The following is a 115,343-nucleotide window of genomic DNA, read 5'->3' as shown; positions in this document are numbered from 1 at the left end:
CGGCGGGCCTGACAAGGTATCGATGACGCTGGAGCAGATGCAAACGTTCCGTTCCGGGGTGGTCTGGTTCAGGTATATTGTCAACAAAAATCCGTTTCTCCCCGTCACGCCATAACATTCATTTCAGATAAAACCAGCCGCCATGGCTGGTTTTATTTTTTGTATCCCCATTTTCGATACCCCAAACCATTCACCCATTTTTTTTGAATTAACGTTTGCTTTACAACCGCCTCATTTTCGTACACGTTCCTTGGTTATAAGTGGCACCATTTAAATTTATTCAGCCACCCCAATCAGTTAATTGCATATGAGTTACCATGAATTAAGTGACAGTGATCTGGTTGCCGGTTATAACAAGGGCATCGTTGAATGTTTCACAGAGATTTACAACCGTTATTGGGCGATTCTGTACCGTCATGCGTTGCGGATGCTTCGTGATGAGTGTTCTTCCCAGGATGTGGTACAGGAGACTTTCCATTCATTAATTCGTCATGGCAGTATCCAGGAAACGATACCATTGCGGTTGTTCCTGTATACTACGGTGCGTAACCGTATTATCAATAACTACCGCCGGGAGAAGGTGCGGGAGAAGTACCTGTCCTCGTTGAGGAACCATGTTTGCGCATCCGAGTGTACGGAGATACAGGTACGGGAGCGGGAGTTACAGCGGCAGATAGAGATGGAGATCTCGCGTTTGCCGGAGCGTATGCGGCTGACTTTTGAGCTGAGCCGCAAGCAGCATTGTGATTACAAGACCATTGCCGAGCGTACCAGTACGTCTACCGAGACGGTGCGTAAGCAGATCCACAATGCCATCAGGATCTTGCGGACGAAGCTGAGTTACTTCTAGGCGATTTCTTAACGCCGTGTAAAAACAAAATGCATTATTCACAAAAAGTTAAAGATTTCATAATCTCACTCCAACTGACTTGTTAGCTCTGCGTATTATATATATGAAAGGTTAACAGATTGTCAGTATCCCTTTCCTTTTTGAGAAGTCAATGTGAATGTATTATCTAACCAGAATTTTGTATGAGCGACCAGGAAACCAAAGATTTATTGGACCGTGTGGAACGAGGTGATTGCACGCCGGAGGAGAAGGCACTGGTAGAAGACTGGTACCTAGCACTCTGCCGACAGCAGGAACCGGTGGCGTATGATGTAGACTACGCCAGGATCAAACGGGAGATCTGGGCCAGGTTGAAGATAGGGAGGAGCGGATCACCCGGTGCATGGTACCTGATGGCCGCGGCGGTAGCTTTTATGTCTGTATTGTCTTACACCATGTATATGCAGACAAGCGACACCGGCCGGCAGCAGGACAGGATGATGGCTGCTATCCGTCCGGGCGGCAATAAAGCCATGCTCACATTATCAGACGGCACACAGGTGCCGCTGGGCAATGCGCCGGACAGTATCCTGGCAGCGCCCGGAGTGGTCGCACAACAAAACAACACAGGAATTTTGAATTATTTCAATACCACCAGGCAACCATTAAAACTATCGGGAGACCGGCCTGTGTACAATACGATCACCACCCCCCGAGGTGGTCAGTACCAGGTGGTCCTTCCTGATGGCAGCAGGGTTTTCCTGAATGCGGAAAGTAGTATTACGTACCCTGTACCTTTTACAGGCGCTACGCGCCGGGTCCAATTAATTGGCGAAGCATATTTTGAAGTAGCAAAGAATCACCAGCAACCTTTTATTGTCTCCAGCCTCCAACAAACTATCAAGGTGACCGGCACGCATTTCAATGTATGCTGTTATCTCCACCAACCCGACATTACTACACTAGCAGAGGGCAGTGTGGAAATCACGCCCCTCTCCTCATCCACGACCCACCCACTAAAGCCTGGTCAGCAAGCTACCCTGATTGGTAACGATATAGAAGTAAAGGCAGTCAAAGCCGAAGACGTCACCGCCTGGAAAGATGGATTGTTTGTATTTAACGGTACCCCTTTAAAAGAAGTTCTTCAACAAATTGGAAGATGGTACGACGTTGAGTTCACCTACAGCAACACCCTCACGAACAGCAAACGATTTGACGCTGAAATCCCGAGGAGCTTAAACCTCCTGCAAGTCATCAAAATCATTGAAACGGGCAGTAAACTACAATTTAAGATAGACGGTAGGAAAATCAACGTTCAGTAAAACATCAACCAAACGTATTAACAACAGTCAAAAACGCTTACTAAAAAAGAAACCGGAAGTGGTTGCAACACTCCCGGCAGGATTGAATTTCGTAAAACACTTGCGCTAACAATTTTTTCACAATTTTCAACCAAACAAAGATATGGAATATAAAGTACCCACCAAGGTGGGAATGGATATTTCTTTTCGAAAAATCCCCTCCCGACAGAGCCGTCACGCTCTCAAAATCATAGTGGCCATGAAACTAATCGCATTACTGTTTTTATTCAACCTGCAGGTTACCGCCAGCGTTTATTCACAACGGATATCCCTTACCGCCTCCAACACACCACTGCGGGAAGTGCTCCAGGCCGTCCGGAAACAAAGCGGCTACTCCTTCTTCGTGGAGTCCGATAACCTCCGCGACTCCAAGCCGGTCAACCTCCAGCTCATGGAGAACTCCGTCCCCGAAGCCCTGGACAAGATCTTCGAAAATCAGCCCTTCACCTATACTATAGAAAACAACGTTATTGTTGTGACGCGGAAACTGCGTACCAACCTTTCAGCTGCTGATTTTCTTACGTTCGATAACGGAGGCCCCGACTCCACCAAAGTAGTATATGTACAAGGCCGCGTACAGGATGATAAAGGCCAGCCGCTCGTAGGCGTGAGCATCCGCGTAAAAGGCGGAGGCACTGGTACAGTGACCAAACCTGACGGCACTTATACATTGAAGACAAATGCAGCGGCAACGCTGGTGTTTAGCTATATAGGGTATCTCTCCCGCGAAGTAAAAGCTTCCCAGGGATCTATTGATGTAGTGTTGAAACAGCTGAACACGGCGCTGGACCAGGTGCAGGTGATAGCGTATGGAACCACCACCAAAAGGTTTAGTACAGGGAATATTGCGACAGTGAGCGCGGAGGTGATTGAGCGGCAGCCGGTGTCGAATCCATTGTTGGCGTTGCAGGCAAGAGTGCCGGGAATATTCATTCAACAGTCTTCAGGTGTATCTGCTGCCAACGTAAATGTAAATATCCAAGGTATCAACAGCCTTAGGCAAGGCACTACTCCCTTCTTTGTTGTAGATGGAGTCCCATATACTCCACAAAACCTTCTTCCAACATTAATGGGGTCAACTATAATAGGGGGAGGAGGAAGTACATTAGGATATATTAATCCAAATGATATCGAAAGCATCTCTGTACTTAAAGATGCTGATGCAACTTCGATTTATGGATCAAGAGCCGCAAATGGAGCAATTCTTATTACTACCAAAAAAGGGAAAGCAGGAGTAACCCGAATAGAATTCGACCTACAAACCGGCTGGGGAAAAGTTCCAAAGTTTCTCAACATGCTAAATACTAAAGACTATATATCGTTACGATTAGAGGGAAAAAAGAACGATGGTGCAAATATATTTCCGACGGATTACGACATTAACGGTACATGGGACACAACGCATAGTACTAATTGGCAAAAAGAGTTGGTAGGCGGCACCGCTGCATTTAGTAATCTACAAGCCTCCATATCCGGCGGAAACACTAATACACAATTTCTAATAAGCGGTGGCTATTTAAAAGAGACTACTGTATACCCTGGCAATATGGGTGATTCGAAAGGTAATGTACACCTAAACTTAAATCACAGAACCAACAATCAAAAACTCAAATTAAATTTTATCAGCACATATCTTCAGGGAAAAAACACTCTACCAACCACCGACTTGATGAGTCCAGCAGTAACGCTTCCTCCTAATGCACCTAATCTATACACAGATGATGGAGGATTAAATTGGGGAAAAGCACAAAATGCTCCTGTATACACTTTTAGAAACCCACTTGGCTATCTATTAACTAAATACATTGGCAATACTAGTAATCTCATTTCAAAAGTAGATATCGAGTACAATGTCTTATCAGGACTGGACCTTAAAACTAATCTTGGATATAACAATTTACAAACAAACGAAACAAGTATAATCCCAAGAACCGCATTTAATCCTGGAATTACATTTAATCCCAGATCATCTACCTCGGCAAACAAATCAATAACATCATGGATAGTAGAACCTCAGTTAAAATACAAAAAAGAGATGCTTGCGGGATCGTTTGATGCACTTGTAGGTTTCACATTTCAACAAATAAAAAATTATGTACTATCTGTTAAAGGGACAGGATATTCTTCTGACGCTCAACTTGACAATTTACAGGCAGCACCAAACTTATCGATAAACTATTCGCTACAAGCATTATATAGGTATAACGCTCTGTTTGGAAGAGTTGGATATCGCTACAAAGATAAATACATGGTAACATTAGCAGGCAGACGTGATGGGAGCAGTCGATTCGGCTATGAGAACCGATTTGCAAACTTCTATTCTATTGCCGGTTCATGGATTTTTGGCGACGAACAGTTTATCCAAGAAAACATCAGACCTCTAAGCTTCGGAAAGCTCAAAGTATCATATGGCACTACTGGGAATGACCAAATTGGGGATTATCAATATCTAACTTTATATAACACAGTACCTGTCGACATACCATACCAGCAAACTACCGGCTTACAGCCAACCGGTCATTCCAATCCTTTTCTGCAATGGGAAATTACCAAAAAACTAAACTTCGGGGTAGATTTAGGCTTTTTAAACAACAGAATAATATTCAACGGTAATTACTACATCAACAACTCTTCTAATCAGCTTATAAGCTATCCGCTAGGATTAATAACAGGTTTTTCCTCAGTCAACCAAAACATCGATGCGCAAATAAGAAACACTGGATTAGAAATACAAATTGATGCTATACCACTAAAAAAGAAACTTCTTACATGGACAGCTTCATTTAATATAACAGTCCCTAAAAACAAACTACAGTCATTCAAAAATATAGATGCATCAACATTATCCGAATCGTTCGTTGTCGGCTATCCGGTGAATATAGTCAAAGCATACCCATTCTTAGGAGTAAATGCAGAAACGGGATTATACGAATACAAGACAGCTGACGGAAAAACAACAACAGCACCAGACTACACCACTGACAGAACAAAACTAATCGATATTAACCCCAAATTCTATGGAGGACTATCCAATACGATCACATACAAAAATATCAGCATTGATTTCACTATTCAATTTGTCAAAAAAACAAGTTACAGCGATAAGATAGCATTAATGGCATCGCCTGGCAGTATGATAAATATGCCCTCCATTGTCTCAGACAGATGGCGAACAGTAGGTGATCACAGTTACTACCAAAAGGCAGGTCAGTCAAACACCTCCTACAACTCCCTCTTCTTCAGCGAGGCTCAATATACTGATGGTTCATTCATAAGACTTAAAAACGCGTCACTCTCCTATTCTTTGCCACTCACTTGGATGAAAAAAATGAAAATCACATCAGCTAAGATATTTGTTCAAGGGCAAAATCTATTAACGTTATCTAACTTCTTTGGACCCGATCCTGAATCTCAATTCATGAACGTTTTACCTCCGCTACGAACTATCACATTCGGCATTCACCTCACCTTATAAAATTAATACATGAAAAACTACATAAATATCAAATTAACTTTCATATCGATAGTTATTCTTGCCACCAGCTGCAAGAAATTTCTTGACATTGGAGCTCCGTCAACAAGCATAAACGCGGAAAACGTTTATCAGCTCGACAACACGGCAGCCGCTACTCTCACGGGTATATATGCTCAAATGATGTACTCCGATTTTGCAGCGGGAGGGATAACATCAATATCTTTCCTAACAGAATTATCAGCCGATAATCTAATATTATTTGACTTAAACAAATTAGATTTTCTAGCATATTACAGGAACGATCTCAACCCAGAATATTCGAATCAGGCCAAAAATCTCTTTAGCAACTTTTATACTAGAATCTATACAATAAACGCCGCTGTGGAAGGCTTAAATAAAGCCAGTACATTAACCCCCCGGATAAAACAGCAGCTATTAGGTGAAGCATACTTTTTAAGAGCATTCTATTATTTCTACCTGGTAAACTACTTTAAGAATATACCGCTGATCACATCAACTGATTATAAGCTAAATTCAACGATATCAACCTCTCCCCCTTCAGAAATATACAACCAGATAATATCAGATCTTCAGAATGCAAAGAAATTGTTAGATGAAAAATACTACGACGGAACTATAACTAAATTAATCTCAGAAAGAATTCGTCCCAACAAATACGCTGCAACTTCTCTATTGGCTAGAGTATACTTATTCAACAAAGAATACAAATCTGCAGAACTAGCAGCAACGGAGGTTATTAATCAAAATACGCTTTATTCCATTCTTCCCTTAGACCAAGTCTTTCTAAAGAACAGCCAGGAAACTATTTGGGCATTACAACCAGTCAAAACCGGATACAACACGGATGAGGCATCAGTTTTCCTATTAACAACACCGCCTGGAAGCGTAGGTAAATCAGTCTATGCTTCCAACTCGCTAGTTTCAAGCTTTGAAAGTGGTGATGGCAGGTTATCTCATTGGATGGGGGAATATGCATCAGGAACAGCTACGTTTCCATATGCAGCAAAATACAAAATAGATGCTAACAGCAATCAGGTAAAAGAATACAATATAGTATTCAGATTAGCGGAGCAGTATCTAATCAGAGCGGAAGCAAGGGCGGAACAAAACAATCTATCAGGCGCCATAGAAGACCTAAATGTTATACGAAAGAGAGCAGAACTAAATTCATTAGGTACTTTACAACAAAACAATCTAAGAGATACTATACTTCACGAAAATAGAGTAGAATATTTTATGGAATGGGGACACAGATGGCTAGACCTTAAACGCAATGATAATATTGATAAAATCATGCAAGAAGCTGAAATATTTAAGGGGGGCATTTGGGTATCCTACAAATCCCTATTTCCAATTCCAAATAGTGAAATATTAAGAAACAAAAACTTAAAACAAAATCCAGGTTACAATTAACCATATCACACTTAACACCAAACAACATGGATTCAAAAATCATCGTTATAATATCTATTTTATTTTCGCTCAGAGCATTCGCCCAGGATAAGGTGAACTTTAGGCATAGTGGAAGTTGGAAGGAACTAATATCCGAATCAAAAAATAATCAAAAAATAATATTTATTGACGTTTACGCAACTTGGTGCGGACCCTGCAAGCAAATGGATCGAGAGGTATTTTCAGACGACTCAATAATTGGATACCTAAACAAGAAATTCATATCGATAAAAATACAGTCTGACTCAACTTTAAACGACAACACATTAGTTAAGAATCAATACTCCCTTTCTTCCAATTTGATAAAGAAATATCATATCACTGCACTTCCGACTTTTTTATTCTTTAATTCAAATGGAAACTTGGCTTATAGAAAAGAAGGTTTTTATCCTGCCAAACAATTTCTAATTATCTGCAAAGAAGCAGAACAAGCAATATATACGTTGGACTATAATACCAACAGATTACTTTCCGGAGAATTAAAAAACAAACAACTCCTGGAGTTCTCAAATTACTTGCACGATGCCCAAATCGACTCATTGTCGATCTTATCAGCTCAGAAATGTAAAGATCTATACATAAACAATAGCGAACCAGCTTACATTCTTTCTCTAGACCTCATTAGGTTCATCAATAATTTCTACTTTCTATTTGATAGTCACGACCCCATAATAAAATACATGATTGATAATCCCCGAAAATCGGATAGCATAACGACAATACCACAAATAACCGAAAAAACAACTGCGCTCCTTGTTGCAAAAAATATAATAAATCCTGTATTAAGAAAAAATGCGGTTCCAAACTGGGATAGCCTGGAATACAGAATAAAGACCGAGTGGACCTCCGAAATAGCTGGCAGATCCATTTTGTCCAGTAAAATAAAATGGTATACTGAAAAGAAAGATTGGGACAATGCTATAAAAAATCACATAAAGAAGCTCGACACATATGGCATACCAACCGACGATTGGGGAGCTGTCTATGTAAACAACATGGTATGGAATCTTATACTTAAACACAGTAATGACCCTATTGTTCTCTCAAAAGCCGAGCAATACATGAAAGAAATACTAAAAACAAGACCCACCGATTATTACAAAATTGACACTTATGCAAATGTCCTGTATAAATCAGGCCAACACAATCAAGCGATAGAAATTGAAAAAAAAGCTCTACAAATAGCTAAAAAATCAAATGACATTGAAGCTATCCATTCAATAGAAGAATCGGTAAAAAATATGGAGAATAAAATTCAAACTTGGTAAAAATATTCAAGAGTTCTCTCTTCTTTTTTTGCAGTGTGTTTACAACAAGAAGATGATATAAAAAAACACCCGATGACCATCCAGCTATGTCCACAAGTAATAAAATTTCAATAAAAGAACATCTCACTGCACTAATACAGCAGAAACCACATTTTTATCACAAAAATAAGTAAATTAAGACTCTTCTTAAGTTACTCCTAATCAACCAAACAAAGATAATCATGAAATCGCTATCTATAATACTAACCATTACTCTCTCGATTGTTTTTAATGTGACCGCTCAAAAGGCGTTAATTAGTTTTAATTCTTATAGAAACTGGCCTATCGTCGACCATGGTAATATAAGCAATGATGGAGAATATGTATATTATAATATAAAAAATGATTCCCCCACAATAAACAGCACCGTAATTGTAAAAAGTGACAGTAGCTGGAGAGAAACGATTTCAGACATTGAAGATCCATGTTTCAGCGAACAAGGACAAAGCTTTCTATACAAGAAGGGAGACTCTCTCTTTACCCTAAACCTTAAATCAAAAAAAACAACTTTCAAATCTAAAATCCAATCATATACAACAAAAAAAATAAATGGAAGGGAAATAATAGTTTATTTACGAAGGGATAGTACGCTATATATCGAATCGCTAACAGGAATCCTCCTGGCATCATTTCCAAATACCAAAACATATGAAATCAGCCCAAACTCCGAGACACTCATCATAAAACAGTCCACTTCCGAACCTGAAATAGAAACAATGTCCTGGATAAACATCAAAGATTTTTCCCATAAAGAAATTTATTCAGGCCCAATGGTCGGAGCAACAATATTTGATCAATCATCAGAACAAATTTCATTCACTACCCAAACAGGAGAAAATACCAATTTTTGGTATTATAAGAAAGGGGCTTCTAAGGCGATAGAACTCGTAAACAAAGATGTTCCAGGTCTGGACTCTGGCTTCATTACCACAAGGGACAACTGGAGATTCAGCCCCAATGGAAAACTGATAATATTCTCGCAAACAGAAACGGTAAGAGAGGCTACAAAACCAAGCAATCCGGAAATCTGGAACTATCAGGATCTATATTTAGTAAGCTTCTTTAAAAATCCTACCAGTTTTAGACCTAGATCCTTCCTCACCTCTGTCGACATAGAGAATCGCAATATAAAAAGACTAATCAACAAGGGCGAGGAAATTGATATAATGTCATTTCAAAATAAAGACAATCCATATTTTATATTTTCAACCAACTACAAGCTCAATCTAAAAGTACGTAACAAATTTACAGTTGACTATGGAATATGTAATATTTTAACAGGTGAGAGGAAAACAATAGGCAGGAGTGACGAAATGCTAAATCCTACTTTCTCTCCCGATTCCAAATTCCTCGTCTACTACAAACCACATACGCATCATTTTTACGCCTACCATATTAGTTCAGCGACAGAAAATTGCATAAGTAGCACTCTAGATCAACCACTACTCAACAATCGATTTAAAAACTACCCTCAACCTGAGTCGTATCCTGAGCAAATTGTTGGATGGATACCATCAAAATCACAGGTATTAGTAAGTGACTCGTATGATATTTGGTCTCTGGATCTAACAGGGGCGCGTAAGCCCATTAATCTAACAAATGGACAAGGAAGAAAAGAACGCATCAAATTCTATCCTATTGAGAATACGGAAACAAACCTAGTCTTTCAACCTAGAGACAACGTTATTCTAAAGGCATTCAATACGCTAACAAAGGACTTTGGATATTACTCCCTTAAACTGAATGAAAAACCAATGCTAACAAAGCTATCAATGGAAGCAAGCGCAATCGGAAAATACATGTACAAATATCACATGCTATCAAGAACACAATTTGTAGAATCTAAATTCCGCAAAGGCTATCTAATAAGAAAAGAAAAATTCAATAACAGTCCTAATTATTACTACAGCCGAGACCTCAAAAAATTCACGCAACTTTCCAATCTTCAACCGCAGCAAAAGTACAATTGGTTAATTGCAGAACTACATAACTACAAAGACTCCCTGGGAAATGACTGTCAGGGTGTCCTGTATAAACCCGAAGACTTCTCCGCTACAAAAAAATACCCAATAGTCTTTAACTATTATGAAACATATAGTAATGAACTTAATATTTTCCCTCTACCAGAAATTAACGGTGGTGATATCGATATTGCATATCTAGTAAGTAATGGATACTTGGTCTTTCGACCTGACATCATTAGCGAACCTGAGAAAGCAGGTCAGGGAGCTTTACAGTCTATTGTAGCTGCACTAGATCACTTCTCGAAGTATACTTGGGTTAATTTAAATAAAGTAGCAATGACTGGAACAAGTTTTGGCGGTTGGGAAACGAATTACATTATAACTCATATTTCCAGACCTATCGCTGCTGCCGTGCCACAAGCCGCAAACAGTGACCTAATTTCATATTCTTTTTCGATTGCCAGAAATGGCAACGATAGATTTGGATATAGCCAATACGGTCCATTCAAACTAACTCGACCATTTATCGAGGCATCAGATACCTATATTAAAAATTCGCCGCTCTTCTCTGCTAATAATGTCAATACCCCAGTGCTATTCATGCATAATCCAAATGACAAACAGGGCGAGGTCTTTCAAAGCCAAGCATTATTTATGCAACTTCGTATGTTAGGAAAGCCAGCGTGGCTCCTATCATATCCCGGTGAAGATCATGGGTTGTCAATTCCCGCCAACATCATCGATTACAAGGAAAAACTATATTCATTCCTCAATCACTACTTAAGAGATGGTGCGATACCTTCTTGGATGACAAAACACATAAATGCCTTCGACTAACGAGAGACAACAACATTAAGTTTATCGGTAAAAAATTTTGAAAGTTCCCCCTTAAAACGTAACGATATAGAAATATCGAATAATCGTTAAATTTAAGGAGTATGAAAAAAATCAAAATTTACAGAATGCCAGATTATCGGGATTCTAAATGCACAAGAATCGGGAAAATCAGTAACGGACATCTGTTGTGATCATGGAGTAAGCCAGGCGACATTTTATCAGTGGAAATCCAAGTACTCTGGGCTTGAGGTTAACCAGTTAAAGAAATTAAAGGACTTGGAATCAGAGCTGACTCAGTACAAAAAAATAGTGGCAGAACAAATCTTCCAGATCACCTTAATGAAAGATGTTACCGAAAAAAGCTTAACGCCGGCTGATAAGCATGAGCTAGTGGATTATGCCCAGGAAAGCCACAAAATGGATATCAGGCAGGCCTAAGATTATTTCAAATTCACCCTTCTGTCTACTACTACAAATCCATTCCAAATAGTGACAGGAATATCCGGGATAAATTATTTGAGTTGTCGCAATTGCATAATCGCTGGAGATTCTGAATGATGCATCATTATCTACGTAATCTGAACCAGAAGTGGAATCATAAACGGGTCTACAGGGTCTATACAGAGATGAGGCTCAACATGAGACGTAGCACAAAAAACGCTTGCCGGCGAGAATAATGGAGCTATTACTCCAACCAGTCACACCAAACATACCCTCGTCTATGGATTTCATGCATGACACCCTAAATAATGGTGTCACCTTCAGATCTTTTAATATCATAGATGACTATAACAGAGAGGCATTAAATATCACAATCGATACCAGTTTACCCAGCAAGCGCATTATCCGACCGCTTGATAAGTTGATTGCCTGACGTGGACAACCACTAAAAATCGGAGTCGATAACGGACCTGAGTTTGTGGCAGAGGCGCTGGCAGAATGCGCTGCTATCCGGTGTATTGAGCTTAGGTTTATTCAGAAGGGCAAACATTCCAGAACGGCTACATGTAGCACTTCAACCGAAGCTATAGGGAGGAAGTCCTGGATGCATTCTGCTTTACCCGTCTCAAGGAAGCTCAATTATTGTCTAATGCGTGGATGTGGCTGTACAACAATCAAAGACCACACGGGTCATCAGGATACAAATCCCCGACAGATTTTCTTCAGCAACATCAGAAAACAAATAACTTCCCGACACTTCAAAAAGATGTAGGTTATGAATGGGAAACTTTAGTTAAAAACGTTACTGTTTGAGGGTAGCTTTCAGCATCAACGCTAAAAATGGAAAGGGTAGAAGAAGCCCAAGCTCCTTCTACCCTTAAATCTTACATCTAATTCTTAGTTAGAAGAATAGATCTGTTTAACGTCTGGGCAAGGACCAGGAGTTAAAGTAACAAATGTTGACTGCAGAGGAATGTCTGTTTGATCAAGTGTTGCGAAATCCACCTTAACTTGGCAGTTATTAATAGCCGGGCTCTGACGGGTGTAAACGTGGTCAGTAGACAGTGCTTTCACAGCAGAAATACCACCAATTACTGCAACAACAGCGGAAGCAGCCAGCAAAATTCTAACTTTTTTCATGATGATAAATTTTGAAAAGGAAAATAAATATTGCCTACTTTTTTATAAGGGGGTTCGGCATTATCCCTTCAACTTTGATACCGAACATAACATCTTGGTATCACTCAGATGTCATGATCTATTTATGCGCAAAAAATTAAATATCATAGTAAAGGTAAACTCATTGAATAAAACCCTCTCCCGTATATAAAACTTTCATTTCACAAGAGACAGTATTCACTATTGAAGCATAGGTAATCATAACTGAAGTTCCATTTGGATCAAGTGTGTAGTAATTAACTTTAATAAAACATCCTTTTTCAGGATATAATGGATCCCCTATCCACACATAATTATAACTTCTCGCTTTCAGAGCGGTAACTATACCCGCTACGAGAAACAAAACTAATCCAATAATCAAAACTCTTAACTTAAGCATATCAATTGAATTAAGATGAGTGATTAAATAAGATTAAGAAATATGCCCCAACCTATTTAGTCCTTCAGCGCCGAAAGTATCTCACTTGCATCTACTTTGCTTGCAAATGCCTTCTTCACCTTTCTGCCGTTTGAATAAACACTTGTATGCGGCACTCTATTAATATTATAAAACTTTAAATAAATCAACCCAGTATCTATTCCTAGATGAATGTTGTTATATTTATTCAAATCAAACTCTCTATTAAACGATCTAACATCCTTTATCGAAGCTGCTGTTAAAAAACAGAACTCAACGTCTTTGAACTGATCCATACTACCTAAGATACTTTTCACCTCGGCTCGACAAAAATCACAGTAAGGATCAAAAAAAAGCATCACAACTGGCGCCGACATGGAAATGCTATTTGTATCAAAATAAGTACTACTGTCAATCATCATCATTTTTATCGAAGGTAGCGTCAGTCCGACAGAACGGTCAATCCGGCCAGAAGGGGCAGCACAACTAACTACCAACAAGAAGGCTAAATAAAAAATACTTTTGGGCATAAAAAACGTTTATCCAGCTATTTCGAGTGAATCTATACTTTTCATATTCAAACCTGCTTTAATAACAAAATCCAACATAACCATATTAAATAACATACAAAGCGAAAACGGGAATAACTGAAACCTAAGAGCAACCGGAGAGGCAAAAACACTAAAAAGTAGGTTGACGGTCCAAAATGAAAAATACAAACACCAAACATGAAACAGATTATTCATCGAATATCTACCTCCTAAGGCGAAAAACGAAAAACTCATCATTACAAACAAAGCATTAAGCACACCATTAAATACAGGATACCAATCTAATATCTCAACAACCCGGGTTTTAGTTCGGTATTTTAATTTATTACTCGAATATTTAAACCAATTCCGCCCAGTTGTCTGCACAGTATCTAAACCACTATTATAAATTTGCAAAAACTCAACCGGAGGAGCATAGAACTTAAGAAAATTGGGCCAAAGGTAATATCTAGCGAAAGCCGCGGGATACCTTTTTATCAACATCTTTCCGTACTCGTTATATAACCCTCCTACACTAGCCCACTTTTTAAATTCAACAGCGGAAGAATCCTTTCTATATAGCCTATTCATATACACTCGCAGTGGCGACTCCTTCCTCCACATATAAAAAGTATTAGCCAGTAACAACTCTTGAGGATATTTGAAATAGTTCTTTGTTGAATCAAAATAATTTCTAACATCCTGATCTAGTTCCTTAAACCTATCAGGCACCTCTTCTCTATGCATAGAATCAATAAACCTATATGCATACATTGCATTATTAGCCATTTGCCATCCTGTAAACGGAGAAAACTGAAACGACCCTGTAAGATTCTTATACTGACCACCCGTAAACAAAACAAAGGAGCCAATTAGTATAAAAGAAATGAGGATACCAACTATCTTTTCTTTTAAAAACGATCGATTAATTAAAAATGCCAGCCCCGAAATTATAGGATAAAACAGAGCATTATACCTGACCATAAATGCCATTACAATTACTACAGAATGCCATATCAAAAGAGGGACAGAAGGTTTCTGCAAAATCCAAATAAGAATTGTAAACCAATTTATACTCAGTGCAAAAAACAAAGCATCACTAGAAACGTAGTTTGATAAGAAAAGTGAAACAGGGCCTAACACTAAGGCGACTAAAAGTAAACCTCGTATCCATTTTCTAAGATCAAAGAAATAGAAAAAGCTATACAACATCCATATCATGCTAAATTGAATCATTAGATACTGGATAGCCACCAAGCATGTATCACTTGTAGAGAAAATACTAAAAAACCTTAAAAACTTAGCATATCCGATTGGATAAGTGTCAATACTTAGATTATTGAATGCACTTTGTATATATGAATATGAGTCCGCATTAATAAAACCGGCTTGTGGATAGAAGTACTTAAATACCCCAAACTCCACACACATTATTAAGAAGCACACCCAAATCGCATTTTTATTAAACGTATCTCCCAAAACAAACTTTTTAAATGAAACAGTTCCTTTTTCTGTGTATCTGGCTTTTTCTGCTATTTGCATAGTCGTCATTTTTATGAATCTGGGGAATTACGAAATTTAAAGCGCAAGCATTGACATAAAAGACTGAACATAAAACAAGCATAGCGCCTATCGTCACACAAATGCTTATTCAACACTTAATCAATGCGTAGCATATTTAAATAAATTGTGCACACAAACCATCTAACATATACTACCAATACGATAGTTATTGTAGTAAGAATCTTAAAGTGTAATTACAGAAGGCATTGAGGTCATTTTTAACAGGTAAAAAAGGGCTTCCTAAAACTATTCCTGGCAAATGTTTTCTACCGATAACAGCAATCGCATATCACAAATGAAAATCACTTATTCTCGACGCCACCCAATAGAAACATCATCAGTTCAATGGTTATTTTCATATGCAATTTAAACAAGTCGCTTTTCCCTTCCAACAACAACACGGAAACAAAAACCGTAACCTCTTTACCGAAACCGTGCACTTCACCGCCACTTCACCTCGCCCGGTGCCTCCTGGAACACACGATGAAACGCCCGTGCGAAGCTGCCTGAAGTACTATACCCTAAAGTGATAGCCACCTCTTTTACCTGATGATCTTCCTGCAGTAGTTTTTTGGCATAGTTCATAGCGCGTTCAAGTTGATACTGATAAATTGTTACGTGGTAGAGCATTTTAAATCCTTTAGTTAGTTTGCTTTCACTAAGACCGGAGAAGTGGACCAGGTGCTGTATATCTATTCTTTTTGGGGGCTGTTCGTCGATGAATGCTTTGGTCTTAATAATAGCTTTCTCTTGGAACTTTGTCAGTTTCATCAATTGATGGTTATGAGGGTATTGGCAATACATCATGCGATATACGTTTTACTCTAAAGTTGCAATCGCAATTAAAAGTTAGGACTTTTTTGTCGGATTTTCAATAGGAAAGTCAAGTTTTTTAAGCAACCGAAACCGGCTGCACAATAGTCGCAGCAAGGGTTACAGAAGGAAAAGCAGGGAGAGAGCTCCCCGCCTGTTGCTTGTTGAGTCGATAATAAGTTACCGGACTGTCCACGGTTTGTCGAAGCTCAGATACTGATCGTAGGAGATCAATTGCCAGTTGAGCAGTACGATGCCGCTGTCTTCGAGGAGGCGTAGCGCGCTGACGGTAGTGAGTGGATGCTGGGAGGAGACGTCTTCCACGAAACGGCCGTCGCTACGTTGGTAGGTGAACCAGTAGTAATGCGTCATGGTATGGTCCGGGCATAGCTCTGCCAAGGGCATGGGCCGGTGAATACCGTTGATGTGCAGGGGTTGGTCCAGCAGCAACGAATAATAATGTTGCAGTTCGTGCAGCTCTTCCATCACCAGGGGTTCGGATTGATCGTCATATACGTCTTCGACGTAGTAACCATTGCCCAGGCGTTGCAGCCGGAGACCGTTACCGGCCCCGTACAGTCCTTTTTTACCGGCGATAGGTTTGAAGCCGGCGAGTTGCAGTACCCTTGGTGTAAGCGGCACACCCGCTACGTCTTTGAAATGTATCCAGACGGTGCGACCACCTTCCGGTGCATCTGCCAGCAACAGTTCATTTTTTTCCGCGTTGATATCACGGACGAACATTACTCCGGCATCAACATGCAGCGGACAGTCCACTACGTCGCCGATACTAAATTGATCTTTGTTCATAAGTACGATTTATGTGTACAAGCGCAAATATAGTGGTTGCATTCATATCTCCAAACACAAGACAGAAAAGCATCATAGGAAGCGAATACCGGGAATGACACAAATAAAATCAGTATGATTTTGGGGCTATCAAATTGATTAGGAAAACTTACAAAACAACACTTTTTGAACCAAGACAATAAAGAAGATATAAGATTGATCGAAAAATTATCTTTCAACTTTTTGAAAAAAAAATTTGAGAAAGGGGTCATCAACAATAAAGGAGCGCCAAAAACTAAAACGCAATAAAAAACCCACTGGCATCTGTCGTACCAGTGGGTTTGTATCCTAAGGAAAAATTCTCAATACGCATTATTCACCGTCAGCTCATACGTCGCTTTGGCTGAGGGTATCCCTCCCAGCACTTCCAGCTTCTTGGTCAGCGTCGTTGCGGGCAGGCTGATATGAAACTTGCCGTCTTTGTCTTTGGTGACGGTGGCCGTGGCGGCAGTACCGCCATAGGAGTACATCACCGCGCCGGTGTTCACAGCAGTGCCTACGGTGCAGTTGATAACGATCGTCCTGTTGGTGGCGTTGGCTGCCAGCATTTCTTCAGTACCGAGGGTATACTGCCCTTCACCGAGGTTGCCGTGAAAAACGATGGTCAGCGAGCTGCCGGAGAAGGCGCCATAGTTGCCGCCATTGCCGGCGGTACTGACAGCGATAGACGTAATGTTGCCATCGGCGGAAGATGTCTGGGCAGAAGAAGCTTTCACATAACTATATTCCCCCAGTTTCCAGGTGGCATCGCCTTCAGGGGATACGTTGTTGTCACTTTTTTTACCGCAGGAGAACAAGACAGCTGAGAACAATACCAGCAGAAGAGGTAAGGTTTTTTTCATGATATGATTTCGGGTTAAAAAGAAAAAAGCCCCGCTGTTTTGCAACAACAGAGCTTAAAGCTTGCGGAGAGTCAGGGATTCGAACCCCGGGACCTGTTACAGTCAACAGTTTTCAAGACTGCCGCAATCGACCGCTCTGCCAACTCTCCGTGAGACCGCAAATGTATAAAAGGGAATGAAGTAAAAAAAATTTTCAGCCGTTTTTTTTGAAAAATTATATCCCGGAGCCACCGCCCCTGCTGCCGGACAGCGGCCAAAATACCGCCAGAACGGCCATGACGGACGATTTCAGCACCGGTACATTTTTATCATTATATACCACCCTGAACAACAAGTAATTAGCCCCGCTGGCAAACATATTCCTTTTCCGTAATTTTAAAGATGGACAATATATTCTTTGAAGGCCCTGTCATGTGGTCACAAATAGACGCCAATATGCACCTGCGGCACTCCGCCTATGCTGATTTTGCCGCCCAGGCCCGCCTGGCCATGTTGGAGAAAGCGGGCATGGACGCCCGGCACTTCCAGGAGCTGCACATCGGCCCCATCCTCTTCCGGGAAGAAACCATCTACCTCCGGGAGGCAGGCCCCCACGACTCCCTGCGCGTTACCTGCGAGCTGACCAAATGCCGCCCCGACGGCTCCCGCTGGTCCGTACGCCATGAGATATACCGGAAAGACGGCATCAAATCAGCCGTGGTGAATGTGGACGGCGCCTGGATAGATACGAAGCTCCGGAAGCTGACAGCCCTGTCAGGCGAACTGATGGAGAAATTCACCTCCCTTCCCCGTAGTGAGGACTTCACGGAAACCACCTCATAAATTGGCCAGGACAAAAGCCACCCTGCCGGCAATACTGGCAAAAGGCACCACCAGCGGCTCATACCCGTAAGCGGTATAAGCCGCCTGCATGGCGTCATAGGTGGCCACGGCCGTGGCATAGTCCTGCTTGCGCTCCGTATCGCCCTGATAAATCTCCTCCCAGGGCGGAAAGATAAAAACACGCGGATGGTACCGCAGGGTGGCGGCATATTCCTCCAGTACCGCTGGTACCGGCAGGTTTTCCAATACGGAATAGCCTATCAGGTCGGGAATGCCCCGGTCGAAGAATACCGGCTGCCCGTTACCTGGCTGCTGTTCAAAATCCTGCAGGGCTGCTGCCAGCATCCTGTCACGGAATAATTCCTTATCGGCCCAGGGCAATGCCGTTCCTCCGCTGGCTACCTGCTCCTGGATAATCTGCCTGCCTGATTCCGGCACGACCGGAAACCCCTTTGCTGCTAAGGCAGTAATCACCGATGTTTTGCCCGCACCGGGGCCACCGGTAAATACATACCCGTTCTGTCTGATCATAGCAATAAATAAAATGGAAAATAAAAAGATGGCTGGAAGAAGGAGGCTACAAACATACGACATTATCACAACGTGACCCAGGGCTTCAGCCCTGAGAAAGGCAACAAACAATGGACGAAAGCCAATCATCCGTCAGATGATGTCTTTGGGGTACAATAATGGGAAAGGATGGGGGGAACAAATAACGGTGAGTTAAAAACAACAGATCACAAGTCCTTCTGCACTACATTCAGCGGTAAATATCCATCTTACCAGCGTGTCACCGGCTTAGCACTGGAAAATACCTGACGGTCTGACTCCAATGCTTTGATAAAAGGCAGATCGTTTTGAAGATATGCTCTGGAAGACTGTTCCAGGTAATTGTCCATCTGGAAGAATTTGGCAGCCCTGGTAGCACCCAACAGTTTGTTCATGCGCCGGAAATAACGCATCTGCAAACGGCCAAATTCAAGATCATTGTTGATCAGCTGCTTGGTCAGGCTGTTCATTTTCTTTTCATCCAGACAGGTAAACTCTTCATTGTACATCCGCAGTAAAGCGATGCGTTCCGCCAGCCATGGGCGTTTCTCATCTTCATACTCCAGAAATGCATCTGTAAAGGCCTTCTGTTCTACAGGGGAGATCTGTAGAAACTCATCGTATAAGGCCCCTCTATCCTTGCCAAAGATTTTCGTTACCAGATCCGGCTCATTGTACAAATTGGCGTCGGCAGATATGGTCGTGGCTTGGGAGAAAACTTCCAGTCCTGCCGTCAGCAGGACCATCAACAAACAAAGTGTTTTTTTCATGTTACCTGGGTTTTTAAAGTGTTATCGGCAATCACTGCCCGCCCGCCGCGAAACTTTCATTTCTCAGGTCCCTTTGTTGTAGCAAAAATGCACATCATCTTGACAAATATCCCTGTCCTCGTCTAGAGGCGACTTACTCCTTTCGCTGCGACAGCAGTAGTAATTTTTCTTTGGTAAAGGTTTTCTTGAAGATGTTCCGACTGGCCTGTCAGTACACCTGCCCTTGAGGATGGCAATCAGTTATGAAGTAGTGAGGCTATGGTTATGAAGTAACAAATAAAATATCTCAGGGTTACGAAGGTAAGTAGAATAACAATACAAAAACAAATTTATTTTTTAGGGAAAATAAAAAGGCGATAAGCCCGGTAATGCTGGACTTATCGCCTCTCTCCTACGGAGAAATGTCTAGTTGAGTGAGTGGCCGTTGGCCTTTAAAAACGCACTATGTGCCTCCTTTGTCCAAAGTTGGTAGTCATCCAAACTAATTCCCAGTTTCTCGTCTCTTACTACCTCTTTATCATCCCGGCAATCCCAGTATCCTTTGGCCAGTTCCTGTACGCTGATCAGTGTGTCCGGCGCGGTAGACTCATACTGGTCGGAATAACTCCTGTAATTTCCAATTGCCAGTTGCTGGATTTCATTCTTTACTGCTTGTACGGTTTGCTTAGCCATGGTTAAAATTTTTAGTTCGATGGCTAAAAAACAAAAATGAAGCCTTTCCTGTCCGGTAGCAGCGCTTTTAAGATTTCATTATCATAATATTTTGTTAAGGCAACATACGCAACAGTCCGCTAAAACTGGGCTGTTTTCATGTACACTTTACCCCAGTTCCCCCAGTCACTCAAGGCTTTGGACATATTCTCCATCAGCTCTTTCCGGGTCACTTTCTTCCCTTTCGCCGGCTGCTTCAGGCTCTCCGGCTTCACGTCATCGACCAGCACTTTGGTGGCAAACCAGGTAATATGCTCGTGGGGCAAGGCCAGTCCCAGTATCATCCCCGGAAGCCCTGAAAAAGACTCCGGGCCCCCGGAAGTAACGATAGCATCGGTGTAAAATGCCACCACATACACAGAGTCCATGATAATGGCATTGGCCCTCCGGCAGTCGAAACCAGCGATCTTCCTGGTTTCATCCGTGATCTTCCAGCGTATGGCACGGGTGGAATCATCCTGTAGAAAAAGGCGGTCAAACACCTGCTTCTGGGCCACACTATGCTGCGCCGCCAAATCGGTATACACCACGTTCTTTTCCGCCGGCCACTCCCGCACCTGGTTGTTTTCCGGCAGCTGACGCCCGGGCTTATAATAGGTAATGTTACCACTGAACACCAGATCAAAATAAGAGGTCTTGAACTGAGGCTGCGACTTCTTCTCCAGTTCCTTCCAGCTTTGCCCCTCCCCGCTTCCCCACATTTCATCCAGCATGGCGTGTATGTTCTGTTTCTTCTCAAACTCAATACGCCCCTTGTCCAGGAAAACAGTATGCTGCGCCTGCGCACCATAGCAGCACAACGATAAAACGATATATAAAAAGATCTTTCTCATGGGATTATTTTTTTGCGATACTGCCACCGCCTACTTTGTTGAAATTCCATATCACACTGAGCATACCATAACGGCCGATCGTGGAATAGGTGTTCTGCGTAATGAAATTGCTGTTGACAGATCTGTTGAAACCGATGTTCTGGTTCAGGATATCCTTCACTGCTGCCCTGAGTTCCAGCGCTTCCTTCTTGCCAAACTTCTTCACAAGGGCGGCATTCCATTGTATCACGTTATTGTTATCGGTAAATACCGCTGTCTTCTGCCGGAAATTACACACCACATCTGATTCAATCGTGAACTGCCAGGGGAGGAAATATCTTTCCGCGGCGGTAACGTTATAGGTCCAGTAGTTGGTGCGTGTGGACTGCTGTATGGAAGAAAGACTGGTATTATACGTCGCTTCCAATGACAGGTAATGCTCATATTTCTTTTCCTTGGAGCTCATCAGATCAATACCGGTCGTACCGTTAAAAGTTTTTGTGGTGTTCAGCTGATCGTTGATATAGTTGGCATTACGATAATAACCACCTCTCAGCGTATACCCCAGGTTAACATTGAGCGGCTTGATTTTCCAGCCCATATTGAGGTCAAGGTTCGCATTCTCATTGCCATTGATATTGATGAACTGCGTAGTGCGCTTACCTTTATCATCAATAGTGGAAGACTCTCCGAAATCATTTTTGGTAGAGGAATAACTCGCACTAAGCCAGATAGAACGCTCCGAAAGCACCTTAAAATCAAAATAACTCACGCGGAAGTTGTTTCTGAACGAAGGCTTCAACGCGGCATTGCCGATTTTGACATCCTGGTCGTCATCGTTGGTACGAACGGGCTGTAACTGGTTTATGCTGGGCTGATTGGTATTCCCGTTATAGTTGATGCTCAGGCGTCGCTGTTGACTGAAAGTATACCGGAAAGACGCAGCCGGGAACCAGTTCACAAAACTGCGGTCATGATTGGTATTCCGGTAAACATCATCCTGCTGGAAAGTAGTAAACCCTACGTTGTTGGTAGCCTGTATCCGTACCTTTCTGCCGGTGTACACATACCCCAACCCTGCCTTGTGCGTAAGCATGTTAAATACATAACTGTTACTGTAGGTACTGTCCATCATATCATATTTACCGGCATCGCCGGCATTAAAGGAGTTGCGGTAGGATTTGCTGTTGACCATAGCCAGGCCATAGTTAGCTACCAGCGAGGACAACGTCGATATCGGTTCTGTGTAAGTGATATTGCCCGACGCATTAATGCTCTCCGTTCTGAAAACTTTACGTTGATCTGTGAGATAGGAAGAATCCACACCACCGCTCTTTTTGAAATACTCCGTGAAGGAACGCAGTACACCGTCACCATCGCTGAGGGTATAGTTCTCCGCTACATTTACCGACAACGTACGGCCTTTTTTCTTCAGCTTCTTACGCCACAACAGGTTACTGTTCAGCTGACGGGTATCGTCCGCAACTGAAAGATGGCGGTTGTTGCGGTTGACCAGCGAACTGTCGCCATCCAGGAATTCTGAGTAGAAGTTGCTGTTTGTTTTTTTATGGTCTATTCCACCATTCATGTCCAGCCGTAGGGAGGAAGAAGAATCCAGTTGTATTTCATAACGACCGTCAATGCGGTTACGCATCAAGTCGTTATTGAAGTTCTCCCGCTGGTTTCTGTAACTGACTGCATTATTAGGCAGAATGTTTTTGGTGGTGGTGGTGCTGTTACCGTCCATATAGAGTTTCATGAACTTATAATTACCACCGATATTCTGTTTGTCCTGGTTCCATTTATTATTGAAATGAAGGCCACCGGTTTGTACCAATGGATAACCTTTACCACTATACCGGCCATCCCAGCCTGAAAAGTCATCATCTCCGCCACTGAGGATAATAAAATCCGAAGAGCCATCCATACTGGCATTATCTGCCATGCTTTGCCCGTATTTGTCTGACTCCTGCCAGTTCAGGCCGGTTTTCCCGGTATTGGAAACGATCCCATAGGCGGCTACTTTCATTTTCTTTTTGAACACGTTCAGCATGACCTGGTTGTCATGAAACCCGTTGGTGCCGGCGCCCAGTTCCACCTTTCCAAAATAGCCGTTTTTCTTGTCTTCTTTTAATTTGAGGTTGAGCGTTTTGCTGGCCTGGCCATCATCCACACCGGTGAAAGCTGCCTGTTCGCTTTTTTTATCGTACAGCTGTACTTTGTCCACCATGTCCGCACGCAGGTTTTTCGTCACGAGGGTAGGGTCATCACCGAAAAACTCTTCCCCGTCCACCAGCACCTTTTTGACCTTCTCTCCCTGGGCGGTGATCTGTCCTTTATTGTCCACCTGGATACCGGGCAGTTTTTTCAGGAGATCTTCCACGCTGGCATTTGGCTGCGTCTGATAGCTGCCGGCATTAAATTCCGTCGTGTCGCCTTTCATTTTGATGGCGGCGACCTTTTGCTGTATCACGACTTCCTGCAGAAGGCGCGACCGCAGGGTCATCATAATATTATCATAACGGAGCACACTGGTATCAGATAACGTGACCGGCTCAACGTAATCCGCGAATGCCGGATAAGTGATCATCAACAGGTACTTGCCTGCCTGCAGGTTGTCGAACGCAAACCCGCCGCTTTCACCGGCACGGACATACTTGTAAAGGACGGAATCTTTGGCGTGCAGAAGCGCTACGACAGTGTTGGGAAGTTTAACATGGTTTAACGTATCAGAAACCTGACCACTGATTCTCGCATGCTGTGCGTGGCTGATACTGTAAACGGTCAAACAAAAGATGAATGACAATAGTTTTTTCATTTGTGGGCGACTACAGGGTTGTTTGGTAAGATGCTTAGGGAACCAAATTCCATAATAAATTTTGAATTAAATATCGGGGAGATGATAAACATCTGTTAAATATAAGTCTACTTATCATGTAGGAAAACGTGATTATATATTAGCTGCCGATTTAAACACAAATCGATGCTGCAGCCTCGCTGCAGCGAAAAACAAATCATCATGCTTCCCAGGGCTGAAGCCCTGGGCTACGTTTAGATCACGCCTAAAGTGCTGACAGGCGCCTTATCAGGAAACATGACTATGCAAAGCTGACAAGGCACCTTTATACAAAAAACACTACAGCACACAGCTGACAGACACCTTATACTAAGAAACATTGCTGCACATAAATGAAAACAAAACGTAGCCCAGGGCTTCAGCCCTGGGATCCCGGAAAAAAATTTGTATTTTAAGCAGCATGGAAGCATCAAAATTAAGAAGCAGCCAGTGGTTTGCCCGTGATGGCAAAGATGGCTTTATATACCGCGCCTGGCTAAAAAAACAGGGCATTCCGGCACATGAGCTGGAAGGCAAGCCGGTGATCGGCATTTGCAACACCTGGTCGGAGCTGACGCCCTGCAACTCTCATTTCCGGGAGCTGGCCGAATCTGTCAAACGGGGTGTTATTGAAGCGGGTGGTTACCCGCTGGAATTTCCGGTGATGTCATTGGGGGAAACGCTGATCAAGCCGACGGCGATGCTGTACCGCAACCTGGTCAGCATGGACGTGGAGGAATCTGTCCGTGCCAATCCGCTGGATGGCGTGGTATTGCTTTGCGGCTGCGACAAAACCACACCGGCGCTGGTCATGGGCGCCTGCAGCGTAGACCTGCCCACTATTGTGGTTTCCGGAGGGTCCATGCTCACGGGGAGGCATATGGGAAGAAGCATCGGCACCAGCGATATATGGCGGTTCAGCGAGGAGCTGCGCTCCGGTAAAATGACCAGTGAAGAGCTGGCGATGGCCGAGGCGGGCATGTGCCGCAGCGATGGCCACTGTGCTGTTATGGGCACGGCCTCTACGATGGCCTGTATGGTGGAATCGTTGGGCCTGTCGTTGCCACAGAATGCCGCCATTCCTGCCCCTGATGCGGCACGTAAGGTATTGGCCCATCTGTCGGGCATGGAGATCGTCAGGATGGTGCGGGAAGACCGCCGCCTGTCGCAGATACTTACCCGGGAGGCTTTTGAGAACGCTATTATGGTCAATGCGGCCATTGGCGGGTCTACCAATTTTGTGGTGCATCTGCTGGCCATCGCCGGACGTATAGGCGTAGACGTATCGCTGGCGGACATAGACACCTGGTCGGCTGATATACCGCTGCTGGCCAACTTACAGCCGTCAGGGATGTATTTCATGGAGGACCTGTATTACGCCGGCGGCCTGCCGGCGGTGATGAACGCGCTCCTCTCCCGTCTGCACAAAGACTGCCTCACGGCCAACGGCAGAACGGTGGGCGACAACTACCGTCATGCCGCGGCTTACAACCCGGAAGTCATCACCACGCTGGAAGCGCCGTTCAATAATATATCCGGCATCGTGGTACTGAAAGGCAATATCTGCGAAGAAGGCGCGGTGATCAAACCTTCAGCGGCCACACCGCGGCTTATGCGGCATACCGGTCCGGCCATCGTGTTTGAAGATATCGACGACTATAAACGCCGTATCGACGATCCTGCGCTCGATGTGGACGAAAACAGTGTACTGGTGCTGAAAAACGTAGGCCCCAAAGGTTATCCGGGCATGCCGGAAGTAGGCAACATGGGATTACCGGCCAAACTACTGGCCCAAGGGGTAACCGATATGGTCCGGATCTCCGACGGCCGTATGAGCGGCACCGGCTTCGGCACGGTGGTATTGCATGTGTCTCCTGAAGCTGCTGCCGGCGGCACGCTGGCCATCCTCCGCGATGGAGATATCATCACGCTGGATGTGGCCAACCGGAGCCTTCATGCAGACCTGTCGCAGGAAGAGATTGCCCGGCGCAAGGCCGCATGGCAACCGGTACATCCGGTGGCCAACAGAGGCTATGTGCAGTTATACCAGCAACATGTGGAACAGGCGCACCTGGGCGCCGACCTCGATTTCCTAAAAGGCGGTTCCGGTAGTCAGGTGACCCGGGACTCGCACTAAAAACATATTCCCGTTATGACAACAGCATCCAAAGTGGCTATCGTGACCGGCGCCGGACAGGGCATTGGCTTCGAGATCTGCCGGCAGCTGGCGGCTAATGGCGTCGCCGTTATTCTCAACGACATGGACGCCTCGCTGGCCGCAGCAGCAGCCAATACCATCACTTCAGAAAACGGCCGGTGCATTGCCTTCCCCGGCGATGCCAGTGATATCAGCTTTATTCAGAAAATGGTACATGCCGCGGTGGTACAGTATGGCGGCCTCGATATCGTCATCGCCAATGCAGGCATCACGCTGTTCGGCGACTTCTTTACCTATACGCCGGAAGCCTTCAGCCGGGTGATGCAGGTGAACCTGGCCGGTACCTTCTTCCTGGCACAGGCTGCGGCAAACCAGATGAAAAAACAACAACGTGGCGGCGCTATCCTCTTCACCTCATCGGTGACGGGCCACCAGGCACACAAAGACCTCGCCGCCTATGGTATGAGCAAGGCCGCGCTGGAAATGCTCGCCAAAAACCTGGTGATTGAATTATCTCCCTATAAAATAACAGTAAATACCATAGCGCCAGGCGCCACGCTCACCGAAAGGACAATGTCAGAACCGGGCTACGCCGACACCTGGTCAAAACTTACGCCCATGGGCCGCGCCGCCTCCACAGCAGACATTGCGCAGGCTGCACTGTTCCTGGTATCAGAACAGGCACGGCATATCACCGGACAAAGCCTGGTGATCGACGGCGGCTGGACCAGTACCAGCCCACAACCCTGATTCAATTACGAATTACGAATGACGAATTACGAATTAAGGACTCCCTTATAGAGCGGTTACTGAGTAACCTTTCCATACAAGAACCCTTAATTCGTAATTCGTCATTCGTAATTCGTAATTAACTCCATCAGTTCCTCTGCTGAGAGGCGGCCGGACTGGTCGCTGCCTTCCAGCAGGCGATCGGCGAGGTCACGTTTGCTGTTATGCAGCTCGATGATTTTTTCTTCGATAGTATGTTGCGCTACCAGCCGGTAGATAGTGACCGGCCTTGTTTGCCCGATGCGGTGTGCCCTGTCGGAAGCCTGTTCTTCGATGGCGGGGTTCCACCATGGGTCCAGGTGTACCACATAGTCTGCGGCGGTGAGGTTCAGCCCTACCCCGCCGGCTTTGAGGCTTATCAGGAACAGCTGTCCCTTGCCGGCCTGGAAATCACGCACCAGCTGCTCCCGCTGTGGTATGGGCGTAGACCCGTCGAGATACAGGCAGGTAATGCCCCGTTGAACCAGCGCGTCTTTTACCAGCTCCAGGTGACGCACAAACTGGCTGAACACCAGTGCGCGGTGATTGTTGGAAATAAGCTCCTGTGCTATCTCCAGGAAGACATTCAGTTTGGAAGAAGTGATACTGCTTTCGCCGTCCACCAGCTGCGGATGGCAGGCAGACATGCGCAGGCGGCTGATCTCCGCCAGCGCCTTCATCTGCCGGCGGCCCAGGTTTTCTTCCGGCACGGCCAGGTTCTCTACCGCCTTGCGGCGTATCGCCTCGTAAAACGACATCTCTTCATAAGACAGCTCTACCAAACGGGTGATCTCCGTTTTAGGCGGCAACTCTTCCAGTACGGCCGTTTTGGTGCGCCGCAGTAAAAAAGGCGCCAGCAACCGCTTCAGGTGCTGCTTTACCGTGCTCTCCGGATTACGCACGCTGGGGAACACAAACTGTTCATTGAAATGATCGAGCGTTCCCAGCAAACCGGGGTTCAGGAAATTAAAGAGGTTCCATATTTCGCCCATATGGTTTTGTATAGGCGTTCCTGTTAGCATCAGACGGAAATCCGCCTGCAATGCCATGGCAGCCTTAGATGTTTTGGTCTGATAGTTTTTGATGGTATGGGCTTCGTCCAGCACGGCGGTGCTCCAATGTACGCCGGCAAACAGCTGGGCTTCCTGCTGCAGGATGCCATAGGTGGCCACCACCACGTCGAGGACGCCCACGCCCTTCAGTTGCGCCGCACGCTTGCCCGGTTGCAGCTGGATGATATTCAGCGAAGGGGCGAAACGGGCCATTTCATTCACCCAGTTGGGCAATACGGAAGCGGGACAGATCACCAGCGCCGGTCCATCCTCTGCACGGTGCAGCAATAACGCTATCGCCTGTACGGTTTTGCCAAGGCCCATATCATCTGCCAGACAGGCGCCTGCTCCCCATGCGGCCAGATGGGCCATCCAGCGGAAACCCTCTTCCTGGTAGGGACGTAGGCTGGTCTGCAGGGTCACCGGCACTTCAGGGTGCAGGCCCATGGCCGTGTCACGTTTACGGATAAACGCCGCCCAGGCTTCGTCCACTTCCGCCTGACCGGCTTCCTGCAACCAGTCGTCCAACATGGAAGCAGCGTAGCGGGGAATGCCCAGCCCGTGCGGGCCGGATATGGCGACGCTCGCCAGTTCGTTGAGCCGTTTGCGTAAGTCGGCCGTCAGTGACAGGAATTCGCCGTTGTCCAACGCAAGGAAACGTTTCTTAATAATACGTTTGGTGTCCAACAGCTCCCGGAAAGTCAATACGAGGTTTTCATCCACCCGTACTTCGGCATTGCAGAGGAACCAGTGCCCTTTTTCCTTCAACGACAATGCGACGTGGGAGAAATTGACCTGGTCTTTTACCTGGTAACGTTCTCCTTCCGGCCATTCCGCACGCACCAGTTCGGGATGGGCGCGTATCAGGTCCAGCAGTTCGAGGCAGTCTGCCGGGTCTTCAAATACCAGCGTATCGGCCACCAGCTCCTGCGGCACAATCTGTTGTATCAGTTCCAGCAGCCGTGTTTCGTTGGCTTTCTCCAGCTCCAGCTGGCGGTTGGCCTGCCAGCGTTCCCCGTTGCTGATGCCGATGATATGCGCCGCACCGGCGCCGGGCTTGCAATAAGGCGGGTCCAGCGTGAATGGCTTCACAAACAGCCCCGCTTTGATACCGGCGCCGAAAGGCAACAGCTGTATCACAATCCGGGCATCCCCTTCACGCTTGCGGATATTGATGGAGCCGTCGCCCAGTTCGGAATGCACCGTGAGGTGGGCGCCAATGCTTTTCAGCACCTGCATCAGCTTCTCCCGCCCTTCTGCCGGCACTACCGGCACCTGCGACAGTGTTTGCAACACTTTACGCTGCTGCGGGGTAAGACGGATAACTTTTAACCGGACAGGCGTTTCTTTAACAAACACCAGCTCACTGGAATAATCATCGATATTGGCAGTGAACGTATAACCCTTACCGTTATAGTTCACCATTAGTTCCGGTATGCCTTTTACAATCTCTACAGGTATGGCCGGGTTTTCATCCAGGAAAAGCAGAGGGTGCCCTGCCAGTTCCTCCCATACACGGTTATCGAAAGAAAAGGCTTCTCCGTCGTGGTTATAGTAATGGTCTTTTTGAATGGTGGTGCTGATGCGCTGGTCCTGATCGGTCATGGCTTCCGCCTTGCCGTCTTTCAGTTTTTTCAGCGGCACGCTGCGGCCACTGCTCCAGGTGCCGTCGCCATTGGCTGTTTGCACCACAGGTTGCAGTTTGTAGTGATTAAAATCCACCAGGTAAATCAACCGGTGTACCGGCGCAGGTTTGGACTTCCCGGCAGCATCTTCCGGGACGAGCAGCGTGTTGAGCAACCGCTCCCAGTCGGCGGTGATCTTCATCTGCGACAATACCGGCCCATACCGCACTACAGCGCCGGCGGCCGTAAAGGCAGGCGCATAACCCGCATAGCCGGCATCACGGAAGAGGTATAAATATTCGTAGGTGAGTAACCGGTAGTGATGCTCCATACCGCGGCGCAGCAATACGTCCGCCTGCACGCGGAAAGTGATCAGCAGCTTGCTGCGCGGATGCAGCAGCTGCAGCGCGATCACCGACAGGTAACTCAGCAGCGGCTGTTCGTTTCGCTCCAGTAACAACAACAACAGGTTCTCCGCTTTTTCTTTTCTGCCGGTATGCAGGTACAGCAGGCAGATAGCGGGCGTAACGGCCGGGAAAATTTTTCGTTCATAGGCGGCCAGTAATTTCTGGACCACGGCGTTACTTTTCTCTCCCGGTAGCAGCGTCAATGTCAGCGCATAATAAAATGCAAACAGCGGAGAAACCGGCAGCGTGTTCTTTTTGTCGTACTGCCGTTGCCGTTTGATGCCTTTATCGAAGGCCGTGAGCGCGGCGGCAGGCTGTCCCTGGTACAAGGTGACCAGGGCTTTGCCAAACAATTCATCGGCGGAGGTATCACCGAAGGCGGTATGCAGATCGCCTTGCAGTAATTGCAGCTCCGGAAACTGGCTGCCACTGCGTTGTTGCAGGGCCAACAACTCGTCCATTGCCGGCAGTTGCAACAGATGAAATTTCACCGCGAAGTCGAAGATGCTGTCGGTCGCTGTTTCGGAGAACAATTGCAGCAGCCCTTCATAAGCCGGAAAGAACAACAGGTAAGACAACCACGGCTGGTATTCGGACAGCTCCAGTTCCATTCGCCGGATAGGCGGCGACAGCAGATAGCGGTCACCCGTGAACCATGCCACCAGCAACTGCTGCAGGTCCTGCAACCGGGCGTTGACAGAATAAAACGCATGGATGGCGCGGCCGGTACGGTCCACTACCGGCTGATATTCCGGCCGTACAATATTGGCAGGCAACAGTTGAAAACTCAATGCGGGCGGCAGGTTATAATGCCCGTTCACGTTCATCTGCAACAGCTCCTGCTCCCGCAGGTCGAGCAGTATATCTTCCAGCTCCGGGCGGGAGAAAGGCATGAGCAGTTGCACCGCGTCAAACAGGGTATGTTTGTCTAACGGGTAAAGATATATGGAGAGCACGTCCATTACCAGCCTTACAGCGTCTGACTGGGATTGGTACCGTTGCAAATACCAGGCTTCATTGATCATACCGTCAAATGTAGCGCATTTCAGGAAATGACGGAGACGCCTTTGGCTTTGAGCTGTGCTGCTGTGGTGGCGGGTAGTTGCCGGTCGGTGATAAGATGATGGAAGAGGGTAAGCGGCGCGTATTTCAGATAGCTGTCCTTCCCTATTTTGCCGGAATCGCACAACAGGTACACGGTGTCTGCCTGTGCCGCCATGGCTTTGCTGACAGACGCTTCTTTTTCACTGAAGGCCGTGAGCCCGTTTTTCAGCGACAGTCCGTCAGTGCCGATGAAGGCTTTGGCGGCATGATAACTGTCGATATGCTGCAATGCCCGCTGGCCGTGCATGGCCTTCCGTTCTTTGTCTATCTCGCCGCCGATGAGGTTCACCGTTACCTGGTCACAATCCATCAAAGCCGCCACCACCGGCAGGGAATTGGTGATCACCCGCAGCGGTCCTGTTTTGCGCAGGTGCTGGCACATGGCAAATACCGTGCTGCCGCAGTCGAGGAAAATAGTATCTCCCGGTTTCACCTGCGCGGCCGCCAGCTTACCGATATGTTGTTTACGCTCCTGCCCTACGCCAGCTTTGTCTGCAAAAGCGGTAAATGAATGCAGCACCGGCGCTTTCATGGCGCCGCCGTGGGTGCGTACCAGCAGCCCTTCCTCTGACAGCTGCTGCAGGTCACGCCGGATAGTGATCGCTGAAATACCCAGTGCGTCCGCTATTTCCTGTACATCCCGGTTATCGTGCTGGTCCAGCAGTTTTAATATTTTTTGCTTTCGCTCAGGAAATCCCATTTTTTTATCTAATTTTGATCAAAACAATCAAATTCGATCAAATATAATCATTTTTATGACACCCAAAGTAAAAATCATTGACACAACAGTCCTGTCTGACAACTGGTACACGCTGAAAAAAGTCACCTATGAGTATCTGAAAAAAAACGGCGATCTGGAAATACAGTCCCGCGAAGCGTACGACCGTGGCAATGGCGCGGTGATCTTATTGTACAACAAGACACAGCAGACCGTCATCCTCACCCGCCAGTTCCGCATGCCCACTTTTATCAATGGCAACACCGACGGCATGCTGATAGAAGCCTGCGCCGGCCTGCTGGACAAAAGCAATCCGGAAGAGTGTATCCGCCGGGAAGCGGAAGAAGAAACCGGCTACCGTATTACGGATGTTAAGAAGATATTTGAAGCTTATATGTCGCCGGGGTCGGTGACGGAGATCCTGTATTTTTTTGTGGCAGCCTATGACAGCTCTATGAAGATAAACGATGGCGGTGGACTGGAACATGAACAGGAAGAAATTGAGGTATTGGAAATCCCCTTCCGTGAAGCGCTGCAAATGATGGCAGACGGCCGTATCCGCGATGGTAAAACGATCATGCTGTTGCAATATGCGCAATTACATCAGTTGCTCTGAGTTTTCTTATCTTTAGGATGCCGGCATCAAACGGCCCGTTCCATGCAATACCAGACCATCCCGCCCTCGGCCAGGTTTAGCGGCATAGTGCGATTTTATTGGGCACTGGAGAGTGATCAGCCTTACACGCATCATTCCCTGGCCGATATGTGCCCGGAACTATTGTTCCACTATCATGGGGTATTTGATGAATTGCTGTCCAATGGCAAGCGGGACGCTTCATTCTCTGCCGGCGTCCACGGGCAAAGCCAATCTACCCGTAAATTCCATATTGACAGCGGGTTTGGCATATTCGGCGTATATCTTTATCCGCAGGCTATTCCGCTGCTTTTTAACATCCCGACCAGTGAACTGACCAACCAGATGCCTGATCTCAGCACTTTGCTGGCCGGCACCGGCAGACAACTGGAAGAAAAAATCGCGCTGGCGGTTAACCATCAACAAAGGATTGATATCCTGGAAGACTTCCTGGAGCAACGGCTCACCAAACAGGACAATGTGCAGCCGCCTGTATTCCAGGCTATCCGCACCATCATCGAAACACAGGGCATGATGTCAGTCAAACAACTGGCGCAGGACCACTACCTGTCCACCCGCCAGTTCGAAAGACAGTTCCGGCAATATGCAGGCTTTACGCCGAAAATGTTTTCCCGTATCGCCCGCTTTCATGCGGCCATCCGGCTATATGGCCCCAATGCGCCGTCCCTCACGCAGATAGCGCTGGATTGCGGCTATTACGACCAGTCGCATTTCATTCATGATTTCAGGGAGTTCTCCGGAGAGCACCCGAAAGCCTTCTTTTCCGGCAGTTCCGGCGCCACCGCCTGGATGGATTAAAATGTCGCGTTTTTCCAATTTTCACAACACGGCTGAAACTAGCTTCGCAGTATTGTTTCACTGTTAATAACTACTGTTATGAAGATTCCGGCAGGGCATCAGAGCGTGATGCCATATCTTATGATCAAAGACGCCAACGGGTTCCTGGCCTTTACACAAGCGGTATTTCAGGCACAACTGAACCATCTCAGTCTGCATGACGACCAACAGGTGCGGCACGCAGAACTGGTGATCGGCGACAGCACCATCATGGTCGGTGGTTCACGGGACCAATGGAAACCGGCGCCGGGCCAGCTGTTCATCTACGTGGAAGATGCGGATGCCAGCTACCAGGCCGCACTCGACCACGGCGCCACCACCGTTATGGAGCTCAGCGACCAGTCCTATGGCAGGACCTGCGGCGTAAAAGATCCATATGACATTACCTGGTGGATCACCTCGATAAAATAACGGTCTAGGCTAAACGCTTTCCTAGGGCGGTCACTTTTTGAAGGCCTTTTTCCTTTCCACCGGGCTTCATGAATTTAATAGGGGCTATGTAAGTAGTCCCTTTTATTTTGATGCCACAGAAACGCAGCACCATGCTGCGGAAAGCGCGTACACCAGTGGACTGGTAATACAACGTATGGAACCATACGGGCGTGTCCATGGTACAGATGAGGCGGGACGTTTTACCTTTCAGTTTTTTGTTTATCAGCATACTGTTTTCACGATAGCTGAAAGCAAATCCTGGCAGGAAAAGACGGTCAAAGAACCCTTTCATCAGTGCGGGCAGAGAGCCCCACCACACCGGAAAGATCCACACAATATGCTCCGCGGCTTTAATTTTTTCCCAGGCGTCCAGCAGGTCTGGTTCCAGCTCCATCCTTTTGCGGTAGCCATAGCGCAGGTTGGGGTCAAACTGCAGCGAGCCGAGATGAATTTCCGTCACGTCTGCGCCGGATTGCAGCGCGCCGGTTTTATAGGCTTCCTGTAGTTGGGTGTTGTAGCTTTCGCGGTCAGGGTGACCGTTGACGATCAATATCTTTTTCATGCCTGCAAAACTACCCGTAGCGCAGCAGGCGGCACTGAACAAATGTTAATTTTTTCGCAGGCGGCTCAGGTGCTGTGGCGTAATGCCCAGGTAGGAAGCGAGGTATTGTAACGGCACCTGTTGTATCATGCGCGGATGCCGGCGTACCATTTCCTCATAACGTTCTTTGGCCGTGTATTGCTGAAAAGAACGGATGCGCTGTTCCATCATCACAAATTCCTGTTCCCCGAAAGTGCGGCCGGTATTGGCCCAGCGGATATTGTGTTCGTACAGGCGGTACAGGTCGTCGCGGTCCACCATCTGCAGTTCACAATCCGTGATGGCCTGTATGTTCTCAAAAGCCGGCTGGCCGGTAATGAGGCTGGAATAGGCCGTCACCAGCTGTCCTTCGAACATGATACAGTCCGTGATTTCTTCTCCGTTGTCCTTTACATAAAAAGAGCGCAGGATGCCTTTGCTGAGAAAGGCCAGCTGCCGGCATACGTTTCCTTCCCGGATAAAATAATCCTGTTTTTCGAGTTGTACGGTTTTCATGACCTGGTCAAGTTCGTCCAGGTCGGCTTCTGTTAATTGTGAATGACGGAATATATTCAGCATGCGCAAAGTTCCGTCTTTTTTGGGTGATAAAGAAGGTCACTTCTCCAGGGCTGCTTTGCGCAGCTGTTGCAGGCATTTGTATTTCTGGTTGTCGGCCGTATGTTTATTTTTCCAGCCCATCTTTTGCGCCAGCAGCGTGATAGGCTGCTGATAAAAAAAGAGCGCTTTCAAAATTCGTTTGCAGTTGTCCGTTATACTTGCCAGCCATCCCTGTACCCTTGCGGTGGCGGGCGGCTCGGGGAAGAGGTCGGGCGTGCCTGCTTCTTCCGGAAGCGCTGTTCCGGGAAGCAGCAGGCGGTCATCGCGCAGGCGTTTGCACCAGCAGTTACGGGCAATAGCGTAGAGGTACGTTTTGAGCGAGGCCGTGAGCACGAAATCAGGGGCTTGTATTTTCTGTACCAGTACCAGCATCACTTCCTGAAAAATATCTTCGGCGTCAGCAGCGTGACCGTTGTGCTGTTGCACGTAGGCCGCTACCATGGGGAAATATTGTCGGTAGATGACCGCCGTTGCATGGCGGTCGCCTGATTTCAGTTGTATAATGAGTTCCTGATCTGTAAAGGTTGTCATAAAAACGATTTAATCAACCAGTTGATACCATAAAGCGGGATTGATCACCCGATATTTTCAACTTTTTTTGATGGCGGTCCTCGTGCGCCAGCAGCCATTCTTTACGCCAGATACCACCGCCGTAGCCTGTCAGGTCGCCATTGCCGGCCACAATGCGGTGACAGGGCACGATAATGGAGATGCGGTTCATGCCGTTGGCGTGCCCTACTGCGCGCACGGCGTCGGGGCGTTGCAGCAGCATGGCCTGCTGTTTATAGCTCCGTACATCGCCGTAAGGCACCTCCAGCAGCAGCTGCCATACCGCCTGTTGAAAATCTGTTCCCGGCATGTGCAGCGGTATGGAGAAATGATGCAGCTGCCCCGCGAAGTAGGCGTCCAGTTGCTGTTGCAGCAAAACAAAATGTGGATGGGCCTCTTCCACCACCGTTGCCTTCAGCAGCCTGCGGAGGGAAGCCCATTGCGCATCCAGGATTTTGCGTTCGGTGAATTCCAGCAGACAGACGCCTTCGGCCGTAGCGCCGGCAATCATGACGCCCAACGGTGTTTGCACCTGGTTTTTGTATATGATGTTATTACTTTCCGTCATAGTTGTTATATCGGTCAATTTACCGATAATTTGAGATATTGGGCATTTAGCCGATATCTCAACGTACAAAAAGCCCTCCGCCTGTCGTGCAGCGGAGGGCGGGTCCACGGTATGGATGTGTTATTCCGCTTTTATCGCATAGGCTTTACCGTAAGTCAGTTTCCGCCATATCCATTCTACCGGGCCAAAGCGGAAATGGTCCATCCACCAGGAACTGACGGCGAGTTGGCCTCCCAGTACCAGCAGCCAGATGAGCACGTACACGGGAGGGCTGGCATATGCATACAGTCCGCCGCCAAAACTGTAATAGATCCAGACACAGGTAACAGATTGCAGGAGATAGTTAGTGGCCGCCATGCGCCCGGCGGCCTGGAAAGGCCGCAACCACCGCTGCCATTGAGCCCGTTGCAGCAGGCGGGTGAGAGTGGCGATATAAAATATACCAATAAGAGGGCCCGCGATGTAAGTGTTTATCATCATACTGTTGCCACCCAATGGCGTATTGGGACCAGCCTGTCCCAACAGCGCGAAACAAGCTACCAGGGGCCAACCAATCCATGCCGTCCAGGTCTGTACCTTCCGGATAAACACTTCATGTGCCTCCGGCTGCCGGAAGATGCCCCTCTTGCCGGCATAGGCGCCCAGCAGGAACATGGCCAGCATCATCGGCGTTTCCATCAGGTAACCCATTCGGGCCGTCAGCAGGTCGGCAGCATTCTGCTCCCATATCTGCCGAAGCGTGCCGGAACGGTATACCTCGATAGCGTGATAACCCGCATCACTATACGAAAGGCCGGCTTTGTAGAAATCCGGTCCGATAAGCGTGCCTGTCGCCACATATAATACCACCGGTACTATCAGCAGGCCCCCGGCCCATTTCAGCAAGGCAGGCGGGGACATCTTCCTGAAGAAAAGCAACAGCACGCCCAGCACGCTGTAAAAACAGAGCACATCGCCGAACCAGATCAGGTGAGCGTGTATACAGCCGATCGCCAGCAGTACCAGCAGGCGGCGCAGGAACAGCCGTACCGGCGGCAGCCCTTTCCTTTCCGCACTTTGCAGGAAAAGTATAAACCCGAGACCAAACAGGAAAGAGAACATGGACACAAACTTGCCTTCGCCGAAAAAGCTGATCAGCTGCACCACTATTTTGCCGGTGGTACCGGGCCACCAGTCAGAAGGGGCCATATAAAGGGCCGGGAAAGCGAAAAGGCCCATGTTCACCAACAGGATGCCACCCAATGCCACGCCCCTGATAGCGTCCAGCGCGTCTATACGGCGGGTGGCAGGTAGCGGAAGGGTGGATACGGACGACTGCATAAATAAGCTTGTTTTATTTGATGCAGCAAAATTGGGGTACCGGTGCCAGTCGCCGTTTGATATATGTCAAATAATTATCCCTTTGCCCGGATGCGGCTCAGGGTCTCGAGGGTAATGCCCAGATAGGACGCTATATGGCTCAGCTGCACCTTCCGCACTATTTCCGGGTAACGTTCCAATAATTGCCTGTAGCGCTCTTTGGCCGTAGCGAACTGCAAACTGGCCAGCCGTTCCTCCAGCCAGATGGCATAGGCTTCCATGCTCAGTGTCCATACTTTTTCCAGTACCGGGAACTGTGTCCGTAACAGCGTGAGCTTTTCTACAGACACCACTTCCACCAGGCTGTCTTCCAGCACTTCAAATGACTCCGGGCTGGGCGTCAGGCGGGTAGCGCTTTCCAGCGACATCACCACATCGTTGGCAAAACAAAATGAGGTGGTGACCTCCCGGCCGTCTTTGAGGTAGAAGCCTCTGACAGCGCCGGACAGCAGGGTATAACAATAACGGCAGATCTGCCCCTGTTCCAGCAGCAGGTCCCCTTTTCTGAACATTTTTTCCTGCGCCGCTTCATAGTAGGCATTGCGCAGGGCCTCGTCCTGAAAGGCGGTGGCCAACAGTTCTTCAATAACGGCTTCCTGGTATTTCATGGCAGCAAGGTACACAATGATCCAAAGATCCGTTCTGACAGGTGCATGATCAGACTGATAAAAAATTCCCAATTTTCATTTTCGCTTCATCTTGCCCTTCTACTTTTGATTCCAGACAATCATTCAAATACCTGAAAAACCGTTTATTATGAAATCAACAGTATTGTTCCTCGCAGCATTCACCTTTTCCGGAGCAGTTTTTGCGCAACAGGCCACCATTAAGACCAGTGGGAGTATGGCTACGGGGGTGCAACCCGGCAACGTACAAACGACGGCCGGCGGCAGCATGAATGCGACCGTGTCCGGACCGACAGGCAACAGCGCCGGTATGAGCAACAGCCAGGCGGCAACAGCAGAAGCGTCTGCCCGGCAGGCCATACAAGCCGGTGCCCGTGTAACTGAAGCAACAGCCGGCGTACAAACGGCTGTACAGCAAACATTAAATGCAGGCAGCATCGGTGCGCAATCAGGCATACAAGCCGCAGGGCAACAAACACTGAAAGCCGGAAGCGGTGCTGTCAACGCCCAGGCCAATATACACGCGGCGGCCCGGCAGGCGGTAAAAGTGGTTGCCCCGGTACGGATGAACACAAAAATATCCGGAGGCGCACGCCTGGGCATATTGTAATTTCAAAAGAAAAAGCAGAATTTTGCCGGCAACACATCGGCAAAATTCTGCCTTCATCCTGTTCATATGGTAAGACGGTTCATATTGGCATCCCTGCTCATGTCTGCGATGACATGGCTGCAGCCTCAAAAAGGCTATGGATATGGACATGTTAGTACCGCTGACCATATGGCCCCTTTAACAGACAGTATTCCGCCGGCCCGTACGCCGGCAGATAAACCTGTCGAAAAACCAGCTGACGCATCGGTCCTTCCGGAAGTAAAACTCCCGGAAATAAAAGAAGTGCCTAAATCCAGGCGCGGCATCAAACCGATGGCTATTCCTTCTCCATTGCCAGTCCAACCAATCAGGATCATTAAACCAAAAATCATTATCCGAAAGCTTATCTGACGGGTTAAAAATATTGATATTGTCATGAGATATGCACTAATACTGACCCTTCTGGCGGGGCTGTGCCATACGTCTGTGCAGGCGCAAACAGATACCGCACGCGTACCGGCAGATACGGCACAGACAGAAGCGCCGAAAAAAACAACGTTTACACTTGGGGCGCTCTACGCCAACAATGCCAACTACTACGGGCAAACGGCTGCCACTCCCCTGCCCTATGTGGCCGCCAGTGGCGTTTTGCAGTTTCCGTTCGGCCTCTACTTCAGCGGAACAGCCTACCGGTTGCTGCATGACTCAGCCAATACAGTATCTGCCACCAGCGCCACTGCCGGGTTCAACTTCCCGATAGGAAAGAAGTTAACCGCCACAATAGCCTACAGTCATACCTTTTACCCGGGGTCTTCCCAGTTTCTACAGGCCGCAAACCCGGACAACGCTTCGGCTGAACTGAAATACCGGTATTGGATGACGACCGGTATCCAGGCAGATTACGCATTCGGTAAACAGGAAGACCTGTTTATAACGTTTAACACCGAAAAACAAATCACACTGGGCAGCATCATAAAAAACAAAGACGTTATCACGTTGACGCCAGCATTGGACATAGTGGCCGGTACGCAACGCTTTTATCAGTCCTATGTACAGGAAAAATATCTCCAGCTCAGTAAAATGGGACTGCCACTCCCCCTGCTGCCCGGCGTACCGGTCGGCCGGCAGACAGTCACCGAAGAAGCTTCCCGGTTTGACCTGCTGTCCTACAACCTCAAAATGCCGCTGGCCTACAACCGCGCGCACTACATGGTAGAAGTGGAATACCAGCTGTCCCTCCTGAGCGATAAGGCACTCACAGGCGCCGGCGAAACCCACTCATTTGTGAATTGCAGTTTTTACTATCAGTTCTGATATGAAGGTGTTAATCATCGAAGACGAAAAATCCATCGCCACGGAAATGGAGGCCTTTCTGAAAAAGGCATACCACTGTGACCTTGTGGCATCCGCCAGCCAGGCCCTTGTCCGGCTGGAAGACAATGCCTACGATTTTGTATTGCTGGACCTCGGCCTGCCGGACATGGACGGGCTACAGCTGCTGCAACGGGCACGGAAACTTTGCCCGGAAGCAGCCTATATCATTCTCACTGCCCGCGGACAACTGGAAGACCGCATCAAAGGCCTGGACCTCGGGGCAGATGACTATCTCCCTAAACCTTTTTCCCTGCTGGAACTGCAATCCCGCATGCAGGCCATTTCCCGGAGAAAGTACGGGTTGCAGGACGTACTGGTGCCGCTCGGCGACTTTAATGTGGACCTGCAAAAAAGAAATGTGTATTTCGAACAAACGGAGATCCCCCTCTCCCGTAAAGAGTTTGACCTGCTGAGTTACATGCTGTTGCATAAAAACAGGCCATTATCACGCATGCAGCTCAGCGACCATATATGGGGCGATCTGGCAGATGATGAATATGATTCTAACTATATTGATGTCCACATCAGGAACATCCGGAAGAAATTGTCGTCCTATGCAACCGTAGAATGGCTACAGACCATCCGGCACGTAGGTTATAAAATAAAAATCTGAGCGTGAAACTCTTTACCAAACTGACACTATTTATTACACTGTCAAAAATGGCGGTAGCATTGCTGTTCGTACTGTTGCTGCCGGTGTTGGTAGAAGATATCGCACATCAGTACAATGATTATTATCTGCGCGAACAAAAGAAAAAGGTGCTGCAGGTAATACAACAAAACGGCATCGACTCCTACCTCCAGGGAGAAGATACCTACGGCAGTTATACCATGCTCAAAGAAGAGTACATCTCACTGGAACCTGCCGGCAAAACCATCCTGCCAGACACCATCGCCACCCTTCAACGGGTAGTGGAAGGGGACACCCTGAGCTATCGCGTCCTTAGCCATATTCTGCAAGCCAATCACCGGTCCTTTCTTTTGGAAGTAGGCAGAAAAACAACTACCATCAACCAGTACAACCGTCCGCTACAACGGATGGCACTCTATGTGCTAGGTGGGCTCATTATCATCACCATCCTCATCGACCTTGTATTTACACGGCTGTTACTAAAACCACTGGGAGGCATTATCCAGACACGGCTGCTTCACCGGCGCTTCCCGTTCAAGGCACAGGCGCCACCTGTAAAGACATCTACGGCAGACTTTCAGTATCTCGACAACTCTCTCGTGGAACTGATGAACAAAATCAATGAAGCCTTTGAAAAAGAACGGGAGTTTACTTCGAACGCATCTCATGAACTGATGACGCCCATCAGCATCCTGCAAAGCAAAATGGAAAACCTCCTGGTAGAAAGGGAATCAGACGAAGCACTGCTGCATACCATACAGGGCATGATGAAAACCCTGAAGCGCCTGAAAAAAATTGTTCATTCCCTGCTGCTGATTTCACGCATAGAAAACGATCAGTTTCCTAAAAACGAGGCTTTCTCTCCCCGTCTGCTGGTAACAGAGGTCATGGAGGAGCTGGTCCATCGCCTGGAAGAGAAAAACCTCCGTTTTTCCATGCACCTCTCTTCACAAACCATCCTGCACCATCTCAATCATGACCTGATCTTTCAGTTAGTGTACAACCTGTTGCAGAATGCCATCAAATACAACCGGGAAAACGGCAGCATCGCGGTAACGGAAGAAATCCACCCCGACCATTATCTGCTGATCATCAGTGATACAGGTATTGGTATTTCCTCCCCGGAAGTAGATACCATCTTCCATCGTTTCCGGAAAATACAACGGGACACGACAGAAGGCTATGGGCTCGGCCTGGCGATCGCCCATACCATTGCGCAGTACCATCATATACAGATTAGCGTGGACACCGCCGTAGGCCGGGGTAGTACCTTTACCCTGCGCTTTCCGTTGTGATGCGGACCCGCATAACAACTATCACCCGATAAGATTATTATATCCACAGCGTAAAAATCATTTTTATCTCCTGGAAAATATATTTTGGTTTGTAACACAAACTATATTTATATTTGATTTAAAGTTGATGACTAAATGGAAACGACCGACAATCACCTGGAGCCGCTGCAAGGGCTGAAAATCATCACAGAAGCCATTTCCCAAACCAGGGAAAATGCGCGGGAGCACAGTTTTTTGTTCCTGCTATGGGGCTGGCTCATAGCAGCGGGTTGTATCCTGTTTTTTATTTTGAAGACGTTCACTTCATTTAAGCTGTTTTTCCTCCCCTTTCCGGTACTGGTAGCTACAGGCATTTTTCTTTCCTTCCGGCATTATCAGTCGCGGCCGGGAGCGGTACAGACCTATCTTGGTTTTTATCTGAAGAACCTCTGGCTGGTGCTGGGCATCAGTTTTATGGTGTCTGTGCTGATCAATGTGCTGCAACATAACCAGCCTTTTACCAGTAATATGCTGATTGGTGGCGCGGGTACGCTGGTAACAGGACTGGTATTACGTTTCCGGCCACTGATCAGCGGAGGTGTATTGTTTTTTATTTTGGCAGTGACCAGTATCTTTGTGCCTGAACAGTATGCCCCTTTGCTGCTGGGCGTGGCCGTACTGACCGGCTATCTGGCACCAGGGTATCTGCTTAAAAAGTCAACAGTATAAACAAATACGGATGTTCAATGATTTAGATCCCGTTTTAAATACACCGGTACGATTGGCCATTGTGTCCGTACTGATCAAATTAAAACAGGCCGATTTTGCTTATTTGATGGAAACCACCAATACTACGCAGGGCAACCTGAGCCATCAGATCAAAAAACTGAGTGAAGCAGCATATATCGAAGTGATTAAAACCTATAAGGGCAACTATCCGCATACCATCTGTAAACTTACCGCCAAAGGCCGTAAAGCTTTTGAGCAGTATGTAGACGATATTAAAAAATACCTGCACCTGTAAGGGTGTAGTCAACCGGTACGATGACCGGCTTTTTTTAAACTATTTTAGTTTGCAATACAAACTACATTAACAATACGATCACCATGAAAGGTAAAACCATATTGATCACCGGTGGTACTTCGGGGCTGGGTGCCGCCGCCGCCCGAGCCTTCGCCGCCATGGAGGCGCGGGTAATTTTTTGTGGCCGCCGCCTTGCTGAAGGATTACAATTGGAAACCAACATCCGTGCGGACGGTGGCGAAGCCACCTTCGTACAAGCCGATGTTACGAACGAGCAGGAAGTGGAACACCTCCTCAACGAAACATGCAGGCGGTACGGTCCGCCGGATGTTGCTTTTAACAATGCCGGCGCCAACCTATATACCGGTCCGCTGGAACAGATGACCAGCCGGCAGTTCTCCGATACGCTGGCAGTGAACCTCACAGGCATCTTCCACTCCCTCAAATATGAGATACTGGCTATGAAAGCCCACGGTGGCAGCATCATCAACACCGCCAGCACAGCGGGCGTGAAAGGCGTAGGTCAGGGCATCGCGGCGTACGTGGCCGCCAAACACGGCGTCATCGGCCTTACCAAAGCGACAGCGCTGGAACAGGCACGTCACAACATCCGTGTCAACGCGCTGGTGGTGAGCGCCATCAAGACGGAACAATGGTTGCAACGCATGGCCGCCAAACCCGGCATGCAGGAAAAAATAGCCGCCGCCATGCCCACCGGCAGGATATCTACGGTGGAAGACATCATCCCCCTTATCTTGTTTCTCGCATCAGAACAGTCCACATACATCACCGGCGCTGCTATCCCTGTCGATGGCGGCATCACCGCCGGATAAACGCTTAAATCAACACTATGCATCTTCTTTCGTTATGGACGGCCACCATCGCCGCCGCTGTCGTTTTCCTGGCAGGCTCCTGGGAGCGCATTTTCCGCATGCCACGCTGGTTTGCCGATCCCCCACGCTCCTTTGCCCTGATCACACCACAAACCAAACATTCCGCACGTTTCTGGATACCCGTGCAGCTGCTGTTCCTTGTTTCATTCATCACCGCACTGGCCACCAACTGGTTGCGGCCAGCAGTAAGGCCTTACCTGCTGACGGCGCTGGTTTGTTTCCTCGCTGTGACCATTCCTACGGCCACCTATTTCGTGAAAGAAATCCTCGCTTTCTCCAAAATGAATAACGACACGCCACGCACACCGGAACTGCTGAAAAGAAGCCGGCAATGGATACAATGGACCACCTCGCGGAACATCCTGCAGCTTATTTCGTTTATCCTGCTCGTGTGGGCATTGTACAACGAATACCATTAAACAGCAGACATGAAACGACTATGCATTTTCTTACTGACGCTACTTGCCTTACCTGCCAATGCCCAAACTAACCATCGCATGGATATTCAACAAATAAGACAACAGTTCGACCAGCTGGGAGACATCTACCCTTCCGATGAAACCGTAAAAATTGAAAGCACGACCATAGCAGGTGTGCGCTGCCACTGGTTTATACCAGTCAATGCTACCGTCGGTGAGCTCATCATACTGCTGCACGGCGGCTCCTATGCACTAGGCTCGCTACATTCACACCGGGCCATGACCAGCCACTTCGCCTCCACGCTCCGCCGCAAAATACTGCTGGTGGAATATGCGCTGGCGCCTGAACATCCGTTCCCCGCAGGCCGCAACGATGCCGAGAAAGTATACCGTCATATCGCTGCCGCCTATCCAGCCACCAGCATATTCCTGTTGGGCGACAGCGCTGGCGGCGGCATACTCGTCTCCGTCATGCACCAGTTATCCGGTACACCCGTCAAACAGCCCGCCGGTGTGGTGCTCATCTCTCCCTGGCTGGACCTCCGCTGCGAGAACGAATCATATGAGACACGCCGTGCCAACGACCCTATCCTCAGCAAAGAAGAGATGAAACGGTTTGCGGATTACTACGCACAAGGCAGGATTGAAGCCGCCAGCGCAGGCTTGCGCACCTTCAGCACCTTCCCTCCGGTACTGATACTGACAGGCTCACGGGAAGTACTATACGACGACAGTAAACATTTCTATGATCGCATCCGGACTGTTGCTCCCTTCGCCGATATGATCACCTTTGAAGGGCAGACACATGTATGGCCGCTGACAGCCATACAGTCGCCCGCCGCCATCAGCACACTGGAGAAAATCAGCGCCTTCATGGATGTTCATGGATAAATATTGGTTATCTTACAAATCATCAATTTGTACCTCATGGAAAACCAGACTGCGCTTCTCTCCGCCTCTATCTTGGTAAAAGCGCCCATCGAAAAAATATGGGAATACTGGACAGGGCCGGAACACATCATGCAATGGAACAATCCATCCACGGAATGGAAAACCACCTCCGTAGAAAATGACGTCCGCTCCGGCGGCAAATTCAGCTTCGTCATGGAAACAGCCAATGGCGGTGGCTTCACCTTCGCAGGCACCTATGACGAAGTGATACTCCATGAAAAACTCAGCTACGTCCTGTCCGACGGCAGAAGGACCATCGACCTGTTCAGCATTACACCGGAAGGCGTATCCATCACCGAGCTGTTTGATCCCGAAAAAGGTACGCCCGAAACTGAGCAACAGGCTTTCTGCGCAGGCGTGCTCGAACACTTCCGCCGGTATACAGAAAATCATTGAGTTCCACCCAACAACCAATAACAAACGGGGCTGCCCTACGGCCGTCCCGTTTGTTTTATATTCCCTATCTTCGCCGCAATGATCTGAAATTGTGCGTTAACGACATGAAATACAATATCAAGGGTAGAACATATACCTATATTGCCGGCATCAAAGACAATAACCCCGTCAGACTTAGTTTTGATCAGCTTTCCGTTCAAACGTTCCGCCTCAGCTTTGAGCCGTGGCACCAAAACGGCTATTGGGACCATACCTGCGTGCCGCATGTGCTCATGGACGGCGATACCGTTATTGCCAATGCCACCGTCAACGTCCTGCAGGTACGCTGGCAGGAAAAAGAGCAGACCTGGCTGCAGCTGGGCACAGTCATGACACATCCCGGCTACCGCCACCAGGGCCTTTCCCGGTGGCTGATGGATAAAATCTTCGAAGAGTGGGAAGGACAGTACGATGTGATGTTCCTTTTCGCCAATGAAAAAGTGCTTGACTTCTACCCGAAGTTCGGATTTGTGCCAGCCGGCGAATACCAGTATCATACCCGGCAGCTGGCGCCACAACCAGGAAAAGTACGTCAGCTGGATATGGGCGACGCGGCCGACCGCGCGCTGCTGCTCCAAAAATATGCACAGTCCAACCCGTTTGCCGCGCTCACCGTCACCAGTCCCGCCGGCCTGTTGATGTTCTACTGCACACAGTCCATGCAGTCATGCATCTATCACCTGGAGGATGTAGATATGGTAGCTGTGGTGGAACACGAAGATGGTGTAATGACCTGTCATGATATTTTCGGTGAGACCCATCAATCGTTGAGTGATATTTTGCCGGTGCTGATGGAAAAAAATACCCAACAAATAACGCTGGGCTTTACACCGAAAGATAACAGCGGCTTTACCATGCTGCCGTTGAAGACAGAAGACCTCACGCTGTTGGTACTGGAGAAAAACCTGCGTCTTTTCTCCGGTAATCAGCTGATGATTCCAACATTAGCACATACATAACATAATATCATATCCCACCGTAAAGAATCTGTTTTTATGAAGAAGCTGTTATTTTTTTTATTTGTTTGTATCTCCCATCAACTGTTTGCGCAGGATTTCCGGGACATGCGCAGCTGGTCGCTGTACATGAACGGCAGCGACACCGTGGACCGGTACGTTTTTGCCGACACCGCCTATGTCCGGGCATCCCCTGATACCAAACAAACGCCTGTGGACACGCTGCTGGCAGGTGACAATATCACCCTCACCGGCGTTGCCTCCCAAAGCCTGACCATCCGCGGCATCCAGGGACCGTGGCTGAAAATCGCCTATACCAAAAATGGCGAATACCGCAAAGGTTTCATCTGGCAGGGACTTGTGAGCTGCTCACCGATGCGCCGCGGCGATCTCAAATTTGTATACGGTATCGAACGCAGGGCCGACAGCATCGCGGTATCCGGCAATAAAAGAGATACCTTCCCCAAATACCTGGTACGCCTGAAAGTAGTGCAGAATGGCGTGCTGCTGGCGAAAGCCGCTCAGGTGATCGGCGACGATGAATCCGCCAATTTCAGTTATGGCAAAGTAATGAGCGGCATGGGCCTTACCAATGTGCAGCACATCGCCGTGCTCTCCTTCTCCGGTGAAGCCTGTGGTATCCCGACAGACGACTACTATTTCGCCTGGACCAAAGACGGCCAGCTGGTACAACTGCCCTCCAAAACCAATATCGGCGATGCCGATGCCTACTATCATAGCGAAGAGTTCACCTTCCCTAATGAAAAGAACGGACAGCCCGATATGATCGTGTGGAACATGGAAGAAGCCGAAGCCACCGACAAAGTGGACAAGGATGGCGCACATGTCATGAAAGTGACCGACAAAAAAAGTAAACGTTATATCTGGGACCCGGAAAACAAAAAAGTCACCGCGATAAAATAGTATCCATGGCCGAACACAAACCCGCACCCGATTTGTATGCACCTTTTGCCGTATACGACCAAGCCGCTTACTTTGCCAATGTCCACCCCGTGGAATGGCGCGCCCAGCTTCAGTCGTCCACCGGCGGCCGGCTGTTCAACATCAAATATTATGGTGAGCTGTACCGCTGGGAAGTAAAACAAACGCCACGGCATATCGAACATCACGAAAAACACTACGGCAAAAATTTCAATGGCCTCATCACCAATACCGATGAAGCGCCGGAGCTGATCTATGCCGTAGATATTCTTACCGGCGAAGAAATCCTGTTGTTCGACGGTGCCCGCCAGGGCCATGACAATTACTTCTGTAATGAATGGACGCCGGAACAGCTGAACAACAGGACTGCGGCGCTAACATATACCGATGCCGCCGGCAACAGCGTGTTTGAGATTGTATTGCACGCTTTCTTTAACATCGATTACGAAGATGAACTGGACACCTTCCTGAATGAAGAAGGTGAGCTCCGGCTGATCACCGGAGAAAAAACCGATCTGGCCTACCTGCAACGCAACGGCTTCGATGCTTTCGCCATCGACGCCTATAGCGAACAGGGAGAATTTGTATCCATCCACAGCGCCGAACTGGCCTGACACCTTAACCTGAAAAACAAAAAATCATGTCCGACAAAAAAATTTTCTTCGCAGAAGGAGAAAGCCCCGAAATGCTCGACGCTTATGCAAAAGCCCAGGCCACTTTTAAATATTTCTGGCGGGAACTTTCCTGGGAACATCGCCGTATTGTTCCCGGCCTGAACGTAGCCTGCGTAAAAGTGGCGTTCTCCCAGCAGTTTCCGGGGACTGACAAGCCAACAGTAGAACACATGTGGATCAACGATATTAATTTTGATGGCGATACCATCTACGGTATCCTGATCAACGACCCGAACGAGCTGACCAACGTGAACAATGGCGATGAAATCAGTGTACCGGTAAACCAGATCAGCGACTGGCTGTTTGCCATCAACGACCGTACCTACGGCGGCTTCACCATGCAGGCCATGCGCGCGGGTATGACCGAAGAGGAACGGCAGGAACATGATGAAGCCTGGGGCCTCGAATTCGGCGACTACAACCATGTGCTCATCGTCAACAAGCAGGAAGAAAATCCGGAGAATCTCATCGAACATCCGATGAGCAAAAACATGAAGCCCAGCTTTGTAGACTTCCTGAAACAGAACCCCGGAGAGCTGAACGCGACAGACGACGCCGGTTTTACATTACTGCATAAAGAATCCATTGCCGGCAATCTCAGCATCGTGGAAGTGTTGCTGGAACATGGCGCCGATACCTCAAAACAATCTAACGCCGGGAAAACAGCCCTGGACTATGCCAGACAATTGAACTGGGAACACCTGATTCCTGTATTGGAAGGAAAATAAATCTACAACGGCAGCAGTGTTATTGCTGCCGTTGTTTTATATGAACATCGCTTTATAATCCTGCGCAAACTGCTCAAAGCTAATTGCCGCCTGACCTGTCACCTCCGGCACCGCCTTGCTCACAATCACTGCTTCGTTCCTTGCATAATGCGCATAGTCCTCAATTAAGCCACCTACCTGCCATTCAGGGAATCCGGCAGCCCTCACCGCGCTTTCCATCTGTTCGGGGCTTACGTCAATAAACTTCACCGGTTTCCCCAGCACTTTGGTCAGTATGTCCGCCATCTGACAATGTGTGAGCGCTTCCCCGCCAGTGATATCATAGATCTTGTTTTCGTGCCCCGCTGTAGTAAGCGCACAGGCCGCCACCGCTGCGATATCGCGTACGTCCACCGCGCTGATGGCAGCATCTCCCACGGCGGCATAAAACTGTCCGTCTTTTTTGATGTAGTCCGCAAAGGCCAGGAGTCCCTGCATATACAGGTTGGGCCGGAGGAAGGTGTAAGCCATGCCCAGTTCTTTGATTTTGTTCTCCACGCGGGCATGGTAACGCAGAAAGCGGACAGGCGACTGTTCCGCCGCTGCAAACTGCGACAACTTAACGATGTGTTGCACCCCTGCAGCCTGTGCGGCTGCCACAAAATTCAGTTGCAACGCCTCTGCCTGTTCGGATGAATTTGTGAGCAGAAAGGCTTTATCTACGCCCTGCAGGGCTTCGCTGATGGCCGCAGCATCTGCCAGGTCAGCCTGGATGATCTCTGCCAGGGGAAGGCTTTTCAGGTAAGTACTATTATCTCCGTTGCGAACTATCGCTTTAAAAGGTACCTCGGCGACAGCCAGTTTCTTTACCAGTTGTGTCCCTACATTTCCGGTCGCGCCGGTGATCAGTATGGTAGCTTGTGTCATAAACTTATTTTTTTGTTTGATGACACAAAGATGCTTCGCCGCCACGGCCTGGAATTGTAAGAAAACGAAAACGCGAAAGCCAAAATTTTCGCCTGTCAGCAAAAAATAATTTGCGAAACCAATTAGTTGCACATATATTTGCAACCAAACGGTTGCCATATTAAAATCCTGCACATGAGAAGAGATATATTTCAGGCAGTAGCAGATCCTACAAGACGGGCCATCATGGTGCTTATCGCCATGCAGGCGCTGACACCCAACGCCATAGCGGCCCATTTTGACACCACCCGGCAGGCGGTATCGAAACACCTGAAAATCCTCGCGGAATGTGAACTGGTCAGCCAGGAGCACCGGGGCCGGGAGATCTATTACCAACTGGAACTGAAGAAAATGAAAGAGATAGACATCTGGCTGGAACAATTCCGCCGTATGTGGGAAGATCGTTTCAATCAACTTGACAATCTATTATCCAATTTAAATAAGCAACCATGAGCATCCACCTGCAATTTGATTTCCTGGTAGACAAGGACAAAAACACAATGACCATCCGCCGGGAGTTCCGGGCCAAACGCCAACTGGTATGGGACGCCTATACGAAAAGTGAACTGCTGGACAAGTGGTTTGCTCCCAAACCATTCACCACAAAAACCAAACACATGGACTTCCGGGAAGGTGGTTACTGGCTGTATGCCATGGTAGACCCTGAAGGCAAAGAATACTGGGGACGTACAGACTACCAGAAAATCCATCCGATTGACTATTACACCGCGCTGGACGCTTTCTGTGATGATAACGGCGATATCAACCCTGCACTGCCGCGCGCCAAATGGGACGTGCGTTTCCAGGACAAAGGCGAAAATGCGCTCGTGGAAACGGTCGTTTCCTATGCATCGCTCAACGACCTCGAAACCGTGATTAAGATGGGTATGGAAGAGGGCATGAAATTAACGCTTGAAAAACTGGATGAACTGCTGGAGTCCCAGGGCTAAAGCCCTGGGCTACGTTTAGCTTACATTTTAATTCAAGAAGCCCGGGCTTTCTGAAACTTACATTACAAGTTAAAAGAAACCCGGGCTTTGTGAAACTCGTATTATAACTTAAAAATTGATAGTGTATGACCAAAATTAGCGTTCAAACGATTGTGGCTTCAGACGCCCGGAAAGCCTGGCAGTATTACACCCAGCCGGAACATATCACCAAATGGAATTTTGCATCGGACGACTGGCATTGCCCCAGCGCCAGCAACGACTTAAGGATTGGCGGCAAATACAACGCACGCATGGAAGCCAAAGACGGCAGCTGGGGATTTGACTTTGAAGCCATCTACAGCAACATCGACAACGGCAAAAGCTTTACCTACGTGATGGGCGACGGCCGTGCTGCGGACGTTGTGTTTGAAGGCCAGGGAAACAATACAGCCGTTACCGTTACCTTCGACGCGGAAGATGAGAACCCGGCCGAGATGCAACAAGCCGGATGGCAGGCTATCCTGGACAACTACAAAAAATATACGGAAGCCAATTAACGGTTGTCATTCTTTTACCACGGACTTTCCTCTCCATCCCTGTCATTGCTGTAATACTTACCAGTCGGGCCATCTGCATCGAGTGTAGCGAAGCGGACTATTATTGCCGCGGCATCTTCCACGGTGCCGGTGCCTCTGTGTTCATTAAAATCCGTAGCGGTATATCCGGGGTCCACCACATTCACTTTAAAAGCAGTGTCGCGCAGTTCATAAGCCAGTGCGAGCGTCCAGGCATTGAGCGCTGTTTTAGACGGGCCATAGGCAGCGCCTTTGATGGGATAGTACATCCATGACGGATCACTGTGCAATGTGAGTGAAGCAAGGCCGGAAGTAACATTCACGATCCTGGGATGGGGAGCTTTCCGCAACAGGTCCATAAAGGTTTGGGTAACCTCAATGGCGCCGAAAAAATTAGTTTCAAAAACACTTCGTATAGTCGATATCGGTGCAGATGTGGGGAGTTGGGGAAAATCGCCCCTGATGCCTGCATTATTAATCAGCACATCGAGTTTGTCTGTGGTACGTCCTATCAGCTGGCGGGCCGCATGGATGGAGCCGGCATCAGTTACGTCCAACGGCACAACAGCGGTATTTTCCGACCCCAGCTGCGCAGCAGCCTCCTCTCCCCTTGCCACATCGCGGCTGCCGATGTATACAAAATAGCCCGCGTCCAGCAGTTGCCTGGCGGTTTCAAAGCCGATGCTTTTATTTGCTCCTGTAATGAGTACTGTCTTCATGGATGACCTATTTACATGTTAGACCGCAAAATTACTGGTATGCCTGTCGCCGCAACGGTACACTTTGCGGGATCAATGGTACATTTTCCGGGCGGCTGTCCGGAAGGCCAGCGGCGTCTGCTGACAGCCGCGTTTAAAGAAACGGTTAAAATAAGAGGCGTCTTCAAATCCCAGCGCAAACGCAATCTCCTTGATAGAACTGTCAGTATGGAAAAGCATGCGCCGGGCTTCCAGCAGCAGGCGGGCATGGATGTGTTCAATAGCCGACCGGCCGCTCTGCTCACGGACAACATCGCCCAGATGGCCGGCAGTAATATTCAATAACCCGGCATAAGCCGCCACTTCGTGATGTTGTGTGTAGTTTGATTCTATCAGGCCGAGGAATTTCGTCAGCAACTGACGTCCGGGCCGTTTTTCACTGGTGGTAAACTGTTGGGTATACAAACGGCTGAGATAAATCAGCAACACGTGCAGATAAGCCTGTAACATGGTACTGTGCCAGTCAGGCCGCTGTTCATATTCCTCCGCCATACGCATCATGATATCACGGACATACGCTACATCTTCCTTCTCCAACGGCATCTCATGGCCATTGTCCGGGTTCTGGATGACAGGCAGCTGCCTGATCTGCTGGTTAGCAGCCGCGGCCAGGAAGCCTTCGGTAAAATAAAGCACCATACCTTTCATCGGTTCCTGTTCTTCTTTCACATGTACCTGGTGCGGCGCTGTGAAATAAAAAGTGTCCGCCTTCAGCGTATAAGGGCGCATATCCACCCAATGGCGGCTGCTACCCTCCTCCACCAGCACCAGCATGTAAAAATCCTTACGGTGCGGCGATAGCAAAATGGACGGCATCTCCCTGGAATCCGCGCCTATCCGGCGAATGTCAAAAAGATTGTTCCGTCCACCGGACTGCTCCAGAGAGTATTTGGGAATAGAAGAAGCTCCTGAAATCATTTCTTAAAAATAAGCGAATATTGGTTAAAAGAGATTTTCTACCGTTAACCTGATTTCTGCTCTTTTTATGTTTACTGTGGTACAACAGGAGTTATAAATTTTTATATCGCTGCAACGCTTCCAGAAAATAATAATCTGCATATACCAGCGGCACATCGATCTCATTATTATGCGGAATGCTGCCAACGCTGTGCATGAGGATAAAATGGCCATTGGCTCCTTCAGGCGCACGATAAGCCGGACTGCCCAGCACATGCAACATGTCAATGGCGGCCTGACGGTATTTTGCGCCCTTGGCAGCATCTACATAACCACTCAGCTCAAACAGCGCTGAAGCCACAATAGCGGCGGCAGACACATCACGGTATTTTGTTTTTACGTTGACGGCGTTGGACCGCACCCCTGGGGCGTATCCTTTTTCCTGTGCGTTAAAATCCCAATAGGGCACTTTGTCTTTCGGCAGGTTTTTGCTGTTGAGGAACCAGTCGGCCATACCTGTGGCAGTTTTCAGGAAGCGCGGATCTTTTGTTTCCCGGTAGATCATGGTAAAACCATAAATACCCCAGGCTTGGCCACGCGCCCAGGTGGAATTATCTGCATATCCTTGTGCCGTTTCCCGCGCCAGCACTTTGCCATTGGTGGTATCGTAACATACTACGTGATACGAACTATAGTCCGGCCGTATCTGGTTATGCATGGCCGTCTCTGCGTGACTGACAGCGATGTGCCGGAAGCTGGTATCACCGGTTACTTTGGATGCGAAGAACAGCAATTCCAGGTTCATGAGGTTATCGATGATCACCGGATAGCGGTACACCTCTTCTCCATGCCAGGATTTAAAGGCATTCCAGGATTTAATGCTTTTGGTGACGGGGTTGTAGCGGGTGCTGAGCGAACGTGCGCCCTGCACCAGGATGTCGCGGTAAGCTGGGTTGCCGGTCAACCGATAGGCGTTGCCATAGCTGCAATACATCATAAACCCCAGGTCGTGGTGCTGCGTAAAATGTTGCAGCGGCGCCAGTTTTTCTGTCCAGCGGACTGCCCGCTGCTGCAGCACCGGGTCTTTTGTCAACTCATATGCATACCAGAGCGAGCCGGGGAAAAAGCCGGGCGTCCAGTCGTACATGGAGGTAGTGGTCATCTTCCCGGCTTTATCAGTGGTCCGGGGAAAAGCCAGGCTGTCGCGGGTTTCCGTTTCATGCAACATGTGCGTCAACTGCTGCCGCGCAAAGCCGGTATTACTGTTGATAAAATCCTTTTCTGTAAAAGTGGTGTAAGCCGTCAGTCCTGCGGCTACCGCCAAACAAAGCCATGGTTTCATAATTCTTATGGTGTCACTTTAATGATAAATTCACGGATAGAGCTTTTTTCCTCGTCCACTGTATGGTTGTAGGCGATGAAAGTAGCCCGGTATACTCCCGGGGCCGGATATACGTAAACATACTCCGTTTTGTCCGGTTCGTTGATGCTTTTTACGCCGGTGCTGACATCGGGCGCTATGCGGCCCACGTATAGCGGCCTGGTGATGATCCAGCTGGTATTGGTAGCGGCGGACGCATTGCCGCCGGTGATTTTAAGATCGGTGGCGGAGGGTGTCCAGCGGCCATTGGCGGGGTCCCATACGTTACCGTAACGTGTCCAGTACGCCACATCAGCCGCCACGGTGCTGAGAGCTATGTTCCGGTCTGCCAGTACATTGTTTACGGAGAAATCAGTGATCGTCCAGCTACGTTGAGTCGTCCCCGTTACACCGCTGTATTTGAACGCGATAAACAGCGAGTCATTGGCATTGCCCACCAGGTCTGTAAGATCCGCTGTGCCAAAAGGCACCACGGTAGCGCTGGTGGCCAATTTACCGCGGGAACTGATATCTTTCCAGGCAGCATTCACCACGGAAGCGGAATCAAAACCGGGCAGGTTATTGGTGGCCAGCACCTGCAACGTGTTGGTTTGTGCGCCAAACTCCGATTTGGAAGAGAAGCTCAGCGTCACTTTGCCGAGTTGATAAGTGGTTGAACGGCTGTCGTACCGTTTGCCTGTTTCACCGGAATAAAAAGCGATGTTGCCGACGGAGCCGTTGAATTGAAACCGGGTGGAGTCACCGAGGCGGTACACAAAAGTATCGGCCACCCGGCGGGCCGGGTCCAGGGACACGCCAAAGTCCGGCCTGTCTACCTGCATTTTCTTGGAACAGGCCACGGCAGCCAATGCGAAGAGTATGATGAGTGATTTTTTCATGTGTGTTGATTTTTGAATTACCAGCCTTCGTTCTGTACCAGTAAACGGTTAAGGTTAAGTTCATAGGTCGGTTTGGGCAGCAGCACATGACGCTGGCTTACGTTACGGATGCCCTGCAGCCCGTTGGGATTGCCGGTGGCCGTTACGCCGGCGCCATTGCTGGTGGCCCAGGCGGCGAACTCCTGCATGTCTGCCACAAAATGCCCCCAGCGTATCAGGTCTGCCTTGCGCAATGCTTCAAAACACAGCTCCCGCATTCTTTCATCGCGGATGGCCAGCTGGAATGCTTCTTTGCTTAGGCCGGGCGTCAGGTCGGATTCAGTACCGGTAGTAATGGTGGCAGTGGCGGTAGCCGCTGCGCCGGCATAAGTGAATACCGCTCCGGTCACCGCAGCGCTGGAAGCGCCGCTGGTATGCGTGGGCGCCGTGTTGGTAGAAGTGCCTGCTGTAGTAACGGTGTACAGATTAGCGCCATTGGTGACCTGCATACCGGTGGCATAGCTGACACCTGGCGTCCAGAAAGTGCCCACTACCACTACCGGCGCAGAAGAATAATAAGCACCAGGCGTTAATGCACCGGGACTGGTAAGATAGATGCCCGTTACTTTACCGCTGGTGAGGATGGCGGTGGCTGTAGCGCCGTTACCCCCGCCGCCGGTGATGGTGACAACCGGCGGTACGGTATACCCCGAGCCGTCATTCACAATGGAAACAGACTTCACCACGTTGCCGTTCAGCAGGCCGTAACCTCTTTTACGCACCTGGTTGATATACGTATAGGCGTTAGCGGGGCCATTCACATAGTTCTCTGCTTCGGCGCGCATCAGCAATACATCGGAGTAACGGATCATCGGCCAGTTGATATTATACGTACCTGCGACACCGTTAGTATTGCGGATAGACTGCGGCACATATTCCCTTCTGAACTTACCGGCGCACATCTGCCAGATATTAGGCCTGGCGGCTTTTACGCGGGGATTGGTGCCATTGTAAATATAATTGGCGCAGTTCCAGTCACGACGGATATCCAGCGAAGCCTTGTTAGGCGTGGCAGTACTGTTAGGATCAACTTCGTAGGCGTCAAACAGTTTTTTAGTCACCCATACCCAGGCGGCGGCATTATAGGAGGTGGAATCTGCAGCAGTAAGGGCCGACTGTATGCCTACGAAGTTGCCGATATCATTGCCGGACTTATTGACCACCCCCGCGGCAGCGCCCAGTGAGCCCAGCTCCCAGATATTCTCTTTCACATCGTACAGGTCTTTGGCCAGGTTGATAAATATCTGGCGGTAGTCAGGGTTCAATGCATGAAGGCCGGAATTGATCACTTTATCGGTATAGGTAATGACGTCCTGGTATTTGGCGGTATTGTTCTGCGGATAACCAGCCCAGTAGATATATACCCTTGCCAGCATGGCCTGTACGGCGGTCAACGTCACCACGTCATTAAATTTCGCCTGTACTACGGTATAATCTTTCAGCAGCGCCTCTGCGTCTTTCATATCTTTCTCTACCTGCGCATACACCTCCGCCTGTTTGGCCGGGGCCATGTTTACTTCGTTGATAGCGAGCGGGCGCAGTACCAGTGGCACATCACCATAATTACTGGTAAGAATAAAATAGAAGAAACCTCTGAGAAACAGCGCCTGTCCCTTGAGGATATTACGCTTGCCCTGGTCCATCGCCGGTTTGTCGATGTTCTGCAACAACACATTGATGTTGTTGATGCCCACATAGGCATACTTCCAGATATTGGCCACATGCACCAGCGACGCGTCATAGTTGTAACGCAGGCCGCGGGCATCGCCATCGGCAGTGCGGTTGGCCATCACTTCGTCGGTGGTGGACACGAAGTTGAAGCCCATCACCTGCGCATACAGCTCCGGGCGCATCAGGTCACTGTATACGCCGTTCAGCGCCTGTTGCAGCTGGACTTCATTCTGGTAATAATTGTCGGGCGTATAAAAATCCGTCGGTTTGGTATCGAGGAATTTATTGCAGGCAGTAAGTCCTGCTATGGCGATACATGCGAAAATGCAGATACGTTTCATGTTCATCGTTTTAGAAGGTTACGTTTAAGCCGGTCACATAAGACAGTGAATGCGGATAGGCGGCGTAATCAAATCCGGGTGTGAGGTTGCCGGGCCTGGCGCTTACTTCGGGGTCCATACCGGAGTATTTGGTCCAGGTGTATATGTTCTGCGCGGAACCGTAAATACGTATGCCCTTTATTTTAGCACGTTTCAGCCAGGCGCCGGGGAAATTATACCCGAGCGATACGGTCCGCAGCTTCAGATAAGATCCATCTTCCACCACACGGGACGAGTAAGCGGCATTGCCCATGCCACCGGCGCGGAACAGCGTATTACTGGGATTGGTCGGCGTCCAGCGGTCTTTGTAGGTGGCAAACTGGTTCAGGTTGGGATTGTTGACGATACCACCTTCAAACACGTAGCGGTTGGCGTTGATAATATCATTGCCGTAAGACCATTGCAGCAGGATGTTCAGATCAAAATTGCGGTAACGGAAATCGTTGCTGAAACCGCCTGTATGTTTAGGGAGACCGCTGCCAATGATCGTATAGTCCTGGTTGTTCACCTGTAAGTCGCCGTTCAGGTCTTTGTATTTGATATCACCCGGACGGATCGCGTTCCGTGCGGCGCCATTGGTGGGCACCTCCGGCTTCAGCAGATAGGTACCGTTGGGCATCACATCAAAATCAGCGTACTGATATACGCCATCGAACACCAGGCCGTACATTTCACCAAGCGGCCTTCCGATCACAGAGATATAAGGGAACAGCCCGGAGTAAGTGGTATTGAAGAAAGTACCGGAGCCGGAAAGGATAGACTGCTGCCCTTCTGCCAGTGATAATATCTTGTTTTGATTGAAGCTGATGTTAAAGTTGCTGTTCCAGGTGAAGTCTTTTTTATCGACCACGGTACCGGCCAGCGTGATTTCGAGGCCCCTGTTCTGTAATTTGCCGACGTTTTTAAAACCCTGTGCGCTCTCAATGCCATGTGCATAGGGCAATGCAGCCAACAGCAGCAGGTCTTTGGTGGTCCGCTGATAGACGTCTACCGTGAGGCTAAGCCTGTTTTTCAGGAAAGCCAGGTCCAGGCCGATATTGGTCTGTTCATTGGTTTCCCAACGCAGATTGGGATTGGCGGCAGTAGACATCACCGCGCCGATGCCCAACGGACCGTTGCCCGTGGAATACCAGTACTGCATATTGGTCAGCGACAGCTGTGACAGGTAGGCAAAATCGGTCACGCGGTTGTTACCGGAAGCGCCATATCCCAGCCTGATTTTAGCATCGGAAATAAAGCGGAGGTCTTTCATGAACGCTTCGCTGCTGAAACGCCAGGCGGCCGATACGGCGGGGAAATAGCCCCATCTGTTGCCGGGCGCAAATTTGGAGGAGCCGTCCGCGCGAACAGAAGCGGCAAAGAGGTATTTGGAGTTATAATCGTAGTTGACCCGCAGCGCTCCAGAGGCCATGGTCCACCGGGAACTCAGCGATATCAGCGAGGTGTTGGCCGGTGCGGCCAGGTCCAGCGCGTCCATGCCGAGGTCTTCGTTGGGTACCTGGTTGGCAGAGAACTTACGCCGCGACATTTTGTAGCCCTGCGCTTCAAATACACCCAACACCGTCAGGTTATGCACCTTGTTCCAGCGCTTACGATACGTGAGCGCATTCTCGGAACGCCACAATGAAGTAGGTATGTACTCTACGCTGCCGTTGACACCATTGGAATTCCACTTGCTGCCTGACTGTGTTTTGGAATTATTGAAGATATCGGTCCCGTTATTCACGGTGTTGATACCACCAGCGATACGCAGGGTAAGGTCTTTGGTAATGGCATATTCCGCATATGCGTTGGCGATAAGGTTGTTGACCCTCGTCACGGTATACTGGTTCTGTATATTCTGTAAGGGGTTCACCCGGTAGTCCTGGTTATTGGCGATCTCATTGCCAGGGTCATAAAAATCATCGATCAGGTTCGCTGCACTGTCTCTCCCCGCAATACTGTTGGTAGGCCGGAAACCCCATACGGAATAGAGCGTGGTGGCGGAAGCGTAAAAGTTGGTGGCGGAAACAGGGATACCATAACTTTCGTTATAGGCATAGTTGGCGTTGATGCCAACTTTCAGCTTGCTGCTCACGGTCTGGTCCAGCGAGAAACGGCCCTGGTAACGCTTAAACCCGCTGTTGATGATGATACCTCTCTGGTTGTTAAAATTGCCCGATATCGAATACCGGGTTTTATCGTTACCGCCGCGTACAGCGATATCATGGTTCTGGTTCTGTCCAACACGATAAATATAATCCTGCATGTCGATGGCTTCTTTGTTGCGGTAGTCTTCCAGTTTCACGCCGCCGGCGAGATAAATGGAATCATACATCGACGGATTAACATCGCCTACATACCGCACAAACTCATAAGCGTTCAGCAGCGGTATTTTCTTAGGGATCTGCTGCCAGCCATAGTAGCCGTTGTAGGTTACCTGTGGCGCGCCTGATTTGCCTTTTTTGGTGGTGATAAGAATTACGCCGTTGGAACCACGGGCGCCGTAAATGGCCGTGGCAGAGGCATCTTTTAATACATCGATGGATTCGATGTCAGCAGGACTGATGGCGTTGGCGTTGGAACTTTCCGTAGGAAAACCATCGATCACGTACAGCGGCGAGTTGTCTTGCGTGATGGAGCCGGCGCCACGGATCACAATATTGGCAATGGAGCCGGGTTGCCCGTCGTTGCTGGCTACCGCCACACCGGCCACACGGCCGGCCAGCGCCTCATCGAATGACTTCACCGGCGCTTTCTCAAACTCCTTCATGTTCACACTGCCCACAGAACCGGTCAGGTCTTTACGTTGCACAGACGCATATCCTACTACCACCACATCGTTAAGCGTACCTACACGGTCCTTTAGCTGAACCTTGTACTCGGTCCGGTTATCTACCGGTTGCTCTGTTTTTTCAAACCCGATAAAAGTAAATACCAGCGTGGCGCCCGGCGCGGCGGCAATCACAAAACGGCCCGCATCATTGGTACTGGTGCCCGTTTTGTCATTTTTCACCATTACGGTCACGCCTACCAGCGGATTACCGTCTTTGTCCTTCACTATACCGGACACGGTCTTTTTTTGTTGCGCGAAAAGGGAAAGCGGCACTATCAATACCCACATGATCCCCACTAGAAAACTAATGAAGGCGAAGCGGGATAGTCTTCCCTTACAGGATGATTGGCATCTCATATTCATAAGAGTGGAATTGAAAGGAATTCTGGTTGACGCACAAATATGTTGTAACGCGGTCAGATTGCAGGGGGACAATCCTAAATGAATGGGGTGAATTTTATAAATCCCCCTTCAACCTACTGATTATCAAAATAATAAAAACATCTTCCGGGATAAAAAAATCCCACGGGGGTGTATACAATGCTTATATTAGAGCATGATTTGGCGGTGTTTCCTGTTCTTATGCCTGTTGGTCCCGGCTGTATTTTTTCAAAGCAGCGGGCAGGACATCACATTTTCACACCTTACGGTAGAAGACGGCCTGTCACACAACGCAGGGCTGTCTATCATACAGGACCAGCAGGGATTCCTCTGGGTAGGTACCCATTATGGCCTCAACCGGTACGACGGTTTCCGTTTCAAAATATACCGCTACCATGCAGAAGACAGCACTTCCCTGCCGGACAATCAGATCATGACCATGTACCGCGACCGCCACAATACCCTGTGGATAGGCACTACCGGCGGACTGGCCAAATACGACCCGGTACATGACCGCTTTGAACGCATAACACTGGAACCCCCTCCCCGCCGTACCAATATCAACTGTATTTATGAAGACAGTAAAGGCCGTCGCTGGGTAGGCGCCAACAACGGGCTTTTCCTCCAGGATGGTAAACGATTGGTACAGTTCACACCGGGAAAAATTGCCGGCCACGTAGTGAAATGCGTGTACGAAGACCGCCACGGCAATATCTGGATAGGCACCAATAAAGGCCTTACTAAAATGACCGGCGACAAAACAGAGACCTTCCGGCATGAAGACGGGCAAACGTCAGGTCCCGCGATGAACTTCATCACCGCCATCACAGAAGATAAGTCCGGCCGCTTGTGGATTGCCACCCAAACCGGCGGTATTAATATATATGATCCGGCCACCGGTCGTTTTTCGTTACTGGCCCAGCCCGCGATCATTAATAATATAGTCAGGCGCATAGTCCCCGACAAAGCCGGTAACATGTGGATCGGCACACAGGAAGGCCTCAGCATTATAGATCCCGTCACCATGAGCGGCCGCCACTACCAGCAGGAGCCGCACAACAACAACAGCCTTAGCCAGAACTCTATCCACAGTATTTATGAAGATAACAATGGCACCATCTGGATAGGTACCTACTTCGGCGGTGTGAACATGGTGCGCCCCGATGGCGGCTCGTTTACCGCCTGGCAGCAGCATCCGCCCCTGGACGGCATCAGCAACAACGTGATCAGCAGCATACACGAAGATGCCCGCCACAATTACTGGATAGGCACAGAGGGCGGCGGCCTCAATTATTATGACCGTGCCACCGGCCGCTTCACCTATTATAAACATGAGGTCAACAATGCCGCCAGCCTCGGTTCCAACCTGGTGAAGGTGGTGTATGAAGACAAAGACCACCATATCTGGACCGGCACCCACGGCGGTGGGCTGAACCTGTTGCAGAACGGCGGTTTCAGACGTTATCTCTATAACCCTAAAGACCCCGGCACCTTTTCAGGGGAGGTGACCTCCGTGCTGGAAGACAGCCGGGACCGGTTCTGGGTAGGCACCAACGTGCAGCTGTATTTGTTCCACCGCAAAGGCATTGAACTGGAGCAGCAGGCAGACACCGTGATCATGGGCATCGCCAGGCGGCAGTCTGTCCGTTATATCCTGGAAGATACCCGTCACCGCATCCTGGTAGGCACCATCAGCGGCCTGTATGTGCTGGAAGGGGATTCCGCGCGGGTATTACAACAGGGATATATCAATTCCATCCAGGAAGATTCAAAACACAATATCTGGGTAAGCCTGTATTTCGGAGGGCTGGTCAGATACAACGCCGACCTGCAACAAACAACACATTACAGGGATAAAGACGGCCTGCCGAACGACAATGTGCTGGGGCTGTTGGAAGATGACCAGCATTATCTGTGGATCAGCACCCATAACGGGCTGGCCCGACTGGACCCCGCCCGTAACAAGTTCCAGACGTATACCGTCAGCGATGGCATTGCCGGCAACGTGTTCAACTACAACTCTTTCCTGCGCGACAGTCGGGGTGAATTCCTCTTCGGCGGGTATAACGGCATCACCAGTTTCTACCCGGAAAAAATCATCACCAACACCCATCCCTCGCCGATCCGCTTTACCGGCCTGCGTTTGTTCAACAACCCGGTGGGCATCGGTCAAAAAGATGGCCTGCTGGAAAAAGATATCAGTCATACCCGGGCGCTGCGCTTCCAATACAACCAGGATGTGTTCACCCTGGAATTTGCGTTGCTCAATTATATCAAAAGCAACAAAAACCGCTACGCCTACCGGCTGGAGGGCGGTGACGGCAACTGGATAGAGACTGCCAATCCCGCCGTCACTTACACCAATTTATCGTCCGGCCATTATACATTCTGGGTGAAAGGCGCCAACAATGATGGCATATGGAGCGAACCCGCCAAAATGGAGATCACCATCCTTCCCCCTTTCTGGCGCACCTGGTGGGCCTATGCCATTTATGCGGTTGGTGTCATTTTGCTGATATTCCTCGTTACCCGTTTCTTTTTCCTCTGGGCCCTGCTGCACAAAGAAGAAGAACTGCACCAGGTGAAACTGAATTTCTTCACCCATGTATCTCATGAAATCAGGACACACCTTACCTTATTGCTGGTGCCGGTAGAGAAAATGATAGACACCCTGAAGAAGGACGACCCGTTACAGGCCACGCTGTCGCAGCTCCGTAACAACGCCGACCGGCTGCTGAAGCTGGTGAATGAGCTGATGGATTTCCGCAAGGCGGAGACCAACCATCTGACGCTGCATGTGCAGGAACAGGACCTGATACCCTTCCTCGATCAGATCTACAGCAGTTTCCGGGAGCTGTCGCTGGACCGTAATATCAGCATCGCTTTCCGGCATGATGTGGAACATGCGCTGGTTTACTTCGACCGGGAACAGCTGGAGAAAGTGTTCTTCAACCTGCTGACCAACGCCTTTAAATTCACGCCCGACGGCGGCCGTATACAACTGCATGTGTCCCAGGTAAAACAAAACATGGTGATCACCGTCACCGATAACGGTCGCGGTATCGCTCCCGAATACCTGGACAAGCTGTTCACCAATTTCTTCCAGGTACAGGACCATGGCCTGCAAAACACCGGTTACGGTATCGGGCTGGCGTTGTCCAAAAATATTGTGGAGCAACACAAAGGCACACTGACAGTAGAAAGTGAACCCTCTGCCGCAGAGCAAGAAGGGCGTACCTGCTTTACCGTTAGTCTTCCTTTGGGCTTCCGGCATTTCGGGGGCACGCAGCACACCGTTGGCGGAGGTCCCGCGCTGCCGGCCGCGCCGCTGAAAATGCCATTGTCCGCAGAAGCAGCAGATATCGTTACTACAGATGCCCCGCAACCTTTTACCGTTCTCATTGTGGAAGATAATCCGGAGCTGCGCGCCCTTATCCGTCAAACCTTCCAGGAACAATACAAGGTACTGGAAAGTGAAAACGGGGCCGCCGGCCTGGCTGCCGCCACCACACAGATCCCCGATATTATTATCAGCGATGTGATGATGCCGGAAATGGACGGGCTGCAATTCTGCACAGCCCTTAAAACAGACGAACGCACCAGTCACATTCCGGTGGTGCTGCTCACCGCCAAAAGTTCACAGGCCGATCATGTGAGCGGCCTCGAAACCGGCGCCGATCTGTATCTCACCAAACCATTCAGTACCAGGGTGCTGGCACTGAATGTCCGTAACCTGATCGCCTCCCGTGAAAAGATGCGCGAACGTTACAGCCGGCAGCTGCAAACGGAAACAGTCGTCCCCGACCCGTTGCCCAACAGCCTGGACAATGCTTTCCTGGAAAAAGTCATAGCGCTCGTCGAAGAACATATGGACGATCCGGACTTCGGTGTGGAGATGCTGGCCCGCAAGGTGGCCATGAGCCAGCCGGTGCTGTATAAGAAACTGAAGGCCGTCACCAATATGTCGGTAAATGACTTTGTGAAATCGCTGCGCCTTAAAAAAGCCGCGGCATTAATCCGTACCCGTCAGCATACCGTCTACCAGGTTGCCTATATGGTGGGGTACAACGACCGTAAATATTTCTCCCGGGAGTTCAAAAAACAGTTCGGGAAAACACCTTCTGAGTTCGCGGAAACGCCGGAATTGTGAAAATTCCCCCTATTCTCTCTGAAAAACCACCCCGCTGCCAGCGCCGGTATCCGTAGATTTGTTACAAATCCCACTGTTATGAAGATGAAAATTCTACTCCTTGTCGGGCTGCTGTTCCATACCTTCGGCGCAATGGCCCAAACGGAATATACCACCATCATGGACCGTATCCGGGAGGAGCTGCTTGCGCAGGCCTCCAACACCACCACGCTGGACAACAACGTCACCGCCACGCTGGCCACCTTACAGGCCAACGGCTCCTGGCCCGATGTGAGTTACGCCTACAGCTCCACCACCTACACAGCAGACACACATATCAACCGGGTGAAAGCCTTCGCGCAAGCCTATACGAAACCGGCCAGCTCCTACTACCACAGCGCCACGCTGTTTACCGCGATGGTCAACGCACTGACCTACTGGAACACCACCGATCCCAAAAGCTGGAACTGGTACCATAACGATATCTCCAATCCACAACGTATCGGCGAAATACTGATTATGCTGGAGACGGCGCCTCAAAGCCTGGGCAGCCTGCGCAACGCGCTGCTTACCCAGATGAGCCGCGGCAATCCCACCAAACAGACCGGGGCCAACAAGCTGGACGAAGCCACCCACTTCATGTACCGTTCCTGCCTTACCGCCAATGATTCATTGATGCAGTATAGTGTGAACGAAGCCTTTTACCCGCTGGTGCTCACCACCGCGGAAGGCATACAGCACGATTACTCCTACCAGCAACACGGGCCGCAACTGTACATCTATGGTTATGGCTCCGTGTTCGTTGACGGCGAGATAAAAGTAGCCTACTACCTGCGAAGCACCTCCTATGCGCTCTCAGGTAGCAAACTGGACATCTTCAGCGGCTTTGTACGTAATGGTTTCCTCAAAGCCATGCGCTCCAAATACATCGACTTCGGCACCAATGGCCGCAGTATCAGCCGGGAGAACAATCTCCAGGTGGGCGTTACCAGCCTGCTGCAAAAACTTAAAGTGCTGGACACCGCCAACGTGGCCGAGTACGACGATAACATCGCACGGCTCAACGGTACCCAGCCGCCGGGGTATCAGCTGCCCGCCCTGCATACGCATTTCTGGCGCTCCGACTATACGCTGCATCATCGTACCGGCTACCTGTTCGGCCTGCACCTCACTTCTACCCGCACTGCCAAACAGGAAAACGGCAACGGCGAAAACCTGAAAGGTTACTACCTCTCTGACGGGTCCACCCATATTGCCGTCAACGGCAATGACTATTATAATATTCCGCCGGTATGGGATTGGAGCCATATCCCCGGAACAACGGTGCCATATATCACCACTTTCCCGGTACGGTCCCCGTGGGGCGTCAATTTCGGTACGACGGCCTTTGCAGGCGGCGTGTCTGACTCGCTGTACGGCGTGTCTGCCCTGCAGTTCTCCGACTACAGCACGCAAGCACGCAAAGCCTGGTTCTTCTTTGATAAAGAAGTGGTTTGCCTAGGCGCCGGCATCACCTCTACGGCAGCACAGCCCATTAACACTACGGTGAACCAATGCCTGCTCAACGGCACCGTTTCCGCGAAAATCAACGGCGCCGTCAGCACCATCAGCAACGGCACATACAGTTACAACAATACCCTCAAATGGATCACGCATAACGGTATCAGTTATTATTTCCCTGCCGGCGGACAGCTACAACTGAGCATGCAATCGCAGTCAGGCACCTGGAGAAGTATCAACAACAGCGGCAGTACTACCATACAGAACATGAACGTGTTCCAGCTATGGCTGGACCATAGCACCGCGCCGGCGAACGGCAGCTATGCTTACTACGTGCTTCCCGGGCAGGACATGAACACCTACGATACCACCGCCGTACGGATAGAACAGAACACCGCCGATATACAGGCCGTATACCACGCGGGGCTTAACATCCGGCAACTGGTGTTTTACCAGGCAGGCACCTTTCATAAAGATTCCGTGACCATTACGGTTGACCGGCCTTGTGCCCTGCTGCTGCGCGGTATCGGATCTACAGATGTGACAGTGTCTGTGGCAGATCCTGCGCAGTCTTCCGCACCGGTCAATATTCACCTGACCTTGCCAGGCATTGCGCAAACGCGCCAGCTGGCAGCCAGCCTGCCTTCCGGCCCCTATGCCGGTTCCACAGCGGTGTATCATGTCAATAATAACACACCGGTGTATTCCGCGTCCACCGTTACTGCCATAGCAGACGCTTATGTCAGAGGCGGCACCTATAACAATACCAACTACGGCACCGGCAGCCTCGTACTGAAACAGGACGCAGGCACCAGCTACAACCGGGAAATATTTCTGAAGTTCAACGTTAGCGGCCTGCCGGCAGGCACCAACCAGGTGAAGCTGCGCATGTATGTGAATTATGCCAATACCGGCATCGCCACCGTGCCCTGGATCGCCCAGTACGTGAGCAACGACAGCTGGACGGAATCCGGCATCACCGACAGCAACAAACCTGCTGTCATCAAAGCGGTAGATACCATCACCGGACGCGGTGCAGGCAATTTCGCAGAATGGGAGGTGACAGATATCGCGCTCGCAGAGAAGGCGGCAGATGGCATCCTGACACTGAAACTGGTGTCCGGGCTTGCAGGGTCCACAACAGACGCTATCTTCACCTCCCGCGAAGGCAGCGACTCCACCCAGCGGCCGGTACTGGTTTGCAGCAACAACAACACCGCCTTTCAGGCCATGATGACAGGGCATGAGGCCTCCACCAGTAACGTGACGCTTTCCCCTAACCCTGCAAACGATTACATACGGGTACAAACGGCAACGCCCTGGCAACAGGCAGAGCTGCGGGATGCAGCAGGTAAAGTGCTGCGGACAGAAAAACTGAATGGACGGCAACAGTTTGAAGTACCGCTGGCCAATGTACGGCCCGGCATGTATTGGCTGGTACTGAGCGGCCAGGGAAAACAGATCGTTAAGAAGGTAGTGAAGCTGTGATCAACTTTCTTTGGGCGGGTATTCAATGCCCGCCTCCTTAATTAAATCATAGCCATATTTCATGATCGTCTCTATGACAGGAATGGTTTTCTTTCCTTTCTCCGTCAGGCTGTACTCCACTTTTGGCGGCACTACCGGATGAACCATTCTGCTGATCAGGTCTTTGTTTTCCAGCTCTCTCAACTGGCTGGTCAGCATTTTATCTGTAATATGCGGGATGTCTTTTTTCAGTTCACTGAACCGTAGCGGCTTCTCCTGCAAACGCCATAGTATAGGCATCTTCCACGTTCCACCGATATGGCCCAACGCAAATTCGATCGGTGTGTAATACAACCTTTTATCGTGAAAAAATTCAGGCATACGGCTATTTCCCGCTAAAGTACAAAACCTCTCCTGAAAAGGGATACTTACCAAATGGAAAGTGCCTCACTAAATCGTCAGTATACAGTTTTAAGACAGTCACGCTGCAATTTTGCCGGAAAAATTTTTCTATGCGTACTGATAAAGAACTTTGGTTGCTGGCGTTGGGTGTCTTTGGTATTACGACTACGGAATTTGGAGTAATAGGTGTGCTACCGGACATTGCTATCGCCTTTCATGTCACCATCGACAAAGCCGGATGGCTGCTCAGCGCTTTCGCGCTGATCGTGGCATTCTTCGGGCCTTTTATGATGATGCTCTTTTCAAAAATCAACCGGAAGACGTTATTGCTTTTTTCACTGTTGATTTTTGCGGTGGCTAATGTGCTCTCTGCTTTTGCCACCAGTTTCTATCATCTGCTGATCATCAGGATGCTGCCCGCCTTTTTTCATCCGGTTTATTGGTCGATAGCATTGTCGGTAGCTATCAATACCAGTGATAAGCAAAACACCTCCAAAGCGGTCAGTATTATTTTCTCCGGCCTTACCATCGCCACCGTATTGGGCGTGCCTTTGGCCACGTTCATTTCCGCGATGCTCAACTGGCAGGGGGCCTTTCTGATAACGGCTTTTATTAATGTACTGGCCCTCATCGGCGTAAAGATATGGCTACCGCCGGTGACAGCAGGCAGTCCCAAGGTAACCGGGCCACAGACAAACATCTTCCGTAACAGCCTCCTGTGGACCAATTTACTGCTGGCCTTTTTTATCATCACCGCGATGTATTCCACCTACGGATACATGGCGGATTTTCTAAAGCAGGTATCCCACATGCAAGGCGGCACTATCAGTATCATGTTGTTGTTATTCGGACTGGTGGGCATTGGTGGTAATTATCTCGCAGGAAGATATATGAGCAGGCAACCTTACCTCACCACGCTGTTGTTCCTGTTGTTACTGTCAGGAGTGCATCTGCTGTTATATTGGCTGGGCGGCAGTTTCATGCCAATGGTATTGCTGGTTGTTATATGGGGGCTTGTCCATGCCGGCGGTTTTCTGATCAGCAATATACAGGTCACCTCTTCGGCGCCGCAGGCATCAGAACTCATCAACAGTGTTTTTACTTCCTGCGGAAATTTTGCCGTTACGGCCGGCGCGCTGTTAGGCGGGCATTGGATTGCAGGATATGGTATCGCCAATGTCGTCTGGTCCACCGTGGGATGTCTGACAATAGCGATACTCATACTGCTGTTTAAACGTATCAAATATCACAGCCCGGAGCTTTAGCCCCGGGAGCTGTTTATGGTTTGGCCCAGAAAACGTCCGGGTTGTTGGTGACCAAAGTTTTGAAGGAATTCCAGGTAGGACTTTCCGATTTGGTGTTTTGCTGGTTCAATCCATCCAGTGGCACCAGCTGTAGGTAGGTCAGCCATTTGCCCGCCTGCTGCGTTTCCAGGTCATATCCACTGGCAGCGGAAGATTCCAGACGGTAGAGGTTCTTGGCCATATAGTTGTCGAGATATTGTTCTTTAACGGCAGAATTTTTCCGGTTCCAGTTAGCATCGGGGTTCACGATGAGTGTCTGCCCGTTGATCAGCCGCTCGCGTACTTCCTGCGGTCCCAGTACTTCGCCTTTTTCATTCATCACATAGGCGTTGAAGGTAGGGTCCATCCACACCCATTTTTGTTTTTCGGTTGAATATACCATGTTGATCACATGACAATCGTCGAATTTCAGTTCTTTGGGCATGCAGGTCAGGAAGCGGGATTTGAAACCCATTGCGAGGTAACATTCATTCAATACGGTGGCCATCATGCGGCAGTTGACGCCCCGTTTTTCCTTGTTGCACACATCGATAATACCGATGGCGTTCCTTACAGCAGGATTATTACTACTGCCATCATGCCGGATAATATCATGTACCCAGTGCATTAGGTTGATCATTTGGGAGATTTCATTACCATTGCCCGCAATGGAATCCAGTTTAAGTTCCCGGCGAATGCGTTTCAACGCCTCATCATCGGGAGACAGGTAAGTAAATGCCGGCAGTTCCCTTTTATCAGCATAGTTGTATTTTTTAGCCTTTTTCAACATCTCCAGCCGGGAAGGCTGAAATTCCACCCTCGTCAAAGCAGAGTCTTTACCATTCAGGAGGATATAAAAATCCTGCTGCTGGCCGGGCTTTACATGAATGGAAATAGAATCCACATCTGTATAAAAAACCACTTTCTTCGCTGAAGTGCGATAAATGTCCGGTTTTGTTTCCGGCTCGATGGTCCAGGTGTTCTTCATAAAAGTAGGCCCATCTTTTATGCTGACGGTTTTAGAGGTCGCCCGGATGACAGGGACCTTCTGGGCGGATGCGGTGATGCTCCATCCTGCCAGGAGAAGGAATACAGGTAATGATTTCATGGTTTAGATAGATTTAGAACAAACATATGTTGCTCCATAAAGACGACTGGAAACAGAAAAAGTTGCAGCCGTTTACATTATTGTCAAAAAAAAAATTTGGTTTGTCAAGAGCATCCTCATAAGATATCCGGGACTATTTCAATAACGGAACAATCTCTTTTCCGATCAGCTCAATGGAGTTCATGAGCTTATCATGTGGCAGGTTGGCGTTGTCCATCTGAAAGGTGAACCGGCTGATGCCACCCAGTGCTTCGCTATGACGCCTAATTTTCTCCGCCACCTCCTGCGGGCTGCCTACCAGCAAAGCGCCTGAAGGACCGTTCTGCGCGTCAAACTGGGCGCGTGTCACAGGCCCCCAGCCTCTCTCCTTCCCGATGCGGGTAAACACTTCTGCATAGCCCGGGAAAAACTCGTCCCTGGCCTGTTGTGATGTTTGCGCAATATATCCCAGTGAATGCAATCCAACCTTCAACTGTTCTTCGGGGTGGCCCGCCTTGGCGCCGGCTTCGCGGTAGAGGTCCACCAATGGCCTGAACCGGTGCGTTTCCCCACCGATCACCGCCACCATCAAAGGCAGTCCCAGCATGCCTGCCCGTACAAATGACTGTGGCGTACCGCCTACGCCCACCCATATGGGCAACGGCTGCTGCACCGGCCGCGGATAAATAGGCGCATTTTGCAACGGCGCCCTGAATTTCCCGCTCCAGTCCACCCGCTCATGGTCTCTTATCTTTAACAGCAGGTCCAGCTTTTCAGTGAACAAGGCGTCATAATCATCCAGGTTGTACCCGAAAAGCGGGAAGGCCTCAATAAAAGACCCACGGCCTGCCACCATCTCCGCTCTTCCTTTGGAAATAATGTCCAGCGTGGCAAAACTCTGAAACACCCGCACCGGATCGGCAGCACTCAATACCGTTACCGCACTGGTGAGTTTAATGTCTTTTGTACGGGCCGCAGCAGCAGCCAGTATCAGCACTGAGGCCGAATCCAGGAACTCCCGGCGGTGATGCTCCCCCAATCCGAACACTGCCAGGCCAGCCTGGTCTGCCAGGATGATCCGCTCCAGCAGATTGTCCATTTCCTGCATATCAGCTGCCGCATTGTGGCCGCTGCTTTGTGATTTGGTGGCAGCAAAGCTGTCGATACCTATTTCCATGTGGTTTGTTTTAAAGTCAATAAATGCTGGTTGCATCTTTCGGCAGCTGCTGTACATGCTGCATATAAGCCCTTACATTCGCGTCCCAGTCCTCAGGGTAGGTGTAACCCAGCTGCGCAGCTACCAGCCGGGCCATGTCCCTGAAAAGGTCCATGGTAGTGTAAACAGACTGCCATATGCTTTGCAGGTCGCCTTCACTGTAGGTGGCCATGAACTTATCATACACTTCCGGCTCCAGGTAACGCCGGTAATATTTTCCAAACTTGCCCGGGTTTACCGCAAACCGGTAACGGCAACCAATATACCAATTCATCATCTGCATCAGCGCGCCACGTACCACCTGGTTGATCAGCTCTTTGGCCAATACCGCTTCTTCACGCCACAGTCCTTTCGCCAGACCCGCATTCGTGTACCAGAATTCATTGCAGCAGTCTGTATACGAACGTGCTGAAGGTTTTTCCACGATGTAACCGGCGTCACTGGCGGGAGGAAGCGGCTTGTCCGTGAACAGGCCGGCCTTGTCCCAGAGTACTTTACATAAGCTGTCTGCCGTAAAAGCATCGAGTTTGTCCGGTGGCACCATCACCAGGTCTATACGGTTACCATCTTTAAACTGTAACAGATAAGAAAACGCGCCTTCCAGTTCCGGCGCCGGCGGATACAGCTCCATGTCCTCCGGCATCTGCATGATCATTCTCTCCCCGAAAACATCCACCCAGCTATGGTCCTGCAGGAATGGCGTAAGATCATCCACCACATAGATAATATCGAAGTCCTGGAAAATATCCGGTGTCACATTGGGGTTGGAGCGTGATCCGTCCTGTAAGACGGCCAATATCCGCGGGTCTTTTGCGGCTACGCTAAGGATCAGGTCCATCATGGCTGTTTCGCTTCTGCTGGTCATATTATCATCTGTTTGCTCTAATTTAAGGATATCTCATTGAAAGTTGTCCAACAGGTCTCTGCGATAGGTCGTGCCGATGGGCAATATCGTTCCGTCGTCAAGTTCCACCTGTCCGCCGGTTATCTTGCTGATGCGGCTCATGGCCACGATATAGGATTTGTGAATTCTCCTGAACCGGACTTTGTCCAGCTTTTGTTCTATTTCTGTAGTGGTGATTGGGCTGAGGTAAGTAGATTGTTTCGTTACGACTTTCACATAGTTGCCCCAGCTGCGGACATAGGTGATCTGATCGTACATCACCTTCACAATTTCCCCTTCCACTTTCAACATCACAAAAGCGGAGGGCGCCGAATTGGGTTCGTTCGTGGCAGTGGTTTTTGGTCGCAGCCGCGAATATACTGTATCTATAGCCGCCATAAACCGCTGAAAATTGAATGGCTTCACCAGGTAATCCACTACCCGGTATTTATATCCTTCCAATGCATATTCCCGGTAGGCGGTCGTTAGTATTACCAACGGAGGATCAGACATTGTTTCCAACAGTTCCAGCCCGCTCAGTCCCGGCATATTGATATCCAGGAAAATCAAATCCACCCGGTTGTTGTATATATAACCCATGGCTTCCACCGCGGTAAAAAACGATTCGGCCAGTTCCAGGTTATGCAGGTTTTTGATATACTGCTTCAATACAAGGTGGGCGCCTTCTTCATCGTCTACAATAATGCATTTTAAAGTGTTATCCATGTGCTGTCGTATTTAGCCTTAAAGTCAGGGTGGTCCGGTATTCCTGCCCATCAATAGTGCTGACAAGACTATACCGGTGTTTATACAGCATCTCCAGCCGCTCTTTAATGTTGATCAAACCAATACCGGTGGAGCCGCTTTTTAAGGCTTCATCCGGCAACGAATTACGTACATCCACCACCAGGTCGTCTTCATACCGGTAAACACTGATGTTAACATACCATGGATGGCTGATAGTGACACTGTGTTTAAACGCATTTTCCACTAACGTGATCAGGATCAGCGGAGCAACCCTGTATTGGTGCAGTACGGTATCATCCGCCGGGAAATCATAACTGATAAGACATCGTTTTCCGATACGTTCCCGCTCCATGGCAATATAGTTGTCGATGAACTGCAATTCCTCACGTATGGTCACCGTCGGTTTGTTGCCGTTTTCCAGCTGGTACCGCATCAGGTCGGCCAGCTTCAGAATGAGGTCCGGCGTACGTTCCGGCTCCGTAAGGCTTACGCCGTACAGGTTATTGAACATATTAAAGAAGAAATGCGGGTTCAGTTGTGCATGGAGAAATTTGATGTTCATTTCGCTCAGCTTCAACTGCACCTCGCTCCTCTTTTGCAACTCCCTGGAATACTGGCGTACCAGAAAGAGGGAAAGGATGGTCACCGTACTGATGATACAAAGCACAAAGTTATAGGCGATGTTCATTGGAAGAGAAACATCAGGCTCCTGGTAGAACTGCGGGGATATCCAGAAATAGTCAAGGCCAAACAATAACAGGGCGCCAACCAATGTAGATAAGATAAAGGTTAAAAAGTACAAAGCATACCTTTTAGCCATCAACAACGGAAATATCAGGTAGAGGTTAAACTGCGCCTGTCCGTACAGCAGAATAAAAAACACCAGCGCCTGCAGGACCGCCTTCAGAGAGTCCAGTTTTATCCACTCATGCAATATCGTCAGGACAAACATCGCAACAAACACGACCACTTCCTGTAGAAACCTGCTCCGAAGCCAATTTGCCTTATTCTCCATTACCAGCGCTTTAAGTAAAACAAAGCTCACTCATTTTAATACAACCTGCAAAACATCATGACGAACTGCATTGGTCATTATATTCCGGGCCTTGCTCATTCATTTTTTTATGTGGAAACCAAAGTTTCTTGTTTTGCAGATGTTTCAATTATAAACCATGCATTCGGCTATCAAATTACTGTTTTTATCCATTCTATGCATGTTGGCCGCTGAGAGGTCACATGCACAACAACCCTCGTCCCAGCAACCTGACAGCAATACCGTCACCAGCACGAAAAACCTGAACGCCATTACTATCAGCAGCAAAAAGAAGCTGGTGGTAAGCAAAGGCGATAAGCTGATATACAATGCCACCGCAGATATCAGCAACAAGGCCGGCTCCGCCAGCGATGTGCTGCGGAAAGTACCGCTGCTGACCGTGGGCCCCGACGGAGAGGTGAAAATGCGGGGCGACCCGAATATAAAAGTGCTGCTGAACGGGCTGCCGTCGGGCATCTTCGCCAAAAACCTGAAAGAGGCGCTGAAGATGATCCCTGCCAGCAGCATCGCCGCTATTGAAGTGATCACGTCCCCTTCGGCCAAATACGAGGCAGAAGGAGCGGCGGGCGTTATCAATATCATTACCAAAAAGAAAATAAAAGGCACCAGCGTAGAAACCACCGTCAGCGCCGGCAACCTGGAACAGTCTGCCGGTGCGGCACTGAGCACCGTAAAAGGCAATATGGAACTAAGCCTGAGCCTCAATGCCAGCAATCAACGGGAACGAAGAACATCCACCCTTAACAGGACTTCTTTGTTCAATGGCCAACCGGCAGGAGAACTGCTGCAAGAGACGGAAATCATCCAGCATGAACGGGGCCTCTATGGCGACGCCGGCCTTACCTGGCATGCCGACTCCCTGCAAAAAATCAGCACTACCCTTACTTTCTGGAACGGTTCCTGGCCTTCCCGCAGCACGCTGTACAACCGTTACCAGGACAGCAAAAGCAATACTGAATACAATCAGAACAACCGCCAGACCAACAGTTCCGGGTATTATGAGCTCTCTGCCACCTATCAGAAGCGGTTCCGCCGAAAGGTGCAGGAGTTGCAGGTACTGGGCATGGTCAGTAACATCTGCGATCGTTCTGAATATAACACCAACCAATATACGCTGTCGGGTGTGCACTATTTTCGTGAATCCGGGCCTAACAACAGCAAATCATGGGACTTCAGCCTGCAGGCAGATTATACCCATCCGCTGAACAAATCCGGCAGAAATATCCTCGAAACAGGTGTTAAGTTCAGCAGGACCAGCGCCAATACCACTTACAGCGCCAGGAACAACGAGCACAATCCCGGCAGTACCGACCTGGTTGAAATACCTTCCCGCTCCGACCAGATGAAATATTTTCAAAATATTTACGCAGGTTACGTCAGCCTGAAGTTTGAAACTGAAAATAAATGGATGTTCCGAACAGGCCTTCGTTTTGAAGGCACCAGCCTGGGGAGTGAGTTCCGGCGGGCGCCATCATCCTTTGATGCTTCATTCAACAACCTGGTTCCCGGTTTATTGATAGCCAAAACCCTGAATGATCAGCATGATGTGAAATTCAGCTATACAGAACGCATCCGCAGGCCATGGATATGGGACCTCAATCCCTTCGTAAATGCCAGCGACCCGCGTAACCTCACTTCCGGTAACCCGCTGCTGCGGCCCGAAACAACCAGGACACTCGAAGCCGGGTACAACTACAACGCCCCTTCCGGTTTCACCTTAAACAATAGCGTGTATTTCAGCGCCAACAGCAACGCCATCGAAATGCTGACCACCGTAGACAGCCTGGGCATCTCCAGGACCAGTCCACGCAACGTGGCCGCCAACAAGCGGTTAGGCGCCAACATCAACGCCGCCATGGACCTCAGCAGCAACCTGAGTGTCAACGGTGGCGTGGAACTGTACCAGGTATGGTTCAAAAGCGACGCCCTTCAGGTGAAAAATGAAGCCGGCTTCTATTCCTTCAACCTGAATGTGTCCTGGTCCCTCCCTAAAGACTTTACCCTCCAGGCGTCCGGCGACTACAGCAACGGCTACGTGACGCTTCAGGGAAGGAATTCAGCGTCCTGGTCTTACAGTTTCTCCGCTCAAAAGGAATTCCTGGATAAAAGAGCCAGTGTGATGATAGGCATTACCAATCCTTTTCAGAACAGCATGCTGCAACGCAGTACGGCCACAGCTCCCAGCTTCCGCAGCACGGAAGTCAACAACTTCTTTAACCGTGGCTTTCATATCGCCTTCAACTGGAAATTTGGTTCGCTGAAATCCGGTAACAATAGTGAAGAGAAGAAAATGCCGCCGATGGGACGGCATTAGTTGTATTGTTGGCCCTGGCACCGTACCGCTCCTGCAGGCGTGGTACGGTTTTGTTATGAGTGGCTAATGATGCCATCTTAAGTGATATCTTTGCGATGGACATCACAGCCAAAAGGACGAACATGCACGAACAACTAATAAGCCTCATTTCCCAAAGCGCAAAGCTAAGCGAGCGCGACGAAGCCCTGTACAGACAGTACTTTGAGCCGGTGCTTCAGCCCCGGAACCGCGTTATTGAAGAAGAAGGGAAAGTCCCGAAATACCTGTATTTCATCGTTTCCGGGTTTGTCAGGCTGTTCCACTACAATGAAAAAGGCGATGAGGTGACCACGCATATCAATTGCCCTCCCGGCTTTATTACTTCTTACTTTAACTTTATCAATCAGACAGTGTCCGACGAAAACCTGGAATGTATAACTGACTGTGAATTGCTACGGATTACCAAAGACAACCTGGAAGCCCTCACCCGGGAAAGCGCAGCGTTCAAAGACTTCAGTATCCTGGTTTTTCAGCAGTCACTTGCCTATAATGAAAAGCGTTCCAAGGAACTGGCGGCGCTCAGCGCAGAGCAACGGTATAAAAACCTGATGGATGAACATCCAGAAATTCTACATAATGTCCCCTTGCAATACATTGCCTCATTCCTGGGCATGAACCCCAAAAGCCTGAGCAGAATCCGCAAACAGATCATTAGGTAACATTTGCGAAGCGGTGTTAACGGAGCAAGATTGACCTTTGTCCTGTCAATTAAAAACACAGGATATGGAGCAAAAAAAATTAGCCCTTGTTTCCGGCGCAAACGGACATTTAGGCAACAACTTAGTGAGACTTCTTCTCAGCAAAGGAATTCCGGTGAGGGCTTCCGTACGCAGCTTAAAAAACAAGGAGCCTTTTGCAGGCCTGCACTGCGAAGTAGTACAGGCTGATATTACCGACAAAGCATCATTTGTAAGAGCCTTAAAAGGTGTAGATACTTTTTACGCGGTAGGAGCTTCCTTTAAACTCTGGGCCAAAGACCCCCAAAAGGAAATTTACGATGTAAACATCGCAGGAACCCGCAATACCATAGAAGCTGCTGCGGAAGCCGGTGTAAGAAGAATTGTATATGTCAGCTCGATAGCAGCATTGGATTACACGCATCTTCCCACAAAAGAAAGCAACGGTTACAATCCGGACCGCAGAGACATGTATTATAACTCGAAGAACGATGGGGAAAAGCTGGCTTTCGAATTGGCTAAAAAGCATGGTATTGAGTTAGTGGCCGTACTTCCAGCCGCTATGATAGGTCCCGTTGCCTTTGCACCATTGAACGTATCGTACAACATTATCCGTTTGATCCTGCAAAAACAGATCCCGGTTGAAACCAATATCACCTTAAACTGGATCGATGTAAGAGACGTGGCTGAAGGCTGTTATCTTGCTGCCACCAAAGGGAAAAACGGAGAGAGATATATCCTGGCCAGTGAAAAATGTACCTCTATCAAAGAAACCACAAAAATTGCGCAGCAGTTATTCCCGGAACTGAAGTTGAAACTGCCGGTGGCTGTTCCCAGGCCGATATTATACGCCGTAGCCTGGTTAATGGAAACAGGCAGTAAAATAAGCGGCAAAGCGCCCGTGCTAACTACCAAAGACATTGCCATGTTCTCAGGGCTACAGCAGAACTTCGACATATCCAAAGCGCGTACGGAACTGGGGTTTAATCCTAAAAACAGTAGAGACGCCGTAAAGGAAGCAATGCATTACCTTCGCGAAAATGCACATCGGTTAAGCTGACTTTCAATAAAAAACGGGCTGCCTCATACGAGGGGCCCGTTCAACGATGCTGACTACGCACAAATCTGATTGCCGCATACAGTATTGCAAACTGTATAGTTGATGGTCAGGCACAATGTGTTAGGCCGTGAAATAATAGCGCCGCCAACAATTTTTTCCGGTTCATTTACCAGAGAAGCAACTACCATCTTGTCTAAAACCAGCTTCGGCTGCAGGTTAACTTGTTTCTTTTTCATATGTAGAATATTTAAGGTGAGTTACTAAGTTAAACTTTGGCCCCGCACCAAATACGCAGCCATATCGCATCATATCCGCCATGACAGAGCATTTCACAGATTATCTGATCTCTACCCGGAACCCATTAATGATAAATCATTATTAAAACAACACTGGAAAGGTGGAATATATTTTATCTTTAGCGAAAAATAAACGCATACCTATGTTCAAAAAATTATTCCTCTTTCTTTCGTTGTTTTTTGCCTGCCTGAATGCATTTTGCCAAGATCCCAGCACATTCCTCTTTCGCGGAGTCGCTGACAATGGGCTACGCGATACGTGCCTTCAAAACGGCGTATATAACATTATTTATCCCGGTCAGCATGTTTCGACACTACTACAGTACTTTGGTCCCGGTTCTTCCACGGGGAACTTTCAGCTGGAAACATCCTATTTGGGCGAGTTAAAATATCGAAACAAAATTGACGGCAGAGTATGGACCAGATGGAACCGGATATGGACTGGCACAACGGACTCCTGGAATACCGACTATGGCGGAAAAGACCGGCTCTTCCTTCAGGAAAACGGATCTACGCTGATAAAAGGATACGGCGACAAACCATTTGGCGTGTTGGACGGTGCCGGTAACCCCGTCTTTAATGTAGGAAACAATGGATTTGTAGGAATAGGTTCAGAGGCGGTACCCGGTTACAGGCTGGCAGTTGCTGGCACTATCCTGGCCGAAAGAGTTAAAGTAAAAGCCGGCAGCACCTGGCCTGACTATGTTTTCGAAGATGGCTATCAATTGCCATCCCTGCAAAGTGTGGAACAATACATAAAAGCCAACAAACATTTGCCGGACGTGCCATCAGCGGCAGACATCGCAAAAAACGACATCGATGTGGCAGAGATGAATGTCATCCTGTTGAAGAAAGTAGAGGAACTGACACGCTATCTGATTGACCAGCAAAAGAAATACGATGCAGAGATCAGTGACCTGAAAAACCAGGTCAAAACCCTGGCAGAAAAGAAATAAGCTATTTTCAGCAACTGCGTTTAACCCATAAACGCAGTTGCTTTACCGACAAAATTGTTTCATTAATTTCACCTGGTCAGGCGTTACCTTTGTTTTGTCATAGGCCAGGTACAAGGTATTTTCCATAGAAGACCGCCCCTTCCAAATCACTTTCAGGTCATCATCCAGCAGATAATCCGCTGCTATGGTCAACGCATCACAACGCTTCATCGATTTTAAAATAAGCTGCATATTCGGAATTACGCAGGCCGGTTTAATGGCCGGCCGTTTGTAAAAGTTCTTTTTCCAGAATTTACGGATGATGGCAAGGTCGGTCGTATAGGCAAACCAGGGCTGCGCCAGCAACCAGGCCTCCGCACTTTCCCAGTCTTCTTTTTTTATAGAACGATCAAATTCGGTGGTGTCTGTCGTTTTATTTCCAGCGATGACAAAATGTTCCTGCCGGACAGGTTCAAAAGCAAGCTGCTTATAGTCGGCCAGTTTAGTCGCCACCACAAAATCCAGTGCCCCTTTCTCCAACCGGCCCAACATTTCTTTGGTGCGTCCGAAAGTCAACACCAGACTGGTATCTGTAAAGGATATATTTTCTGATATTACCGCCTGGAAATACTCTTGTACTACACCGAGCCGGATAATAGGCGGCTGCTTCTTTAAACCGGCAGTACTAAAGCCTTCCTCCACCTGCTCCAACATTTCCAGTGGCGCCACCACCTGCGTATAAAACAACTTGCCATAATCGGTGGGCACAATTTTCGGCTTCCGTTCAAACAATGGCTGTCCAACATGCGCCTCCAATAACGCGAGATGCTGGCTCACATTAGGCTGTGATATAAATAAAATCTTCGACGCGGCAGTCAGCGACCCCGTCTGATAAACAGCTTTAAATGTCCGGTACCATTCCAGATTTACCATGTCCTAAAGTTATAATTGTTTTTATGACCGCCCATAAAATAAGCTATTTTACGGATAGACGGCGATGAGGGAATTTTGCCCTAAATGATCATCCAATGGAAATTTTACCACAAGTACAGGAAGTACTGACCTACATGGAGTCCGTTAAAGTTACACATATCGCGGACAAATTGACCGCCTCGAGAGAATTTTACGAAAGGCTGGTGCCCCTTGCCGGAGAAGAGGAAGCAGTGTTTGCCGTTGAGAACCAGGCCATCGAATTTACCGATCGAAAAATCAACATCCGGATTTACCGGCCGTCCGCTGAAAAAGACCTGCCTGTTGTCATGTATTTCCATGGCGGCGGCTTCTTCAAAGGCAGCCTGGACAGCCATGACCGGCCATTGCGGCAGCTGGCCAATTTATCCCGCGCAGTGATTATTTCCGTCGATTACAGGCTGGCCCCTGAACATCCCTTTCCGCATGGCCTGCACGATTGTATCGACGCTACCACCTGGGCCGTCGAGCATGCAGCGGAACTGGGCATCGACGGCCATCGTATAGCCGTGGCCGGAGACAGCGCCGGCGGAACGCTGGCCACCGCCGTAGCAGGAACTCTACCTGGCATCGCCTGCCAGGTACTGATATACCCTGCCACTGATTCCTCACTCGCCACGCCCTCCTGGTCGCTGTTTGCAGAAGGCCCTGTGGTGACCCTGAAGAGCGGCATCGAGCTGTGGAATTATTACACGAACGATAAAATCAAGGCGGCCCCTATTTACAACAATGACTTGTCCGGCATGCCGGATGCATACCTTATCATAGCAGAATATGATCCGTTAAGGGATGAAATCATGAACTACGCCCAAAAGCTCCGGCAGGCAAATGTGGAAGTAACGGAAAAGTTGTACCCGAAAATGATACATGGCTTCTTTCAGATGGGAGGCGTTATAGACCAGGGGAAAACGTCTATTGCCGCAGTGGCGCAGTATATTCAATGGAAACTGGGGAAATGAAAAAAATAAAGCCTTTGGACGCCCGTCATCCAAAGGCTTTATTTTCCGGCTATGCTCCGGGTTCATAGGTAAGCTGCACCACACCGGATTTAAAAACCAGCGTATCTGTCAGCTTTAGCCCTATCCGTTCTTTTATATCTTCAAACAATGGCTTACCAGTCCCTAACACTACCGGATGTACCGATACTTTATACACGTCGATAAGGCCGGACTGTATGAATGTTTTGATAAGGCTTGCGCCGCCATACAGCCAAATGTCTTTACCACCCTGCCGCTTTATGGCTGCCACCTGGTTAACGATATCGGTACTAATGAAAGTAGCCTTATCATCCTGTCGGCTTTGGTGCGAGAAAACATATTTCTTCTTGGAATGTATGCCTTGCCACATTTCGCTTTCTGCGGGGCTGGTAGCTTCATCCGTTTGAAAATTTCCCCAGGCGTCATAACTTACTCTGCCGTAAAATATCGTATCGATGCTTGCTATAAAGCCCCCAAAGTCCATATCATCATCCATAATACACCAATCCACTTCCCCGTTTGGTCCTTCAATAAATCCGTCTAAAGTAACAGCCAGGTTCAAAATGATTTTCTTCATACTAAAAGCTTTTCACAAAAATAAATACCAGGTGCGCTTACTTTTTTGGAAAAACACGACAAAATCAGAATCGCGCAGGAGTAAGCCCTGTATAGCGCTTCATTTCGTTCGTCAGATGCGACTGGTCATAATACCCCCCTTCAAAAGCGATATCCGACAAACTCACCTTCGGGTCATCCATCAGGGAAAGAACAGACTGGAAGCGGACAATCTTCACATATTCCTTTGGCGTTAGTCCGATATGCGTTTTAAACATCCGTTCCAATTGCCGGACAGTGGTATAATTTCGTTTAGCGATATCACAGATGCGTATATCTCCTTTAGTCACATGGATGTCCTTCAGCACAGTCTGCAGCAGCGAATTTACATTGTTTCTCCTGTCTAAAAAATACCGGTTGAAATAAGCGTAAGGGTCTTTATGGACCTTCCCGATATCAAAAGAATAGGAAGAATCAAATTCTACCGTATGATCAGTCAGTTCATGCTGGGAAACATACTTATAAAAAGAAGAGAACACGGCCGGCTTCAGACATACGCCCACCAAATGTGTGTCCATGTTCATAAAACTGTCCTTAAAAGTGGTCATGGCGCCTACCACGTACGTTTTACCGTGCTCCATGGTGGTCAGGCCACTATCCGTTTTACACGATGCTCCCAGGTTCACCACGATGCCGGCACATCCGTCAGGGAATATACGTTCCCATTGGTTGTCGTTGTCGTCACCTTTCAGTTCCCAGAAAGAATGGATATGGGAGGCTAATGCCGGGCACGGTTTAGCGTTATGATGCTTCATTTCCAGCACTGAATTGGTTAATTGTAAAGATACAAAAAGAATGGGCAACCTTAATACAGCACAAAGCTATCGTCTATGGGATCAGCCTAGCGCCATGGCTGCGCTCAACTTTTCAATAATTCTTACCTCCTCACTATGCCCACCAGTTGACAACCTAAGCAATGGAAGGCCAACTATTTTTAAAATGTTGTCTTTCTTTTTGTCTCTTTCCCGCTGCAATAGATTGTCATGAGATGATACCCCGTCTACCTCGATAGCCAGGACAGGCGTTTTGTCCATCTTGTTGTACAACAGAAAATCGATCCTCGAATTATGCCTTATAAAGCGGATTTCATCCTCCGAAAATGCTTTAAAATCCCGAATAAGATCAATCAGCTTATATTCCCGTACCATATCAATAGATGAGAATTGGGCATTGTTTAATAATATATTTTCCCTAAGCAATTTATGAATAATGATCTCCGCAGGAGATCCTTTTATGTTCCTGTTAGCCGAACGAAACGAAACAAATGCCTGGTTATACTCCTTGTACAAAAGATCAAAAACAGAACGTATACGACCCTGGATAATTGTTTCAGCCGGATCAGTGGTATAACATATGTAGCGTATCAAATCACCGATGTTTGTCCCGTGAGGAAGCTCCATAGATGTCGGTTTCACTACTATAAATTCTTTCACAGCTCTTGATACCGCCACATTTATCAGCCGGGGATCATCAATAAATTTTCCAATTTTGTTATCTACCGTATTAAATATAATCACCTCTTTCTCCCGCCCCTGAAACTTATGGATAGTGTCGGCCTCTATTCCGGGCGGCAGTTGCTGTTGTAGTCGGGTTGCATGATTTCTGTACGGTGCAACCACGCCAACATTTTTATAGTCCTCGGCATATTGTTGCCGGATACACAAGTCTGTTTCATCGATCTGCCTTTGGTTGTAATACGCTCTTCCTCCGGATATATTCGTTTCAATAATCCTAAACGGATGATTGGCCCCGGAAGTCATAACAACTAACTTGTTCTCATAGTACTTCTTGTTGCAAAACCCAATAATAACAGGGTGACATCTGTAATGTTCCTTTAGCATCACCGACTTAATATTATCTCCGTATAGACTTTTCAGGGAGTTTAGAATGTTCTTTTCAACATAATCGTAGGCAGGAGGAATATTGTACTCCACCTGCAATTTTGCTGTAGCCGCCCTGATCTCTTTGTCTACAATGTGAGAAAGTTGCATACTATCCCCCACTACAATCGCATTTCGGCAACAGGAAAAACACACGCCAGCCTTAATGATATCCACCTGCGAGGCTTCATCTATAATCAGATAATCAAAAAGGCGCCCTTTCGGAATGCTCGTATGCAACGAAAGCGTGGAACTCAGTATTACAGGATAATGTGAAGTGAATGCATCAAACTGCAGGCGATAATTTTCTTTCGTAAACGTACCTTTATCTAACCGGCTATATTTTTTAAATAACGCAGCATCGAATATTTCTTTAGACACCTTGATAAAACTATTAAGCGTAGCCTCTTCATTGTTTGATCTCAACCATTTTTCGATGTACAGAATTTCTTTTTTTGTTTTTTCGATATATAGCTCATAAAATTTGTGATTAACGTATACCGGCAGTGCTGTTCTGTACCGGCTAAGGATGCTCAGGTCAAACAAGCCGTATTGCAGTACCAATCTTAATTTATTAATGACAGACAACTTGTTTTCCACGCCGGTGACCGACAGTAAATCTTTTAACTTTAAGATTTTGTCTGAAGTCCATTTGCGGCGAAATTTCTTGTCGAGTATCGTTTTTATATGCTGGTCGAGTGGTTGTTCTGCTTTGATATGACTGAACTCTATTTCAGCTTCTGATAATACTGTTTTGAGAAAAGCTAACTGACCACGGTACTGAAAACATGTAGTAAGCACGGAATCCAGATTACACACTTCATGCTCCAGGTTTTTTAACCGCTCCTCTGAAACCTCAAAATCTTGACGGACTGTTTGCTCTTCGAGATTGTCGAAAAATGAGGTTTTGTTATCGTTATTTCCAAGCGAAGCCACCACCATTCCATAACCCAAGGCAGATAGCTTCTGCTGCACATTAGACACTGCCGAATTATTATTTGAAACAATGGCAACAGTCTTATTCTGCACAATGAGATTGGCTACAATATTCAGGATCGTTTGAGTTTTTCCTGTACCCGGAGGGCCTTCTATGATGCTTATACCATTGCCAAGCGCGGTCTCCACCGCCTGTTTTTGACTCTTATTGCAGCCAAAAGGGTAAATCAGCAGCTTACCGGGACCGCTTTGAAGGGGATGGGCTCCATCTGTGTATGTAGACAACGCAGACCTTGTTTCCAACTGATCTATACCTTCAATAGCGTTGAGTAATATTTTATTGCTTACTTGATTTAAGCTTTTGGTGTCCGTCTCTTCAGATTGAATATCCAATGAGACATTATGATTTCCTTCCAGTATTTTCTTAAAGTAGTTGATTATAGATACTGTCTGGCCAATATTCTTTTTTATATCACAGATTTCAATATCATTATTGTTTTCAACAGGATAAGAACGATTATCTCCCTTTCTAAAAATCAAATAACGTCCGTAATCATCCACTGCATTATATCGCTGATTTAATTTGCCTTTCTCATATATGCGCACCTCTGCCCGCCTCGATAAAAGGGGATGATACTGAACATTGTCAGCTCCATAATTATAGCTTCTTCCGTTGTTAAATGTAATGCGATATCCCTTGTCGGTAGTTTCCACAATGGCAACATCTTCCTTATACTCAAATTTCAGGGATGTTTTATTTTTTAGGTACACAATGAACGAATGATCCATGGAATTCATTTATTACATGTAGGATAGTCCCCGAAGTTACTAATTTACATCCAAAACCGGTCGTTATGCATACGACCACCAAAAAAGCCTCCGGAATATATCCAAAGGCTTTATCTATTTTCAGCGGAGGAAAGTTACAACTTTCGACGCTTTTTACCATGACCTGAATCAGAGAGATGCCGGAAAGCACTTTTTTATATTTCCGACGGGGGAGTTACATCGTACATCCATGCGACTTTCTGTTCCGACTGATGCTCTTGTCCAATAATCGCCCGATAAAGTTCGGGGCGACGAGCCTTAATATAACGATATCCTCCAGCCATCTGTAGTTTTTCACGAGTGAGTGTGGCTGTAACAAATTGATCGCCCAGCTCGGTACATTCTGCTAAAATATCTCCAAAAGGATCGATTATCATCGACCGGCCGTTCCTGAGTTGGTCGTCGTCTATGCCGATGGGGTTGGAAAAGATACAATAAACAGCATTATCATAGGCTCTTGCCGGCAGCCATTTCATTAACCAGTCCCGCCCCTTCATTCCTTCAAATTCCAGACGCAAGGAAGTAGGGTCATTCTCTTTGTTTTCCCACAGGCGAAGATCCACAAAACCTGCGCCTGGACGAGGTGATGGGGTACACATGGTGGCATGCGGCATAAAGATGATTTCGGCGCCCAACAACCGCGTTGCCCTTACGTGCTCAATTATATTATTATCGTAACAGATCAAAATACCGCATTTCCAGCCAAAGAGGTCGAAAACACAATACTCATTCCCAGGAGTAATATGGGGATTGATAAAGGGGTGTAGTTTTCTGAATTTGGCAATAAGCCCATTTTTATCTACGCATACGTAGGCTTTATAGATGCGCTGTTGCTCATCTTTTTCAAACAGACCGGCAAGAATTACAACGCCATAAGTTTCAGAGATGGCCGCCAGCCTCTTTATGGAAGGCCCTTCCGGGATCAGTTCCGCCAGGTCCAGCATCTGCTCTTTGGAAAGCTTGCTTGCAAATGTATATCCCGTGATGGAACATTCATGGAAGGCGATGACTTTTGCGCCTTGTGCGGCTGCATTTGCGGTCATGCGTTCAATAGTGTCAAGATTGTAGGACTTGTCCCCGCTACGATGCTCAAATTGAGCGGTCGTCATAATAAGTTTTTCCATAGCGTAAAATTGCACACAGTCATTCGGAAAAAATTGTACAAACGCGACAGCTCTCTTTTCTGGATCACAGCCGAAGGAAATTGACCGTCAATGGTTCGGAATGCTTAAAATACTGAGATGGCGTGAGTCCTGTAATCTTCCTGAATTCCCGGATAAGGTGGGCCTGATCATAGTATCCGCTATCGTAGGCGCCGTGGGTGAGGCTGGGTTTGGGCGCAGCGTTTTGTAAAGATTTGACGAAGCTGAGGGTCCGCACAATGTTACAGAAATGTTTGGGGCTTAGTCCAATGGCAGTTTTGAATTTGCGTTCAAGCTGTCGGGAGTGGCAACCGATCCCGCTGGTAAGCTGCTGAACGGTAAGTACTCCTCTATGTTTGTGGATCAAATTCAGAGCGGTATTGACTAAAGGGTCACCCATGAAACAATGGGTATTGAGTATCTTCCGAAAGTAAAACTCAATACGATCTACTGTTACACTTAGGCTATCGGCAGTAGCTACAGCGCTTTCCAAAGCCAGGCCAACGTCGGGGAAAAGATCAGAGAGAGAAATGATCTTGTCATTTAACTCGCTGGCTGGAACGTTGAGGAGACGGTTGAGGCCATGAGGATGAAAGACAATAATAATTAACCGGGCATGGCCTTGACAGCATATCTCTTTGTATTCAGTTATCTGTCCGTAACAAAAGGCCGTAGGAAGAGGTAAGGAATCAAGGAAAAGAGATGGGTAGGTGTTGAGTACGATTCCGCTGCTGCCGTCCGAAAACAAACGGAGCTTTCGGCTATAATCTTCTGCTATGTCCAGGAAAAGATAATGCCTGATAAATCCGGATAGGTCTATGGAAGGAGGTACCTGCATTTGTAAATACACAGGAAATCTTTGTCCCTGCAAGTTAAAGGTATGGTATTTTCTTAGGTTTATTAAACCATAGAAAGGAGGAGCAATTAAGACAAACTCTTTAAACTAAAAAGCCTTCAAATCCTAAGACTTGAAGGCTTCTTGCGGAGAGTCAGGGATTCGAACCCCGGGACCTGTTACAGTCAACAGTTTTCAAGACTGCCGCAATCGACCGCTCTGCCAACTCTCCAGTGGAGCGCAAAGGTATATAAGTCTTTTAAAATAACAAAAAAAATCTCTGGAAAAATACCGGCCAGCCGGAAAGGCTGCATGTGGGCCTGCTGCCGCCGGCTGGCGCTGGTATTAGTCCGAAAACTAAGCTAACCGCCGCACGGTCTCCTGCACGGCCTGTGCATGGCTGATGGGCGTATAATTAAATCGCTGGTTGAACTTGCTGCTGTCAAAAAAATAGTCCCGGTCATATTGGTACAACATCTCGAAGAGCTCGTGCATGATCTGGTTGTCTACACCCAGCTCTTTCACTAACGCTGCCGGCAGTACGTCGAAGGCGTCATTTTTGCCCAGGGCCTGCGCAAACAGTTGTATCCACTCTTTCCCCGTAATACGTTGCTGATCTACGGGCAGGTTCCATATCTGGTTGTAAGCGTCAGCGGTATTGCCCAGCATGACGGTGCCTTTGGCCAGTTCCGGCGTATAGCCGATACTGTGAACAAGGTCGGCATTACACAGCCAGACGGCCTTCTCTCCTCTCACCAGGTTGTCATATACCAGGTGCATCAATATACTGTTGACTTTAATATCTCCGAAAATATCCGGTGCCCTGGCGATGAGTGCCTGTAAGTGATGCTTCGCGATGCCCTGCAGGAGCATCTCATCGACTTCCGCTCTGACCTGCCCTTTCTGACTGGACGGCCGGAAAGGGGTATCTTCTGTGATATGGTTCACATGGTTGCCGCCAATGGCGTAGGCGTTATCGAAGAACACCAGTTTAGCCTGATGTTCGAGGCAGGCATCGATGACGTTGCGTATCAGCGCGGGCCATTGTGTTTTCCATACCCTGGTGCTGTATTCGAACCCGAGTGTGAGGTAAACAATACCGCTACCGGCTACTGCGTGGAAGACCTGGTCCCGGTTGGTGAGATCTGCTTTAAATACTTCATCGGAGGCATTGACTTTTTTGGGGTTCCTGCCAACAAGGCGGATGTCATGTGTGTAGGCCGTGAGCGCCCTGGCCACTTCTATGCCTACAGCGCCGCCGGCGCCTAAAATCGTCTGTTTCATCTTGCTGTTTTTTTACTGTAGCAAAATTGCCCTCAGTGGTAAAACCAAAAGAAAAACCCCGTCCGGAATACAACCGAACGGGGCTCCCTCTTTCTATCTTGGCTTACTTTTTTGCTGTTGAGCTTTGTTCTGCTGTTGATTCTTAAATTCTTTCTTCGCGTCTTTTATTCACTATCGCCATGCTATCTTCATTAATTTCCTTTCTGTTGATGATAGCCTGTCTGTTATTATTTTAGGTCGATGTTATTTCCATCCGCCGCCGAGTGACCGGTACAGGTCTACCATAGCGCTCAGGCGCTGACGGTCAACATCTGCCTGTCCCAGTTCTGCCTGAAGGGCGCGTGACTGGGCGGTGATCACCTCGAGATAAGTGGCCATACCGCTGCGGAACAGCATCTGTGCCTGTTGTACGGCCAGCTGGGTAGTGGCTACCTGCTCCCCTGCGATCTGCTGCTGTGTTTTCAGCTTGTCCAGCTTGATTAATGCGTCGCTTACTTCGCCCACGGCGTTGAGCGTAGCCTGGCGGAAGGAGATCACTGATTGTTCCCGCTCTATTTTGGCCACTTCCAGTTGTGTTTTCAGGGCACGGCGCTGGAAGATAGGCTGGGTAATGCTGCCCGCCACAGTACCAAACAAAGAGGCAGGAAGGGTGAACCAGTTGCTGGCTTTGAAAGCGTTCACACCACCGTTGGCGGTAATGTTCAGCGAAGGGTACATATTGCCCTGGGCGGCGCCTACGCGGGCGTTGGCGGCTACCAGTCCTAATTCGGCAGCCCTCACGTCCGGACGGCGGCTTACCATGCCGGCAGGGATACCGGTAGGCAGGGAATCCGCTACCTTGAAGTCATGCAGCTGGCTGGTCCTGCTGATGGGTGCAGGCAGTTCGCCGGTCAGGATGCGGATAGCGTTTTCCTGGATGCCAATGCCCTGCTCCAGTTGCGGCACCAGCAAGGCTGCGGTCTGCTTCTGGGAGATAGCCTGTTGCACGGCCAGTTCAGTTACTTCACCGGCTGTTTTCTGCAGGCGGATCATCTGTACAATGGTATCGCTCAGGTCTACGTTGCGTTTGGCGATGGCCAGCTGGTTGTCCAGCATCAGCAGGTTGAAATAACTGCTGGCGATAGCGGCTACCAGTCCGGTTTGCACGGCACGCTGTCCTTCGTATGACTGTAACAGGGTGGCCTGTGCGGCTTCACGCTGACGGCGGATTTTACCCCATACGTCAATCTCCCACGACATGCCTACGCCCAGGTTATAGTCCTCGATATGATCGCCGAAGTTAAAATTGCTCAGGTTCATACCGGTAAAACTGTTCTTGGACGGGAAGTTGGTATTAGCAGTGGCAGTGGCATTGAATGCCGGCAGCCACGCGGCTTTGGCTTGTTTCAAATAAGCCTGGGAAGCTTCCACCCTTTTCACGGCCAGTTGCAGATCGTAGTTGCCGGTAAGGGCTTTGTCGATCAACTGCTGCAGGGTGGCGTCGCTGAAAAATCTTTTCCATTCCATTTCAGCAATACTGCTGTCGGAAGGCGCTACGTTGCCAAATTGAGTGGGCAGCGCCACCGGGGGCCGCTCGTAATTGCGGCCTACCCGGCAAGCTGCTAACCCTACAACTAAGGACAACAACAAAATTATGAATGTGCTATATCTGGTATTCATCTGTCTTTTTTCTGTTTCTGGTAATAGATCTGTTGACTGTTAGTGTACCAGTTCGGCTATCTCTGCTTTTTTCTCTTCTTCAGTCACAATAGGCTTGCGGCTGATTTTCTCCTGCAGGAACTGGAATATCACATACAATACCGGGATGGCAAATACGCCCAACACTACACCGGTAAGCATACCGCCGGCAGCACCGGTACTGATGGAACGGTTACCCAGCGCGGAAGAGCCGGTAGCCCGCATCAGTGGCAACAAACCTGCGATAAAGGCGAACGAGGTCATTAAAATAGGGCGCAGACGCAGGCGGGCCGCACGGATACCGGATGCTACCAGTCCCATGCCACTGCGTCTTCTCTGTACCGCGTATTCCACGATCAGAATGGCGTTCTTCGCCAGCAGCCCTATCAACATGATTAAACCTACCTGTACATATATATTGTTATCGATACCAAACAGGTTGATGAACGCAAACACACCGAAGATACCCAGCGGTATGGACAGGATCACCGCCAGTGGCAGGATATAACTTTCGTATTGTGCCGCCAGCAGGAAGTACACAAAGATCAGACACAGGGTGAAGATGATGGTAGACTGGTTGCCGGCGCTGATCTCTTCTTTGGTCATGCCCACCCATTCGTAGGTGTAACCTCTCGGCAGATACTGCGCAGCCACTTCCTCTACAGCTCTGATGGCATCACCACTACCATAACCTGGTTTCGCCTGACCGTTGATGGTAACGGCGTTGAACAGGTTGTTGCGGGTAACTGTCTCCGGTCCGTATACCCGTTTCAGTGATACTACGGTGTTGATAGGCACCTGTTCACCAAACTGGTTTTTTACGTATACCCCGTCCAGTGAGGAAGGATCTTTACGCAGTTCGGCATCGGCCTGTACAATCACACGGTAATACTTGCCAAAACGGTTGAAGTCAGACGCGAACATACTACCATAATACACCTGCATGGTCTGCAGAATGTCGCTCACCGGAATACCCAGCTGTTTGGCTTTACGGTCGTCGATCTCTATTTCATATTGCGGGTGGCCGTTGTTGAAAGTGGTAAACGCAAAAGCAATCTCTTTACGTTTCATCAGCTCACCAATAAATCCATAAGCGGTACCGCCCAGTTTCTCCAGAGATCCGCTACCAGTGCGGTCCTGCAATACCATTTCGAAACCGGCCACGTTACTGAAGCCCGGTACGGTAGGCATGTTGATCGCAAAGATGTTGGCTTCGGGGATAGCGGCGAACTTACCCTGCAACATACCCATGATGGCGTTCATATCCTTGATCTTGCCACGCTCGGCATGAGGTTTCAGTTTGATAAAGCCCACGCCGGAAGTAGCACTGCTGGAGTTGCTGAGGAAGTTGAAGCCAGACACGCTCAGGTAGGCGTGTGTAGACTCCAGGTCTTTTACAACATGCTCCACCTTGTCCACTACCTGACGGGTACGCTCCAGTGATGAGCCCGGAGGCATATTCACCACAAACACGGCAAAACCCTGGTCTTCTGTAGGAATAAAGCCGGTAGGCGTTTTACGCATCATCCAGAAGGTCACTCCACCGATGATCAGCAATCCTGCAATGGTCAGCCACTTACGTTTAATCAGGAACTGAAGGCTGCGGGCATACTTTTCCGTCATGGCATTGAAGCCGGTATTGAAAGCGGCAAAGAAACGTTTGCCAAAACTCTGCTGTTGTTTTGCATGACCGTTCAGTTTACCATGTTCTTCTCCATGACCGCCGCCGTGATTGTTTTTCAGGATCAGGGCGCAGAGCGCAGGACTGAGCGTCAACGCGTTCAATGCAGAGATCAGGATGGCGATGGCCAGCGTAAAGGCAAACTGCCGGTAGAAAACGCCCGCTGGCCCTTCCATGAAACCTACCGGGATAAACACGGCAGACATCACCAGCGTAATGGAAATGATCGCACCGGATATCTCCTGCATGGACGATAGCGTGGCGATACGGGGATTAGCCCCTTTCTCCATCTTCGCATGCACCGCCTCCACCACCACAATGGCGTCATCCACCACGATACCGATCGCGAGGATCAGCGCGAACAACGTCAGCAGGTTGATAGAGAACCCGAAGAGCTTCATAAAGAAGAAGGTACCAATAATGGCCACTGGTACGGCAATCGCCGGGATCAGGGTGGAACGGAAATCCTGCAGGAAGATGAACACCACGATAAACACGAGGATAAAAGCCTCTACAAGCGTATGTTTCACCTGATCGATAGACTCGTCCAGGTACTCTTTGGTGCTGTAAATATTAAAATACTCGATACCGGTAGGAAAGGATTTCTCCGCTTTTTTCATCAGCTTGTTGATCGTTTCCTGTATCTCATTCGCATTGGAACCAGCTGTCTGGTTAATCGCGATACCGATACCGTATTTACCGTTCACCCGGGTATCACTACCATAGGTAAATGAACCAAATTCAACACGGGCCACATCTTTCAGGCGCAGCACGGAACCATCGGCATTCGCACGCAGGATGATGTCTTCATATTGCTGGTCCTTGTTGAGCTTACCTTTGTATTTGATGATATACTCAAAAGATTCCTGGCTGCCTTCACCGAAACGGCCGGGGGCTGCTTCCAGGTTCTGGTCGCGGATAGCGTCCAGTACTTCCTGTGGGGACATGTTGTAAGCGGTCAGCCTGTCAGGGCGCAACCAGATACGCATAGAGTAATCTTTCGCACCAAACACCATCGCCTGACCAACCCCTTTTACACGCTGTATTTCGGGGATGATATTGATCTTCGCATAGTTCTGCAGGAAGGTCTCATTATACTCTGGTCTGTCGCTCTGCAGGTTCACCACCATGATCATACTGTTCTGTACTTTCTGGGTGCTGATACCTGCCTGTATCACTTCCGCCGGCAGCTGGCTGGTGGCTTTGGCCACGCGGTTCTGCACGTTCACCGCAGCGAGGTCCGGATCGGTGCCCAAACGAAAGTAAACGTTGAGCGTCATAGAACCATCGTTGTTGGATTGGGAAGTCATGTAAGTCATGTTCTCCACCCCGTTCACCGCCTCTTCTATAGGCGTGGCCACGGAACGGGCCACCACTTCGGAGTTGGCTCCGGGATAGGAGGCCGTTACGGCTACGCTGGGCGGCGCAATGTCCGGGAACTGGCTCATCGGAAGGGTGAGCAGCCCCAGTATCCCCAGCAGAACCAGGAGGATGGATATAACGGTAGCCAATACTGGCCGTTCTATGAATTTTCTAAACATAATGTCAATAGTATTTAAGCATCATCCGAAAATGGACGACGGGAATGAGGGTTATCCGCAAAGCGCAACGCCATAAATGGCTGGCACTCCGCTTTGCGGATGCATCATGAAACATTAGAGCGGTCTTACTTTCAGTAAGCTGTCAAGTGACATCTGTTGTGGAGCGATCACAGTGCCGTCATGCAGACGGTCCAGGCCGGAGTAAACGATCCGTTGACCGGACTTCACACCTTTCTCCACAAAATAGTAGTTGCCGCTTTTACCGGATATAGTAATGGGAACACCTGTCACTTTGTTGCTGTCAGCGACTACAAACACCATCACTTTGTCCTGCAGCTCATAAGTAGCTTCTGTAGGAATCACCACGGCATCGGAGAATTGTTCAGGGATGCGGATCTTACCGGTGTTGCCGGTACGCAGCAGTCCTGCTCCGTTAGGAAAAGTGGCGCGGAAGCTGATAGCGCCCATGGTCTTGTCAAACTGACCTTCCATGGTTTCTATTTTTCCTTTTTCACTGTAGATGGTATTATCAGCCAGTTTCAGCTCTACCTGCGGCAGTTGTTTTACCTTGTCAGCAAGGCTGCCGCCGGCGGTTTCGTTTTTAAATTTCAGGAAGTCGCCTTCGCTCATGGAAAAGTAAGCGTACATCTGGTTTACGTCAGACAGTACTGTCAGCGGCTGCGGTTCTGCACGGCCTACCAGCGCGCCCACTTTATAGGGGATTCTGCCGATATAACCGCTAACAGGCGCTGTGATCAGCGTATAGCCTACATTGATGCCTGCACTGCCCAGCTGGGCCTGTGCCTGCGCTACCGCTGCTTTGGCCGCCTGATAGTTGGCCTGCGCAGTTTTCAGCTGCACTTCGCCTACCACATTGTTTTTTACCAGCGGCGTGAGACGGTCAACTTCCAGCTGTGCTTTTTCCAGGTTAGCTTTAGCGGCCAGCAGTGTGGCGCTCGCATTGCTTTGTACTTCCGTGTACACGCGGTCATTGATTTTAAATAACGGCTGACCGGCTTTCACGAAAGCTCCTTCGTCTACATAAATCTTATCAAGTATACCTTCCACCTGCGGACGAATGTCCACATTGGTGCGGCCTTCCAGCGTTGCGCTGTATTCGCGGTAGGTAGTGGCAGGTACTGCGTTCAGTTTTAATACCGGTAAAGCTGCCGCCTGCTGTCCTTCCATGTGCGCCTCTGAAGCGCCGCAGCCAGACAACAGGGAAAGAATTACGACACTATAGAGTAAGCCTGCCGGCAAGTTTGCAAAAACGGATCTTTTTGGTTTCATACTTGTTTTTTTAATCATACGACAATTTTTTTCCTCTCCGCTACGAAGACAATACAACTCACATTGCTTCACAGCAGCAGTTTTAGCAAACAGCATTCAAGAGGAAAGTACAGGCAGTCAACGTTGCGGCTTCGGGCCACGCATAACGTCACAGCTGGTTATACGTAAGCACGCAACAAAATGTTACTTCTGTAAATAAAAAATAAAAAGAAAGGGCATTGCAGTTGTACTGCTAATGAATATCCATGGTTTTCAAATTTTTTAAATGATGCACGGGCAACATCATTTCTTATTGACAACGATGCAAAAGTAGTATAATAATGTTAACGGACGTTTAAATTATTACGGGTTTAATTGTACTTTTCACGGGTCGTCTTCTGGAACGAGGCCGGCGTAAGTCCCGTATGTTTTTTGAAAAAGCGGTTAAAGTAAGCGTCATCCTCGAAATTCAGGCGGGCCGCAATCTGTTTTACGGAGTGTTCTCCCCAGTACAATAACCGTTTGGCCTCCATCGTCCTCTTTTCATCGATCACATATTTGGCATTTCTGCCCAGCAGGCTTTTCACTGTGTCATTTAAATGTCCGGGCGTTACAAACAACATCTCGGCATAATCAGACACCTGTGTCTTCTCATGGAAATGCTGGTCTACCAGTACTTTAAACTGGCGCGCCATGTTGTATTGGGAATTTTCCCCGTTCAGCCATGCATTGGACGGTTCGGAAATACGGCCAATGGTGATAACCATCGCATTCAACAGGTTGCGGAGCACCGCTTCCTTACGGGCCTTGTCGCTTTCATATTCCTTCTTCAGCAACCGGGCATACACCATCAGCTCCTCCAGCTGCTCCTGCGTCAGCGGCACCATACCGGAATTAAAGATACAATGCCAGCAGCTGATCACACCCTGCATTTCTGGAACAAGAAAATCCGGTGTAAAAGATATATTGATCAACTCCACATCATCCCCCATCGCATGCTGATGGACCTGGTCAGGTTCCATCAGCATGATGGCGGGTGCAGTCACTTCGTATTGTTTAAAGTCAATTGCCTGCCGGATAGTTCCTTTCAGCAGTATATCGATACTGAAACCGTTGTGACGGTGCGGCGTGCCCCAATGCTCTACCTCCTCTTCATCACAGCCATCTATCTTGCCGATAAAAAACGGCATGCCATTCACACAGTCTTCAAGACGGTACATGGGTATATCTGCTATCTTTCCTGCTTTTGTAACTTCCATTTTGATACGGTTTTTTGAAGTGATCAGTCAACGGGCTCCTTCGGCTTTTCCTGTACTACCACCAGGTCGCTCAACTTGACGTTGATCGGAATATTCCCCAGCTGTACAATACCGCGTTTGTCCCGGATTTCTATCAGGCGGCCCACCTGGCGGTTGGTCAGGATTTTCACCTGGTCACCCACCTGTACGTCGCGGCCTACCTCTTCAAATTTGTCCTGCACTTTTTTATTGTGCTTTTCATTGATCTGTTTTTCCCTGCGACGGAACAGCAGTATCTCTGCCTGTTTCATCACTTTCTCTTTATCGTTGCTGTCGCCGGCACGCTTCCATTCCACCACGATCTGCTTCAGCTTGCGTTCCATGTCTTTCAGGTAAGCCAGGTCCGTTTCCTTGATCTGGTTTTGCAGCTTCAGGAAAGTGATCTGCTGATGCTTTCGCTCTTTATCTGACAGGGCTTCGTATTCACGCTTCAGCTTTTCATTTTCTTTGACCAGTTTCTGCAACTCCTTTTCTTTGCTTTCTACTTTCTGAAGGTCCTGTTCTGCTTTGTTTAGCAGTTTATCCAACTGAAAATGACCTTCGTCCACCAGTTTTTTGGCGCGGGCAATCAGTGCCGGGTTCAGGCCAATCCTTTCAGCGATTGAGAAAGTATAAGAGCTGCCAGGCTTACCGACCATCAGTTTATACATGGGCATCAGGGTCTGTTCATTGAATCCCATCGCCCCGTTGATGATGCCTTTTACTTTGTTGGCCATCACTTTCAGGTTGAGGTAGTGGGTGGTCACCACGCCAAAAGCGTGTTTCTTGGCCAGTTCCTCCATGATCACCTCAGCAAAGGCACCGCCCAGGTTAGGGTCAGAGCCGCTACCCAACTCGTCGATGAAGAACAGGGTCCTGCCGTTGGCAGTCTCCATAAAATACTTCATGTTCTTCAGGTGGGAGCTGTAGGTACTCAGTTCAAATTCCAGCGACTGGGTATCCCCGATATGGATCATCAACTGCTTGAAAATGCCCAGCTGGGAAGACGGATGCACCGGTACCAACAGGCCGGACTGCAGCATGAGCTGTATCAGGCCAATGGTTTTAAGCGTCACCGTTTTACCGCCGGCATTGGGACCGCTGATCACCAGTATGTGTGCGTCTTTATCCAGACTGATGCTTACCGGCACAGTAGGCTTGCTGTTTTTGCGGTTATATAACAATAACAGCGGATGGTAAGCCTGTACCAGGTGCAATTGCGCGTGCGGCACCAGTGACGGGTAATTTCCGTCCATATCCAGCGCCAGTTTCGCTTTCGCCCGGATAAAGTCGTAGGTGCCCAGTATCTGGTGATAGCCGTTCAGCAGCTCACTATAACCGCTCAGGGAGCCGGTCAGCGCCTTCAGGATGCGGTATACTTCCCTGCCTTCCTCTCTTTCGAGCGACTGGATATCGTTATTCAGTTCGATCGTTTCTTCCGGCTCGAGGAAAGCGGTTTTACGGGTATCAGATTCGCCATGGATGATACCTTTGATCATCCGTTTGTTTTCGGCGTAGATGGCCACCACCCTTCTGCCGTTGAGGAACGCCTCTTCCTGGTCGGCCAGGTAGTTCAGCTTCTGCAGCTTCTGGAGGATGCGCTCAAATACGCGGCGCAGTTCTGTTCTCTTACGGAACAGGGAGATACGGATCTTGGCCAGTTCAGGGGAAGCGTTATCGCGTACCTGCCCGGTTTCGTCCAGCACTTCATCAATGAGCGCCGTGATCTTTTTCTCATAATAAGTGTCCTTGATCACATCATACAGGCCTCCATACTGGATACGGCGGTCGTGGTCAAAAAACCGGACGATGCTGTGCATGCTTTCCGCCAGTTTACGGATGGACATGGCCTGATCACCGGTAAGTACGGCGCCCTGGATGGACAGCAACCGCAACTCGGTATGCAGGTTCAGGACGTGATCATTGGGGAAATGCTCCTGCAACAGGATCAGTTGTTTATATTCATGTGCCTGTTGCAGAGCGGCTTTTACGTAGTCTATATGCGTGTGCAAACGAAGATCAATAGCCATTTGCGTACCCAGTTCCGTTTTACAGTGGTCCTGGAGCAAAGCCTGTATTTTATCGAATTCCAACTGCACCAACGCAGACTCAGGAAAATATTTCAAGTGATAATATATTTAGTTGAACGGCATAAACTTACAACAACAGAAGTATGCTGCCGGTTAAAATGAAATGCGCTGCGGCTTTACGCCGGAGCCAGTAAATAAACATATATGCTGCTACACTAAGCGCTGTAGCTGCCTGGGAAGAAGTATGCTGGGAAAATAATTAATTCTTTCTCATCGGCTTTGTCATTGTACTATCAATAGTATCCGGTTACCCGGTGTTTCTATCTATATTGCTGCTGCTGACTACTTTTTTGAGGGCTTTCAGGCCCTTGCCGGGTTCCTTCTGGCTAAAAAAGAATGTTAAAGTTACTAACTTGTCGCCTAACCTGCATCATTTTTTACGTAAATTATTATTGACACAGGGGATGCAAAAATAATAAAACACCCTGAAATTCCGCTACAGTGCTGTATTTTACATATATTAAAAAGACAGCATTTTTAAATAAATATTTTATGCGAAAATACTCAATATTCATCTTTTTCGTAACATTGGCCTTATTCGCCTGCGCGCAGAACAAAAAAGAAAAAGTTCCCGGAGATATGGAAATACCCAATAACACACATGTAGAAAAAGCCACATTCGGAGGCGGTTGCTTTTGGTGTACAGAAGCCCAGTTTCAATACCTCGACGGGGTACTGAAAGTGGAATCCGGTTATGCCGGCGGCACAGTAGCCAATCCCACCTACGAACAGGTCTGTGAAGGCAATACCGGCCACGCTGAAGTTATCCAGGTCACCTACGACCCGGCCAAAATCAGCTACGATGAACTGCTTCAGGCCTTTTGGGAAAGCCACGATCCCACCCAGCTTAACCGCCAGGGCAACGATGTAGGCACCCAATACCGCTCCGTTATCTTCTATCATACGCCCGAACAAAAGGAAAAAGCTGAGTTCTATAAGAAAAAGCTACAGGACGCCGGCGCATATGATAAACCTATCGTGACAGAAATCGCCCCGCTGACCACTTTCTATAAAGCGGAAGATTATCACCAGGATTATTATAACCAGAACGGACGACAGCCCTACTGCACGTTCGTGATCAAACCTAAACTGGAAAAATTCAAAAAGGTGTTTAAAGACCATTTGAAAAAGCAATAGTCCGTAAAATGCCAGATGTCCCAGGGCTGAAGCCCTGGGCTACATTCTGAATCAAGTCCTTTCTCATTAACAAGCCTATTGTTTATGGGCTACCGACCCGGGGTCAGGACTTCAGGAAAATGAACTGTGGGCAGGTGAAGATTCCGGCAGCTCAGGGCCTCCCCATGCAAATGAAAATCATCCGCCAAACCAAGGCATGGAATGCTTATGGCATAACCAACAAAATACTTCATTAGGAAAATCTGCCACCCAACCAAGGCCTGGAACGCTTATGGCATAACCGGCAAAATATTTCATTAAAAGAACCTGAATCTGATCGTAGCCCAGGGCTTCAGCCCTGGGATTTCTGCGTCATATACCCTATAATTCGTATTTTTTGTTTATTTTAAGGGAATCCTAAAAACTATTAATGACAGCAATTCCACCAACTATCTGCCCCTACTGCGGCAGCAAAGAGCTGATTCGCACTGTTCCCGAAAAAGATCCATTTAACGTAATGGTCATCTGCCACAGCTGCCAGCGGGTGATTACTCCTGAACATGGCAGCACTCGCGGTAAAACCACCACCGCCGTACGCGCCATCGCCGAAAAAGCGATCCAGATAAGCCTTAACAGCGGTAAACTGCATGGTATTAAATACTATTATACCGAGGTCAACAAATTACCGGACACCAAAACCACCCTTCAACAAGCTAAAGATACCCTGGAGTCTCTCCTGCAGACCCGCGGACTAACCAGCGCCGTGAAAAAGCCCAGCCGCAACGGATGCGTTATTGCCTTGATTATCATTCTATTAATTATCGCCAGCATCATCTATTTCTATACCCATCGATAGCCTATCAGGATAAATTTTTCCTTTCCCGGCGTTTGGCGTACCTTTGTACTGTAATAAATAGAATTACAGAATGAATAATGCCCGCTTTCCGATATCGTTACATATACTGACGCTCCTGGCGAAGGAAAACGGGACGTTACTGTCGTCCGATTACATCGCCGGCAGTATCAATATCAATCCGGTGTTGGTCAGAAAGGAAATCAGCAACCTGCGTAACCATGGCATGATAGAAAGCAAGGAAGGCAAAAACGGGGGCGCCACACTCGCCAAACCGGCTACTGCCATCCTGCTCTCAGATGTGTACCATGCTGTACAGCAAACTTCCCTGCTGGGCAACAGCCGTAACCATCCTAACCCCGATTGCGCAGTGGGCAAACAGATCAATCAGCATCTGGATGATTTGTATAAAGACATAGAAGGCGCCCTGCTACGGAAACTGGAGAATATGACGTTGGCTGACTTCGCCGATAAATTTTGATATTTTTCATTTTAATATTTGATTATTTATCTGGCTTCTACAGGCAAAAACGACTAACCAAAAGCACCTACTAAATAACCCAATTATTATGGATTTACAGGGTTTTCATCATATTACCAGCGACCTGAAAACCGCTGAGAAAGCAATGCCGGTAATGTTTATCGGTCACGGTAACCCGATGAACGGCATCAGCGACAATGCTTTTACCCGCGCGCTCACACAGATGGGCCAACAAATACCGGACAAGCCCCGTGCTATCCTGGTCATCTCCGCGCACTGGCTGACCAAAGGCACACACGTGCTGGTGGCGCCGCAACCAGAAACCATCCATGATTTCGGCGGCTTCCCCGAAGCACTCTACCAGGTGCAATATCCTGCGCCCGGCGCCCCTGCCCTGGCCCGCGAAACAAAAGACCTGATCACTTCCGCCAAAGTGATGGAAGATGACCACTGGGGCCTCGATCACGGCGCATGGACAGTGCTCAGACACATGTACCCCCTGGCAGACGTTCCGGTATACCAGCTGAGCATCGACTATCACCAGCCACCGGAATATCACTTTAAGCTGGCAGCTGAACTGCAAGCGCTCCGCCATAAAGGGGTGCTCATCATGGGCAGCGGCAATATCGTCCACAACCTGCGCCAGGTGGTGTTCTCCAACAACGCCAAACCATTTGACTGGGCCATCTCCTTTGATCATCTCGTGAAAGAAAAACTGGAACAAAAGGCATTCAACGACCTGGTCAACTATCATACACTGGGAACAGCCGCACAGCTGTCTATACCCACAAATGACCACTACCTGCCGATGCTGTACACCCTCGGGCTGGTCAATAAAAACGAAGAAATTCAATTTACCTACGAAGAAATTCAGAACGGCAGCATCAGCATGCGCTGCTTCCGGACGGCGTAATCAGTCGGCCCGCAAGCTCTTCACCGGATTGGCCATCGCTGCACGCAGGGCATGATAACTGACAGTCAGCAGCGCTACTACGGTAACGCCTACACTCGTTAGCACAAACACCCATATGCTGATACCGGTACGATAGGCAAAGCTCTGCAACCACCGGTCCATGATCCACCAGGACAACGGGAACGCCAGTACGGCCGCTATCAACACCAGCCGAAGGAAATCCTGCGACAGCATCTTTACAATACTGCCGGCGGAAGCGCCCAGTGTTTTTCGCACACCAATTTCACGCGTGCGCTGCACCGCCATAAACGCGGCCAGCCCAAACAAACCAAGACAGGCAATAAACAGCGCCAGCACGGTAAACAGCAGGAATATCTGCTCCTGTTGCTGCTCTCCTGCATACTGCTTCGCAAAGTTATCATCGAGGAACTGGTAGCTGAACGGATGCGCCGCATCGAAACGCTGGTACACTTTTGCTATGTGCGCCAGGGCTGCCGGGATGTTCTGCGGACTAACGCGCACGTACATATTATCTTCCATTTCCGGAAAAGGCGCCATCTGCATCACCAGCGGCGCTATTTTATGCTGCAGCGAATAGGTATGAAAATCCCTTACCACACCGGTGATCACACGTTCCGCCCGGGTGCCCTTGTTATCTATTTTGAACTGTATCCGCTTGCCTAACGGGTCTTTCAACTGAAAATTCTTCACCAGCGTCTCATTGACCAGCACAGCATGATAACGGTCGGCATTGCCGGTATCGGAGAAATTGCGGCCCTGCTGCAAGGTGATGCCCATCGTCTTCAAAAAACCAGCGTCCACCATGAGGCCCTGCGCTAATATGGATGATTCCGAAATACTGCCATCCTGTTCTACAAAGTAGCCACTCGTGCCCAGGTCATTGCGCCCGATAGGATTGCTGACCGCCGATACTTCCCGTATCAGCGGATTACTCAGCAGCTGCTGTTTCATGGCAGGAATATTCTTCCGCGCCTGCACATCACTGATATGGAAAGAAAGCAACTGCTCCCTGTTGAAACCCAGGTTGGTGTGCATCACATATTGCAGCTGGTCATACGCTACCAGCGTGCTGGCGGTAAGCACAATGGCGATCATAAACTGAAAAGTGACCAGCCCTTTCCGGAAGCCCGCATGGCTGCTGCCGCTCAAGCGCCCTTTCAGCGCGCTGATGACCCGGAAACCAGACATAAACACCGCCGGATAAATACCGGCCATTAGTGCAGTGAAAGCCACCAGTAATAATATAGCGCCGATGGTACGCGCTACGCCAAACTGCCATAACACTAACTGGCGATGCGCAAATTCATTAAAATACGGTAACACCACTACGACCAGCCCGAAGGCCACCACGGCGGATATCAGGGTCAGCAGAAATGATTCGGCCAGGAACATGCGCGCAATTTCCTCCCTGCCAGATCCCATCGTTTTACGCACGCCTATTTCCTTCACACGGCCCGTAGCACGGGCAGTGGCGAGGTTCATATAGTTAATACAGGCAATGACCAAAATCAGCAATCCTACAAACAGGAACACATATACGTAAAGCACATTTCCATTCGACCCTATTTCATATCCCAGGTGGGAATGCAGGTGAATGGAAGCCAATGGTTGTAGTGTCATCTGATACTGCACCTCTCCCATATGAGGTTTTACATATCGGTCGCCAAACTGCGGCAGCTTGGCTTCCAGCGCTTTGGCAGCCGCACCTTTGCGCAGTAACAGGTACGTATATACGTCGAAATTCTGCCAGCCGTCCGCATTGTAATTAGCCGGCAGTACCCGTAAGGCGCTGAATGAAAAATGTGTATTGGAAGGCACATCTTCCAGGACGCCGGTCACTTGGAACACAGAGGCACTGTCTTCTGTACGCACTATTTTTCCCATAGCCGATGCCGGGTCGCCGAATATTTTCTTCGCCAGGGAGCGGGTAAGCAACAGACCATTGGGCTGAGTGAGACAGGTAGCCGCATCGCCCTCCAGTAGCGGAAAAGGCAGCACTTTCAAAAAGGTGCTGTCCACAAAATAGATGTCTTCCACCTGCATTTTCTTCCCATTATATTCCAACAGGCTGCCGCCGTCGGTCAATACCCGCGTTATCTCTTCTATTTCCGGATAGTCTCTTTTCAACAGTGGCGCAAAAGGAGCCGATGTGGTGGCAACATTGAGCCGGCCGCCGGCCCAGGAGGCATCGTTCACAGTACGATATACGCGGTCCTTATTGGGGAAAAAGTTTTCATAGCTGGTTTCTCCCAGTACATATAAGAGCAACAGCCAACAGGTAGCCATGCCAATGGCCAGCCCGGCAATATTGATCAGCGTGTAATACTTGTACCTGGACAGATTACGCCACGCTATCAGCAGATAATTCCTGAACATGTGGTTACAGTTTAGGGTGGACATCTCCCGCTACTCCGGCTTCACACGGCCAAGGCTCTCAAAAACATGCCACGCAGTCCTGCCTATAAAAAGAAAGGACATATGTATAATGGAAAATATACACATGTCCGATTCTGATACACTCGTTGTTCGTTTATGCTTTCAGCAGATCGCCTTCCAGCTGCACCACATTATTGGCGATGCCGGCATCAATCGCCTTGAGGATTTCCTCTTTCATCTCTTCTGTTACACGGCTGTAGCCAAACATTTTAGCGATAAAAGGCACTGCATCTTCCCGCTGGATGGCAATGGCGTCTTTCACCACTTTTTCCAGCGCTACGCCCATTTCTTCCACCGAAATATAGTTGATCTTACGGGCGACAGCCGGCAACAGGCTGCGGTTGCGCACTACCGGTTCGGGCAGGGCGGTATGCCACAGGAATTGCCCTTTTATCTTAATGCGTTTACTGGCGTCGGAATGTCTTACGGCATGACGGAGTATCTCCCGGATGCGCGGGCCTACCCTCGTAATACCGGCTGCCTCCACCATGCGGCGGGCCAGTTCATCGAAGTGTACAGGGCTTTCTATGTTTACCACCTGCTCTATCCAGTTACACAGGCTGCCAATAGGCGTGGCATGAAACTCCTGGTCCCGGATTTCTTCCGGCAGCGTGGCTATTTCATACATCTGCGTTTCGTCGGTATCTTCTTCCACCACTTCCCTTTTCAGTTCAGGCGCTGCTGCGGCAGGTGTTGCCTCCTGCGCGTCCTCATCGTCCATGGAGAGTGCTGTTTTAGCAGCTTCTATCGCCGCCACCAGCCTGTCCAGTTCTTTCCCCGGATTACGGAACCAGTCGGTGCTCCAGATGCGGTACATCTTCCAGCCGATGGCCTCCAGCATCTGCTGGCGCAAACGGTCGCGGTCACGGGCGGAACGGGCGGAATGATAAGCAGCACCATCACATTCAATCCCCAGGATATAACGGCCGGGGTTGTCCGGATCTACAATAGCCAGGTCGATATAGAAACCACGGGAGCCTACCTGCTTCCTGACGATATACCCTTTCTCTTCCAGCCTGGCTGCCACATTTTCCTCAAAAGGACTGTCTGCCGGCAGACCGGTTTCCACCGTCATATTGAGCCGTCCGTGCTGCGCATAGTACAGGAAGTTCTTCAACGCCGCGATACCCGCGCTTTGCGTCCGGTTGAGGTCCAAATCATCCGCGGTAAGGTTGGTAAACACCTCACAGCGTGATTTGGCACGGGTGATCAGTACGTTGAGCCTGCGTTCACCACCTTCGTTGTTGAGCGGGCCGAAGGACATGGCCACATAACCTTCCTCCGTACGGCCGTAACCGATAGAGATGAAAATCACATCTCGCTCATCGCCCTGCACATTCTCCAGGTTTTTCACAAAGAAAGGCTCGTCAGCATGTTGACGGAAAAAGGATTCCAGCTCCGGATTATTGCGGCGCCGTGTTTCCAATGCTACGGTGATTGCTTCCCGCTGGGATGTACTGAACGCTACTACGCCAAGGCTCAGTCCCGGATGACGGCGGGCATGTTCCATCACAGCGTCCGCCACGGCTTCTGCTTCCTTAGGATTGGAACGCGTTTTACCACGGTCATAAGCGGTATCAGGAAGATGATGGAACACCAGGCCACGGCTGTCTTTGGAGCCGGGGCTAGGGAATATCACCAGCTTGTTTTCATAAAATTCGTGGTTCGATAACGTGATCAGCGATTCATGACGGCTGCGGTAATGCCAGCGCAGCATGCGTTGTGGCGCGCCCTGGGCATCACACAAACCGAGAATGCTCTGCATGTCCGCCGTGATGTTCTCTTCGTCCTCCACTTCTTTGGTCAGCGTATCAAAGAAACTGGTAGGCGGCAGCTGTTTGGTATCACCTACCACGACCAGCTGTTTGCCGCGCAGAATAGCGCCCAGCGCCTCCACAGGCCTTACCTGGCTGGCTTCGTCAAATATCACCAGGTCAAATTCCAGTGTGGCCGGCGGCAGGAAGTTGGCGATGGACAAGGGGCTCATCATGAACACCGGTTTGATGGCCTGTATCGCCAGGCCGGCTTCTTTCATGAGCTTGCGCACCGGCATATGCCGGGCTTTTTTATTAAATTCTGTTCTGATGATGTTCACCTGGCCGCCCGCTTCCATGCGCGGCATCTGCTCCCAGTGACTGAGCGCGGCACGGGCACGGTTATACTGCAGGTTCATCGCGTCGAGGCGGCGGAACTGCTGTACCAGCTCTTCATGGCCCGCCCTGTCGAAGCGGCGCAACGCAGGATGTGCTTTCACAGCGGTTTCCAGCAGGTATTCGTACCATGTCTTTTGTAAGACGGTCTTCAGCAAACGGGCCGCTTCCGGCCAGTCTGTTGACGGGGTGATCAGGCAGGATAAATTTTCCTGTGTAGCCGTTTCCGTGATATTATTCCAGGCAATGGTATGGTGGATTTCCGGAAGCCTGTCTTTCCATGTGCCCAGCCGTTGCGCGGCAGCGGCGAAGGCAGCAGGCCATTGGTAGTCCCGCATTTCCAGTTGCTGTAATACGCCTGCCTGCAAACCGGCGGTTTTATCGCCTGCCAGCTGCAGGGCATCGCGGTCGGCCGCCGCTACGGCAGGGTCTATGTTTTTATGCAGACAGTCCAACACAGCCTCCGGACAGGTGCCGGCGGAGATACGTTTATGCATGTCCGTTATATACGCAGTGGCAGTGTCCAGCGCGTCCCAGTCGGTCTGGTGTTTCTGCCAGCGTGTGCCGAACAGGTCGCGTGCCAGGGCGGCATGCTCCTGTAACAGCGCATCGTGCCGCCGGTACTCCATAATGCTGTCTACATATTGCAGCTTCTCTGTATTGTCTTTGGGCAATGCGCCTTTGCACAATGCCGCCAGTTGTTTGTTGCTGCGGTTATAGGCGCCGATGAGGAACTTATACCACTTGGTGCCGTGGGCGAGCAGATTTTGTCGCACTTCCATCAGGTCCTGTGAAAATGCTTCCGGTATCAGGATGTCCTGGTATGCCTGATGGATGGCTGTGAGGCGGCGGCCCGCTTCCAGCCAGGAGATGATATCCTGCTGCTGCAGCAACCACGCCTTGCTGCCGGTGTTCAGGCCGCTGAGGTCCGGCTTGTGCGACAACAGGGCGCAGACATGTATCAGCTGTTTCATGGCCGTTACGTCTTCCGGCGTCTGCAACCCCATCTTCCCGGCTACGCCGGCGAGGGACTGTTGCAGGTCCTGTAAAGCGGTGGCAGTCTCCTGCAACTGCCGTTGCAGCGCTTCCTGCTGGTGCGGCAACAGCACGTTCAACCGGCTGCCCAGGAACAGCAGCTGCGATGGCATACCAGCTTCACTTAAACAGGCTTGTATTCGTTGAGCCATGGCCGTGGCCTTGTTCATGGCCGCGGCGTCCCAGGAGGCCATGTCCGGCGGCGTAATAACCGGCAGCTGCCTGCCGGCGACATCTTCGTTTATACGTAACAGATAGCCGGTGATCTGATGTACGGAAAGGCCGCTCTTCCCTACCGGCTCATTCACCGCCTGGCAGTATTCGTTCAGCTCCTGCCGGTGCGTGTTGAGCAACAATACCTCTTCGCGCAGCTTTTGCACGGAGGGCCGTCCCAGTTCCAGCACCCGGCGCAGCTCCTGGTGTAATTCTTTTTTATTGGCTTTATGGCTGTGCAGCTCCAGGCAGGCTTCTCCCAGCTGGATATTATCAAGACGGCGCTTCACCACTTCCAACGCGGCCATCTTTTCTGCTACAAACAGTACCTTTTTCCCTCTGCCTATGGCGTCAGCGATAATATTAGTGATGGTCTGTGATTTACCGGTGCCCGGAGGCCCCTGTATCACGAGGTGTTTGCCTTCCTGTACGGCCAGCATCGCATGAATCTGCGAACTATCGGCATCTACCACCTGGAACAGCTCATCGGCGCGTGGTTCGTTATCGATAAAGGCATCTTCCGGAATACCGGGCTGATTGTCTGAAAAACCACCGCCAAACAGGCTGTTGATCACCGGATGGGTGAGCGGGCTGCTGTCGGCCGGCCAGTTGGCGGCATCCAGGTCGTTGTAGATCATGAATTTCCCGAAAGAGAAAAAGCCCAGCTCAATGGCATCCGCTTCCACTTTCCAGCCAGGCATGCCATCTACGGCCGCGGCCACGGCATTGAAATATTCGGTGATATTAAAATCTTCCGTTTCCGGCAAGGCAGGAATGCTGATATTAAAATCCGTTTTCATCTTCGCTTCCAGCGAGATGTTACCCTCCACTTCTTCCAGCGTATATTTCAAACGGAAACGTTCACGGACGTCCGAACGGTCCAGTTGCACCGGCACCAGCACCAGTGGCGCCAGCCGCGGCTCAGTACTGCCCGCTTCACACCATTGCAGCATGCCGAGCGACAGGTACAGGATATTGAAACCCTGCTCTTCCAGGCTCATTCTGGCGGCGTAATAGGTGTTCAGCAAACGGGTATGCAGGTTTACCTGCGATTCATTGGTTTGCAGCCGGGTGTCATGCACGGTGTCTTTTCCGCCGGCAGCCGGCTGTTCCTGGTACATTACATCAGGCTGCCCGGCTTTTTTGTCCGGACGGTCGAGGAACGTCAGCGTCTTATTTTCTGCTACCAGCAACGCATAAACGGCGGCCGATGCTTCATCAACAATATGTAGCCCTTTGCTGGCAGATAACTTGTAGTTTAAAAGGGGATTCTTCAGTCCAAGGTCCAGGAGCTCTTTTCGGGACGACTCCAGCCTGGTCAATATGGATGCAATCATAATAGCCTGGCAAATAAAAACGTTGCAAATATACTCCTATTAACGGTGCGTGGCAGGAATTATTTGATTCCCGCAAAACATGGCACCGGCGCCCTTTCGAACAAAGATCCTGCCTATCTGTTCTTAAGAGAAAGCAGCAGCAGTTTTTTTACAACGATCACAAAAATATTCCATGAAAAAATCCTTGATTACCCTGCAGGTCCGCCCTGCTGCCATTATAGAATTTCCCCTCTACGATGCGCCGCCGCGGACCATCTACACTATCACCGATGGTATTCCTGACGGCGTCTGGCTGGATAAAACCAACAGGCTGTTATATTGGACCAATATGGGAAACCTGACAGACCCAAAAGAAGAATTTGCCGCGAAAGATGGCTCCATTCAATGTTGTGACCTCAACGGGGAACAACACCGGATACTGGTGGGCAACGGTGCCGTCACCACGCCGAAACAGCTGACAGGCGACCCGGAACACGGATTCCTTTACTGGTGCGATCGCGAGGGAATGGCAGTGATGCGCTGCCGGATGGACGGCACTGGTCTGGAAACACTGGTCAGACGGGGCAGGAACGAACTGGACCGGCTGGAAGCGGAAAGACATTGTGTAGGCATCGCCCTGGACACATCACGCCAACATATCTACTGGACGCAGAAAGGTCCTGCCAAAGGCGGGAAAGGACGCATATTCCGGGCTGGCATCAATATTCCTGAAGGACAGACGGCAGATAACCGGACTGATATCACGCTGCTGCTCGATCAGCTGCCGGAACCCATTGACCTGGACTTTGGAGCGGTAAGCGGCCGGTTGTACTGGACAGACCGTGGCGCGCCACCCAACGGCAACTCGCTCAACAGCGCCACCATCGCAGAAGACGGCCGGCTCATCAATCACCACGTACTGGTTACGGGCTTGCAGGAAGGCATCGGCCTGACAGCGGATGAAAAAGATAACAAAGCCTATGTGACAGACCTCGGCGGATATATCCGGGAAGTCAATCTGGCCACAGGCCGGCAGTCTGTTCTCCGCCAGCAGGGCCCTACTACGGGCATTACCCTATTGACGGACGACTAAAATCATTCGCCGCTTTTGTGCATTAACCTTTTTATTATATTTTGCTGTCCCAAAACACCCCGCCAACAATAATGGACCATAGAAGAATATTGGAAGAAGTTACCCGGACCAGCATAGAACTATTGATGCAGGAGCCTTTCTATTCCCGTTTTTTTGCTGCCATCAATAAGGAAGTCACCAGTCCCGATTCCGACATTCAGACCATGGCCGTAGGCCTGCGCGAGCGGGGCCACACCCTTTATATCAACCCGACGTTCTGGGACCACTTTTTTACGGATAAACGTCACCGTTATGGTGTGGTAAAACACGAAGTATTGCACATCGTTTTTAAGCATACACTGGTGCATGAACCAACGGCTGACCGCCTGCTGGTCAACATCGCGATGGACATTGTGGTCAACCAGTACATCGACCGTGCGCACCTGCCGGTGGAATCGGTGTTCATGGAGGGTTTTCCGGAATTACAATTTGAAAAAGACCAGACCTGGCGCTACTACTACGAGAAACTGGTACACCTGCGCGACAATATAGACACCATCTACAAAGACACCGAATGCGCGCGCATGTTGTGCGCTATCTCCGAAGCGTCGCATGGTATGGACCGGCACCGCCAGTGGAGAGAAATCTTTGAACGCAGCCAGCTTGAAAAAGAGCTGACCAGCCTGGAAATAGACAACCTGATTGGCATCGCGCGCAACAGGACCAACCAAAAAGGATATGGCAAATTACCGGCCTCACTGAGGTCTTACCTGGATACTATATTACTGAAAAGCAAACCATTAGTGGACTGGCGCCGGGTGATCAAAATCTTTTCTGAGAGCAGCAGCAAAACGAAAGTACGCAGCACGCTCAAACGCCCGTCCAAACGCTTTGGCACCAATCCCGGTATCAAAATACGGAAACAGAAAAAACTGCTGATAGCGGTAGATACTTCCGGCAGCATTGACCGCGAAGAGCTTTCCACCTTCTTTAACGAAGTGCATCATATCTGGCGGCAGGGTGCCGAAATACAGGTGCTCGAGTGCGATGCCACCGTACAGCGTGTGTATGCCTATAAGGGCGTGCCGCCGGAATTTATCATGGGCCGCGGCGGTACCGATTTTAATCCGCCGATTGAATACGGCAATGATAATTTCCGTCCCGACGGATTGATCTACTTTACCGATGGCGTTGCCCCCGCACCCACTATCACGGCCCGTTTCCCGCTGTTGTGGGTGATCAGCCACGGTGGCATTGCCGGCGATTCTGAGGAATTCCAGGCACTCCCGGGCAGAAAAGCCAAATTAATATCATCCTGAAAAAAAATATATACCGAGAACTGCGAACAAATTATGGCAACAACAAAAACACCGCAATTCAACTACATCACCTACGGAACAAAAGTCAATGCCCAACAGGTGGAGAGAATGCTCGAACATGTGACCCATCAGCATTTTGATACCCCCCAACATGCCGGTAAACGCAGGCCTACCCCCATTTGTATCTGGGGCCTGCACGGTATCGGCAAAACAGAAATGGTACGCGACTTCGCCCAGCGCAAAGGTTACCAGTTCACCTATATTGCCCCCGCACAATTTGAGGAAATGGGCGACCTGCTGGGGATGCCCAAAATATCTCACCACCTCGATAATGCCGCTACTCAGTTTGTGGCGCCCGACTGGGTTCCCAAACAAGCCGGTCCCGGCATATTCCTGATAGACGACGTAAACCGCGCCGATGACCGTATCCTGCGGGGCATCATGCAACTGCTGCAGAACTATGAGCTGGTCAGCTGGCGTTTCCCCGAAGGCTGGATCATTATACTCACCGCCAATCCTGATGGCGGCGACTATTCCGTTTCCACCATGGACGACGCCATGCTTACCCGTATGATGCACGTCACCATGGAGTTTGATGTAAAAACATGGGCACGCTGGGCAGAAAACGCCGGCATCGACCCGCGTGGTATCGACTTCATTCTCGCCTATCCGGAAGTAGTTACCGGCACCCGTACCACGCCGCGCTCACTGGTACAGTTTTTCCAGTCGCTCGAAACCATTACCGACCTGCGTGCAGACCTCGACCTGGTGAAAATGCTGGGCGACGGCTGTCTTGACGAAGCCACCACCACCGCGTTCATCACCTTCGTGAATATGGACCTCGATAAACTTATCGCGCCGGAGGATATTCTGAACGCGCCTAATTTCCAGATACTGGAAGGACAGATCAAAGCATTGGTAGACGGCCAGACCAAACGCATGGACATCCTCTCCGTAATAATGACCAGGCTGACCAACCACCTGCTCAATACCAAAGAAGAGCTCAGCGACAAAGCCTTCGCCAACCTCAAAGCCTTTATCTTACTGGGCTTTATCCCCAACGACCTGCGGCTGGCCATGGCGCAGGACCTGGTAAATGCCACCAACAAAAGCCTGAAAAAACTGTACAGTATACCTGAAGTAGCCAAATTGCTGCTCGCCAAAATGTAATGTGATGATGCAAGACCTAAGTAAGTATATCCGCTACGGAAACGATAAAAATCTGGATATATGGGATACCAACGGAGAAATAGACCAGCTCCCGGACGATATTTTCCTGGAATATCCCAAGGCAGAACATGTAGCGCTGCATGTTAAAAACATGACCACGCTGCCTGGCTCCATTTATTCCCTGAAACAACTGAAAACACTGAATATTTCAGGCACCAAAATAAAAGCGTTGCCGGAGGAATTCATTCAATTACAACAGCTGCAAAGCGTCCGTCTCAGCAACGGCAATATGGACCTCAATAAAGGACTGTCGCTGCTGGCACAGCTGCCGGACCTTCGTATCCTGGACCTGGACAACTGGCGCGGCAATGCCTTTCCGGACAACCTGTTTCAGCTAAAACAACTGACACAACTGACGCTGTCCAATGACAAAATGAAAGGAAATATTCCGGAAGTAATGGCCCTTGTAGCAGCGTTGCCCAACCTGCGCGAACTGCACATCACCGTCACCGGAGATGATTACTACCAGTTATTGTCCCCGGAAAATATGCCGCTGCTGGACAAACTGCAAAAGGTAGATATCAGCTACAATGGTCTCTGGCGCTCGGAGCCTTATAAAACACCTTTATGTGTGGCCACCACCCATAAAGTACAGATACACTACGCTTTCCGGGAGAGTTTACCTGCCTTTCGCCTGAAGGTGAAAGACAAAACCTATAATGCGCTTCAGTTACAGCTGTTATTTGGTATATACCTGAAAGTGATACCTGCCGTAAATGCACTGCTGCCCAATCAACTGGCCGATGCCATCGCCGCCCAACAGCATCCTAATCTTCATTTGCTGGCCAAGCCCAAAGGAGAAAGCCAGAAATCCATCAATGAAAAGCTGGAGCAATATGGTATTACTGTCAACAATAAACAGGCAGACAACAACACTATCGTGGTTATTGGCACAGACACCACCATGGAAGATTTGATGCCTTTGCTGGACGCCGGTTGCCACGTTATCACCACAGACCAGCTCAATGAAGTGCTGATCAGCAAAGATGACCACTGGCTGCTGCAGGACGATAATGAAGCTGCCAATACACAACTGCTGCGCCTCTTCGCCTCTAATGACCCCGACAACTACCAGCTGGCATTTGAGATCATCGAAGCAGGCGGCGCCAACAAAATCATTCAGACGTTGCTGGCCGTAGTGATGCTGGCCCATCCCGATAAAAAAATCCATAAAAAAGCAGAGAAACTGTATGACAAATACGGCTCACAGGCTTTCCGGCAACAGGTAAAAAACAATAAAATCTCTTTGCGTGTAGGCGGTAACGTGAGTTCAAAATTACAGCGGATAGTGTCCAGCCAGGATGTGGACGAAGTGATGTTTCGCCTGATGTACCAGCTGGTGGCCGGTTCCAACAACAATATCAGCAAAGTGCGTGTCAGCTCCTTCAGCATGAAAGGTATTGCCAACATTACACTGCCGCCGGAAATAGCTTTCTTTACACAGATCACCGACTGGGATTTTGAAAGCTGTGAAGGCCTTAATATCGATGCGGCCATTTCCATCTTTGCGGAGATGCCCAATGTCAAGCACCTGCGGCTCAATAGCTGCCACATCACCATCCCGGGCTCCATCGGTACGCTGACACAGCTGGAAACCCTGGAGATAGCCCACAATACGCTGGCGGTGGAAGATTCGCTGCAATCACTGGTACACCTGAAATCACTGGACGCTACCGGCGTAAAGCTGAAAAACTGGGATTGGTTAAAGTCGCTGAAAGGCCTCTTAGGGCTTAAGCTAAGCAACAATCAGCTGCCAGCCATTCCGGAAGCGGTGTTTGACATGCAGCAACTGGCCCTGCTGGAAGCCCGGAACAACAAGCTGACAGCCGTCCCCCAGGCTTTGATGCGTTTACCAAAGCTGGACCAGCTGGATTTCAGTAACAACCAGATCACTGACTTTCCTCATTTCCTCGGCAGACGCAAATTATCCTGGCTGCTGTTACGTTCCAATAAAATATCAGTGGTTGACATGACCCAGCTGTCGGTCGCAGCGAAAGGAGAACCCGTATCGTGGGGACAGCTGAACCTGTCCCGCAACCAGCTGACGTCCTTTGACATGACAGGCTGCAGGTTTGCCATGCGCTCACTTGACATCTCTCATAATAAGCTAACAGAACTACATCCGTCTATATTTGTAACGGCC

The 115,343-nt window shown here is 48.9% G+C and carries 96 protein-coding genes, 2 tRNA genes and 2 pseudogenes (2 of these 100 running past the window's edge); 50 read left to right on the top strand and 50 right to left on the bottom strand.

All coding sequences use genetic code 11. The features are described 5' to 3' along the window. The 9 genes and pseudogenes from ACTJJS_RS09770 to ACTJJS_RS09730 all read left to right on the top strand — a co-directional run. Positions 1–115: the 3' portion of a dihydrofolate reductase family protein gene (locus ACTJJS_RS09770; protein WP_440663518.1), read on the top strand. The gene continues 494 nt to the left of window position 1, outside the view; the window shows 115 of its 609 coding nt (coding positions 495–609); the start codon falls outside the window, past its left edge; its stop codon occupies positions 113–115. Positions 116–307: 192 nt separating this feature from the next. Continuing rightward, positions 308–850 (top strand): RNA polymerase sigma factor, encoded by a 543-nt coding sequence (locus ACTJJS_RS09765; protein WP_440663517.1) that lies wholly within the window; start codon positions 308–310, stop codon positions 848–850. A 182-nt stretch (positions 851–1,032) separates the two neighbouring features. Further along, positions 1,033–2,151 (top strand): FecR family protein, encoded by a 1,119-nt coding sequence (locus ACTJJS_RS09760; RefSeq protein WP_440663516.1) that lies wholly within the window; start codon positions 1,033–1,035, stop codon positions 2,149–2,151. Between the two features lie 142 nt (positions 2,152–2,293). After that, positions 2,294–5,665, top strand: coding sequence for a SusC/RagA family TonB-linked outer membrane protein (locus tag ACTJJS_RS09755; RefSeq protein WP_440663515.1), 3,372 nt, complete (start codon positions 2,294–2,296; stop codon positions 5,663–5,665). A 9-nt stretch (positions 5,666–5,674) separates the two neighbouring features. Beyond that, complete coding sequence (locus ACTJJS_RS09750) at positions 5,675–7,099, top strand: RagB/SusD family nutrient uptake outer membrane protein (RefSeq protein WP_440663514.1); 1,425 nt, start codon at positions 5,675–5,677, stop codon at positions 7,097–7,099. 26 nt (positions 7,100–7,125) lie between these two features. Next, positions 7,126–8,406: a thioredoxin fold domain-containing protein gene (locus ACTJJS_RS09745; RefSeq protein ID WP_440663513.1), complete on the top strand. Its 1,281-nt coding sequence runs from the start codon at positions 7,126–7,128 to the stop codon at positions 8,404–8,406. 221 nt (positions 8,407–8,627) lie between these two features. Beyond that, positions 8,628–11,246 (top strand): prolyl oligopeptidase family serine peptidase, encoded by a 2,619-nt coding sequence (locus ACTJJS_RS09740; protein WP_440663512.1) that lies wholly within the window; start codon positions 8,628–8,630, stop codon positions 11,244–11,246. Between the two features lie 117 nt (positions 11,247–11,363). Beyond that, positions 11,364–11,684, top strand: a pseudogene (locus tag ACTJJS_RS09735) (transposase); the annotation flags it as partial. Positions 11,685–12,272: 588 nt separating this feature from the next. Continuing rightward, positions 12,273–12,500, top strand: a pseudogene (locus tag ACTJJS_RS09730) (integrase core domain-containing protein); the annotation flags it as partial. An 84-nt stretch (positions 12,501–12,584) separates the two neighbouring features. Here ACTJJS_RS09730 and ACTJJS_RS09725 read toward each other — a convergent pair. The 8 genes from ACTJJS_RS09725 to ACTJJS_RS09690 all read right to left on the bottom strand — a co-directional run bounded on the left by ACTJJS_RS09725 (position 12,585) and on the right by ACTJJS_RS09690 (position 18,009). Next, the gene (locus ACTJJS_RS09725; protein ID WP_440663511.1) at positions 12,585–12,827 is read right to left on the bottom strand and encodes a hypothetical protein; all 243 of its coding nucleotides are present in this window, start codon (positions 12,825–12,827) and stop codon (positions 12,585–12,587) included. Positions 12,828–12,987: 160 nt separating this feature from the next. Continuing rightward, the gene (locus ACTJJS_RS09720) at positions 12,988–13,245 is read right to left on the bottom strand and encodes a hypothetical protein (protein ID WP_440663510.1); all 258 of its coding nucleotides are present in this window, start codon (positions 13,243–13,245) and stop codon (positions 12,988–12,990) included. A 56-nt stretch (positions 13,246–13,301) separates the two neighbouring features. Then, positions 13,302–13,793 carry a peroxiredoxin family protein gene (locus tag ACTJJS_RS09715; RefSeq protein ID WP_440663509.1) on the bottom strand — a complete coding sequence of 164 codons (492 nt, stop codon included), beginning with the start codon at positions 13,791–13,793 and terminating at the stop codon, positions 13,302–13,304. A gap of 9 nt (positions 13,794–13,802) precedes the next feature. Next, entirely contained in the window at positions 13,803–15,335 is a 1,533-nt protein-coding gene (locus tag ACTJJS_RS09710) for a hypothetical protein (protein ID WP_440663508.1), read from the bottom strand. 462 nt (positions 15,336–15,797) lie between these two features. After that, positions 15,798–16,127 carry a helix-turn-helix transcriptional regulator gene (locus ACTJJS_RS09705; RefSeq protein ID WP_440663507.1) on the bottom strand — a complete coding sequence of 110 codons (330 nt, stop codon included), beginning with the start codon at positions 16,125–16,127 and terminating at the stop codon, positions 15,798–15,800. Between the two features lie 222 nt (positions 16,128–16,349). Next, positions 16,350–16,979 carry a hypothetical protein gene (locus tag ACTJJS_RS09700; RefSeq protein WP_440663506.1) on the bottom strand — a complete coding sequence of 210 codons (630 nt, stop codon included), beginning with the start codon at positions 16,977–16,979 and terminating at the stop codon, positions 16,350–16,352. 341 nt (positions 16,980–17,320) lie between these two features. After that, on the bottom strand, positions 17,321–17,860 hold the full coding sequence (locus tag ACTJJS_RS09695; protein ID WP_440663505.1) for a hypothetical protein: 540 nt from the start codon (positions 17,858–17,860) through the stop codon (positions 17,321–17,323). A gap of 64 nt (positions 17,861–17,924) precedes the next feature. Beyond that, positions 17,925–18,009 (bottom strand) — tRNA-Ser (locus tag ACTJJS_RS09690). Between the two features lie 57 nt (positions 18,010–18,066). Here ACTJJS_RS09690 and ACTJJS_RS09685 point away from each other — a divergent pair. Together ACTJJS_RS09685 and ACTJJS_RS09680 are read left to right on the top strand one after the other, a co-directional pair. Beyond that, positions 18,067–18,198 (top strand): hypothetical protein, encoded by a 132-nt coding sequence (locus tag ACTJJS_RS09685; protein WP_440663504.1) that lies wholly within the window; start codon positions 18,067–18,069, stop codon positions 18,196–18,198. A gap of 43 nt (positions 18,199–18,241) precedes the next feature. Then, positions 18,242–18,682 (top strand): acyl-CoA thioesterase, encoded by a 441-nt coding sequence (locus tag ACTJJS_RS09680; RefSeq protein WP_343744145.1) that lies wholly within the window; start codon positions 18,242–18,244, stop codon positions 18,680–18,682. Here ACTJJS_RS09680 and ACTJJS_RS09675 read toward each other — a convergent pair. From ACTJJS_RS09675 to ACTJJS_RS09655, 5 genes are all read right to left on the bottom strand, one after another. After that, positions 18,677–19,213 (bottom strand): AAA family ATPase, encoded by a 537-nt coding sequence (locus ACTJJS_RS09675; protein ID WP_440663503.1) that lies wholly within the window; start codon positions 19,211–19,213, stop codon positions 18,677–18,679. The genes ACTJJS_RS09680 and ACTJJS_RS09675 overlap by 6 nt on opposite strands. A 248-nt stretch (positions 19,214–19,461) precedes the next feature. Further along, the gene (locus ACTJJS_RS09670; protein ID WP_168872734.1) at positions 19,462–20,001 is read right to left on the bottom strand and encodes a hypothetical protein; all 540 of its coding nucleotides are present in this window, start codon (positions 19,999–20,001) and stop codon (positions 19,462–19,464) included. 405 nt (positions 20,002–20,406) lie between these two features. Then, positions 20,407–20,673 carry a hypothetical protein gene (locus ACTJJS_RS09665; protein WP_168872733.1) on the bottom strand — a complete coding sequence of 89 codons (267 nt, stop codon included), beginning with the start codon at positions 20,671–20,673 and terminating at the stop codon, positions 20,407–20,409. A gap of 119 nt (positions 20,674–20,792) precedes the next feature. Next, entirely contained in the window at positions 20,793–21,545 is a 753-nt protein-coding gene (locus ACTJJS_RS09660; RefSeq protein ID WP_168872732.1) for a GLPGLI family protein, read from the bottom strand. A gap of 4 nt (positions 21,546–21,549) precedes the next feature. Beyond that, positions 21,550–24,342: a TonB-dependent receptor gene (locus ACTJJS_RS09655; protein WP_440663502.1), complete on the bottom strand. Its 2,793-nt coding sequence runs from the start codon at positions 24,340–24,342 to the stop codon at positions 21,550–21,552. Between the two features lie 439 nt (positions 24,343–24,781). On the opposite strand from ACTJJS_RS09655, the gene ACTJJS_RS09650 reads away from it, so the two are divergent. Continuing rightward, a complete protein-coding gene (locus ACTJJS_RS09650) occupies positions 24,782–26,497 on the top strand; it encodes an IlvD/Edd family dehydratase (protein ID WP_440663501.1) in 1,716 nt (571 codons plus the stop codon). Between the two features lie 15 nt (positions 26,498–26,512). After that, a complete protein-coding gene (locus tag ACTJJS_RS09645) occupies positions 26,513–27,268 on the top strand; it encodes an SDR family NAD(P)-dependent oxidoreductase (protein WP_343744140.1) in 756 nt (251 codons plus the stop codon). A gap of 101 nt (positions 27,269–27,369) precedes the next feature. Here ACTJJS_RS09645 and ACTJJS_RS09640 read toward each other — a convergent pair whose 3' ends face one another. Beyond that, a complete protein-coding gene (locus tag ACTJJS_RS09640) occupies positions 27,370–31,395 on the bottom strand; it encodes a DEAD/DEAH box helicase (RefSeq protein ID WP_440663500.1) in 4,026 nt (1,341 codons plus the stop codon). A 20-nt stretch (positions 31,396–31,415) separates the two neighbouring features. Beyond that, positions 31,416–32,174: a DeoR/GlpR family DNA-binding transcription regulator gene (locus ACTJJS_RS09635; protein ID WP_440663499.1), complete on the bottom strand. Its 759-nt coding sequence runs from the start codon at positions 32,172–32,174 to the stop codon at positions 31,416–31,418. Between the two features lie 55 nt (positions 32,175–32,229). Here ACTJJS_RS09635 and nudK point away from each other — a divergent pair, with 55 nt between their 5' ends. The 3 genes from nudK to ACTJJS_RS09620 all read left to right on the top strand — a co-directional run bounded on the left by nudK (position 32,230) and on the right by ACTJJS_RS09620 (position 34,095). Then, positions 32,230–32,808, top strand: a complete 579-nt coding sequence (gene nudK, locus ACTJJS_RS09630) for a GDP-mannose pyrophosphatase NudK (protein ID WP_440663498.1) — start codon at positions 32,230–32,232, stop codon at positions 32,806–32,808. 42 nt (positions 32,809–32,850) lie between these two features. After that, positions 32,851–33,645 carry an AraC family transcriptional regulator gene (locus ACTJJS_RS09625; RefSeq protein WP_440663496.1) on the top strand — a complete coding sequence of 265 codons (795 nt, stop codon included), beginning with the start codon at positions 32,851–32,853 and terminating at the stop codon, positions 33,643–33,645. 78 nt (positions 33,646–33,723) lie between these two features. Then, complete coding sequence (locus ACTJJS_RS09620) at positions 33,724–34,095, top strand: VOC family protein (RefSeq protein WP_440663495.1); 372 nt, start codon at positions 33,724–33,726, stop codon at positions 34,093–34,095. Between the two features lie 4 nt (positions 34,096–34,099). Here the strand turns inward: ACTJJS_RS09620 and ACTJJS_RS09615 are convergent, their stop codons facing one another. From ACTJJS_RS09615 to ACTJJS_RS09590, 6 genes are all read right to left on the bottom strand, one after another. Further along, positions 34,100–34,678, bottom strand: coding sequence for an NAD(P)H-dependent oxidoreductase (locus tag ACTJJS_RS09615; RefSeq protein ID WP_440663493.1), 579 nt, complete (start codon positions 34,676–34,678; stop codon positions 34,100–34,102). Positions 34,679–34,723: 45 nt separating this feature from the next. Beyond that, positions 34,724–35,275 carry a Crp/Fnr family transcriptional regulator gene (locus ACTJJS_RS09610; protein ID WP_440663492.1) on the bottom strand — a complete coding sequence of 184 codons (552 nt, stop codon included), beginning with the start codon at positions 35,273–35,275 and terminating at the stop codon, positions 34,724–34,726. A 36-nt stretch (positions 35,276–35,311) separates the two neighbouring features. Continuing rightward, on the bottom strand, positions 35,312–35,845 hold the full coding sequence (locus ACTJJS_RS09605) for an RNA polymerase sigma factor (protein ID WP_440663491.1): 534 nt from the start codon (positions 35,843–35,845) through the stop codon (positions 35,312–35,314). Between the two features lie 13 nt (positions 35,846–35,858). Next, positions 35,859–36,431 carry a methylated-DNA--[protein]-cysteine S-methyltransferase gene (locus ACTJJS_RS09600; protein ID WP_440663490.1) on the bottom strand — a complete coding sequence of 191 codons (573 nt, stop codon included), beginning with the start codon at positions 36,429–36,431 and terminating at the stop codon, positions 35,859–35,861. Between the two features lie 120 nt (positions 36,432–36,551). Next, a complete protein-coding gene (locus ACTJJS_RS09595; protein ID WP_440663489.1) occupies positions 36,552–37,751 on the bottom strand; it encodes a DUF418 domain-containing protein in 1,200 nt (399 codons plus the stop codon). Between the two features lie 74 nt (positions 37,752–37,825). Next, complete coding sequence (locus tag ACTJJS_RS09590; RefSeq protein ID WP_440663488.1) at positions 37,826–38,398, bottom strand: Crp/Fnr family transcriptional regulator; 573 nt, start codon at positions 38,396–38,398, stop codon at positions 37,826–37,828. A gap of 148 nt (positions 38,399–38,546) precedes the next feature. On the opposite strand from ACTJJS_RS09590, the gene ACTJJS_RS09585 reads away from it, so the two are divergent. From ACTJJS_RS09585 to ACTJJS_RS09515, 15 genes are all read left to right on the top strand, one after another. Beyond that, positions 38,547–39,026 (top strand): hypothetical protein, encoded by a 480-nt coding sequence (locus ACTJJS_RS09585; protein ID WP_440663487.1) that lies wholly within the window; start codon positions 38,547–38,549, stop codon positions 39,024–39,026. 66 nt (positions 39,027–39,092) lie between these two features. Continuing rightward, a complete protein-coding gene (locus tag ACTJJS_RS09580) occupies positions 39,093–39,416 on the top strand; it encodes a hypothetical protein (protein WP_440663486.1) in 324 nt (107 codons plus the stop codon). A 24-nt stretch (positions 39,417–39,440) separates the two neighbouring features. After that, entirely contained in the window at positions 39,441–40,319 is an 879-nt protein-coding gene (locus ACTJJS_RS09575; protein WP_440663485.1) for a hypothetical protein, read from the top strand. Between the two features lies 1 nt (position 40,320). Beyond that, positions 40,321–40,992 carry a response regulator transcription factor gene (locus ACTJJS_RS09570; protein ID WP_440663483.1) on the top strand — a complete coding sequence of 224 codons (672 nt, stop codon included), beginning with the start codon at positions 40,321–40,323 and terminating at the stop codon, positions 40,990–40,992. A gap of 2 nt (positions 40,993–40,994) precedes the next feature. Next, positions 40,995–42,305, top strand: coding sequence for a sensor histidine kinase (locus tag ACTJJS_RS09565; RefSeq protein ID WP_440663482.1), 1,311 nt, complete (start codon positions 40,995–40,997; stop codon positions 42,303–42,305). A gap of 135 nt (positions 42,306–42,440) precedes the next feature. Continuing rightward, on the top strand, positions 42,441–43,013 hold the full coding sequence (locus ACTJJS_RS09560) for a hypothetical protein (protein ID WP_343744137.1): 573 nt from the start codon (positions 42,441–42,443) through the stop codon (positions 43,011–43,013). A gap of 10 nt (positions 43,014–43,023) precedes the next feature. Then, complete coding sequence (locus tag ACTJJS_RS09555; RefSeq protein ID WP_168872711.1) at positions 43,024–43,308, top strand: winged helix-turn-helix domain-containing protein; 285 nt, start codon at positions 43,024–43,026, stop codon at positions 43,306–43,308. Between the two features lie 83 nt (positions 43,309–43,391). Next, positions 43,392–44,141 carry an SDR family NAD(P)-dependent oxidoreductase gene (locus ACTJJS_RS09550; protein ID WP_440663481.1) on the top strand — a complete coding sequence of 250 codons (750 nt, stop codon included), beginning with the start codon at positions 43,392–43,394 and terminating at the stop codon, positions 44,139–44,141. A gap of 17 nt (positions 44,142–44,158) precedes the next feature. Beyond that, complete coding sequence (locus ACTJJS_RS09545; RefSeq protein WP_440663480.1) at positions 44,159–44,620, top strand: hypothetical protein; 462 nt, start codon at positions 44,159–44,161, stop codon at positions 44,618–44,620. A gap of 9 nt (positions 44,621–44,629) precedes the next feature. Next, the gene (locus ACTJJS_RS09540) at positions 44,630–45,511 is read left to right on the top strand and encodes an alpha/beta hydrolase fold domain-containing protein (protein WP_440663479.1); all 882 of its coding nucleotides are present in this window, start codon (positions 44,630–44,632) and stop codon (positions 45,509–45,511) included. 36 nt (positions 45,512–45,547) lie between these two features. Further along, complete coding sequence (locus ACTJJS_RS09535) at positions 45,548–45,967, top strand: SRPBCC domain-containing protein (protein WP_440663478.1); 420 nt, start codon at positions 45,548–45,550, stop codon at positions 45,965–45,967. Positions 45,968–46,071: 104 nt separating this feature from the next. Continuing rightward, positions 46,072–46,965: a GNAT family N-acetyltransferase gene (locus ACTJJS_RS09530; RefSeq protein ID WP_440663477.1), complete on the top strand. Its 894-nt coding sequence runs from the start codon at positions 46,072–46,074 to the stop codon at positions 46,963–46,965. A 36-nt stretch (positions 46,966–47,001) separates the two neighbouring features. Further along, the gene (locus ACTJJS_RS09525; RefSeq protein ID WP_440663476.1) at positions 47,002–47,886 is read left to right on the top strand and encodes an SH3 domain-containing protein; all 885 of its coding nucleotides are present in this window, start codon (positions 47,002–47,004) and stop codon (positions 47,884–47,886) included. Between the two features lie 5 nt (positions 47,887–47,891). After that, the gene (locus ACTJJS_RS09520) at positions 47,892–48,518 is read left to right on the top strand and encodes a hypothetical protein (protein ID WP_440663475.1); all 627 of its coding nucleotides are present in this window, start codon (positions 47,892–47,894) and stop codon (positions 48,516–48,518) included. Positions 48,519–48,544: 26 nt separating this feature from the next. Continuing rightward, positions 48,545–49,306, top strand: a complete 762-nt coding sequence (locus ACTJJS_RS09515; RefSeq protein WP_440663474.1) for a DUF2314 domain-containing protein — start codon at positions 48,545–48,547, stop codon at positions 49,304–49,306. A 36-nt stretch (positions 49,307–49,342) separates the two neighbouring features. Here ACTJJS_RS09515 and ACTJJS_RS09510 read toward each other — a convergent pair whose 3' ends face one another. Then, entirely contained in the window at positions 49,343–50,212 is an 870-nt protein-coding gene (locus ACTJJS_RS09510) for an SDR family oxidoreductase (protein ID WP_440663473.1), read from the bottom strand. Positions 50,213–50,386: 174 nt separating this feature from the next. On the opposite strand from ACTJJS_RS09510, the gene ACTJJS_RS09505 reads away from it, so the two are divergent. The 3 genes from ACTJJS_RS09505 to ACTJJS_RS09495 all read left to right on the top strand — a co-directional run bounded on the left by ACTJJS_RS09505 (position 50,387) and on the right by ACTJJS_RS09495 (position 51,737). Continuing rightward, complete coding sequence (locus ACTJJS_RS09505) at positions 50,387–50,704, top strand: ArsR/SmtB family transcription factor (RefSeq protein WP_440663472.1); 318 nt, start codon at positions 50,387–50,389, stop codon at positions 50,702–50,704. Then, positions 50,701–51,201 carry an SRPBCC family protein gene (locus tag ACTJJS_RS09500; RefSeq protein WP_168872700.1) on the top strand — a complete coding sequence of 167 codons (501 nt, stop codon included), beginning with the start codon at positions 50,701–50,703 and terminating at the stop codon, positions 51,199–51,201. Before ACTJJS_RS09505 ends, ACTJJS_RS09500 begins: the two co-directional genes overlap by 4 nt. Positions 51,202–51,326: 125 nt before the next feature. Then, complete coding sequence (locus ACTJJS_RS09495; protein ID WP_440663471.1) at positions 51,327–51,737, top strand: SRPBCC family protein; 411 nt, start codon at positions 51,327–51,329, stop codon at positions 51,735–51,737. A gap of 14 nt (positions 51,738–51,751) precedes the next feature. Here ACTJJS_RS09495 and ACTJJS_RS09490 read toward each other — a convergent pair whose 3' ends face one another. The 6 genes from ACTJJS_RS09490 to ACTJJS_RS09465 all read right to left on the bottom strand — a co-directional run bounded on the left by ACTJJS_RS09490 (position 51,752) and on the right by ACTJJS_RS09465 (position 60,937). After that, positions 51,752–52,474: an SDR family oxidoreductase gene (locus ACTJJS_RS09490; RefSeq protein WP_440663470.1), complete on the bottom strand. Its 723-nt coding sequence runs from the start codon at positions 52,472–52,474 to the stop codon at positions 51,752–51,754. 72 nt (positions 52,475–52,546) lie between these two features. Continuing rightward, on the bottom strand, positions 52,547–53,431 hold the full coding sequence (locus ACTJJS_RS09485; protein ID WP_440663469.1) for an AraC family transcriptional regulator: 885 nt from the start codon (positions 53,429–53,431) through the stop codon (positions 52,547–52,549). A gap of 91 nt (positions 53,432–53,522) precedes the next feature. Beyond that, positions 53,523–54,752: a glycoside hydrolase family 88 protein gene (locus ACTJJS_RS09480; protein ID WP_440663468.1), complete on the bottom strand. Its 1,230-nt coding sequence runs from the start codon at positions 54,750–54,752 to the stop codon at positions 53,523–53,525. Positions 54,753–54,757: 5 nt separating this feature from the next. After that, on the bottom strand, positions 54,758–55,669 hold the full coding sequence (locus tag ACTJJS_RS09475; RefSeq protein ID WP_440663467.1) for a DUF5017 domain-containing protein: 912 nt from the start codon (positions 55,667–55,669) through the stop codon (positions 54,758–54,760). Positions 55,670–55,686: 17 nt separating this feature from the next. Further along, positions 55,687–57,720: a RagB/SusD family nutrient uptake outer membrane protein gene (locus tag ACTJJS_RS09470; RefSeq protein WP_440663466.1), complete on the bottom strand. Its 2,034-nt coding sequence runs from the start codon at positions 57,718–57,720 to the stop codon at positions 55,687–55,689. Between the two features lie 10 nt (positions 57,721–57,730). Beyond that, positions 57,731–60,937, bottom strand: a complete 3,207-nt coding sequence (locus tag ACTJJS_RS09465; protein ID WP_440663465.1) for a SusC/RagA family TonB-linked outer membrane protein — start codon at positions 60,935–60,937, stop codon at positions 57,731–57,733. 193 nt (positions 60,938–61,130) lie between these two features. Between ACTJJS_RS09465 and ACTJJS_RS09460 the strand changes: the two genes are divergently transcribed. Next, positions 61,131–65,105, top strand: coding sequence for a two-component regulator propeller domain-containing protein (locus ACTJJS_RS09460; RefSeq protein WP_440663464.1), 3,975 nt, complete (start codon positions 61,131–61,133; stop codon positions 65,103–65,105). Positions 65,106–65,183: 78 nt separating this feature from the next. Further along, positions 65,184–68,072, top strand: coding sequence for a polysaccharide lyase family 8 super-sandwich domain-containing protein (locus ACTJJS_RS09455; RefSeq protein WP_440663463.1), 2,889 nt, complete (start codon positions 65,184–65,186; stop codon positions 68,070–68,072). Here the strand turns inward: ACTJJS_RS09455 and ACTJJS_RS09450 are convergent, their stop codons facing one another. Further along, positions 68,073–68,432, bottom strand: coding sequence for a winged helix-turn-helix transcriptional regulator (locus ACTJJS_RS09450; RefSeq protein ID WP_343744118.1), 360 nt, complete (start codon positions 68,430–68,432; stop codon positions 68,073–68,075). It lies immediately after the preceding gene. 131 nt (positions 68,433–68,563) lie between these two features. Between ACTJJS_RS09450 and ACTJJS_RS09445 the strand changes: the two genes are divergently transcribed. Beyond that, positions 68,564–69,718 carry an MFS transporter gene (locus tag ACTJJS_RS09445; protein ID WP_440663462.1) on the top strand — a complete coding sequence of 385 codons (1,155 nt, stop codon included), beginning with the start codon at positions 68,564–68,566 and terminating at the stop codon, positions 69,716–69,718. Between the two features lie 13 nt (positions 69,719–69,731). On the opposite strand, the gene ACTJJS_RS09440 is transcribed toward ACTJJS_RS09445, so the two are convergent. From ACTJJS_RS09440 to ACTJJS_RS09420, 5 genes are all read right to left on the bottom strand, one after another. Continuing rightward, on the bottom strand, positions 69,732–70,844 hold the full coding sequence (locus tag ACTJJS_RS09440; protein WP_440663461.1) for a transglutaminase domain-containing protein: 1,113 nt from the start codon (positions 70,842–70,844) through the stop codon (positions 69,732–69,734). Positions 70,845–70,977: 133 nt separating this feature from the next. Next, positions 70,978–72,000, bottom strand: a complete 1,023-nt coding sequence (locus ACTJJS_RS09435) for an LLM class flavin-dependent oxidoreductase (protein WP_440663460.1) — start codon at positions 71,998–72,000, stop codon at positions 70,978–70,980. A 16-nt stretch (positions 72,001–72,016) separates the two neighbouring features. Further along, positions 72,017–72,904, bottom strand: coding sequence for an aminoglycoside 6-adenylyltransferase (locus ACTJJS_RS09430; protein ID WP_440663459.1), 888 nt, complete (start codon positions 72,902–72,904; stop codon positions 72,017–72,019). 33 nt (positions 72,905–72,937) lie between these two features. Next, positions 72,938–73,648: a LytR/AlgR family response regulator transcription factor gene (locus ACTJJS_RS09425; protein WP_440663458.1), complete on the bottom strand. Its 711-nt coding sequence runs from the start codon at positions 73,646–73,648 to the stop codon at positions 72,938–72,940. Then, positions 73,641–74,684, bottom strand: a complete 1,044-nt coding sequence (locus ACTJJS_RS09420; RefSeq protein ID WP_440663457.1) for a sensor histidine kinase — start codon at positions 74,682–74,684, stop codon at positions 73,641–73,643. The genes ACTJJS_RS09425 and ACTJJS_RS09420 overlap by 8 nt, the downstream gene beginning before the upstream one ends. A 199-nt stretch (positions 74,685–74,883) precedes the next feature. Here ACTJJS_RS09420 and ACTJJS_RS09415 point away from each other — a divergent pair, with 199 nt between their 5' ends. From ACTJJS_RS09415 to ACTJJS_RS09405, 3 genes are all read left to right on the top strand, one after another. After that, complete coding sequence (locus ACTJJS_RS09415) at positions 74,884–77,037, top strand: outer membrane beta-barrel family protein (RefSeq protein ID WP_440663456.1); 2,154 nt, start codon at positions 74,884–74,886, stop codon at positions 77,035–77,037. Positions 77,038–77,159: 122 nt separating this feature from the next. After that, on the top strand, positions 77,160–77,735 hold the full coding sequence (locus tag ACTJJS_RS09410; protein WP_440663455.1) for a Crp/Fnr family transcriptional regulator: 576 nt from the start codon (positions 77,160–77,162) through the stop codon (positions 77,733–77,735). A gap of 64 nt (positions 77,736–77,799) precedes the next feature. After that, positions 77,800–78,813: an NAD-dependent epimerase/dehydratase family protein gene (locus ACTJJS_RS09405; RefSeq protein WP_440663454.1), complete on the top strand. Its 1,014-nt coding sequence runs from the start codon at positions 77,800–77,802 to the stop codon at positions 78,811–78,813. 53 nt (positions 78,814–78,866) lie between these two features. On the opposite strand, the gene ACTJJS_RS09400 is transcribed toward ACTJJS_RS09405, so the two are convergent. Continuing rightward, positions 78,867–79,049, bottom strand: coding sequence for a hypothetical protein (locus ACTJJS_RS09400; RefSeq protein WP_440663452.1), 183 nt, complete (start codon positions 79,047–79,049; stop codon positions 78,867–78,869). Between the two features lie 434 nt (positions 79,050–79,483). Here ACTJJS_RS09400 and ACTJJS_RS09395 point away from each other — a divergent pair, with 434 nt between their 5' ends. Then, complete coding sequence (locus ACTJJS_RS09395) at positions 79,484–80,065, top strand: hypothetical protein (protein WP_440663451.1); 582 nt, start codon at positions 79,484–79,486, stop codon at positions 80,063–80,065. A 42-nt stretch (positions 80,066–80,107) separates the two neighbouring features. Here the strand turns inward: ACTJJS_RS09395 and ACTJJS_RS09390 are convergent, their stop codons facing one another. Further along, positions 80,108–80,977 carry a LysR family transcriptional regulator gene (locus ACTJJS_RS09390; RefSeq protein WP_440663450.1) on the bottom strand — a complete coding sequence of 290 codons (870 nt, stop codon included), beginning with the start codon at positions 80,975–80,977 and terminating at the stop codon, positions 80,108–80,110. Positions 80,978–81,072: 95 nt separating this feature from the next. Between ACTJJS_RS09390 and ACTJJS_RS09385 the strand changes: the two genes are divergently transcribed. Further along, the gene (locus ACTJJS_RS09385; RefSeq protein WP_440663449.1) at positions 81,073–81,972 is read left to right on the top strand and encodes an alpha/beta hydrolase; all 900 of its coding nucleotides are present in this window, start codon (positions 81,073–81,075) and stop codon (positions 81,970–81,972) included. A gap of 49 nt (positions 81,973–82,021) precedes the next feature. Here ACTJJS_RS09385 and ACTJJS_RS09380 read toward each other — a convergent pair whose 3' ends face one another. The 12 genes from ACTJJS_RS09380 to ACTJJS_RS09325 form a co-directional block, all read right to left on the bottom strand. Continuing rightward, positions 82,022–82,567: a dihydrofolate reductase family protein gene (locus tag ACTJJS_RS09380; protein WP_440663448.1), complete on the bottom strand. Its 546-nt coding sequence runs from the start codon at positions 82,565–82,567 to the stop codon at positions 82,022–82,024. Positions 82,568–82,631: 64 nt separating this feature from the next. Then, on the bottom strand, positions 82,632–83,360 hold the full coding sequence (locus ACTJJS_RS09375) for a DUF6597 domain-containing transcriptional factor (protein WP_440663447.1): 729 nt from the start codon (positions 83,358–83,360) through the stop codon (positions 82,632–82,634). Between the two features lie 81 nt (positions 83,361–83,441). Further along, the gene (locus ACTJJS_RS09370; RefSeq protein WP_440663446.1) at positions 83,442–86,210 is read right to left on the bottom strand and encodes an AAA domain-containing protein; all 2,769 of its coding nucleotides are present in this window, start codon (positions 86,208–86,210) and stop codon (positions 83,442–83,444) included. Positions 86,211–86,404: 194 nt separating this feature from the next. Then, positions 86,405–87,373, bottom strand: a complete 969-nt coding sequence (locus tag ACTJJS_RS09365) for a nitrilase family protein (RefSeq protein WP_440663445.1) — start codon at positions 87,371–87,373, stop codon at positions 86,405–86,407. A gap of 64 nt (positions 87,374–87,437) precedes the next feature. Continuing rightward, on the bottom strand, positions 87,438–88,241 hold the full coding sequence (locus tag ACTJJS_RS09360) for an AraC family transcriptional regulator (RefSeq protein ID WP_440663444.1): 804 nt from the start codon (positions 88,239–88,241) through the stop codon (positions 87,438–87,440). A 132-nt stretch (positions 88,242–88,373) separates the two neighbouring features. Continuing rightward, positions 88,374–88,458: transfer RNA gene (locus tag ACTJJS_RS09355), tRNA-Ser, on the bottom strand. A 125-nt stretch (positions 88,459–88,583) separates the two neighbouring features. Continuing rightward, positions 88,584–89,510, bottom strand: a complete 927-nt coding sequence (locus ACTJJS_RS09350) for an NAD(P)H-binding protein (RefSeq protein WP_440663443.1) — start codon at positions 89,508–89,510, stop codon at positions 88,584–88,586. 243 nt (positions 89,511–89,753) lie between these two features. Further along, positions 89,754–91,133: an efflux transporter outer membrane subunit gene (locus ACTJJS_RS09345; protein WP_247654989.1), complete on the bottom strand. Its 1,380-nt coding sequence runs from the start codon at positions 91,131–91,133 to the stop codon at positions 89,754–89,756. Positions 91,134–91,208: 75 nt separating this feature from the next. Beyond that, the gene (locus tag ACTJJS_RS09340; protein WP_440663442.1) at positions 91,209–94,409 is read right to left on the bottom strand and encodes an efflux RND transporter permease subunit; all 3,201 of its coding nucleotides are present in this window, start codon (positions 94,407–94,409) and stop codon (positions 91,209–91,211) included. Positions 94,410–94,523: 114 nt separating this feature from the next. Then, positions 94,524–95,699: an efflux RND transporter periplasmic adaptor subunit gene (locus ACTJJS_RS09335; protein WP_440663441.1), complete on the bottom strand. Its 1,176-nt coding sequence runs from the start codon at positions 95,697–95,699 to the stop codon at positions 94,524–94,526. A gap of 350 nt (positions 95,700–96,049) precedes the next feature. Beyond that, positions 96,050–96,937 (bottom strand): helix-turn-helix domain-containing protein, encoded by an 888-nt coding sequence (locus ACTJJS_RS09330; protein WP_168872670.1) that lies wholly within the window; start codon positions 96,935–96,937, stop codon positions 96,050–96,052. A 23-nt stretch (positions 96,938–96,960) separates the two neighbouring features. Then, a complete protein-coding gene (locus ACTJJS_RS09325) occupies positions 96,961–99,081 on the bottom strand; it encodes an endonuclease MutS2 (protein WP_168872669.1) in 2,121 nt (706 codons plus the stop codon). Positions 99,082–99,537: 456 nt separating this feature from the next. On the opposite strand from ACTJJS_RS09325, the gene msrA reads away from it, so the two are divergent. The 4 genes from msrA to ygiD all read left to right on the top strand — a co-directional run bounded on the left by msrA (position 99,538) and on the right by ygiD (position 102,408). Next, entirely contained in the window at positions 99,538–100,182 is a 645-nt protein-coding gene (msrA, locus tag ACTJJS_RS09320; RefSeq protein WP_168872668.1) for a peptide-methionine (S)-S-oxide reductase MsrA, read from the top strand. 409 nt (positions 100,183–100,591) lie between these two features. Next, positions 100,592–101,017 (top strand): hypothetical protein, encoded by a 426-nt coding sequence (locus ACTJJS_RS09315; protein ID WP_440663439.1) that lies wholly within the window; start codon positions 100,592–100,594, stop codon positions 101,015–101,017. Positions 101,018–101,087: 70 nt separating this feature from the next. Further along, positions 101,088–101,495: an Rrf2 family transcriptional regulator gene (locus tag ACTJJS_RS09310; protein WP_168872666.1), complete on the top strand. Its 408-nt coding sequence runs from the start codon at positions 101,088–101,090 to the stop codon at positions 101,493–101,495. Positions 101,496–101,583: 88 nt separating this feature from the next. Beyond that, positions 101,584–102,408, top strand: coding sequence for a 4,5-DOPA dioxygenase extradiol (gene ygiD, locus ACTJJS_RS09305; protein WP_440663438.1), 825 nt, complete (start codon positions 101,584–101,586; stop codon positions 102,406–102,408). On the opposite strand, the gene ACTJJS_RS09300 is transcribed toward ygiD, so the two are convergent. Both ACTJJS_RS09300 and ACTJJS_RS09295 read right to left on the bottom strand, forming a co-directional pair. Next, positions 102,409–104,805 carry an ABC transporter permease gene (locus ACTJJS_RS09300; RefSeq protein ID WP_440663437.1) on the bottom strand — a complete coding sequence of 799 codons (2,397 nt, stop codon included), beginning with the start codon at positions 104,803–104,805 and terminating at the stop codon, positions 102,409–102,411. It lies immediately after the preceding gene. Positions 104,806–104,959: 154 nt separating this feature from the next. Continuing rightward, positions 104,960–109,600 carry a DUF3320 domain-containing protein gene (locus ACTJJS_RS09295; protein ID WP_440663436.1) on the bottom strand — a complete coding sequence of 1,547 codons (4,641 nt, stop codon included), beginning with the start codon at positions 109,598–109,600 and terminating at the stop codon, positions 104,960–104,962. A 172-nt stretch (positions 109,601–109,772) separates the two neighbouring features. Between ACTJJS_RS09295 and ACTJJS_RS09290 the strand changes: the two genes are divergently transcribed. From ACTJJS_RS09290 to ACTJJS_RS09275, 4 genes are all read left to right on the top strand, one after another. Then, the gene (locus tag ACTJJS_RS09290) at positions 109,773–110,672 is read left to right on the top strand and encodes a hypothetical protein (RefSeq protein WP_440663435.1); all 900 of its coding nucleotides are present in this window, start codon (positions 109,773–109,775) and stop codon (positions 110,670–110,672) included. A gap of 71 nt (positions 110,673–110,743) precedes the next feature. Beyond that, positions 110,744–111,970 carry a vWA domain-containing protein gene (locus ACTJJS_RS09285; RefSeq protein ID WP_440663434.1) on the top strand — a complete coding sequence of 409 codons (1,227 nt, stop codon included), beginning with the start codon at positions 110,744–110,746 and terminating at the stop codon, positions 111,968–111,970. A gap of 33 nt (positions 111,971–112,003) precedes the next feature. Continuing rightward, on the top strand, positions 112,004–113,140 hold the full coding sequence (locus tag ACTJJS_RS09280; RefSeq protein WP_440663433.1) for an AAA family ATPase: 1,137 nt from the start codon (positions 112,004–112,006) through the stop codon (positions 113,138–113,140). A 4-nt stretch (positions 113,141–113,144) separates the two neighbouring features. Then, positions 113,145–115,343, top strand: partial view of a leucine-rich repeat domain-containing protein gene (locus ACTJJS_RS09275; RefSeq protein WP_440663432.1) — the 5' portion only. 279 nt of this gene lie beyond the right edge of the window; only the first 2,199 of its 2,478 coding nucleotides appear in the window; the start codon lies at positions 113,145–113,147; its stop codon lies beyond the right edge, outside the window.

The organism is Chitinophaga sp. 22308 (assembly GCF_052045305.1).
In the GTDB taxonomy this organism is placed as follows: Bacteria; Bacteroidota; Bacteroidia; order Chitinophagales; family Chitinophagaceae; genus Chitinophaga; species Chitinophaga varians_A.
The sequence above is the reverse complement of the archived record's forward strand: the minus strand, read 5'-3'. Positions and strand labels throughout refer to the sequence as shown.

Excerpts from the sequence above, each read along its gene's own strand:
- ACTJJS_RS09765 (WP_440663517.1), top strand. The coding sequence starts at position 308 with ATGAGTTACCATGAATTAAGTGACAGTGATCTGGTTGCCGGTTATAAC.
- ACTJJS_RS09760 (WP_440663516.1), top strand. The coding sequence starts at position 1,033 with ATGAGCGACCAGGAAACCAAAGATTTATTGGACCGTGTGGAACGAGGT.
- ACTJJS_RS09755 (WP_440663515.1), top strand. The coding sequence starts at position 2,294 with ATGGAATATAAAGTACCCACCAAGGTGGGAATGGATATTTCTTTTCGA.
- ACTJJS_RS09750 (WP_440663514.1), top strand. The coding sequence starts at position 5,675 with ATGAAAAACTACATAAATATCAAATTAACTTTCATATCGATAGTTATT.
- ACTJJS_RS09745 (WP_440663513.1), top strand. The coding sequence starts at position 7,126 with ATGGATTCAAAAATCATCGTTATAATATCTATTTTATTTTCGCTCAGA.
- ACTJJS_RS09740 (WP_440663512.1), top strand. The coding sequence starts at position 8,628 with ATGAAATCGCTATCTATAATACTAACCATTACTCTCTCGATTGTTTTT.
- ACTJJS_RS09725 (WP_440663511.1), bottom strand. The coding sequence starts at position 12,827 with ATGAAAAAAGTTAGAATTTTGCTGGCTGCTTCCGCTGTTGTTGCAGTA.
- ACTJJS_RS09720 (WP_440663510.1), bottom strand. The coding sequence starts at position 13,245 with ATGCTTAAGTTAAGAGTTTTGATTATTGGATTAGTTTTGTTTCTCGTA.
- ACTJJS_RS09715 (WP_440663509.1), bottom strand. The coding sequence starts at position 13,793 with ATGCCCAAAAGTATTTTTTATTTAGCCTTCTTGTTGGTAGTTAGTTGT.
- ACTJJS_RS09710 (WP_440663508.1), bottom strand. The coding sequence starts at position 15,335 with ATGCAAATAGCAGAAAAAGCCAGATACACAGAAAAAGGAACTGTTTCA.
- ACTJJS_RS09705 (WP_440663507.1), bottom strand. The coding sequence starts at position 16,127 with ATGAAACTGACAAAGTTCCAAGAGAAAGCTATTATTAAGACCAAAGCA.
- ACTJJS_RS09700 (WP_440663506.1), bottom strand. The coding sequence starts at position 16,979 with ATGAACAAAGATCAATTTAGTATCGGCGACGTAGTGGACTGTCCGCTG.
- ACTJJS_RS09695 (WP_440663505.1), bottom strand. The coding sequence starts at position 17,860 with ATGAAAAAAACCTTACCTCTTCTGCTGGTATTGTTCTCAGCTGTCTTG.
- ACTJJS_RS09680 (WP_343744145.1), top strand. The coding sequence starts at position 18,242 with ATGGACAATATATTCTTTGAAGGCCCTGTCATGTGGTCACAAATAGAC.
- ACTJJS_RS09675 (WP_440663503.1), bottom strand. The coding sequence starts at position 19,213 with ATGATCAGACAGAACGGGTATGTATTTACCGGTGGCCCCGGTGCGGGC.
- ACTJJS_RS09670 (WP_168872734.1), bottom strand. The coding sequence starts at position 20,001 with ATGAAAAAAACACTTTGTTTGTTGATGGTCCTGCTGACGGCAGGACTG.
- ACTJJS_RS09665 (WP_168872733.1), bottom strand. The coding sequence starts at position 20,673 with ATGGCTAAGCAAACCGTACAAGCAGTAAAGAATGAAATCCAGCAACTG.
- ACTJJS_RS09660 (WP_168872732.1), bottom strand. The coding sequence starts at position 21,545 with ATGAGAAAGATCTTTTTATATATCGTTTTATCGTTGTGCTGCTATGGT.
- ACTJJS_RS09655 (WP_440663502.1), bottom strand. The coding sequence starts at position 24,342 with ATGAAAAAACTATTGTCATTCATCTTTTGTTTGACCGTTTACAGTATC.
- ACTJJS_RS09650 (WP_440663501.1), top strand. The coding sequence starts at position 24,782 with ATGGAAGCATCAAAATTAAGAAGCAGCCAGTGGTTTGCCCGTGATGGC.
- ACTJJS_RS09645 (WP_343744140.1), top strand. The coding sequence starts at position 26,513 with ATGACAACAGCATCCAAAGTGGCTATCGTGACCGGCGCCGGACAGGGC.
- ACTJJS_RS09640 (WP_440663500.1), bottom strand. The coding sequence starts at position 31,395 with ATGATCAATGAAGCCTGGTATTTGCAACGGTACCAATCCCAGTCAGAC.
- ACTJJS_RS09635 (WP_440663499.1), bottom strand. The coding sequence starts at position 32,174 with ATGGGATTTCCTGAGCGAAAGCAAAAAATATTAAAACTGCTGGACCAG.
- nudK (WP_440663498.1), top strand. The coding sequence starts at position 32,230 with ATGACACCCAAAGTAAAAATCATTGACACAACAGTCCTGTCTGACAAC.
- ACTJJS_RS09625 (WP_440663496.1), top strand. The coding sequence starts at position 32,851 with ATGCAATACCAGACCATCCCGCCCTCGGCCAGGTTTAGCGGCATAGTG.
- ACTJJS_RS09620 (WP_440663495.1), top strand. The coding sequence starts at position 33,724 with ATGAAGATTCCGGCAGGGCATCAGAGCGTGATGCCATATCTTATGATC.
- ACTJJS_RS09615 (WP_440663493.1), bottom strand. The coding sequence starts at position 34,678 with ATGAAAAAGATATTGATCGTCAACGGTCACCCTGACCGCGAAAGCTAC.
- ACTJJS_RS09610 (WP_440663492.1), bottom strand. The coding sequence starts at position 35,275 with ATGCTGAATATATTCCGTCATTCACAATTAACAGAAGCCGACCTGGAC.
- ACTJJS_RS09605 (WP_440663491.1), bottom strand. The coding sequence starts at position 35,845 with ATGACAACCTTTACAGATCAGGAACTCATTATACAACTGAAATCAGGC.
- ACTJJS_RS09600 (WP_440663490.1), bottom strand. The coding sequence starts at position 36,431 with ATGACGGAAAGTAATAACATCATATACAAAAACCAGGTGCAAACACCG.
- ACTJJS_RS09595 (WP_440663489.1), bottom strand. The coding sequence starts at position 37,751 with ATGCAGTCGTCCGTATCCACCCTTCCGCTACCTGCCACCCGCCGTATA.
- ACTJJS_RS09590 (WP_440663488.1), bottom strand. The coding sequence starts at position 38,398 with ATGAAATACCAGGAAGCCGTTATTGAAGAACTGTTGGCCACCGCCTTT.
- ACTJJS_RS09585 (WP_440663487.1), top strand. The coding sequence starts at position 38,547 with ATGAAATCAACAGTATTGTTCCTCGCAGCATTCACCTTTTCCGGAGCA.
- ACTJJS_RS09580 (WP_440663486.1), top strand. The coding sequence starts at position 39,093 with ATGGTAAGACGGTTCATATTGGCATCCCTGCTCATGTCTGCGATGACA.
- ACTJJS_RS09575 (WP_440663485.1), top strand. The coding sequence starts at position 39,441 with ATGAGATATGCACTAATACTGACCCTTCTGGCGGGGCTGTGCCATACG.
- ACTJJS_RS09570 (WP_440663483.1), top strand. The coding sequence starts at position 40,321 with ATGAAGGTGTTAATCATCGAAGACGAAAAATCCATCGCCACGGAAATG.
- ACTJJS_RS09560 (WP_343744137.1), top strand. The coding sequence starts at position 42,441 with ATGGAAACGACCGACAATCACCTGGAGCCGCTGCAAGGGCTGAAAATC.
- ACTJJS_RS09555 (WP_168872711.1), top strand. The coding sequence starts at position 43,024 with ATGTTCAATGATTTAGATCCCGTTTTAAATACACCGGTACGATTGGCC.
- ACTJJS_RS09550 (WP_440663481.1), top strand. The coding sequence starts at position 43,392 with ATGAAAGGTAAAACCATATTGATCACCGGTGGTACTTCGGGGCTGGGT.
- ACTJJS_RS09545 (WP_440663480.1), top strand. The coding sequence starts at position 44,159 with ATGCATCTTCTTTCGTTATGGACGGCCACCATCGCCGCCGCTGTCGTT.
- ACTJJS_RS09540 (WP_440663479.1), top strand. The coding sequence starts at position 44,630 with ATGAAACGACTATGCATTTTCTTACTGACGCTACTTGCCTTACCTGCC.
- ACTJJS_RS09535 (WP_440663478.1), top strand. The coding sequence starts at position 45,548 with ATGGAAAACCAGACTGCGCTTCTCTCCGCCTCTATCTTGGTAAAAGCG.
- ACTJJS_RS09530 (WP_440663477.1), top strand. The coding sequence starts at position 46,072 with ATGAAATACAATATCAAGGGTAGAACATATACCTATATTGCCGGCATC.
- ACTJJS_RS09525 (WP_440663476.1), top strand. The coding sequence starts at position 47,002 with ATGAAGAAGCTGTTATTTTTTTTATTTGTTTGTATCTCCCATCAACTG.
- ACTJJS_RS09520 (WP_440663475.1), top strand. The coding sequence starts at position 47,892 with ATGGCCGAACACAAACCCGCACCCGATTTGTATGCACCTTTTGCCGTA.
- ACTJJS_RS09515 (WP_440663474.1), top strand. The coding sequence starts at position 48,545 with ATGTCCGACAAAAAAATTTTCTTCGCAGAAGGAGAAAGCCCCGAAATG.
- ACTJJS_RS09510 (WP_440663473.1), bottom strand. The coding sequence starts at position 50,212 with ATGACACAAGCTACCATACTGATCACCGGCGCGACCGGAAATGTAGGG.
- ACTJJS_RS09505 (WP_440663472.1), top strand. The coding sequence starts at position 50,387 with ATGAGAAGAGATATATTTCAGGCAGTAGCAGATCCTACAAGACGGGCC.
- ACTJJS_RS09500 (WP_168872700.1), top strand. The coding sequence starts at position 50,701 with ATGAGCATCCACCTGCAATTTGATTTCCTGGTAGACAAGGACAAAAAC.
- ACTJJS_RS09495 (WP_440663471.1), top strand. The coding sequence starts at position 51,327 with ATGACCAAAATTAGCGTTCAAACGATTGTGGCTTCAGACGCCCGGAAA.
- ACTJJS_RS09490 (WP_440663470.1), bottom strand. The coding sequence starts at position 52,474 with ATGAAGACAGTACTCATTACAGGAGCAAATAAAAGCATCGGCTTTGAA.
- ACTJJS_RS09485 (WP_440663469.1), bottom strand. The coding sequence starts at position 53,431 with ATGATTTCAGGAGCTTCTTCTATTCCCAAATACTCTCTGGAGCAGTCC.
- ACTJJS_RS09480 (WP_440663468.1), bottom strand. The coding sequence starts at position 54,752 with ATGAAACCATGGCTTTGTTTGGCGGTAGCCGCAGGACTGACGGCTTAC.
- ACTJJS_RS09475 (WP_440663467.1), bottom strand. The coding sequence starts at position 55,669 with ATGAAAAAATCACTCATCATACTCTTCGCATTGGCTGCCGTGGCCTGT.
- ACTJJS_RS09470 (WP_440663466.1), bottom strand. The coding sequence starts at position 57,720 with ATGAAACGTATCTGCATTTTCGCATGTATCGCCATAGCAGGACTTACT.
- ACTJJS_RS09465 (WP_440663465.1), bottom strand. The coding sequence starts at position 60,937 with ATGAATATGAGATGCCAATCATCCTGTAAGGGAAGACTATCCCGCTTC.
- ACTJJS_RS09460 (WP_440663464.1), top strand. The coding sequence starts at position 61,131 with ATGATTTGGCGGTGTTTCCTGTTCTTATGCCTGTTGGTCCCGGCTGTA.
- ACTJJS_RS09455 (WP_440663463.1), top strand. The coding sequence starts at position 65,184 with ATGAAGATGAAAATTCTACTCCTTGTCGGGCTGCTGTTCCATACCTTC.
- ACTJJS_RS09450 (WP_343744118.1), bottom strand. The coding sequence starts at position 68,432 with ATGCCTGAATTTTTTCACGATAAAAGGTTGTATTACACACCGATCGAA.
- ACTJJS_RS09445 (WP_440663462.1), top strand. The coding sequence starts at position 68,564 with ATGCGTACTGATAAAGAACTTTGGTTGCTGGCGTTGGGTGTCTTTGGT.
- ACTJJS_RS09440 (WP_440663461.1), bottom strand. The coding sequence starts at position 70,844 with ATGAAATCATTACCTGTATTCCTTCTCCTGGCAGGATGGAGCATCACC.
- ACTJJS_RS09435 (WP_440663460.1), bottom strand. The coding sequence starts at position 72,000 with ATGGAAATAGGTATCGACAGCTTTGCTGCCACCAAATCACAAAGCAGC.
- ACTJJS_RS09430 (WP_440663459.1), bottom strand. The coding sequence starts at position 72,904 with ATGACCAGCAGAAGCGAAACAGCCATGATGGACCTGATCCTTAGCGTA.
- ACTJJS_RS09425 (WP_440663458.1), bottom strand. The coding sequence starts at position 73,648 with ATGGATAACACTTTAAAATGCATTATTGTAGACGATGAAGAAGGCGCC.
- ACTJJS_RS09420 (WP_440663457.1), bottom strand. The coding sequence starts at position 74,684 with ATGGAGAATAAGGCAAATTGGCTTCGGAGCAGGTTTCTACAGGAAGTG.
- ACTJJS_RS09415 (WP_440663456.1), top strand. The coding sequence starts at position 74,884 with ATGTTGGCCGCTGAGAGGTCACATGCACAACAACCCTCGTCCCAGCAA.
- ACTJJS_RS09410 (WP_440663455.1), top strand. The coding sequence starts at position 77,160 with ATGCACGAACAACTAATAAGCCTCATTTCCCAAAGCGCAAAGCTAAGC.
- ACTJJS_RS09405 (WP_440663454.1), top strand. The coding sequence starts at position 77,800 with ATGGAGCAAAAAAAATTAGCCCTTGTTTCCGGCGCAAACGGACATTTA.
- ACTJJS_RS09400 (WP_440663452.1), bottom strand. The coding sequence starts at position 79,049 with ATGAAAAAGAAACAAGTTAACCTGCAGCCGAAGCTGGTTTTAGACAAG.
- ACTJJS_RS09390 (WP_440663450.1), bottom strand. The coding sequence starts at position 80,977 with ATGGTAAATCTGGAATGGTACCGGACATTTAAAGCTGTTTATCAGACG.
- ACTJJS_RS09385 (WP_440663449.1), top strand. The coding sequence starts at position 81,073 with ATGGAAATTTTACCACAAGTACAGGAAGTACTGACCTACATGGAGTCC.
- ACTJJS_RS09380 (WP_440663448.1), bottom strand. The coding sequence starts at position 82,567 with ATGAAGAAAATCATTTTGAACCTGGCTGTTACTTTAGACGGATTTATT.
- ACTJJS_RS09375 (WP_440663447.1), bottom strand. The coding sequence starts at position 83,360 with ATGAAGCATCATAACGCTAAACCGTGCCCGGCATTAGCCTCCCATATC.
- ACTJJS_RS09370 (WP_440663446.1), bottom strand. The coding sequence starts at position 86,210 with ATGGATCATTCGTTCATTGTGTACCTAAAAAATAAAACATCCCTGAAA.
- ACTJJS_RS09365 (WP_440663445.1), bottom strand. The coding sequence starts at position 87,373 with ATGGAAAAACTTATTATGACGACCGCTCAATTTGAGCATCGTAGCGGG.
- ACTJJS_RS09350 (WP_440663443.1), bottom strand. The coding sequence starts at position 89,510 with ATGAAACAGACGATTTTAGGCGCCGGCGGCGCTGTAGGCATAGAAGTG.
- ACTJJS_RS09340 (WP_440663442.1), bottom strand. The coding sequence starts at position 94,409 with ATGTTTAGAAAATTCATAGAACGGCCAGTATTGGCTACCGTTATATCC.
- ACTJJS_RS09335 (WP_440663441.1), bottom strand. The coding sequence starts at position 95,699 with ATGAAACCAAAAAGATCCGTTTTTGCAAACTTGCCGGCAGGCTTACTC.
- ACTJJS_RS09330 (WP_168872670.1), bottom strand. The coding sequence starts at position 96,937 with ATGGAAGTTACAAAAGCAGGAAAGATAGCAGATATACCCATGTACCGT.
- msrA (WP_168872668.1), top strand. The coding sequence starts at position 99,538 with ATGCGAAAATACTCAATATTCATCTTTTTCGTAACATTGGCCTTATTC.
- ACTJJS_RS09315 (WP_440663439.1), top strand. The coding sequence starts at position 100,592 with ATGACAGCAATTCCACCAACTATCTGCCCCTACTGCGGCAGCAAAGAG.
- ACTJJS_RS09310 (WP_168872666.1), top strand. The coding sequence starts at position 101,088 with ATGAATAATGCCCGCTTTCCGATATCGTTACATATACTGACGCTCCTG.
- ygiD (WP_440663438.1), top strand. The coding sequence starts at position 101,584 with ATGGATTTACAGGGTTTTCATCATATTACCAGCGACCTGAAAACCGCT.
- ACTJJS_RS09300 (WP_440663437.1), bottom strand. The coding sequence starts at position 104,805 with ATGTTCAGGAATTATCTGCTGATAGCGTGGCGTAATCTGTCCAGGTAC.
- ACTJJS_RS09295 (WP_440663436.1), bottom strand. The coding sequence starts at position 109,600 with ATGATTGCATCCATATTGACCAGGCTGGAGTCGTCCCGAAAAGAGCTC.
- ACTJJS_RS09290 (WP_440663435.1), top strand. The coding sequence starts at position 109,773 with ATGAAAAAATCCTTGATTACCCTGCAGGTCCGCCCTGCTGCCATTATA.
- ACTJJS_RS09285 (WP_440663434.1), top strand. The coding sequence starts at position 110,744 with ATGGACCATAGAAGAATATTGGAAGAAGTTACCCGGACCAGCATAGAA.
- ACTJJS_RS09280 (WP_440663433.1), top strand. The coding sequence starts at position 112,004 with ATGGCAACAACAAAAACACCGCAATTCAACTACATCACCTACGGAACA.